The 111,240-nt window shown below is 61.5% G+C and carries 114 protein-coding genes and 1 pseudogene (2 of these 115 running past the window's edge); 57 read left to right on the forward strand and 58 right to left on the reverse strand.

Features of this window, described 5'->3' with window-relative positions; all coding sequences use genetic code 11:
- The 3 genes in view from V5N47_RS11980 to V5N47_RS11990 are tightly spaced (at most 39 nt apart) and all read right to left on the reverse strand, a layout consistent with a single transcriptional unit that may run on beyond the window.
- On the reverse strand, positions 1-294 hold the 5' portion of the coding sequence (locus V5N47_RS11980) for an EamA family transporter (protein WP_338727793.1). Its footprint begins 123 nt before the window's first position; 294 of the gene's 417 nt are visible here — the first part of the coding sequence; the start codon lies at positions 292-294; its stop codon lies beyond the left edge, outside the window.
- Positions 295-333: 39 nt separating this feature from the next.
- Entirely contained in the window at positions 334-756 is a 423-nt protein-coding gene (locus V5N47_RS11985) for a disulfide bond formation protein B (protein ID WP_338727795.1), read from the reverse strand.
- A complete protein-coding gene (locus V5N47_RS11990; RefSeq protein WP_338727796.1) occupies positions 743-1,483 on the reverse strand; it encodes a thioredoxin domain-containing protein in 741 nt (246 codons plus the stop codon). Before V5N47_RS11990 ends, V5N47_RS11985 begins: the two co-directional genes overlap by 14 nt.
- A gap of 85 nt (positions 1,484-1,568) precedes the next feature.
- Here V5N47_RS11990 and V5N47_RS11995 point away from each other — a divergent pair, with 85 nt between their 5' ends.
- Positions 1,569-2,012: a MaoC family dehydratase gene (locus V5N47_RS11995; RefSeq protein WP_338727797.1), complete on the forward strand. Its 444-nt coding sequence runs from the start codon at positions 1,569-1,571 to the stop codon at positions 2,010-2,012.
- Here the strand turns inward: V5N47_RS11995 and V5N47_RS12000 are convergent.
- Positions 2,009-3,922: a beta-CASP ribonuclease aCPSF1 gene (locus V5N47_RS12000; RefSeq protein WP_338727798.1), complete on the reverse strand. Its 1,914-nt coding sequence runs from the start codon at positions 3,920-3,922 to the stop codon at positions 2,009-2,011. The two genes, V5N47_RS11995 and V5N47_RS12000, sit on opposite strands and share 4 nt — an antisense overlap.
- 326 nt (positions 3,923-4,248) lie before the next feature.
- Here V5N47_RS12000 and V5N47_RS12005 point away from each other — a divergent pair, with 326 nt between their 5' ends.
- The 5 genes from V5N47_RS12005 (at position 4,249) to V5N47_RS12025 (ending at position 13,121) form a co-directional block, all read left to right on the forward strand.
- On the forward strand, positions 4,249-4,728 hold the full coding sequence (locus V5N47_RS12005) for a hypothetical protein (RefSeq protein ID WP_338727800.1): 480 nt from the start codon (positions 4,249-4,251) through the stop codon (positions 4,726-4,728).
- Between the two features lie 67 nt (positions 4,729-4,795).
- Positions 4,796-6,253: a proline--tRNA ligase gene (gene proS / locus V5N47_RS12010; protein WP_338727801.1), complete on the forward strand. Its 1,458-nt coding sequence runs from the start codon at positions 4,796-4,798 to the stop codon at positions 6,251-6,253.
- A 166-nt stretch (positions 6,254-6,419) separates the two neighbouring features.
- Positions 6,420-10,949 (forward strand): glutamate synthase large subunit, encoded by a 4,530-nt coding sequence (gene gltB / locus V5N47_RS12015; protein WP_338727802.1) that lies wholly within the window; start codon positions 6,420-6,422, stop codon positions 10,947-10,949.
- Positions 10,950-11,021: 72 nt separating this feature from the next.
- Positions 11,022-12,005 (forward strand): NAD-dependent epimerase/dehydratase family protein, encoded by a 984-nt coding sequence (locus V5N47_RS12020; protein ID WP_338727803.1) that lies wholly within the window; start codon positions 11,022-11,024, stop codon positions 12,003-12,005.
- Between the two features lie 57 nt (positions 12,006-12,062).
- Entirely contained in the window at positions 12,063-13,121 is a 1,059-nt protein-coding gene (locus V5N47_RS12025) for an NAD(P)-dependent glycerol-1-phosphate dehydrogenase (protein ID WP_338727804.1), read from the forward strand.
- Here V5N47_RS12025 and V5N47_RS12030 read toward each other — a convergent pair.
- Both V5N47_RS12030 and V5N47_RS12035 read right to left on the reverse strand, forming a co-directional pair.
- Positions 13,118-13,633: an NUDIX hydrolase gene (locus tag V5N47_RS12030; protein WP_338727805.1), complete on the reverse strand. Its 516-nt coding sequence runs from the start codon at positions 13,631-13,633 to the stop codon at positions 13,118-13,120. The genes V5N47_RS12025 and V5N47_RS12030 overlap by 4 nt on opposite strands.
- 179 nt (positions 13,634-13,812) lie before the next feature.
- A complete protein-coding gene (locus V5N47_RS12035) occupies positions 13,813-15,606 on the reverse strand; it encodes a S9 family peptidase (protein ID WP_338727806.1) in 1,794 nt (597 codons plus the stop codon).
- A 109-nt stretch (positions 15,607-15,715) separates the two neighbouring features.
- On the opposite strand from V5N47_RS12035, the gene V5N47_RS12040 reads away from it, so the two are divergent.
- The gene (locus tag V5N47_RS12040; RefSeq protein WP_338727807.1) at positions 15,716-16,777 is read left to right on the forward strand and encodes a glycosyltransferase family 4 protein; all 1,062 of its coding nucleotides are present in this window, start codon (positions 15,716-15,718) and stop codon (positions 16,775-16,777) included.
- Positions 16,778-16,978: 201 nt separating this feature from the next.
- Here V5N47_RS12040 and V5N47_RS12045 read toward each other — a convergent pair whose 3' ends face one another.
- From V5N47_RS12045 to purH, 3 genes are all read right to left on the reverse strand, one after another.
- Complete coding sequence (locus tag V5N47_RS12045) at positions 16,979-17,650, reverse strand: helix-turn-helix domain-containing protein (RefSeq protein ID WP_338727808.1); 672 nt, start codon at positions 17,648-17,650, stop codon at positions 16,979-16,981.
- Between the two features lie 68 nt (positions 17,651-17,718).
- A complete protein-coding gene (folP, locus tag V5N47_RS12050) occupies positions 17,719-20,151 on the reverse strand; it encodes a dihydropteroate synthase (protein WP_338727809.1) in 2,433 nt (810 codons plus the stop codon).
- A 224-nt stretch (positions 20,152-20,375) separates the two neighbouring features.
- On the reverse strand, positions 20,376-21,953 hold the full coding sequence (purH, locus tag V5N47_RS12055; RefSeq protein ID WP_338727810.1) for a bifunctional phosphoribosylaminoimidazolecarboxamide formyltransferase/IMP cyclohydrolase: 1,578 nt from the start codon (positions 21,951-21,953) through the stop codon (positions 20,376-20,378).
- A gap of 168 nt (positions 21,954-22,121) precedes the next feature.
- Here purH and purB point away from each other — a divergent pair, with 168 nt between their 5' ends.
- Positions 22,122-23,525: an adenylosuccinate lyase gene (purB, locus tag V5N47_RS12060; protein ID WP_338727811.1), complete on the forward strand. Its 1,404-nt coding sequence runs from the start codon at positions 22,122-22,124 to the stop codon at positions 23,523-23,525.
- A gap of 73 nt (positions 23,526-23,598) precedes the next feature.
- Positions 23,599-24,249 carry a VTT domain-containing protein gene (locus tag V5N47_RS12065; RefSeq protein WP_338727812.1) on the forward strand — a complete coding sequence of 217 codons (651 nt, stop codon included), beginning with the start codon at positions 23,599-23,601 and terminating at the stop codon, positions 24,247-24,249.
- Here V5N47_RS12065 and V5N47_RS12070 read toward each other — a convergent pair.
- The 6 genes from V5N47_RS12070 to dapA are packed head-to-tail and all read right to left on the reverse strand — an operon-like array spanning position 24,246 to position 29,918.
- The gene (locus V5N47_RS12070) at positions 24,246-25,319 is read right to left on the reverse strand and encodes a M20 family metallopeptidase (RefSeq protein WP_338727813.1); all 1,074 of its coding nucleotides are present in this window, start codon (positions 25,317-25,319) and stop codon (positions 24,246-24,248) included. The two genes, V5N47_RS12065 and V5N47_RS12070, sit on opposite strands and share 4 nt — an antisense overlap.
- Position 25,320: 1 nt before the next feature.
- Positions 25,321-26,187, reverse strand: a complete 867-nt coding sequence (dapF, locus tag V5N47_RS12075) for a diaminopimelate epimerase (protein ID WP_338727815.1) — start codon at positions 26,185-26,187, stop codon at positions 25,321-25,323.
- The gene (lysA, locus tag V5N47_RS12080) at positions 26,184-27,428 is read right to left on the reverse strand and encodes a diaminopimelate decarboxylase (protein ID WP_338727816.1); all 1,245 of its coding nucleotides are present in this window, start codon (positions 27,426-27,428) and stop codon (positions 26,184-26,186) included. The genes dapF and lysA overlap by 4 nt, the downstream gene beginning before the upstream one ends.
- Positions 27,425-28,255, reverse strand: a complete 831-nt coding sequence (locus tag V5N47_RS12085) for a 2,3,4,5-tetrahydropyridine-2,6-dicarboxylate N-succinyltransferase (protein ID WP_338727817.1) — start codon at positions 28,253-28,255, stop codon at positions 27,425-27,427. The genes lysA and V5N47_RS12085 overlap by 4 nt, the downstream gene beginning before the upstream one ends.
- Positions 28,252-29,016 carry a 4-hydroxy-tetrahydrodipicolinate reductase gene (gene dapB, locus V5N47_RS12090; RefSeq protein WP_338727819.1) on the reverse strand — a complete coding sequence of 255 codons (765 nt, stop codon included), beginning with the start codon at positions 29,014-29,016 and terminating at the stop codon, positions 28,252-28,254. The genes V5N47_RS12085 and dapB overlap by 4 nt, the downstream gene beginning before the upstream one ends.
- A complete protein-coding gene (gene dapA, locus V5N47_RS12095) occupies positions 29,013-29,918 on the reverse strand; it encodes a 4-hydroxy-tetrahydrodipicolinate synthase (RefSeq protein ID WP_338727820.1) in 906 nt (301 codons plus the stop codon). Before dapA ends, dapB begins: the two co-directional genes overlap by 4 nt.
- 347 nt (positions 29,919-30,265) lie before the next feature.
- On the opposite strand from dapA, the gene V5N47_RS12100 reads away from it, so the two are divergent.
- Positions 30,266-30,763: an NYN domain-containing protein gene (locus tag V5N47_RS12100; protein ID WP_338727822.1), complete on the forward strand. Its 498-nt coding sequence runs from the start codon at positions 30,266-30,268 to the stop codon at positions 30,761-30,763.
- On the opposite strand, the gene V5N47_RS12105 is transcribed toward V5N47_RS12100, so the two are convergent.
- Complete coding sequence (locus V5N47_RS12105; protein WP_338727823.1) at positions 30,760-30,942, reverse strand: hypothetical protein; 183 nt, start codon at positions 30,940-30,942, stop codon at positions 30,760-30,762. The genes V5N47_RS12100 and V5N47_RS12105 overlap by 4 nt on opposite strands.
- Positions 30,943-31,094: 152 nt before the next feature.
- On the opposite strand from V5N47_RS12105, the gene V5N47_RS12110 reads away from it, so the two are divergent.
- From V5N47_RS12110 to V5N47_RS12120, 3 genes are read left to right on the forward strand one after another with little or no spacing between them, the layout of a single operon-like run.
- On the forward strand, positions 31,095-31,562 hold the full coding sequence (locus tag V5N47_RS12110; RefSeq protein WP_338727825.1) for a PUA domain-containing protein: 468 nt from the start codon (positions 31,095-31,097) through the stop codon (positions 31,560-31,562).
- Between the two features lie 52 nt (positions 31,563-31,614).
- Positions 31,615-32,013 carry a nascent polypeptide-associated complex protein gene (locus tag V5N47_RS12115; RefSeq protein ID WP_338727827.1) on the forward strand — a complete coding sequence of 133 codons (399 nt, stop codon included), beginning with the start codon at positions 31,615-31,617 and terminating at the stop codon, positions 32,011-32,013.
- On the forward strand, positions 32,010-32,732 hold the full coding sequence (locus V5N47_RS12120; protein ID WP_338727828.1) for a methyltransferase domain-containing protein: 723 nt from the start codon (positions 32,010-32,012) through the stop codon (positions 32,730-32,732). The genes V5N47_RS12115 and V5N47_RS12120 overlap by 4 nt, the downstream gene beginning before the upstream one ends.
- Here the strand turns inward: V5N47_RS12120 and V5N47_RS12125 are convergent, their stop codons facing one another.
- The 3 genes from V5N47_RS12125 to V5N47_RS12135 all read right to left on the reverse strand — a co-directional run bounded on the left by V5N47_RS12125 (position 32,733) and on the right by V5N47_RS12135 (position 35,181).
- Positions 32,733-34,361 (reverse strand): hypothetical protein, encoded by a 1,629-nt coding sequence (locus tag V5N47_RS12125; RefSeq protein WP_338727830.1) that lies wholly within the window; start codon positions 34,359-34,361, stop codon positions 32,733-32,735.
- Positions 34,362-34,531: 170 nt separating this feature from the next.
- On the reverse strand, positions 34,532-34,846 hold the full coding sequence (locus V5N47_RS12130; protein WP_332898408.1) for a transcription factor S: 315 nt from the start codon (positions 34,844-34,846) through the stop codon (positions 34,532-34,534).
- Positions 34,847-34,923: 77 nt separating this feature from the next.
- Entirely contained in the window at positions 34,924-35,181 is a 258-nt protein-coding gene (locus V5N47_RS12135; RefSeq protein WP_338727831.1) for a hypothetical protein, read from the reverse strand.
- A 227-nt stretch (positions 35,182-35,408) separates the two neighbouring features.
- Between V5N47_RS12135 and V5N47_RS12140 the strand changes: the two genes are divergently transcribed.
- Complete coding sequence (locus tag V5N47_RS12140) at positions 35,409-36,668, forward strand: MFS transporter (RefSeq protein WP_338727833.1); 1,260 nt, start codon at positions 35,409-35,411, stop codon at positions 36,666-36,668.
- Here the strand turns inward: V5N47_RS12140 and V5N47_RS12145 are convergent, their stop codons facing one another.
- Positions 36,669-37,442 (reverse strand): enoyl-CoA hydratase-related protein, encoded by a 774-nt coding sequence (locus V5N47_RS12145; protein WP_338727834.1) that lies wholly within the window; start codon positions 37,440-37,442, stop codon positions 36,669-36,671.
- 82 nt (positions 37,443-37,524) lie between these two features.
- On the opposite strand from V5N47_RS12145, the gene V5N47_RS12150 reads away from it, so the two are divergent.
- Complete coding sequence (locus V5N47_RS12150; protein ID WP_338727835.1) at positions 37,525-38,019, forward strand: DUF5797 family protein; 495 nt, start codon at positions 37,525-37,527, stop codon at positions 38,017-38,019.
- Here V5N47_RS12150 and V5N47_RS12155 read toward each other — a convergent pair.
- Positions 38,008-38,973, reverse strand: a complete 966-nt coding sequence (locus tag V5N47_RS12155) for a DUF5787 family protein (protein ID WP_338730299.1) — start codon at positions 38,971-38,973, stop codon at positions 38,008-38,010. The genes V5N47_RS12150 and V5N47_RS12155 overlap by 12 nt on opposite strands.
- A gap of 98 nt (positions 38,974-39,071) precedes the next feature.
- Positions 39,072-39,509, reverse strand: a complete 438-nt coding sequence (locus V5N47_RS12160; RefSeq protein WP_338727836.1) for a bis(5'-nucleosyl)-tetraphosphatase — start codon at positions 39,507-39,509, stop codon at positions 39,072-39,074.
- A 154-nt stretch (positions 39,510-39,663) separates the two neighbouring features.
- Between V5N47_RS12160 and V5N47_RS12165 the strand changes: the two genes are divergently transcribed.
- The 4 genes from V5N47_RS12165 to V5N47_RS12180 are packed head-to-tail and all read left to right on the forward strand — an operon-like array spanning position 39,664 to position 42,357.
- A complete protein-coding gene (locus V5N47_RS12165; protein ID WP_338727837.1) occupies positions 39,664-39,990 on the forward strand; it encodes an uS10/mL48 family ribosomal protein in 327 nt (108 codons plus the stop codon).
- A gap of 42 nt (positions 39,991-40,032) precedes the next feature.
- A complete protein-coding gene (locus tag V5N47_RS12170; protein WP_338727838.1) occupies positions 40,033-41,322 on the forward strand; it encodes an amidohydrolase in 1,290 nt (429 codons plus the stop codon).
- A gap of 51 nt (positions 41,323-41,373) precedes the next feature.
- The gene (locus tag V5N47_RS12175) at positions 41,374-41,967 is read left to right on the forward strand and encodes a plastocyanin/azurin family copper-binding protein (protein WP_338727840.1); all 594 of its coding nucleotides are present in this window, start codon (positions 41,374-41,376) and stop codon (positions 41,965-41,967) included.
- A 9-nt stretch (positions 41,968-41,976) separates the two neighbouring features.
- Positions 41,977-42,357, forward strand: a complete 381-nt coding sequence (locus tag V5N47_RS12180; protein WP_338727841.1) for an MGMT family protein — start codon at positions 41,977-41,979, stop codon at positions 42,355-42,357.
- Here V5N47_RS12180 and V5N47_RS12185 read toward each other — a convergent pair.
- Both V5N47_RS12185 and V5N47_RS12190 read right to left on the reverse strand, forming a co-directional pair.
- Positions 42,354-43,148: a hypothetical protein gene (locus V5N47_RS12185; RefSeq protein ID WP_338727842.1), complete on the reverse strand. Its 795-nt coding sequence runs from the start codon at positions 43,146-43,148 to the stop codon at positions 42,354-42,356. The genes V5N47_RS12180 and V5N47_RS12185 overlap by 4 nt on opposite strands.
- 52 nt (positions 43,149-43,200) lie before the next feature.
- Positions 43,201-44,571, reverse strand: coding sequence for a geranylgeranyl reductase family protein (locus V5N47_RS12190; RefSeq protein ID WP_338727843.1), 1,371 nt, complete (start codon positions 44,569-44,571; stop codon positions 43,201-43,203).
- Between the two features lie 130 nt (positions 44,572-44,701).
- Between V5N47_RS12190 and V5N47_RS12195 the strand changes: the two genes are divergently transcribed.
- From V5N47_RS12195 to V5N47_RS12225, 7 genes are all read left to right on the forward strand, one after another.
- A complete protein-coding gene (locus V5N47_RS12195) occupies positions 44,702-45,037 on the forward strand; it encodes a 2Fe-2S iron-sulfur cluster-binding protein (protein WP_338727845.1) in 336 nt (111 codons plus the stop codon).
- A gap of 140 nt (positions 45,038-45,177) precedes the next feature.
- Entirely contained in the window at positions 45,178-45,825 is a 648-nt protein-coding gene (gene gfcR, locus V5N47_RS12200; protein WP_338727847.1) for a transcriptional regulator GfcR, read from the forward strand.
- Between the two features lie 170 nt (positions 45,826-45,995).
- Entirely contained in the window at positions 45,996-46,337 is a 342-nt protein-coding gene (locus tag V5N47_RS12205) for a glutaredoxin family protein (protein WP_338727848.1), read from the forward strand.
- A 177-nt stretch (positions 46,338-46,514) separates the two neighbouring features.
- Positions 46,515-47,105: a hypothetical protein gene (locus tag V5N47_RS12210; protein ID WP_332898422.1), complete on the forward strand. Its 591-nt coding sequence runs from the start codon at positions 46,515-46,517 to the stop codon at positions 47,103-47,105.
- Between the two features lie 125 nt (positions 47,106-47,230).
- The gene (locus V5N47_RS12215) at positions 47,231-48,190 is read left to right on the forward strand and encodes a phosphoadenosine phosphosulfate reductase family protein (RefSeq protein ID WP_338727849.1); all 960 of its coding nucleotides are present in this window, start codon (positions 47,231-47,233) and stop codon (positions 48,188-48,190) included.
- A gap of 269 nt (positions 48,191-48,459) precedes the next feature.
- Entirely contained in the window at positions 48,460-49,419 is a 960-nt protein-coding gene (locus V5N47_RS12220; protein ID WP_338727851.1) for a phosphoadenosine phosphosulfate reductase family protein, read from the forward strand.
- Positions 49,420-49,459: 40 nt separating this feature from the next.
- Positions 49,460-49,924: a hypothetical protein gene (locus tag V5N47_RS12225; RefSeq protein WP_338727853.1), complete on the forward strand. Its 465-nt coding sequence runs from the start codon at positions 49,460-49,462 to the stop codon at positions 49,922-49,924.
- On the opposite strand, the gene V5N47_RS12230 is transcribed toward V5N47_RS12225, so the two are convergent.
- Genes V5N47_RS12230 through V5N47_RS12240 form a run of 3 tightly spaced genes read right to left on the reverse strand, consistent with a single transcriptional unit; the run spans position 49,921 to position 52,970 of the window.
- A complete protein-coding gene (locus V5N47_RS12230) occupies positions 49,921-50,664 on the reverse strand; it encodes a hypothetical protein (protein ID WP_338727854.1) in 744 nt (247 codons plus the stop codon). The two genes, V5N47_RS12225 and V5N47_RS12230, sit on opposite strands and share 4 nt — an antisense overlap.
- 56 nt (positions 50,665-50,720) lie before the next feature.
- Complete coding sequence (locus V5N47_RS12235) at positions 50,721-51,545, reverse strand: aldo/keto reductase (protein WP_338727855.1); 825 nt, start codon at positions 51,543-51,545, stop codon at positions 50,721-50,723.
- Between the two features lie 51 nt (positions 51,546-51,596).
- On the reverse strand, positions 51,597-52,970 hold the full coding sequence (locus tag V5N47_RS12240) for a geranylgeranyl reductase family protein (RefSeq protein ID WP_338727856.1): 1,374 nt from the start codon (positions 52,968-52,970) through the stop codon (positions 51,597-51,599).
- Positions 52,971-53,142: 172 nt separating this feature from the next.
- Between V5N47_RS12240 and V5N47_RS12245 the strand changes: the two genes are divergently transcribed.
- Positions 53,143-53,313 carry a hypothetical protein gene (locus V5N47_RS12245; protein WP_338727857.1) on the forward strand — a complete coding sequence of 57 codons (171 nt, stop codon included), beginning with the start codon at positions 53,143-53,145 and terminating at the stop codon, positions 53,311-53,313.
- A 21-nt stretch (positions 53,314-53,334) separates the two neighbouring features.
- Here the strand turns inward: V5N47_RS12245 and V5N47_RS12250 are convergent, their stop codons facing one another.
- Positions 53,335-54,198 carry a 2-oxoacid:ferredoxin oxidoreductase subunit beta gene (locus V5N47_RS12250; protein WP_338727858.1) on the reverse strand — a complete coding sequence of 288 codons (864 nt, stop codon included), beginning with the start codon at positions 54,196-54,198 and terminating at the stop codon, positions 53,335-53,337.
- Positions 54,195-55,958, reverse strand: a complete 1,764-nt coding sequence (locus tag V5N47_RS12255) for a 2-oxoacid:acceptor oxidoreductase subunit alpha (protein WP_338727860.1) — start codon at positions 55,956-55,958, stop codon at positions 54,195-54,197. The genes V5N47_RS12250 and V5N47_RS12255 overlap by 4 nt, the downstream gene beginning before the upstream one ends.
- Positions 55,959-56,057: 99 nt before the next feature.
- Here V5N47_RS12255 and V5N47_RS12260 point away from each other — a divergent pair, with 99 nt between their 5' ends.
- On the forward strand, positions 56,058-56,693 hold the full coding sequence (locus V5N47_RS12260; RefSeq protein ID WP_338727862.1) for an FAD-dependent oxidoreductase: 636 nt from the start codon (positions 56,058-56,060) through the stop codon (positions 56,691-56,693).
- Here the strand turns inward: V5N47_RS12260 and V5N47_RS12265 are convergent.
- The 10 genes from V5N47_RS12265 to V5N47_RS12310 all read right to left on the reverse strand — a co-directional run bounded on the left by V5N47_RS12265 (position 56,619) and on the right by V5N47_RS12310 (position 67,596).
- Positions 56,619-57,422 carry a LysE family transporter gene (locus V5N47_RS12265; RefSeq protein ID WP_338727864.1) on the reverse strand — a complete coding sequence of 268 codons (804 nt, stop codon included), beginning with the start codon at positions 57,420-57,422 and terminating at the stop codon, positions 56,619-56,621. The two genes, V5N47_RS12260 and V5N47_RS12265, sit on opposite strands and share 75 nt — an antisense overlap.
- A 2-nt stretch (positions 57,423-57,424) precedes the next feature.
- Positions 57,425-57,844, reverse strand: coding sequence for a VOC family protein (locus V5N47_RS12270; RefSeq protein ID WP_338727865.1), 420 nt, complete (start codon positions 57,842-57,844; stop codon positions 57,425-57,427).
- Positions 57,844-58,227 carry a methylmalonyl-CoA epimerase gene (mce, locus tag V5N47_RS12275; RefSeq protein ID WP_338727866.1) on the reverse strand — a complete coding sequence of 128 codons (384 nt, stop codon included), beginning with the start codon at positions 58,225-58,227 and terminating at the stop codon, positions 57,844-57,846. Before mce ends, V5N47_RS12270 begins: the two co-directional genes overlap by 1 nt.
- A 47-nt stretch (positions 58,228-58,274) precedes the next feature.
- Positions 58,275-59,957: a methylmalonyl-CoA mutase family protein gene (locus tag V5N47_RS12280; protein WP_338727867.1), complete on the reverse strand. Its 1,683-nt coding sequence runs from the start codon at positions 59,955-59,957 to the stop codon at positions 58,275-58,277.
- Between the two features lie 135 nt (positions 59,958-60,092).
- Positions 60,093-61,553: a TIGR00366 family protein gene (locus V5N47_RS12285; protein WP_338727869.1), complete on the reverse strand. Its 1,461-nt coding sequence runs from the start codon at positions 61,551-61,553 to the stop codon at positions 60,093-60,095.
- A gap of 262 nt (positions 61,554-61,815) precedes the next feature.
- The gene (locus tag V5N47_RS12290) at positions 61,816-62,799 is read right to left on the reverse strand and encodes an NADPH:quinone reductase (RefSeq protein WP_338727871.1); all 984 of its coding nucleotides are present in this window, start codon (positions 62,797-62,799) and stop codon (positions 61,816-61,818) included.
- A gap of 33 nt (positions 62,800-62,832) precedes the next feature.
- Entirely contained in the window at positions 62,833-63,825 is a 993-nt protein-coding gene (locus V5N47_RS12295) for an asparaginase (protein ID WP_338727873.1), read from the reverse strand.
- Positions 63,822-65,099, reverse strand: coding sequence for an amidohydrolase (locus V5N47_RS12300; RefSeq protein WP_338727875.1), 1,278 nt, complete (start codon positions 65,097-65,099; stop codon positions 63,822-63,824). Before V5N47_RS12300 ends, V5N47_RS12295 begins: the two co-directional genes overlap by 4 nt.
- Before the next feature lie 55 nt (positions 65,100-65,154).
- Complete coding sequence (locus V5N47_RS12305) at positions 65,155-66,792, reverse strand: AMP-binding protein (protein ID WP_338727876.1); 1,638 nt, start codon at positions 66,790-66,792, stop codon at positions 65,155-65,157.
- Positions 66,793-66,831: 39 nt separating this feature from the next.
- Positions 66,832-67,596 carry an enoyl-CoA hydratase/isomerase family protein gene (locus V5N47_RS12310; RefSeq protein WP_338727878.1) on the reverse strand — a complete coding sequence of 255 codons (765 nt, stop codon included), beginning with the start codon at positions 67,594-67,596 and terminating at the stop codon, positions 66,832-66,834.
- 74 nt (positions 67,597-67,670) lie between these two features.
- Between V5N47_RS12310 and V5N47_RS12315 the strand changes: the two genes are divergently transcribed.
- Both V5N47_RS12315 and V5N47_RS12320 read left to right on the forward strand, forming a co-directional pair.
- Positions 67,671-68,828 carry a thiolase domain-containing protein gene (locus tag V5N47_RS12315; protein ID WP_338727880.1) on the forward strand — a complete coding sequence of 386 codons (1,158 nt, stop codon included), beginning with the start codon at positions 67,671-67,673 and terminating at the stop codon, positions 68,826-68,828.
- Entirely contained in the window at positions 68,828-69,145 is a 318-nt protein-coding gene (locus V5N47_RS12320) for an OB-fold domain-containing protein (RefSeq protein ID WP_338727882.1), read from the forward strand. Before V5N47_RS12315 ends, V5N47_RS12320 begins: the two co-directional genes overlap by 1 nt.
- Before the next feature lie 8 nt (positions 69,146-69,153).
- On the opposite strand, the gene V5N47_RS12325 is transcribed toward V5N47_RS12320, so the two are convergent.
- Entirely contained in the window at positions 69,154-70,659 is a 1,506-nt protein-coding gene (locus V5N47_RS12325; RefSeq protein WP_338727884.1) for an aldehyde dehydrogenase, read from the reverse strand.
- Positions 70,660-70,823: 164 nt separating this feature from the next.
- Here V5N47_RS12325 and V5N47_RS12330 point away from each other — a divergent pair, with 164 nt between their 5' ends.
- Entirely contained in the window at positions 70,824-72,245 is a 1,422-nt protein-coding gene (locus V5N47_RS12330; protein ID WP_338727886.1) for a YjiH family protein, read from the forward strand.
- Here the strand turns inward: V5N47_RS12330 and V5N47_RS12335 are convergent, their stop codons facing one another.
- Entirely contained in the window at positions 72,246-72,890 is a 645-nt protein-coding gene (locus tag V5N47_RS12335) for a helix-turn-helix domain-containing protein (protein WP_338727888.1), read from the reverse strand. It abuts the gene before it with no gap.
- An 88-nt stretch (positions 72,891-72,978) separates the two neighbouring features.
- Here V5N47_RS12335 and hutU point away from each other — a divergent pair, with 88 nt between their 5' ends.
- From hutU to hutI, 3 genes are read left to right on the forward strand one after another with little or no spacing between them, the layout of a single operon-like run.
- Positions 72,979-74,721: a urocanate hydratase gene (hutU, locus tag V5N47_RS12340; RefSeq protein WP_338727890.1), complete on the forward strand. Its 1,743-nt coding sequence runs from the start codon at positions 72,979-72,981 to the stop codon at positions 74,719-74,721.
- Positions 74,718-75,632: a formimidoylglutamase gene (hutG, locus tag V5N47_RS12345; protein ID WP_338727892.1), complete on the forward strand. Its 915-nt coding sequence runs from the start codon at positions 74,718-74,720 to the stop codon at positions 75,630-75,632. The genes hutU and hutG overlap by 4 nt, the downstream gene beginning before the upstream one ends.
- Entirely contained in the window at positions 75,629-76,843 is a 1,215-nt protein-coding gene (hutI, locus tag V5N47_RS12350; RefSeq protein ID WP_338727894.1) for an imidazolonepropionase, read from the forward strand. Before hutG ends, hutI begins: the two co-directional genes overlap by 4 nt.
- 110 nt (positions 76,844-76,953) lie before the next feature.
- On the opposite strand, the gene V5N47_RS12355 is transcribed toward hutI, so the two are convergent.
- A complete protein-coding gene (locus V5N47_RS12355; protein WP_338727896.1) occupies positions 76,954-78,525 on the reverse strand; it encodes an AMP-binding protein in 1,572 nt (523 codons plus the stop codon).
- 106 nt (positions 78,526-78,631) lie between these two features.
- Between V5N47_RS12355 and V5N47_RS12360 the strand changes: the two genes are divergently transcribed.
- On the forward strand, positions 78,632-79,078 hold the full coding sequence (locus V5N47_RS12360) for a MaoC/PaaZ C-terminal domain-containing protein (protein WP_338727898.1): 447 nt from the start codon (positions 78,632-78,634) through the stop codon (positions 79,076-79,078).
- On the opposite strand, the gene V5N47_RS12365 is transcribed toward V5N47_RS12360, so the two are convergent.
- The gene (locus tag V5N47_RS12365) at positions 79,079-80,233 is read right to left on the reverse strand and encodes an iron-containing alcohol dehydrogenase family protein (RefSeq protein WP_338727900.1); all 1,155 of its coding nucleotides are present in this window, start codon (positions 80,231-80,233) and stop codon (positions 79,079-79,081) included. It abuts the gene before it with no gap.
- Positions 80,234-80,340: 107 nt separating this feature from the next.
- On the opposite strand from V5N47_RS12365, the gene V5N47_RS12370 reads away from it, so the two are divergent.
- Positions 80,341-81,555, forward strand: coding sequence for an acyl-CoA dehydrogenase family protein (locus V5N47_RS12370; RefSeq protein WP_338727902.1), 1,215 nt, complete (start codon positions 80,341-80,343; stop codon positions 81,553-81,555).
- Positions 81,556-81,630: 75 nt separating this feature from the next.
- Entirely contained in the window at positions 81,631-83,160 is a 1,530-nt protein-coding gene (locus V5N47_RS12375) for an AMP-binding protein (protein WP_338727904.1), read from the forward strand.
- Between the two features lies 1 nt (position 83,161).
- Here V5N47_RS12375 and V5N47_RS12380 read toward each other — a convergent pair whose 3' ends face one another.
- Complete coding sequence (locus V5N47_RS12380) at positions 83,162-83,740, reverse strand: GNAT family N-acetyltransferase (protein ID WP_338727906.1); 579 nt, start codon at positions 83,738-83,740, stop codon at positions 83,162-83,164.
- A 144-nt stretch (positions 83,741-83,884) separates the two neighbouring features.
- Between V5N47_RS12380 and V5N47_RS12385 the strand changes: the two genes are divergently transcribed.
- A complete protein-coding gene (locus tag V5N47_RS12385) occupies positions 83,885-85,873 on the forward strand; it encodes an AMP-binding protein (protein ID WP_338727908.1) in 1,989 nt (662 codons plus the stop codon).
- Between the two features lie 54 nt (positions 85,874-85,927).
- Positions 85,928-86,644, forward strand: a complete 717-nt coding sequence (locus tag V5N47_RS12390) for a hypothetical protein (protein WP_338727910.1) — start codon at positions 85,928-85,930, stop codon at positions 86,642-86,644.
- Positions 86,645-86,673: 29 nt separating this feature from the next.
- Here the strand turns inward: V5N47_RS12390 and dnaJ are convergent, their stop codons facing one another.
- Positions 86,674-87,819 (reverse strand): molecular chaperone DnaJ, encoded by a 1,146-nt coding sequence (gene dnaJ, locus V5N47_RS12395; RefSeq protein WP_338727911.1) that lies wholly within the window; start codon positions 87,817-87,819, stop codon positions 86,674-86,676.
- A gap of 128 nt (positions 87,820-87,947) precedes the next feature.
- Between dnaJ and V5N47_RS12400 the strand changes: the two genes are divergently transcribed.
- Positions 87,948-89,684 (forward strand): Rieske (2Fe-2S) protein, encoded by a 1,737-nt coding sequence (locus tag V5N47_RS12400; protein WP_338727912.1) that lies wholly within the window; start codon positions 87,948-87,950, stop codon positions 89,682-89,684.
- 5 nt (positions 89,685-89,689) lie between these two features.
- On the opposite strand, the gene V5N47_RS12405 is transcribed toward V5N47_RS12400, so the two are convergent.
- Positions 89,690-89,992 carry a hypothetical protein gene (locus V5N47_RS12405; protein WP_338727913.1) on the reverse strand — a complete coding sequence of 101 codons (303 nt, stop codon included), beginning with the start codon at positions 89,990-89,992 and terminating at the stop codon, positions 89,690-89,692.
- Positions 89,993-90,074: 82 nt separating this feature from the next.
- Between V5N47_RS12405 and V5N47_RS12410 the strand changes: the two genes are divergently transcribed.
- Together V5N47_RS12410 and V5N47_RS12415 are read left to right on the forward strand one after the other, a co-directional pair.
- Positions 90,075-90,287, forward strand: a complete 213-nt coding sequence (locus V5N47_RS12410) for a hypothetical protein (RefSeq protein ID WP_338727915.1) — start codon at positions 90,075-90,077, stop codon at positions 90,285-90,287.
- A 164-nt stretch (positions 90,288-90,451) separates the two neighbouring features.
- Positions 90,452-90,745 (forward strand): GYD domain-containing protein, encoded by a 294-nt coding sequence (locus V5N47_RS12415; protein WP_338727917.1) that lies wholly within the window; start codon positions 90,452-90,454, stop codon positions 90,743-90,745.
- 138 nt (positions 90,746-90,883) lie between these two features.
- Here the strand turns inward: V5N47_RS12415 and dnaK are convergent, their stop codons facing one another.
- Positions 90,884-92,764: a molecular chaperone DnaK gene (gene dnaK / locus V5N47_RS12420; protein ID WP_338727919.1), complete on the reverse strand. Its 1,881-nt coding sequence runs from the start codon at positions 92,762-92,764 to the stop codon at positions 90,884-90,886.
- A gap of 159 nt (positions 92,765-92,923) precedes the next feature.
- A complete protein-coding gene (locus tag V5N47_RS12425) occupies positions 92,924-93,544 on the reverse strand; it encodes a nucleotide exchange factor GrpE (protein ID WP_338727921.1) in 621 nt (206 codons plus the stop codon).
- Positions 93,545-93,706: 162 nt separating this feature from the next.
- On the opposite strand from V5N47_RS12425, the gene V5N47_RS12430 reads away from it, so the two are divergent.
- The gene (locus V5N47_RS12430) at positions 93,707-95,056 is read left to right on the forward strand and encodes a DEAD/DEAH box helicase family protein (RefSeq protein WP_338727923.1); all 1,350 of its coding nucleotides are present in this window, start codon (positions 93,707-93,709) and stop codon (positions 95,054-95,056) included.
- Position 95,057: 1 nt separating this feature from the next.
- Here the strand turns inward: V5N47_RS12430 and V5N47_RS12435 are convergent, their stop codons facing one another.
- On the reverse strand, positions 95,058-95,534 hold the full coding sequence (locus tag V5N47_RS12435) for a hypothetical protein (RefSeq protein WP_338727925.1): 477 nt from the start codon (positions 95,532-95,534) through the stop codon (positions 95,058-95,060).
- Positions 95,535-95,616: 82 nt separating this feature from the next.
- Between V5N47_RS12435 and V5N47_RS12440 the strand changes: the two genes are divergently transcribed.
- From V5N47_RS12440 to V5N47_RS12450, 3 genes are read left to right on the forward strand one after another with little or no spacing between them, the layout of a single operon-like run.
- Positions 95,617-97,122: a DUF790 family protein gene (locus V5N47_RS12440; RefSeq protein ID WP_338727926.1), complete on the forward strand. Its 1,506-nt coding sequence runs from the start codon at positions 95,617-95,619 to the stop codon at positions 97,120-97,122.
- A 38-nt stretch (positions 97,123-97,160) separates the two neighbouring features.
- On the forward strand, positions 97,161-97,373 hold the full coding sequence (locus tag V5N47_RS12445) for a hypothetical protein (protein WP_338727927.1): 213 nt from the start codon (positions 97,161-97,163) through the stop codon (positions 97,371-97,373).
- Between the two features lie 24 nt (positions 97,374-97,397).
- Complete coding sequence (locus tag V5N47_RS12450) at positions 97,398-97,943, forward strand: hypothetical protein (RefSeq protein ID WP_338727929.1); 546 nt, start codon at positions 97,398-97,400, stop codon at positions 97,941-97,943.
- On the opposite strand, the gene V5N47_RS12455 is transcribed toward V5N47_RS12450, so the two are convergent.
- A complete protein-coding gene (locus tag V5N47_RS12455) occupies positions 97,940-98,449 on the reverse strand; it encodes a hypothetical protein (RefSeq protein ID WP_338727931.1) in 510 nt (169 codons plus the stop codon). The two genes, V5N47_RS12450 and V5N47_RS12455, sit on opposite strands and share 4 nt — an antisense overlap.
- Positions 98,446-99,372, reverse strand: coding sequence for an RsmB/NOP family class I SAM-dependent RNA methyltransferase (locus tag V5N47_RS12460; protein WP_338727933.1), 927 nt, complete (start codon positions 99,370-99,372; stop codon positions 98,446-98,448). Before V5N47_RS12460 ends, V5N47_RS12455 begins: the two co-directional genes overlap by 4 nt.
- A 91-nt stretch (positions 99,373-99,463) precedes the next feature.
- Here V5N47_RS12460 and V5N47_RS12465 point away from each other — a divergent pair, with 91 nt between their 5' ends.
- Positions 99,464-100,204, forward strand: coding sequence for a PAC2 family protein (locus V5N47_RS12465; protein WP_338727935.1), 741 nt, complete (start codon positions 99,464-99,466; stop codon positions 100,202-100,204).
- Positions 100,205-100,576: 372 nt separating this feature from the next.
- On the opposite strand, the gene V5N47_RS12470 is transcribed toward V5N47_RS12465, so the two are convergent.
- Complete coding sequence (locus V5N47_RS12470; protein ID WP_338727937.1) at positions 100,577-101,020, reverse strand: hypothetical protein; 444 nt, start codon at positions 101,018-101,020, stop codon at positions 100,577-100,579.
- Between the two features lie 61 nt (positions 101,021-101,081).
- Positions 101,082-101,888: a hypothetical protein gene (locus tag V5N47_RS12475; protein WP_338727939.1), complete on the reverse strand. Its 807-nt coding sequence runs from the start codon at positions 101,886-101,888 to the stop codon at positions 101,082-101,084.
- 227 nt (positions 101,889-102,115) lie between these two features.
- On the opposite strand from V5N47_RS12475, the gene V5N47_RS12480 reads away from it, so the two are divergent.
- The 4 genes from V5N47_RS12480 (at position 102,116) to V5N47_RS12495 (ending at position 105,359) form a co-directional block, all read left to right on the forward strand.
- The gene (locus V5N47_RS12480; protein WP_338727940.1) at positions 102,116-102,265 is read left to right on the forward strand and encodes a hypothetical protein; all 150 of its coding nucleotides are present in this window, start codon (positions 102,116-102,118) and stop codon (positions 102,263-102,265) included.
- A 91-nt stretch (positions 102,266-102,356) separates the two neighbouring features.
- Positions 102,357-103,478, forward strand: coding sequence for a pyridoxal phosphate-dependent aminotransferase (locus V5N47_RS12485; protein WP_338727941.1), 1,122 nt, complete (start codon positions 102,357-102,359; stop codon positions 103,476-103,478).
- Positions 103,479-103,529: 51 nt separating this feature from the next.
- A complete protein-coding gene (locus V5N47_RS12490) occupies positions 103,530-104,381 on the forward strand; it encodes a UbiA family prenyltransferase (protein ID WP_338727943.1) in 852 nt (283 codons plus the stop codon).
- 36 nt (positions 104,382-104,417) lie between these two features.
- Complete coding sequence (locus V5N47_RS12495) at positions 104,418-105,359, forward strand: ornithine cyclodeaminase family protein (RefSeq protein ID WP_338727945.1); 942 nt, start codon at positions 104,418-104,420, stop codon at positions 105,357-105,359.
- On the opposite strand, the gene V5N47_RS12500 is transcribed toward V5N47_RS12495, so the two are convergent.
- From V5N47_RS12500 to V5N47_RS12510, 3 genes and pseudogenes are all read right to left on the reverse strand, one after another.
- The gene (locus tag V5N47_RS12500; RefSeq protein WP_338727947.1) at positions 105,360-105,755 is read right to left on the reverse strand and encodes a hypothetical protein; all 396 of its coding nucleotides are present in this window, start codon (positions 105,753-105,755) and stop codon (positions 105,360-105,362) included. It abuts the gene before it with no gap.
- Entirely contained in the window at positions 105,752-106,933 is a 1,182-nt protein-coding gene (locus V5N47_RS12505) for a redox-regulated ATPase YchF (RefSeq protein ID WP_338727949.1), read from the reverse strand. Before V5N47_RS12505 ends, V5N47_RS12500 begins: the two co-directional genes overlap by 4 nt.
- 66 nt (positions 106,934-106,999) lie before the next feature.
- Positions 107,000-107,830: pseudogene (locus V5N47_RS12510) on the reverse strand (polymer-forming cytoskeletal protein); the annotation flags it as partial.
- Between the two features lie 102 nt (positions 107,831-107,932).
- Between V5N47_RS12510 and V5N47_RS12515 the strand changes: the two are divergent.
- Positions 107,933-108,133: a DUF5800 family protein gene (locus V5N47_RS12515; protein WP_338727950.1), complete on the forward strand. Its 201-nt coding sequence runs from the start codon at positions 107,933-107,935 to the stop codon at positions 108,131-108,133.
- A gap of 40 nt (positions 108,134-108,173) precedes the next feature.
- Positions 108,174-108,308 carry a hypothetical protein gene (locus V5N47_RS12520; protein WP_336361217.1) on the forward strand — a complete coding sequence of 45 codons (135 nt, stop codon included), beginning with the start codon at positions 108,174-108,176 and terminating at the stop codon, positions 108,306-108,308.
- A 6-nt stretch (positions 108,309-108,314) separates the two neighbouring features.
- Here V5N47_RS12520 and V5N47_RS12525 read toward each other — a convergent pair whose 3' ends face one another.
- On the reverse strand, positions 108,315-108,752 hold the full coding sequence (locus V5N47_RS12525) for a hypothetical protein (protein ID WP_338727953.1): 438 nt from the start codon (positions 108,750-108,752) through the stop codon (positions 108,315-108,317).
- 175 nt (positions 108,753-108,927) lie between these two features.
- On the opposite strand from V5N47_RS12525, the gene V5N47_RS12530 reads away from it, so the two are divergent.
- Positions 108,928-109,140, forward strand: coding sequence for a DUF1328 family protein (locus V5N47_RS12530; protein ID WP_338727955.1), 213 nt, complete (start codon positions 108,928-108,930; stop codon positions 109,138-109,140).
- 69 nt (positions 109,141-109,209) lie between these two features.
- Here the strand turns inward: V5N47_RS12530 and V5N47_RS12535 are convergent, their stop codons facing one another.
- On the reverse strand, positions 109,210-110,421 hold the full coding sequence (locus V5N47_RS12535) for a proteasome-activating nucleotidase (RefSeq protein WP_338727957.1): 1,212 nt from the start codon (positions 110,419-110,421) through the stop codon (positions 109,210-109,212).
- A gap of 164 nt (positions 110,422-110,585) precedes the next feature.
- Between V5N47_RS12535 and V5N47_RS12540 the strand changes: the two genes are divergently transcribed.
- The 3 genes in view from V5N47_RS12540 to mre11 are tightly spaced (at most 31 nt apart) and all read left to right on the forward strand, a layout consistent with a single transcriptional unit that may run on beyond the window.
- Positions 110,586-110,849 carry a helix-turn-helix domain-containing protein gene (locus V5N47_RS12540; protein WP_338727958.1) on the forward strand — a complete coding sequence of 88 codons (264 nt, stop codon included), beginning with the start codon at positions 110,586-110,588 and terminating at the stop codon, positions 110,847-110,849.
- Between the two features lie 31 nt (positions 110,850-110,880).
- Positions 110,881-111,231: a hypothetical protein gene (locus tag V5N47_RS12545; RefSeq protein ID WP_338727960.1), complete on the forward strand. Its 351-nt coding sequence runs from the start codon at positions 110,881-110,883 to the stop codon at positions 111,229-111,231.
- A gap of 7 nt (positions 111,232-111,238) precedes the next feature.
- A protein-coding gene (gene mre11, locus V5N47_RS12550) for a DNA double-strand break repair protein Mre11 (RefSeq protein ID WP_338727961.1) crosses the window boundary here: on the forward strand, positions 111,239-111,240 show a 2-nt sliver of it. It continues 1,438 nt past the right edge of the window; only 2 of the gene's 1,440 nt are visible here; the start codon is cut by the window's right edge — 2 of its three bases fall inside, at positions 111,239-111,240; its stop codon lies beyond the right edge, outside the window.

A 111,240-nucleotide genomic window follows, 5' to 3' on the forward strand; every position in this document is an offset into this window, starting at 1 on the left:
CACGGTGGTTACGATTCCTGTCCGGCCGTAGCTCAGGCCCGCGTAGAAGGCAACGGCGGCGATGCCGGAGAACACGCCAGCGAGGATGGCGAACGTGAGTCCAGACCCGCCGACAGAGAGGTCCTTGCCGAGGGCGAGGACGTACCCGAGCGCGATTGCAATGCCGACAAGGTAGGAGACAATCATCGCCACCTCGGGTTCGAGCGACTGGGTGGCCATATCTGCAAAAATAGCCCAGATACCCCACGAGACCATGGCGACGAGGGCGAAAATGACGGCAAGGTTGTTGCTCATGACGGCGAAAACGAGCGAGGGGGCCGTAGGCGCTTCGACTCAGCGGCGGACCGCGGCCACCGCGACGAGGCCCGTGATGAGGATGAACGCGATGAGCGAGAGGTTCGGGACGGTGAAGACGGCGACTTTGAACTGGACGCTGGTACAGCCAGTCGCGCCGGGGCCGAAACTGCACCCAGCGGTGAAATCCGGCACCAACTGGATGTAGGAGTGGTACGCCGCGACGCCGAGTCCAAGCACCGAAAGCGGGAGTACCATCTTGAACGCCTCTACGCGCGATTCGAGCGTCGAAACGCCGAGAATCACGACGAGCGGGTACATCAGGATGCGCTGATACCAGCACAGTTCACACGGGATGAGCCCGAGGCCGAGGCTCAGATACAGGCTGCCGAGCGTGGCTATCGTGGCGACGGCTGTCGCCGCGGCGAGCAGGTGTTTCGGCGCGAACTCAGTTGCCGCCATTGACGAGCGCGTCGAGCGCGTTTCGCGTCTTTTCGGCTTCGAACGGCGAGTAAACCTGCCCGTCGATGACGAGCGACGGCGTGCCGCTCACACCCGCTTGGCCAGCGGCGTCCGTGGTCGCTTTCACCTCGTCTTCGTACTCGCCGTTTTCGAGGGCGGATTTGAGTTCGTCAATAGGGCCAACGCCCGCTTCCTCTGCGAGGATGGCGAGGTTTTCAACGGTCGCCCACTGCTCTTTCTCTTCTGGTTGGTTCGAGAACACGTACTCGTGGTACGGCCAGTAGTGTTCGGGGTCGAGATGCCAAATCGCAAGTCCGGCGCGGCCGGCGCGTGGGGCGTCTTCTCCGAGGAACGGACTGCCGTCGCTGCCGTAGGACAGCGCTCGGAATTCGAGCGAGAGGTCGCCCGGTTCGACGTAGTCAGTCACAATTTGTGAGAGGCCGAGCGCGCGCGGGTCGTCGGTCGAAAAAAACTTACAGGCCGGACATTTCCAATTCCCGAAGTAGGTGATTTTCGGGGCGGACGCAGACCCCATCAGCGCGTAGGTGTGGTCACCCGGGTTTTCGGGGAGCGGGGCATTTGCAGCGGGTTTGTCGAGGGCAGCGTCGCTGCGGCCGTCTTCGAGCTGGTAGCTGTCACCACCGCCGCCGCCGCCGAGACACCCGGCGAGGGCTGCGGTTCCGAATGCGCCACCAGCTACGAGGAGTTGTCGTCGCGTGAGGGACATTTGTTCGTGCTCGCCTCTACGTACCCGAGCACGTAACGGCTTCGGCTAACCAGAGACCTTTGATAACACGCGACAAGCAAGGAGTATGACGCTGCGCTATTTCGAAGACTTGGCCGTCGGTGAAGTCACAGCGGTTGGCCCCGTCTCGCTCACGGAGGCGGATATTATCGCGTTTGCAGAGCAGTACGACCCACAGTCGTTTCACACAGACCCAGACGCCGCCGCAGACGGTCCGTTCTCCGGCCTCGTTGCAAGCGGCTGGCACACCTGCGCGGTGACATTCCGACCCATCGTGGATGAGCTGTTTTCGCAGTTGGCGTTTGCCGGTGGCTGGGGGATAGACGAACTGCGGTGGCGAAAACCCGTACGACCCGGCGACGAGTTACGGGTTTCGGTGGAATTGGTCGCAAAACAGCCGCGAGACGAGGGGCGTGGTGACGTAGACTACGACGTGGTCGTGAGAAATCAGCGCGAAGAAGTAGTGGTCACGTACCGCGACCACGTGATTGTCGAACGGCGTGTTGATTAGAGGAAGCGGAACGTTTCGAGGTTTTTCGGCGCGAAGGTGCGCATGTTGAACTCGTGGTAGAGCGCAGACGAGAGGTCTTGGGTCGAAGATTCGTCACCGTGGACACAGAGCACTTTCTCTGGGCGCGGGTTCATCGTGCGCACGAAGTCCATCAGCCCCTTGCGGTCTGCGTGGCCGGAGAACCCGTCCACGGTTTCGACGCTCATGTTGAGTTTGAGCGTGTTCGAGCGGCCGTTGCCGTCGTTGATTGGGATTTCGTCCCAGCCGTTCTGGATGCGGCGGCCCATCGTCCCCTGTGCCTGATAGCCGACGAAGACGAGCGTCGTGCGGTCGTCGCCGCCGAGATGTTCGAGCCAGGACATGATCGGACCGCCCGTGACCATCCCGGAGGTCGAGAGGATGATGGCGGGACCGCCGTCGGTGACGTCCTGGCGTTCTTCTTCGCCGCCGTCGATGTGGTTGAACTCGGGGGCGAGGAACGGGTTTTCGTCCTCGTGGAAGATGCGGTCACGCAGGTCGTCGCGGAGATACTCTGGGTAGGTCGTGTGAATCGCGGTTGCCTCCCAAATCATCCCGTCTAAGTGGACGGGCATCTTCGGAATCTTGCCCTTGCGCATGGCTTCTTCCAGCACGAGCATGATTTCCTGTGAGCGACCGACCGCGAACGCCGGAATCAGGATTTTGCCGCCCTTCTCGTGGGTCTCGTTGATGATTTCGATGAGACGCGCTTCTGAGTCCGCTTGGTCGGTCTGGTAGTCGTTGCGACCACCGTAGGTGGACTCCATGACGAGCGTTTCGACGCGCGGGAACTCGTTTACTGCGCCGTTGAACAGGCGCGTGTCCTTGTAGTGAATGTCACCGGAGAACGCCACGTTGTAGAGGCCGTCGCCGATGTGGAAGTGGGCGATGGCGCTTCCGAGAATGTGCCCGGAGTTGTGGAGCGTGAGTTTGATGTCCGGCGCGATGTCCGTCACGTCGCCGAATTCGAGCGGGATGGTGTGCTTGATCGTCTCGCGAACCATCTCGGACTCGTACGGCGGCGTGCGACCTTCTTTCGCGGCCACGTCCAAGTAGTCGAGCTGGAGCAGGCCCATCAGGTCACGGGTTGGCTCCGTCGTGTAGACGGGACCGTCGTAGCCGTATTTGAACAGGAGGGGCAGCAGCGCGGAGTGGTCGAGGTGGGCGTGGGTCAGGACGACCGCGTCAATCGAGTTGAGCGGCGTGACTTCGGGGACGTGGAGGTACGGCACTTCGTCTTCTGCGCCCGGTTTGTCACCACAGTCCACGAGAATGCGCGTTTCTGGGGTCGAGAGCAGGAAGCTTGCGCGGCCGACTTCGCGACAGCACCCAAGCGTCGTGATGCGAACCCAGTCTTCTTTGGACATCTCGCGACGGTGAATCTGGCGGCCGATTCGCTCTAAGATGTCGCGGCGCTCTTCGCGTTCCTGTTTCAGGAAATTGCGCACGTTCGAGACCGTCGAGGACTCGATTGGTGGGGTGCGAACGACTTCCGGCGTCCAGCCCACTTTCTGCGTAATCTCACGCAGCGTCGAGCCGTGACGGCCGATGACCATGCCCGGTTTCGCCGCTTCGATGACGACTTCGCCCGTGTCGATGTGGAAGTCTAGGTCGGTGACGCCCGCCTCTTCGGGGATGACGTTCATGACCTGTTCGCGCGCCTTCTCTGGCGGGGTCAGTACGTCGGGGTCGGGGCGCACCGTGATGCGTTTTCTGAGCTTGCTTGCGAGGGTGCGAATGAGGTCGCCGTTCTGGGCGAACTCCTTCGGGTCGCGAGTGTAAATGACGAGTTCCGGCCCTTCGTATTTGACGTCGGAGACGGTGATGTTACTCGGCAGTTCGCTCGTAATCGTTTCTTTCAAATCCTCAAGTTGCCGTTCTACAGTACTCATAGGTTAAAATTGGCTGCAATTTGTGTGGGGGGTTTTCCATCTACCCACTGCACGGGGACACGCCGACGGCGAGTGCCATGGATACCGGTCGCTCACTGTGTCACCTCGCCGCTGACGTGACCCAGAGTGGCATTCTCAGTACGTAAACTGTGTAGCATAACAGGTACTGTGTAGGTCGTATCCGCTACCGAACCGAGCAGTGCTCTCCGAACCTGATATCGGAGATTGCGGGAAGAGTCCGGAAAACCCGCACGTAATTCTCGGTAACACTTCTTAGTTATAAAAGCCTTCGCAAAATTGTAGCTATCTCCCGTCTATCTTCTGCTATGCGACTCACTCCTGGGGCAGTGCGCGACGAACGCGACTGGGTACAACAACGCGCAGCTACCATCGTCCCGCTCATAAACCGCGTCAGAGCAGACTTAGGCGAACAGTTTGCCGTCCACGTCGAACCAATCACCGAACCCGAATACCACGAGGCAGTCACAGCGGTGTTCGCAGACGGCGACCTCGCGGTGAACGTCGCGGCCATCATCGCCATCCTCCGCGACCTTGACTGTGAGGGCGACTACCCGGGTTTCGTCGTGGACGAACTGCTCGGGCGCGAGCTCGCAGGGATGCTTGCGGGCAACCAACCGCTGCACCTCCTCGGGCAGGCCACGTTCCACTACGCGGACGTGCACACGCACACGGCAGGCGTCGCGGGCGCGGACGACTTAGACGCCGCACTCGCCGCGGGCTTCCAGACGCGCCTGCCGGGGTGGCCGTGGACCGACGGCGAAAGCCCGTTTTCCGTGACCGACTGACAGGGCCGTCGTCGGCCATATCGCAACAACACCGGGTTTAATAGCGGCCTCCGTCACTGCTCTATCAATGAGCGGAGAGCAGGAACTCGGTGTCACAGAAAGCAAGGAGCACAACCCCGGCGACTGGTACGCCGAGGTCGTTCAGAAGGCGAACCTCGCGGACTACGCGCCGATGGGCGGATTCATCGTCACGAAGCCCCGCGGCTACGCCCTCTGGGAAGGTATTCAGGACAACTTAGACGCCTGGTTCAAAGAGACCGGCGCACAGAATGCATATTTCCCGCTCTTTATCCCCGAGAGCTACCTCGAACGCGAGAAGGACATCGTCGAAGGCTTCGACCCGGAAGTCGCGTGGGTCACCCACGGCGGCCACAACGAACTCGAAGAACGCCTCGCCGTGCGGCCAACCAGTGAGTCCATCATCGCGCCGTACATGGCAAAGTGGGTCCGCAGCCACCGTGACCTCCCGCTTCGCCTGAACCAGTGGTGTTCGGTCGTCCGCTGGGAAGCGACGGACACGAAGCCGTTCTTCCGCACCAAGGAGTTCCTCTGGCAGGAAGGCCACACCGCCCACGAGAGCGAAGACGAAGCGTGGGACGAGACGATGACGCGCCTCGACCAGTACGAGCGTCTTTACACCGACGTGCTTGCCATTCCCGTCCTCAAGGGCCGGAAACCGGACCACGACAAGTTCCCAGGTGCGCACACCACCACGACGACCGAGGCGCTCATGCCCGACGGCAAGTCGGTGCAGGGTGCGACGAGCCACTACCTCGGCCAGAGCTTCGCCGAAGCATTCGACCTCACCTACACCGACGAAGACGAAGTCGAGCAGGTCGCCCACACCACGTCGTGGGGGCTGTCGTGGCGCGCACTCGGCGCGCTCATCATGACGCACTCAGACGACCAGGGGCTCATCGTCCCGCCGACCATCGCCCAAGAGCAGGTCGTCATCGTCCCCATCTGGAACGAGGACAACCGCGAGGAAGTGCTCGACTATGCACAGGCCATCGCCGACGAACTCGACGCGGGCGACATTCGTGTCGAACTCGACGACCGCGACGAGCGCAATCCCGGCTTCAAGTACAACGAGTGGGAACTGAAGGGCGTGCCACTGCGCATCGAAGTCGGCGGCTACGAGGTCGCAGACGAGGAAGTCACGCTGGTCCACCGTCCCGACGGCGAGAACGTCACCGAGGACAACGACGACGACCTCGTCGAAACCATCGAAGAACACCTCGACATCATCTACGACAAGCTCTACGCCACTGCAGAAGCGAACCTGCACGAAAACATCCGCGAGGCGGAAAACCGCAACGAAATCCTCGGCACGATTGGTCAGCACGGCGGCTACGTGAAGACCGCGTGGTGTGGCAACGAGTCGTGTGAGACGGAAATTAAGGATACCATCTCTGCGGAAATCGTCATGGTTCCTCTCGACCGGGACGAAGAACCAATCGGTGACACCTGCGCTATCTGTGGTGAAGCCGCCCACGAGACGGCATATTTCGCCAAATCGTACTGATTTGCGGCGATTTTCGGGACGTTTTCAGCTTTTTTCGCCTCGCACGCGACGCCTGCCCATGAGGAATTAGAACAATATAGTGGCATATATATCCAATTAAGTGAGTTAAACAGTCCCTTAGTCCTTGAGGGGTAACCTCTTATTGTCGAATGCACACGGATGGCACATGGCTAACCTCTCACCTGACAGCCGTGAGTCCCCACTGGTACGGGGCCTTGCGGACCCGACCGACGCCCGGGCAAACTGTGGCGTCGGCGTCGTTATGGACTTAGACGGCGGCGTAGACCATTCCGTCGTCGCAGATGGGGTCGAACTGCTCGTAAACTTAGAACATCGCGGCACCACCGGCGCAGAGGAGAACACGGGCGATGGCGCTGGCATCATGCTGCAGATTCCACACGACTTTTTTTCCGACGAGGTTGACGCACCTCTCGGCAACCCACGCACCTACGCCGTCGGCTCGCTCTTTTTGCCACAGGATGCTGACGCCCGCGACGCCGTCAAAGCCGTCGTCGAAGAGACCCTCGCAGACCAACGGTTGGACGTGCTCGCGTGGCGCGACGTACCCACCGATAACGCAGCTCTCGGCGCAACCGCGCTCGAAGCCGAGCCACACGTCGCTCACGTGTTCGTCAAACCATCTGCAGACATCTCAGACGACGCCTTCGACCGCCGCCTCTATGTCTCTCACCGCGCGGTCGAAAAAGCCGTTGCTGCCGCCGACATCGAGGGGAGCGACCGCTTCTATCTCTGCTCGCTCGACCGCAAAACGCTCGTCTACAAAGGGTTGTTAAAAGCAGACCAGCTCGCTGGCTACTTCCCCGACTTGGCAGACGACCGCGTCGCCTCTAACTTCGCGCTCGTCCACGCCCGCTTCTCGACGAACACGCTCGGTGCGTGGCACCTCGCCCACCCGTACCGCCGGATGATTCACAACGGCGAAATCAACACCATCCGCGGGAACATCAACTGGATGCGCGCCCGGGAGACCGACCTAGAAAGCGACGTACTCGACGCCGACCTCGACACGATTCGCCCCATCATCGCAGACGAGAATCAGAGCGACACGGCGTCCGTTGACAACGTTCTCGACCTCCTGCTCGCAGAGGGCCGCGAACTCCCCCACGCTCTTCGGATGCTCATCCCCGAGGCGTGGCGCAAGGTGGACATCGACGACGACCGCCGCGACTGGTACGACTTCCACGCTTCGCTCGTCGAACCGTGGGACGGTCCCGCGCTCGTCGCCGCGACCGACGGCGACCGCGTCGGCGCCGTCCTCGACCGCAACGGCCTGCGTCCGTGTCGCTACGACATCACGGGCGACAACCGCCTCATCATGGCTTCCGAGGTCGGCGCGCTCGAAACCGACCCATCGAACATCAAAGAGCGCGGCCGTCTCCAGCCCGGCCAGTTGTTCCTCGCAGACCCCGAGGAGGGCCGCGTCGTCCCGGACGACGAGGTGTTCGCAGACCTCATCGACCCAAAATACGGCCAGTGGGTCGCAGACCAGCAGGTTCGACTCGCAGACCTCAAACTCGGCGCTCCGGACGCAGCCACCACGGACGGACTCCGGAACAAGCAGGCGATGTTCGGCTACACGTACGACGAACTCGACAACCTGCTCGAACCGATGGCGAGCAAGGGGAAAGACCCCGTCGGCTCGATGGGCGACGACACGCCGCTGTCGGTGCTTTCTGACTACAATCGCCCGCTGTTTAGCTACTTCAAGCAACTGTTCGCCCAAGTGACGAACCCGCCGCTCGACTACATCCGCGAAGAACTGGTCACGTCGCTCGAATCGCGCATTGGCCACCAGCGCAACCTGCTCGCTGAGTCGCCAGAACACGCAAAGCAACTCGTCTGTGACTCGCCCATCCTCAAAGACGAGCACCTCGCGGCCATCCGCGACCTCAACACGCTGTCGGTGAAGACGATCGACGCCACTTACGACCCGGACACCGGCCTCGAAGCGGGGCTCGAAGCCGTCCGCGAGGCGGCCACCGACGCGGCCGCAGCACACGACATCGTCGTCCTCTCTGACAAAGCCGCAGACGAAACGCGCGTCCCGATTCCAAGCCTCTTGCTCACCTCGGGCGTCCACCACCACCTCGTGCGCAACGGGCTTCGCAACCACTGTGGCCTCGTCATCGAATCCGGTGACCCCCGCGAGGTACACCACATGGCGACGCTCGTCGGCTACGGCGCCGACGCCATCAACCCGTACCTCGCCTTCGAAACCATCGCAGACGTCGTCGCCGGCCCTGACGGCGCAGACCCTGTCGCAGCCATCGACGCCTACATCGGCGCGCTCGAAGACGGCCTGCTCAAAATCATGGCGAAGATGGGCATCTCGACGGTCGAAAGCTACCAAGGCGCCCAAATCTTCGAAGCCGTTGGCCTCGATTCCGGCTTCGTCGCCGAGTACTTCGAGGGCACCGAAAACCGCACCGAGGGCATCGGCATCGAGGAAATCGAAGCCGACCTGCTCGACCGTCATTCGACGGCGTTCACCGAGGAAGCCGACATGAAGCGCGTCGGCGAGTACGAACACCGCTCGACCGGGATTCACCACGGCTGGAACCCACAGTCCGTCGGCACGCTCCAGCAATCCGTACGCAGCGGCGACTATTCGCGCTACAAGGAGTTCGCGGCGATGATGAACGACCAGAACGAGCAACTCCAGACGCTTCGGGGCCTGCTCGAATTCGACGACAGCCGCGAGTCGATTCCACTCGAGGAGGTCGAATCCATCGAGTCCATCGTCAAACGCTTCTCGACGGCCGCAATGAGTCTCGGGTCGCTCTCGCCGGAAGCCCACGAGAACAACTCGATTGCGATGAACCGCCTCGGCGCGAAGTCGAACACCGGCGAGGGTGGCGAACCGCCAGAGCGCTTCGACACGGAAAAGGAGTGTAACGTCAAACAGGTCGCATCCGGCCGTTTCGGCGTCACGAGCCACTACCTCTCCTCTGCCGACGAACTGCAGATTAAGATGGCACAGGGCTCGAAGCCCGGCGAGGGTGGCCACCTGCCCGGTCAGAAGGTAAACGAGATGATTGCCCATGTCCGGTATGCGACGCCGGGCGTCGGTCTCATCTCCCCACCTCCACTCCACGACATCTACAGCATCGAGGATTTGAAACAGCTCATCCACGACCTGAAGGTCGCAAACGACACGGCCGACATCAACGTCAAACTCGTCTCCGAGGCGGGTATCGGCACGATTGCGGCGGGCGTCGCAAAGGCCAACGCAGACGTCGTACACATCAGTGGGCACTCGGGCGGGACGGGTGCGAGTCCGCGCACGTCCATCAAGAACGCTGGGCTGCCGTGGGAACTCGGGCTTGCAGAAGCCAACCAGATGCTCTGTCAGACCGGCCTCCGCTCGCGCATCCGCGTCACCGCAGACGGCGGGCTGAAGACGGGTCGCGACGTAGCCGTCGCCGCCTTACTCGGCGCAGAGGAGTACGTCTTCGGGACGGCGAGCCTCGTCACCTCCGGCTGTGTGATGGCCCGGCAGTGTCACAAAAACACCTGTCCGGTCGGCGTTGCCACCCAAGACGAGAACCTGCGCCGCCGGTTCCCCGGCGAGCCACAACACGTCATCAACTACATGACGTTCATCGCTGAGGAGCTTCGTGAGATCATGGCCGAGCTCGGCTTCCGGACGATAGAAGAGATGGTCGGTCGCGTCGAGGTGCTCAAACAGCGCACCGACGTGAAACAGCCAAAGGCGAAGAAGGTAGACCTCTCGTCGGTGCTCGCGCCGCTCGCAGGGGAGGTGCGGACGAAGACCGAAGCCCAGAACCACGACATCGACTCGCAACTCGACCACGCACTCATCAAGCAGGCGAAGCCCGCGCTCCAACGGCGCGAACCCGTCGTGCTCGAAAGCGAGATTACGAACGTCGACCGCGCGGTCGGCGCGATGCTCTCGAACCGCATCTCCAACAAGTTTGGGGGCGACGGCCTCGCAGACGATACCATCGCCATCGACTTCGAGGGGACGGCAGGCCAGTCCTTCGGCGCGTTCCTCGCCTCCGGCGTCACGATGCACCTGACCGGCATCGCAAACGACTACGTCGGCAAGGGGCTGTCGGGCGGGAAAATCGCCGTCCAGACGCCACCGACGGCGTCGTACAAGGCAGACGAGAACGTTCTCATCGGCAACGTCGCGTTCTACGGTGCGACCGAGGGCGAGGCGTATATCAACGGGATTGCAGGCGAGCGCTTCTGTGTGCGCAACTCCGGCGTGAAAGCCGTCGTTGAAGGCGTGGGCGACCACGGCTGTGAGTACATGACCGGCGGCGTCGCCGTCGTCCTCGGCGAGACGGGGAAGAACTTCGCCGCGGGCATGTCTGGCGGTGTGGCCTACGTCCTAGATGAGACCGACACGCTGGCAAAGAAGGCGAACACCGGGATGGTCACGCTCGACAACGACCTTGCAGAGCGCGACCGCCGCATGCTTCGTCGCCTCGTCGAGAATCACGCGGCCTACACCGACAGCGAGCGCGCCAAAGCGCTGCTCGCGAACTGGGAGGAGACGCTATCTTCGTTCGTGAAAGTGATGCCCGACGCCTACGCCGAGGTCATCGCAGAACACGATTCAGAGGACGTGCGCACGAAACTGCCGCGCGCCGCCTCGGAGTACGCGGAGGGGAATGCGGGAAACGGTATCGCGCTCTCTGACGACTGAACAGAGAGCGCCCCAGTTTTTCGACTGACCGCGTCCGCCAAAACTTTGCGCACCCGTCACTCAGCAACAGCCATGGACACAGCCCTCGTCATCGGCGGGACGCGGTTTATCGGCAAGTGGACGGTTCGAGAACTCCTTTCTCACGACTACGACGTGACCATCTTCAACCGCGGGAATCATGAGAACCCGTTTGGCGAGGAAGTCGCACACATTCAGGGCGACCGCACGAACGACGCCGAACTCGCCGCAGCGGCGACCGAGGCCGACCCGGACGTCGTCATCGATTGCGTGGCGTACAAGCCCCGCGAGGTGCGCACCGCAACCCGCATTTTCGAGGACGTAGACGCCTACGTCTACATTTCGAGCGGGAGCGCCTACGGTGACGAAGAAATCCCGAAACGCGAGGGCGTCACCCGGCTCTGTGACTGCACGAACGAGCAGGCCGATGAGGACTCAGCCGAATCCTATGGCCCGCGGAAAGCAGAGGGCGACCGCGCCATCTTCGCGGCTGCAGAACGCGGTGTAAACGCCATGAGCGTGCGTCCGTGCATCGTCTACGGCCCGGATGACTACGGCGAGCGCTTTGACTACTGGATTCACCGCGTCAGCACCTACGACCGCGTCATCATCCCGGGTGATGGGACGAACCTCTGGCATCGTGCGTACGTCGAAGACGTGGCGAGCGCGCTGCGCATCGTCGCAGAGGAGGGCGACTCCGGCGAGGCGTACAACGTTGGCGACCAGCGGCTCGTGACCTTAGAAGAGATGCTTCATCTCATGGCAGACGCACTCGATACCGACATCGACGTGGTGCACGCGGGCGCACGTGAACTGTCGATTGCAGGTCTCACGCCCGAAAATTTCATCCTCTGGCGCGACTACCCGCACGTCCTCGCGACGGAGAAACTGGCGTCGCTTGGCTGGGAATCGACGCCCCTGCGCGAGGCGATGGAACGCACGGTCGATGACCACCTCGAAAGCGACCGCGACGGGAGCGAACACGACCCCGGGCGTGAAAATGAAGCGCGCCTCCTCTCGGTTCTCGACACCATCTGAACACACGTCAGCCGACAGAGAGTAAACGGTATCACGGCGGGCGGTTCATGTCATAGTATGTTTACCAAGTCGTCGTGGATTCGCCTGCCACGAAACGTTCTGGTGGGCCACGGGGTCTTAGACCAGACGGTGGAGGCGGTCTCAGAACTCCACCTGCGTGGGACGCCGGTGCTCGTCACGAGTCCGACGCCGCGGAAGATCGCGGCCGACCGAATCATCGACCAGTTCGAGGACGCAGGCTTCTCGCCGGAAATCGTCGTCGTTGAAACCGCGAGCTTCGCGGAGGTACAGCGCGTCATCGACGCCGCCAAAGCAGTGGACGCAGGCTTCCTCGTCGGCGTCGGCGGCGGGAAGGCAATCGACATCGCGAAGATGGCTGCAGACCGCATCGACCGCGGCTTCATCTCTGTGCCAACGGCGGCGAGCCACGACGGCATCGTGAGCGGCCGCGGTTCGGTTCCGGAAGGCGACACCCGCCACAGCGTGGCCGCGGACCCGCCGCTCGCCGTCGTCGCGGACACCGAACTGCTCGCGAACGCCCCGTGGGAACTCACCACCGCGGGATGTGCGGACATCATCTCTAACTATACTGCGGTCAAAGACTGGCAACTCGCCCACCGCCTGAAGAACGTCGAATACTCTGAGTACGCGGGCGCGCTCTCACAGATGACTGCGGAGTTGCTCGTAGAACGCATCGACGCTATCAAACCCGGCCTCGAAGAGTCCTCGTGGGTGGTCGTAAAGGCGCTTGTCTCCTCTGGCGTGGCGATGAGCATTGCCGGGTCCTCGCGGCCCGCGAGCGGCGCAGAACACCTTTTCTCTCATCAGTTAGACCGTCTCACACCCGGGGCGGCGCTCCACGGCCATCAGGTCGGTGTCGGGTCGATTCTCATCGAGTATCTCCACTCGGGCGAACACGGCCAGTGGCAGAACATCCGCGACGCGCTCGACAAACTCGGTGCGCCGACGACGGCAGACGGACTCGGTATCGACCCCGAAACCGTCATCGAAGCGCTGACGACGGCCCACGAAATCCGCGACCGCTACACGATACTCGGCGATGGGGTGAGCGAGGATGCCGCGATAGAAGTCGCAACCGTTACAGGCGTTATCTAAGCTGGAAGTGCGTCAGACACCGTTGCGGGCGGATTTGTCCACCATTCGACGGCGGCAACGCCGTCGCCTTCACGCAGTTCACCGCCAGTTGGAACGCCAGAAAAGAGGAGTTGGAGTTGATACACGGGGGGTCGTTCGACGTTTCGTTCGTCGCCGATACCCACAATCGAGACGCGTGTGACTTCGTCGATGTCACAATCGAGGCCTGTTGTTCGTTTCACGAGTCGTTTTGCGCCCGCTTCGAGGGTTTCGTCTGCGCCGACTCTGCCACCGGGTTCGGCCCACCGGTTCGTCCCATCATCTTCTTTGACCAGTAACACACGTCCGTCAGGGTCTTCGAGACGAACGCCTGCACAGACGACTCTCCCCGCGGCGAACTGCTCGCACGCGCGCTCGTAGGTGGCGGGCGGCAGCGCAGTCGTGGTCTGGTTTACCGGCACCGACCCGTACTGCGTCGAAAGCGTAGAAAGAAGCTCCCCGACCTGCTCTCGGGAGCGTTCTGAGACGGCCATAGCCGCCCCAAAACAACCAGTTGTAATAAGTCTTCTACAACGGGAAATGTGTGGGTAGCTGACCTGTAACGATAACGAACTACGTTTGCGAAAAATCACGCCGTTCCCGTCTGTGGATTCATTCGACTTGCACAGAAAACCTCTCGTAGAGGGCTACATTTGCCCCGCGTGTGCCCACCTCAGACGTATTTGTCGAGAAACGCCGCGACGGTCGTGTAGGCGGTGACTCGATTTTCGAGCTTCGAGAAACCGTGGCCCTCGTCGTCGAAGATGCGCTTTTCGACGGGGACGTGTTTGCTCGCTTCTGCGGCAATCTGTTCTGCCTCGCCGACCGGGACGCGCGGGTCGTTCTTGCCGTGGAGGACGAGCAACGGCGCGCTGATGGCGTCGATGTTGTTGATGGGGCTAATCTCCTCTAGGAACTCTCGGTCCGCGTCGAGCGAGCCGTACTCTGCCTCGCGCAGCTTGCGCCGCCAATCGCCCGTGTTCTGCAGGAACGTGATGAAGTTCGCAATGCCGACGATGTCGATGCCCGCAGCCCAGAGGTCGGGGTACTCGGTGAGCGCCGCGAGCGACATGAACCCGCCGTAGGAGCCGCCCATCACCGCGATGCGCTCTGGGTCAACCGTTGGGTGGGCGTGGAGCCATTCGACCGCGGCTTTGATATCCGCCACCGAGTCCATGCGCTTTTCCACGTCATCGAGGCGCGTGTAGGCCTTCCCGTAGCCCGTCGACCCGCGCACGTTCGGCTCGAGCATGGCGTACCCGCGATTCACGAGGTACTGCTTGACCGGATTGAACGACGGGCGACGCTGGCTCTCTGGGCCGCCGTGGATGTCCACGACAACGGGCGTTGCGCCCAACTTGGCGTCCTGTGGGAGCGTAAAGAAGGCCGGAATCTCGCGCCCGTCGAACGACTCGTAGTGGATGACTTCGGGTTCGCGGAACGTGTCTTTTTGAATCCCGGCAGTCGAGGCGTTCGTCCAGCGCGTTGCCTCGCCTGACTCTACGTCCACGACGTAGACGTTCGCGTTCTCGGAACTCCCTGTGACCGTAATCGAGAACGCGCTCGCGTCTGCGTTGAAGCTGATGCCGCCTTGGACGCCGCGCGGCAGCACTGGTTCTGGGTACTCCTCGATTTCTGTTGGTGAACTCAAGTCGCCCACAGTCAGGTCCGTGTAGCCTTCGACGTTTCTCGCGTAGATGATGCGCCCGGTGTCCTCGTCGATGGCCGCGCCGGCGACGTTCCACTCGGCGTCCTCCACGACGGGTTCGAGTTCCAGCGTGTCGAGCGAGAGACGCGCGAGCAAGAGTAAATCTGCGTCGCGGTCGGTGACGAGATAGAGGCTCTCGCCGTCCGGTCCCCACTGGACGCTCCCGTAGCGAACGTGGCCCTCGTGGGGCGTGACGTGGGTCAACTCGCTGGTTTCGACGTCGAGGACGTACACGTCTTGGTCGAAACTGGAGTGGGCTTCGGAGACGATGAGGCGGGTGTCGTCCGGGCTCCACCCGCCCACCGTCAGCCAGCCGTCGCCTTCGTACACCAACTCGGCGTCGCTTCCCGTCTCGTTGCGGCGCTGGACATAGATGTCGAAGACACTCCCTTCACGGCGATTCGAGGAGAAGGCAAAGCGTTCGCCGTCGTGGCTCCAGCCGCCCCACCAGTGTTTCGCATCCGGCGTGTCGGTGAGCGCCGTGATGCGGCCGTCGCTGTCGAGGCGAAACAGCTGTTCGCGCTCGTTGCCGCCCTCGTCCATGCCGAAGACGAGTTCCGGGTTCTCGGGCGACCACGAGGCGAAGGTGATACGCTCGTCGTAGAAGGTGCGCTGTTCTGGCCAACGACCGGGTTCGTGCAGCGACCAAATCTGGGAGGTTCCCGTCGTGTCCATCAAGAAGGCGAGTTCGCCGTGGGGGCCAAACGACGCCGACCCCGCATTGCGAATATTGAGATACCGCTCGACATCATATACCATACGACTGGTTCTCCGTTCGCCCGCAAAGTCGTTTTTATCGAAATGGTGTCATGTAGAGTTGGCAAGCCGTTCGGGTGGTTTTTTATCAATTGATTTCGTCCCGAGGTGTATGCGCGTCGCGTTCGTCTCGTCTCACACAACCGATAGACGAGACACCCCAGGCAACCGCCGGGTTCGCAGAGTCGCAGAAGGGCTCTCACAGAAGGGCCATGAGGTTGCCGTGTTCTGTACCCAGTGGTGGGAGGGTGAGACCGTAACCGAGTTCGAGCGAGACGGTGTCACCTACCACGCCGTCACCGACACCCCCGCCCCGCTCACGTTCGCGACCAAACTCCCGTTTGCCCTCTCGTCGTTCAACCCTGACATCATCCACGCCACCCCGACGCCACCGGCACAGGTGGTTGGCGCGCGACTGACAACGTTGTTCTCGCGGACGCCAGTGCTGGTCGATTGGTACGGCGACGACGACCCACCAGACTCATGGCGCGGGCGGTATCCGGCTCGTGCGCCAACGGCGGTCATCACGCCCTCACGGATGGTGAGCACGTGGGTCAGAGAAAGCGGGGCGTCTGCAGAGGCTGTCGAAATCATCCCTCAGGGGGTCGATATATCTCTGATAGCGGACACGGACCCGAACGATGGCGTCGATGTCGTCACCGCCAGTCGCATGGATGACCACGCGAACCTCGACAGCCTGTTTCTCGCGCTCGCAGAGCTTCGTGACCGCGACTGGCACGCAGTCGTCATCGGTGATGGGCCGAATCGAGCAGCCTTCGAGCAACAGGCTGGAGACCTCAGAATCGCAGATCGGATCACGTTCACCGGGTCGCTCACGCCCGCAGAGCGGGTGGCCTACTACAAAGGCGCACACGTGTTCACCCACACAGCCACGCGGACGCCGTTTGCCACCGAACTGCTCTGGGGACTCGCGTGTGGGTGTATCGGCATCGTTGAGTACCACACCAATTCTGCGGCCCACGAACTCGTCGAAGGCTTAAAACGGGGTTTTCGCGCAACCTCACCGCCGGAAATCGCAAACGCAATCGAAGAAGCCGGGTCGCTCGACACGCGACCGACAGACGAGCGCTTTTTCAAGTACAGTCACGACGCGATGCTCGAACGCTATCTCACCTGTTATTCTGCGGTACGCGACGATGCTGGGCTCTTTTAACTCGACAATACGAGAGGGCGTGGGACATGGTTCAGCCCCCCTCTAAGCGTGTGACGCCACGTGTGAGCATCCTCTCCAGACACACGCCCTCGCTTCCCGCGGTCTGCGTACACCCCACGAGTCATACGCGTCTGTGCGCGGGCAGGTATCTAGTAACACACCAAATGTTTGTTTATTTCGGTTGTCTGTTTAACGGTTTTATTACCTCCGCTCGCGCACATCACTGCCGTTAAGCGAGCGAACGGAATGGTAAATTGTCTTCTTTATCGCCGGGCGGAGGCGTTTTGAAACTGCCTGTGGCGTGATGCCGAGTTCGTCGCTGAGTTCGTCAAGCGACACGAGTCGAGGGCTTTCGAAGTAGCCCTTTTTCACGGCCAAAATGAGCGCTTCTTGCTGTTCTTCAGTGAGTGTGACGGGCATGTCTGTGCCTTCTATCGCGTCAAGCGTGGCGATGCGCTCGACTTCGACCGGGATGTCGTAGGTGTCACAGGCGGTGTGAAACGCCGTCACTGAATCGTGGTTCTGGAAGCGAACGCGAAAAAACCAGCTGTCGTCTCCATGCGCTTCAAGAACCGTCCCACCCGTCTCGAGAAGGGCGGTCAGCAGACGCTCTGAGGGCTGCGTACAGACAACGCGGTAGAGCAATCGGTCATCAATCTGGTCGAGTAAGGTGAGCGATTCAATCTCGGGCGACGCCGTGACGAGTCGCTCGAACGATGCTGCCGCAGCGCCGGACACCCAGATGTAGGGAACCGGTTGCTCGCCAAGTGGGACGATTCGTTCGAGTTCGATATGGATGCCCGTTGACTGCGTGAGCGCAGACCCAAACATGAACGACTCCGAGGGGAGGACGAACTCGAGGATAGTGCTCATACAATATGTAGAACACCAACCAATAGAACTGTTTGCGTGTTGAGAACTACGAGTCCAGTGTCGTGTGCTCACTCGAATTTGGTTGGGTCGCGCGCCGCCTGTGCCGCCCGAACCGCGGCGACGTTTGCGTTCACGTCGTGGACACGCACGATGTCCGCGCCGCGTTCGACCGCGAGCGTCGTCCCAGCGATGGTCGCAGGCAAGCGGTCGTCGTCTTTCTCTCCGAGAATGTCGAACATCGACTTGTGTGAGTGCCCAATCAGGACGGGACACCCGAGCGCGTGTAACTCGCCCGCCCGCCCGAGCAACTCGAAGTTTTCTGTAGCCGATTTTCCGAAGCCAAGACCGGGGTCGACGATGATTTTCCGCCGGTCGAGCCCAGCTTTCTCTGCGAGCAGCACTTTCTCGTTTAACTCCGCGATGACGTCTTCGACCACGTCGTCGTACTCCACAGTGTGTTCGGGGATGACGGGCGCATCGAGGCTGTGCATGACGACGACGGGTGCGTCGAACTCGGCGGCAACAAAGCGCATCTCTGGGTCTTCAAGACCCGTCACGTCGTTGATGATGTCGCCACCGGCTTCAAGGGCTGCCCGCGCCACCGACGCTTTTCGCGTGTCGATAGAGATGAGACAGTCGAGGGCTGCGAGCTGTTCGACCACAGGGACGACCCGCGCGATCTCGGCTTCGGTGCTCACTTCGTCGGCGCCCGGGCGCGTGCTCTCGCCACCAATGTCGATGATTTCGGCCCCTTCTGCGACGATTTCCTTCCCGCGTGAAACGGCGTCTTCGATGGCTTCGTAGCGGCCGCCATCGTGGAAGCTGTCCGGCGTGACGTTTAAAATTCCCATGACGACGGGGCCGTCTTCCCACGGATAGCCGAGTTTTTCGGGGCGCGTCTGAATCGAGAGCGCCTCGCGGATGTCGTCTGCGAACGGCGAGAGCCCGTAGGGTTGGCCGTCGAGCTTGTCGGCGAGGCGCTTGAACTGCGCAAGCGTTCCCATCAACACGACATCGAACGTCTCGTCGTCTTGGTCGTTGAGGCCCGACAATGCACACTCACCGCCGAGCGACAGCATCTCTTCTTTCAGGTACTGCGCTTGGCGTTTCTGGACGCGGGTTTTGAGCACGCGGTGGACGGCTTTCCCGCGCATCCGCCAGACGCCGGGGTCGGTGACGTGTGCGCCTGAGAGTGTTTTGCGGGCGTCGTCTAAGTCCACGATACGCTTTGGAATCTCGGCTCGCGTCCAGCGTCTGCGGGCTTCGGCGACGACGAACAGCGACCCCGTAATCAGGACGCAGTCGTTCGGTCCGGCGTTCGAGAGCGCCAGTTCGACGGCGCTTTCGACGGCGCTCCGACGAGACACGTCCGCGACACCTGCGTCTTCGAAAATGCTCGCGAGCACCGCCCGGTCTTGTGAGCGGGTTAAGTCGGGTTGGCAGGTGACCACGGAATCGGGCGTCGGGAGTGCTGTCACCATCCCACGGTGGTCTTTGTCGCTCATTGCGCCGAACACGAGGTGGAGGTTGTCGTACTCGAATTCAGAAAGGAGGTCAGCGACGACCTCGCACGCGCCGGGGTTGTGCGCCCCGTCGAGGACGGTGAGCGGCGACTGACTCATCACTTCGAATCGCCCCGGCCAGTGGGCTTTGCGGAGGCCGCGTGCGATGGGGCTCTCGTCAACGGCTGCGACCTGTCGGGCGAGTGCGACTGCGATGCCCGCGTTCGCCGCTTGGTGGTCGCCAAGCGCGGGGAGGAGCGCTTCGACGTGCCAGTCGGGACCATCGAGCCTGACGCACCCTTCGAGACCATCACGCCCGTCGTAGGCTACTGTCACGTCCGCGTCGTCGTCGCCAACGGTGACGATGTCGCCTGCCTGTTTGCGGACCGCATCGAGCGCTGTGCCCGTAGCCGCGGTCACGAGCGGGTTCACGCCGGATGCGACATGCGCTTTGTCCGTGGCGATTTCTTCGACCGTGCCGCCGAGATATTGGGTGTGTTCGAGCGAGACGTTGGTCACGGCGCTTGCAATCGGTGAGACGGCGCTCGTCGCGTCGTACTTCCCGCCGATGCCGACTTCGAGGATGGCCACATCAACGTCCTGTCTCGCAAATTCCCAAATGGCGAGCGCGGTGAGCGTCTCGAAGAAGGTGGGTGACTCGCCGTTCGTAGCCGCTTCGGTGAGATACGGTTTCGTCTGTTCGACAAACGAGATGAGCCCCTGTTTCGAAATCATCCGCCCGTTCACGCGAACGCGCTCGCGGACATCTTCGAGGTGTGGGGAGGTGTAGAGCCCGACCGACAGCCCGGCTTCGCGGAGGGTAGATTCGAGCATCCGAACGGTGCTGCCCTTGCCGTTTGACCCTGCGACTTGCACGAAGTCAATGTCATCGTCGGGACTGCCGAGATGGTCGAGCAGGGCCCGCGTGGCCTCGGTACCCGCCCGTGGGGTGAATCGCCGCAGGTCGAAAAGAAAGTTCGCGGCGTCGTGGAACTCCATACAGATGGAATCTTGAGGTGTCCGCTTTAGCCTGTCGAACGTCGGTGAGGGTGGGGACGGTGTCTGCTCGTCAGCGGCGATTGGCTCAGTCGTGCTTAAACAACCGACGCACTCGTTTCTCCTCGTGCGTCGAACTTCAAACACGCTTTCACTTTGTTCAGTCGTGTTTGAAACACCGTTGCTCGCCCCGCTCGCAACGAGCTTTAAGCACGATTTCGCTGCGCTCAATCGTGCTTAAAAGAACGCTGACCCGTGAACACCATCGTCATGCCGTGTTCTTCTGCGGCCGCAACCACGTCGTCGTCGTTGACCGAACCGCCGGGCTGGATGACGGCGGTGATACCGGCTTCTGCGGCGGCTTCGATGCCGTCGGGGAACGGGAAGAAGGCGTCTGACGCCATGACTGCACCTTTTGCGTCCTTGCCCTCTGCGTGTTCGTCTGCCTTCATCGCGGCGAGGCGGACGGCGTCAACCCGAGAAACCTGTCCCATGCCGACGCCGACGGTTTCCGTGCCTTTCGCGAAGAGAATCCCGTTGGATTTGACGTGCTTCAGGGTTTGCCACGCGAACAGCATCGTCTCCAACTCCTCGTCGGTTGGCTCCTTCTCGGTGGCGATTTCGAGGTCGTCTACGGTGAGCTTCTGCAGGTCACGCTCTTGGATGAGGCGGCCGCCGACGATTGGTTTTTCGACGAGCGTGGAGGTGATTTCGTTGAGCGGGCCAACATCGAGGACGCGCAGATTCTTCTTCTCGGTGAGCACGTCGAGGGCGGCCTCGGTGTAGCCCGGCGCGACGACGACCTCTTTGAACGAGTCGATGATGCGCTCTGCGGTTTTCGCATCGCACTCGCGGTTGAGTGAGACAATGCCCCCAAACGCACTCATCGGGTCGGTCGAGAGGGCGTTCTCGTAGGCTTCTGCGAGCGTGTCGGCGGTCGCACAGCCTGCGGGGTTCGCGTGCTTGATGACCGCGGCGGCGGGTTCGTCGAACTCTTTGATGAGGTTGAGCGCGGCGTCCGCGTCGTTGTAGTTGTTGTACGAAAGTGCCTTTGCGCCCTCGTTGAGCTGGTCGGCGTGGACGACGCTCGCCTCCTCGCAGGTCGCGTCTGCGTAAACCGCAGCCGCTTGGTGGGGGTTCTCCCCGTAGCGCAGGTCGGTGAGGTGGTCTGCGGTTTCGACGCGGCGGGCCGGGAACTCGCCGCCAACGTCGGCGTCGATTTCGACACCGTCTGCGGACACCGTGACAGCGTCTTCTGCGAACCACTTGACGGCGCGCGGGTAAGCTTTGAACTCGCCTTCGTAGAGGACGCGCTCTTTGAGCGTGTCTTCGGTGTCACCGTCATAGATTGGAATCGGCTCTTGAGTGACGATTGGCCCGGCATCGACCTCCTCGTTTACGACGTGGACGGTGCAGCCAGTGACTTTGACGCCCGCAGAGAGCGCGTCGCCCCACGCGTCCATACCCTTGAACATCGGGAGCAGGGAGGGGTGGACGTTGAGCGTCGTCGGTGCATTGTTCAGGAACTCGCCGGTCAGGACGCGCATGTAGCCGTCGAGACAGACGAGGTCGAAATCGTAGTCCGCGAGTCGCGCGAGGATGCGCTGTTCGTGTGATTCACGAGATTCGCCCTCCTCGCGTTCGACGACTTCCGTGGCGATGCCGCGCTCTGCTGCGGTATCGAGAACCGGCGCGCCCTCTCTGTTCGTGAGGACGACTTCCACCTCTGCGCCGCCGGGCGCGAGGTCTGCGATGTGCATGAGATTCCGTCCGCGGTTGCTCGCCAGACCAGCGATTCGTGTCATGTGCGAGAGCGCGTTCGCCGGGAGTAAAGTAATTGCGATTGCCTGAGCGAATGTGTGCGTGTCTGTGCATAGAATCGGTGCAAAATCCGCACTCGTCCCGTGTTTCTATGCACACTCCTGTGTCCTTCGACCGACACGCTTTTGCTATGCGGGGCGGCAGTCGAAGGTATGTCATCATTCGAAGCGGACGGTCCGCTGTTCGCCGTCTCGCCACTCGACGGGCGATATGGGCGCTACACCAAACCGCTCTCACCCTACGCCAGCGAGGCCGCGCTCATGCGTGCCCGCGTCCAAGTCGAAGTGGAGTATCTCATCGCGCTTGCCGACCTCGACGCGACGCCGCTCGAAATCGCCGACGCAGACCGCACCACGCTGCGTGCCCTCTACGAGGAGTTCGATGCTGAGGACGCAGACGTCATCAAACGCCTCGAAACGACGGGCTACAAGGAGTACACCGCGACCAATCACGACGTGAAAGCCGTCGAGTACTTCATCCGCGACGGCCTCCCTGAATCGCTCGCTGACGCCGGCCCGTGGGTGCACTTCGGGCTGACGAGTGAGGACGTGAACAACCTCGCCCATCGCCTGCTGGTGAAACCCGCTGTCAAAGAGATTCTCCTGCCAGAACTCTACGAAACCCGCGACGTGCTCATCGCCATGGCTCGTGAGTTCCGCGACCTGCCGATGCTTGCGCGCACTCATGGCCAGCCCGCCACGCCGACGACGTTCGGCAAGGAGATGGCTGTCTACGCCGCACGCCTCGGGCGCACCATCGCAACCATCGAACGCGCAAGCGACGAAATTTCGGGCAAGCTTGCGGGCGCAAGCGGCACCTACGCCGCCCACCACGTCGCCTACCCGGACGTTGACTGGCGCGCATTTTCCCGCGAGTTCGTCACCTCACTCGGCCTCGAATACACCCCGCTCGCCACGCAGGTCAACCCGTGTGACGACCTCGCGGCGCTCTTTTCGGCCATCCGCACCGCGAACACCGTCCTCATCGACCTTGACCGCGACATGTGGCTCTACGTCTCAGACCGGTATCTCGGTCAGGAGACGGTCGAAGGCGAGACGGGCAGTTCGACGATGCCTCACAAGGTCAACCCAATCGACTTCGAGAACAGCGAAGGCAACCTCTCGAAAGCCAACGCCGACCTCGTGTTCTTGGGCGACTACATCACCACCTCTCGCCTCCAGCGCGACCTGTCGGATTCGACCGTCAAACGCAACATCGGCGCGGCGTTCGCCTACTGCCTCATCGCCTACGGCAAGGTGCAAAAAGGGCTCTCGAAGGTCGTCCCGAACGAGGCGGTCATGCGCGAGGAACTTGAGAACACGCCGGAAATCATCGGGGAGGCCGTCCAGACCATCCTCCGGCGCGAAGGCCATGAGGACGCCTACGAGCGCGTAAAAGCCCTCTCGCGTGGCCAGCGCGTCACCCTCGACGACTTCCGCGCCCTGTTCGACGACTTGGATGTGTCAGCAGACGTGCGCGCAGAGCTCCACGCGCTGACGCCCGCGGGCTACACCGGTATCGCCGCCGACCTCGTGGACGACCTCGACTCAGCGTAGGAGGTTATCCACCTCCCTCACGTACGCTAGGGCCGTGCAGATTTTCGTTTCGGCCGACGGGCGACGCGGGTTCGTGCTTCGCGTAGCCGCCTTTGTGCTCTTTTTCCTCGTCCTCGTCATGCTGAGTCGCCGGATGCTCCCACTGTTCGCAAATCCCGAGTACGCTCGCATGCAGATTGCGGGGTACGGCTCGCTCGCGCCGCTCGTCTTCATCGGCCTACAAGTTGCACAGGTCGTCATCGCTCCCATCCCCGGACAGGCGATGGGGGTGGTGAGCGGCTACCTCTTTGGCGCCGCGTTTGGCACGCTCTACAGCGTGATTGGTGCGGGCATCGGGAGCTTTCTCGCCGCAGGCATCGCCCGACGATTTGGTCGCCCCTACGTCCAGCGCGTCGTCCATCCGGACACGCTCGCTCGGTTCGACGGCGTCACCGACCGACGCGGCGCGGCTGGCCTGTTTCTCGCCTTTCTGGTTCCCGGTCTCCCTGATGACGCCATCTGCTTCGTCGCCGGACTCACTCGGCTGTCGCTATCGCGTATCGTCCTCATCGCCATCCTCGGGCGTGCGCCGTCGCTCCTGCTCACGAACCTCGTGGGCGCAGAGCTCGCTAGCAGAAATCTTGCGACAGCGGCGGTGCTCGGCATGTTGGTGCTGGTGCTCTCGATTGTTGGCTACGCGAATCGTGAGGCACTCACCGCGTGGGTCGCAGGCGACGGGCGTTAGGAGAGAAACGCCGCGACGGTTTCGGTGACAGCCCTCCCGGCGGCTTCGACGTCGGAAAACTGGACGTACTCGCGTGGCGCGTGGGCAACCGCACCCTCGTCGTCCGCGAGCACGCCGGGGCCGAACACGACTGTTGGCGCGTCCGTGGCGAAATACGACGCTTCGGTCGCTGCCGAGAATGGGCGAATCTCGCCGCCTGACGCGGCCGCGAGCGTCTGTGCGAGCTTGCCGTCGTCGTCGGTCTCGAACGCTTCGAGAAACGGCGTCGGGCGCTCGGTGAGCGCGAACGAACACTCGAAGTCGGGGACGTGTTCGCGGAGGTGGGCTTCGAGCGAGTTTGTGAACGACGCTGCCGTTTCTGGCGGGACGCTCCGGCGGTCAATCGTAATTTCACACTCGGCGGGGACCTGATTCGACGCCGTTCCCCCATCTATCATCGTCGGCGTGAGGGTCGCCGCGCCGAGTTCGGAGTGTACCGGCGGCGCGTCGTCGCGGTCGAGGAACGTTTCGAGCGCGCGGAGCACCTGTCCCGCCCCGGAGACGGCGTTTTTCCCCGACTGTGGCTCTGCGGCGTGGGCGTTCTCGCCGTGGACGGTAATCGTCCCCTCGAAACGGCCTTTCGCCGCGTTGCACACGTCGAGGTTTGTGGGTTCGCCAACGATGTAGGCGTCTGCTGAAATGTCGAGGGCGGCCGCGCCGAGCGACAGCACTTCCTCGTCGGGTGTGATGGCGAGAGTGAGTGTTCCGCGCTCAAGTTCGGTAGTGAAAAACGCGACGAGAAGGGCGGTGAGCGGCCCCTTCGCGTCGCACGATCCGCGCCCGCGGATGGTGTCGCCGTCGCGTGAAAACTCGACGTGCGGCGGCACGGTGTCGATGTGTGTATTGAGGACAACGTGCGGCCCGGGTTCGTCGCCTTCGCGTGTGGAAATGGTGTTGCCCGCGTCGTCGACGCGCGCCTCGAAGCCCTCGGCTTCGATGGTCGAAACGAGTAACTCGCGCATCGCGGAGACGTCCTCAGTCGAGGGCGTCTGTACCGCAGTTTCGAGGAAGGATTTGGGGTCAAACCCCACGTCAGGCCTCCGTCGGGTCAAGCCGTCCGGGCTTGCTGACGGCCACCTCACCTCGAAAATCGAGTTCGACTGGCCCCCAAAGGTACGCGGAGCCATCGGTGAGGGTGACTTCGAGGTCACCGCCCGGCGGCGAGACGGGAACCGGCTCTGCGCCGGAGACGAGGCCGAGTTCGCGCGCCGCGGCGGCGATTGCGACCGCGCCCGTGCCACACGACTTGGTTTCGCCTTCAACGCCGCGCTCGAAGGTACGCTGGTCGAAGCCACCGTCTTCGCGCTGGCTGGCGAAGTTGACGTTCGCGCCTTCGGGGAAGCAGTCTGCGTGGCGGATGGCCGGGGCCACCGCTTCGAGGTCGATTTCCGAAACGTCGTCCACGAAGATGACCGCGTGTGGGACACCCGTGTTCACGGCCGTGAGGCGGTAGCCTTCGATTTCCTGGTCGATGACTGGCGCGTCTGCGATGACCGGAACCGCATCGGGGTCGAACGCGGGCGTCCCCATCTCGATGGTCACGCCGTCTGGTTCGATGCGCGCGTGGCGGGTTCCCGCCTGCGTATCAATCATTATCTCATCCGCGTCAGTTCGCGCTGCGGCCCACGCCGCTGCACACCGCGCGCCGTTGCCACACATTGCCGCCGTCGAGCCGTCGGGCTGGACGAGCGTCATGACGACGCGCGGCGGGGAGTAGCGGTCTTCGAGCGCGAGAAAGAGCACGCCGTCTGCGCCCACACGGTCGCTTGCGGGGTCTGAGACGCCGGTTTCTCGATGACACAGCTTCGTGGCGAGCGCCCGGCGGTCGGGGACTGCCTCTGCGGCGTCTACTAGTACGAAGTCGTTTCCGGTTCCGTGGTACTTGTCGAATCGAATCATGGTTCTTCTAAGCTGGTTACGTCGGCGAGGGTTTCACGGCGTACCGCCAGATACGTCTCGCCCTCGTCTACGCAGACGACCGCAGGTCGCGGTCGCGAGTTGTACTGACTGGCCATCTCGTAGCCGTATGCGCCAGCGTTACCGATTGCGAGCAGGTCGCCGCGGGCGGGTGCTGGCAGAACCCGGTCGGTGGCGAAAATATCGCTCGTCTCGCAGATGGGGCCTGCGACGAGCGTTTCTACGGTTTCGCGCTCGCCTGCGTCGGGCGCGAGGTTTCGAATTGCGTGGTACGAGCCGTACATCGCCGGTCGGACGAGCGTCGTCATTCCAGCATCCACGCCCACGACGAGCGTGTCGGGCGTTGGCTTCGTGGTGTTTACGCAGGTGAGCAACACGCCCGCGTCGGCGACGAAGTAGCGACCCGGCTCGATGGCGAGTTGGGCCTCGACCTCACCGAGCGCTTCGCGGGTCGCTTCGGCCGCCGTCGCGATGTCGAGCGGTGGTTCGTCTTCTCGGTATGGGACGCCGAAGCCGCCGCCGACGTTGACGAACTCGAGGGAAACGGGTGACTCGCGGGCGAGCGCACCCATCCGGCTCACGAGTTCGCGGTGGGCAGAGAGGTCATCACCAGAAATGCCACTCCCCGCGTGGGCGTGGATGCCGACCACGTCGAACCCGCGGTCTGCGGCGTCTGCGAGCAGGGCTGGAACCTCATCGTACGGAACGCCGAACTTCGGGTCGGTGCCCGTCGTCACCTTCGCGTGGTGACCCGCGCCGACGCCGGGGTTCACGCGGATGGCGAGCTTTCCGAAGAAGCCGCGTTCTTCGAGGCGGTCGAGCGTGTCTGCCGCCCCGACCGTGATGGTGAGCGGGTGATCTTCTGCGAGCGCGCACACGTGGTCCAAATCCTCACTGGGAGGATTCACGGCGGTGTAGCGCACCGCACTTCCCGTGAAACCGGCGTCGAGCGAGCGCTGAACTTCACCGGCTGAGGCACACTCCGCGCCAACGTCCTCATCACGCAGGGCGCGGAGAACGGGCTTCGAGGTGTTTGCCTTGGTCGCGTAGCTCAGTTCTGCGTCCGGGAACGCCGCGCGGATGCGGCGGGCGTTTTCGCGGACGCGGTCGATGTCATAGACGTACAGCGGCGTGTCGTACGCCTCTGCGAGCTGGTGCAGGCGGTCTGCATCCCACTCGCCGAGTCTGCGTACGTCGGGGTCCACGCCGCGTCCGCCGCTCATTCTCGCAGTGCCTCCTCGCGGGCGGTCGCTTCGAGCGTGGTCGCCTCGATGTCCGTCGCCACGACGGCTGGCTTGTACGCGCCGCCGGAGAACAGGTCGTGGTCGCCAATCGAGGACTCGACGAAGCGCGTGAACGCGCGTCGGTTTGCGGGCAGTTCGCCGTAGATAACTTCCTCTTCGACGAGGTCGTAGACCGGAATGCGTGGCGTGAGCAGCGTGTTCTCGCCCACAATCGAGTTCTCGCCAACGACGAAGCCGGAGGTCACGCGACAGCCCGCGCCGAGCGAGACGCCGTCTTCGACGATGACCGGCGCGCTCTCGACGGGTTCTAAGACGCCGCCGATGAGTGTGTTCGCACCGAGCTTGACGTTGTCGCCGATTTGGGCACAGGAGCCAACGGTGTCACAGGAGTCGACGAGCGTGCCGTCGCCGACGTGCGCGCCGATGTTGACGTAGGCCGGACTCATCAGAATCGCGTTCGAGCCAACGTACGCCCCGCGGCGGATGACCGTTCCGTCCGGCGTGTTTCGCGTGCCTTTTTCCATGAGGTCGCTCGTGTCGCGGAGGGGAAGCACGTCGTGGTAGGTCACGTCGCCGTAGGTGCGCGGTTCGGTGTTGCGCAGGCCGAAGTTCAGCAGGATACCCTGCTTGACCCATTCGTTTGCCTCCCACGACCCGTCGCGCTTTTCGGCGGCGCGAATCTCGCCGGCTTCGAGCGCCTCTAAGAAGGCGTCGAGTTCGGCGAGTTCGTCCGCGCCGACGTCGGCGGCTGTCAGTCCGTCTTGCTTTCGTTGCCACAGGGTTTCGATTGTCGCTTGTAAGCTCATTGAGAGTCTCCGATTACGTCTGCAAAGTCGTACCAACCGGCGTCGCGGGCGGCGACCCACACGGCCGCATCCAGCGCACCGGCGGCGAACACCCCGCGGCTTTCCGCGCGGTGGGTGAGTGTGACTACCTCATCGTTCCCAGCAAGGAGTACCTCGTGTTCCCCGCGAATGTTGCCCGCTCGTCGCACGAGGACGCCGACTTCATCCTCGGAACGCGGGGCCTCTCCTTCCCGGCCATAGACCCGATTGAGGTCGCGCTGTTCGTCGATGCGGTCTAAAATCATGTTTGCGGTTCCGCTCGGCGCGTCTCGCTTTGCGTTGTGGTGGGTTTCGACGAGTTCGATGTCGTAGTCTGGAAGCGCCGAAACCGCCTCGTCTACGACGTTTAAGAGTGCCTGAATCCCGCGGGCGAAGTTCGAGGATTCGAGGACGGGAACCGACTCGCTCGCGATTTCGAGCGTGGCATACTGTTCTTCTGAAAACCCCGTCGTCCCGACGACGACGGCGACGCCCGCCGCTGCGCACGCAGAAACGTATTCGACCGACGACTCGGGGACGGTGAAGTCTACGAGTACGTCCGGGTCGTGTTCTGCAAGCAGCGCGGGCAGCTGTTCGTCTGCGTCGAGCATTACGTCTACCGCGACGTCTTCTGGGTCACGGCTCACGGCGAAGGCGAGTTCCACGTCGTCGCGCTCGTGGGCGAGGGCGATGACCTCCTGTCCCATCCGGCCCGTCGCACCGGTGACCGCAACCCGCGTCATCGGGCGAGCGGTGCCTCCGCGTCTGCTAACTCGGCGAGCACTTCACGGAGTGCATCGAGGTTCTTCTCGCCCATGCGCGAGAGCGGCGGGCGCATCGCACCCGTGCCGTGCCCGCGGATGGCGAGCGCTTCGTTGATTGGAATGGGGTTGGTCTCGATGAACAGTGCGCGAAACAGCGGCCCGAGTTCGTAGTGAAGCTCGCGCGCCATGTCGTAGTCGCCATCGAGTGCTGCGCCGACCATCGCACAGGTGCGCTCTGGTTCGACGTTGCCGGCGACGCTGATGGTGCCGGTCGCGCCCATCGAAATCATCGGGAGCGTGAGGCCGTCGTCGCCAGAGAGCACCGCGAAGTCCTCGCCTTGGGTCTTCTCTAACACTTCGCCGACGCGGTTCAGGTCGCCGCTCGCGGCCTTGTAGCCGAGGATGTTCGGGTGGTCTGCGAGGTTGACGGCGGTTTGGACCGCGATGTTCCTCCCCGTCCGGCTCGGAACGTTGTAGATAATCTGGGGCAGGTCAACCTCGTCTGCGACCGTCCGGAAGTGTTCTTCCATGCCCGCTGGCTCTGGCTTGTTGTAGTACGGCGAGATGAGCAAGAGGGCGTCTGCGCCCGCGTCTGCGGCGCGGTGCGAGAGCGAGACGGCTTCTTGGGTCGAGTTCGAGCCCGAACCGGCGATGACGGGCACGTCTGAAACGGCATCGACAACGCACTCGATGACCTCGATGTGTTCGTCGTGGGTCAGCGTCGCGCTCTCGCCGGTCGTTCCGACGGGCACAAGGCCGTCTACGCCCGCGGCTTCGAGGCGCTGGGCGTCTGCTGCGAGTTGGTCAAAGTCGATACTCAGGTCGTCTGCGAAGGGCGTGACCATCGCGGGAAACACGCCACTGAATGTTTGGTCTGTCATTGTGGTTGGGGTTGGTGATTTTCTACGTGCGCTCAGTAATCAGAGAGTAGCTCACAACGGAGATGCCAGTTCCGCCGCGAACAAGGTGTGTTTACGCACGTTTGCGTTTAGGGCCCCAAAAACGTCGCACGCCACCCTCACCACTGGCTGTTGTCGTGGTGGTCGTTGGTGTGGCGCGTCGCATACGAGTTTCACGGTGTCGCCACTACTTAGGCATTGCGCCAGTTGCGAAGCCTGCCGACGCTCGCTCCGAGTCTCATGGCACAGGTACACACGGTCCGCACCGGCTTCCTCTCGCAAAACCGGCGAGGGCAAACACCTTTCTTTCGGGCGTCTGAATGCTGGTTATGGGTATTCACCATACGGGCCAGCGCGTCGCCCTTCTCGTTGACGCGCAGAATCTCTATCACTCCGCACAGAGCCTCTATTCGCGGAATATCGACTACACAACGCTTCTCAACGAGGCAGTCGATGGCCGTAGACTCACCCGGGCAATTGCGTACGTGATTCGGGCAGATTCACCAGATGAAGAGAGTTTTTTTGATGCACTGAACGACATCGGTTTTGAGACAAAAATCAAGGACATTCAGACGTTCGCAGACGGTTCGAAAAAGGCAGACTGGGACGTTGGCATGAGTTTAGACGCCGTCACCCTCGCCCCGCACCACGACACGCTCGTGCTCTGTACCGGCGACGGTGACTTCAGCCGCCTCTGTTCGCACGTGCGCCATCAGGGCTGTCGCGTCGAAGTGATGGCGTTCAAAGAATCGACTTCGGAGTCACTCATCGATGCCGCAGACTCCTTTACGGACTTCAGCGAAAATCGAGATAACTTCTTGCTTTAGACCGGGCGGCCGGTTTCTGACGTGCCGATGAGAAGCGACCCGGCAGCCATGCCAAGCGCGGCGAGACCGCCGAGGACGACAGGAACCGCGGAACCGAGGAGGCTAAGCGCGAACAGCACGACGGTGCTTGCGAGCAGAACCAGCGTGCCAAAGGTTACTTTCGTTTTCTCGTTGCTCATATCCGGGCTATAGAAGTTCTCCCATATGAGCGTTCTGGAAAAACCGTGACACTGCGGCGCATTACCAATGATAAATCATGATTGGGGAGTGGGTACAAACACCATGGATGCGGGTAAAAGGCGTTTTATCTCCGAGTCGCAAACACCGGCCAATGAGCAACGCAGGCGAGCGTGCGGACCTCCGCACCATCGCAGATTACCAGTTTGGCGCGGGTGCGGGAGCCGCCCTCTTCGCGGGCGACATCGACATCGAGCGCTCCAGCAACGGCCGCCCTCAACAGATTCGCGTCGATGGCGAGCGCATCGTCTCGTTCGGTCTCGACGGCCGGTTCACTCTCGGCGTTCGCGGTGGCCACCGGCTCCGTGACGCACTTCCCGCACCACAGGCCCGTGTCGTCGTCGGCGACGAGAGCGAACCGTTCGTCCGCGACGGCAAGAACGTGTTTGCGAAGTTCGTGAGCGAGGTCGACTCGGAGATTCGCCCCGGCGATGAGGTGCTCGTGGTACACGAAACCGATTCTCTACTTGCGGTTGGACGGGCAGAGTTGTCCGCAACGGCCATGCGCGACTTTGAGACGGGGATGGCGGTCAAAGTCAGACACGGCGCGTCAGAGCAGTAGCTGAGCGCGGTCGGTCGCTAGTCTTTTGCCTCCGGGCTTCAAGTCTGCAGGTATGTTTGGAGGAGGCGGACTCAACCCGCGCAAGATGAAGCAGATGATGAAACAGATGGGCATCGAAGTCGAAGACATCGATGCAGAAGAGGTCATCATCCGAACGAAAGACGAAGACCTCGTGTTCACGAACGCTGACGTCCAGCAAATGGACGCACAGGGGCAGAAAACCTACCAGATCGTCGGCGAGCCAGAGTCGCGCCCACGCGGCGAGGGTGGCAGTACGCCCGCCGTCGAGGGCGAGGTTGTAGCTGAAGAAGACGCGTCCACCGAAGTGGACATCCCTGACTCGGACGTCGAAATCGTCGCCCAGCGGACGGGCGCGAGCGCCACCGAGGCCCGCGAAGCACTCAAAGCGGAAAACGGCGACCTCGCCGCCGCTATTTCCAGACTAGAGTGACCGTCCTACTGGTTCACGGCTCTCGTGAGTACCTGCGCGAGCCGGGCGATGAGTTACAAACAGACCTTGGCGTCTTGCAGATTCCCGAAGACGTGGAACCCGGGCAGACGCTCTACACGCATCTGGACGAGGAGTTCACCGTCCGCCGGATGCGCGGCCCCGACCTGTTCAACCACTTAGAGCGGACGGGCGCGCCGATGCTCCCGCGCGACATTGGCCTCATCATCGGCACCGTTGGCCTCGCCGCGGACGACCGCGTGCTCGACGCAGGCACTGGCACGGGCATTCTCTCCGCGTACATGGGACGGATGGGTGCGGACGTGACGACGTTCGAGCGAAACGAGGAGTTTGCCGACGTGGCGCGCCAGAACATGCAGATGGCTGGTGTCGCAGAGACGGTCGACGTGCGAACCGGCGACATCACCGACAATCTGGACGACCTTGGCGAGTTCGACGTGCTCACCCTCGACACGGGCGACGCCGCAGACGTCGTCACCCACGCCCCCGACCTGCTCGCACCCGGTGGGTTCGTCGCCATCTACTCGCCGTTCGTCGAGCACACGCGCGATGCGGTTGAGGCTGCCCGCGAGGCTGGCCTCTCAGACGTCGAAACTATCGAAACCATCCAGCGCAAGATGGACTTCGACGACCGCGGTTCGCGGCCCTCGACGAAAGGCGTTGGGCACACGGGCTACCTCACGTTCGCAAGAAACAGCTAATCAGGCCGCCACCGACGAGTTCGTAGCGGTGTCGGTGACATTTTCTGTCGTATTGAGAATCGTCGTCGTCACATCGGCAGTCGTGTTGCGGGGGTCGTCGGTGACGTTCCCGCCAATCGGATCTTGGGTTACGTTGTCGCCACCACGGTCTGACTCGTCTGTTTTGTCGCTTTCGCGAGCACCACCGTCGAGGGTGGCTGTGCCGTTTTCGATAGTGAATGTGAACGCGGCACCGAATCGGCCTTTGGCGACTTCGATGTCGAGCGTGTCGGTGGCGTCAGTCGCAAACTGCACCGTCCCATCTGCGTTTGTCCGGCCAACCTCGCGGCCGTCAGCGTAGACGAGCGCGCCGGGAACGGGTTCGTTTTCGTACGAAATCGTCACCGTCGCAACGCCGTTTTCGACGGTTGCGTCTGCATTTAAGTCACGAAAAACTGACTCGCGTTCGTTTTGGGTATTAAAATCGAATTCGAGTTCACCTTCTGCTTCACCACGGACGCCTGTGATGGTCACGTCACCGTCCGGAAGGGTGAGCGTGAGTTGTCCGTCTGCATTCGTCGTCCCCACCCGCTCGCCGTTCACCCTGATAGCGACATCACCGGCCACTTCGCCGTTCGAAAGCGCTTGAATCGTCACTTCTTGGCCGGGTGCGGCCGTCCCCTGCGCGACCACGAGAGCGAGTTCATCGCCGCGGTTGCTATCCGCCCCGCTTCCGCGTTTGAGCGATTCATCGAGCGAGAACACCGTCCCGGTCGAGGCGTCCACGAGTACGGTCGCCGTTCCGACGCCAGTCGCCGTGTCAAGCCTGAATTCGAAGCGGTAGAAGCCGCGTCGTTCGTTCACGCCGGATTTGGTTAGTTGCCAGCCATCTGCCGGGCCGCGAAGCGCCTCGCGTGCCGCCGAGAGAGCCTCGCGCTGGGTGATGGAGACGCTGTTGTCGTCGTCTCGCTGGTGTTTCGTCGTCCGTGACCGGTCGGTGTCGCCGTTGTCGACGCGGATGGTCAGGCCGTCGTCGGTGTCGAGGTGGACGTTGCCGTTCGCTTCACCGACGAACCGCTTGTGGAGCGCAGAGGCCCCCGGCCCAGTGAGTGGTTCGAGGTCGCTTGCGGCTCCGGACAGGGTGCTCTGATTTACTCCCACCGCGGAGAGTTCGAGGCCTGAGAGCCGCTCGAGGCGAGCTTCGGTCTGTTCGATGCTTCGAAGCACGTTCTCCGCCCGTGCGTTGAGCATGGCAAGCCGCTGTGCGTACTGAGCGCGGGTGAGTTCGCCCGATTCGTACTGCGCGGTCACCCGTTCGTACGCTGCCTGGATGTCCGTTGCTCTCGCGTCGAGTCGTTCGATGCGTTGGGCGACGATTCGAGCCTGCGTGCTCGCGTTCGCCGTATCGACCTGGCTCTCGAACACTTCGTCGTCGAACTCGGTCTGGAGGCTATCGCCCGTCGTGGCCATCACTGTCGAGAGTTGCGCACCAACAGTAACAGACACGTTTGAATCGTTTTCCGCCGCTTGCTGGGCGCTCGCGCTTGCAGGTTCACTGCTCACGTCGAACGGAAGGCCCAGCACAGGGGCGGCTCCACCGATGACGAGGAGCGCCACGAGGAGCACAGCGAGGTTCTTCCCCAGTGTCATTGTCAGTATTTCTATCCTATTACAGTATAAAAGGGCAACACCGTTTGTAACGGTTTGAGACCGTTCATGCGCCGAATTCGATAGATATGAACTGTCTGACGAGCGTCTGACGCTCGATTCTGTGGGCGTCTTCGGGGGTTTATACCCTTGCTAAGGGCCGCTGGCCGCGGTCAGTGGTCGTCTTCGCGCCATCGGTGTTCGCAATTGGTACAGACGAAAAAGCGTGTCTCGCTTTCGTCAGCCGAGCGAATCTGCTGCATGTACCAGTAGGCTTCGTCGTTCTCACACTGCGGACAGTGAACCTTCGTCGTTGGGAGGCCGCGGTCTTCGGCGTCGCTCACGTCTACGATCTCCGAGACCTCTTGGCTCTCGGTGAGGACGTAGTTTTTGTTCGCGTCTTTGAGCTTCGTGAAGTCACACTGACTGCACACCCATTCGCCGTCCTCTGCGCGCATCATCGAGCCACATTCGTCGCAGAATTCCATACCACGCTTAGGAAACTGGGGTCACTTATATTGTTGGTTGTCGGCTCAGGTTGGGCCGAAACCCTGAAACGTGGTGTTCAGGCGTCGCCTTCCGATTGGCCGGGCTCGCCAACGGCCGCGATTGGCATGTACATGAACAGGTCGTTTCTGAGCTCTTCGACGGTCTCGTACATGGCGCTTGGCACCTGCTTCATGACGCTCGTGAGCGTTGCCTCGCCGTCCGCGAGTAGTACCGTCACGTCAGCGAGTTCCGCCATCGCGTCCGTCCGCGAGATAGGGTATGAAAGTTCTGAGAGCGTCCCATCGACGCGGCTTAATTTAACGACTCGTGCCATGGCAGGAGAGTCTGTTGCCACCCCTATTAGTATGTTGCTATTAATAATGAACAATTTGGGGTGCGTTTCGTGCAACCACTCCCTACTACTCACCAGGCGAACGCCCCCGAGAAGTAGCGTACAAACCAACACACGCAACGACTGTCATCGATGTGTAATCGTCCGGACACACTGCTTCACCGCATTGGAAACCATTTTCGGGCGCATCACCATATCACGAACAACGAATGGTTCTCGGAACAGACCGGCGCGTCCTCGTCCTCGCACTGGCGAGAATGGCAGACGCCATTGGCAACTCGTTTCTCATCATCGTCCTGCCGTTGTATCTCGCCTCGGACATCATTCCGCTGGAGGGCTTGCTCGGGGCGACCGTTCCGCTTCTCGGTATCACCGTTACCACTGAACTCCTGATTGGCGTGTTGCTCTCGCTGTTTGGCTTTCTGAACTCCTTTGCCCAGCCGTTTACCGGCCGCCTCTCAGACCGCACCGGCAAACGCCGCATCTACATTCTCTTTGGCCTCGTCTTGCTCGGCGCTGCGAGCGCGGCCTACGTCTTCGCGCCGAACTACGAGACGCTCGTTCTGTTGCGTGCGCTGCAGGGACTCGGCGCGGCCTTTACCATCCCTGTCACCATCGCGCTCGTAAACGAACTCGCCACCACCGAATCGCGCGGCGGCAACCTCGGCGTGTTCAACACCTTCCGCCTCATCGGCTTTGGCTTCGGGCCTATCATCGCGGGCCTCGTCGTCGCCGCTGGCCCATATTCGTTCTACGGCATCTCGCTGAGTGGCTTCGACGCCGCCTTCTACGCCGCCGCACTCGGCGCGTTCATCAGTGTTGGGCTCGTTACGGCGTTCGTCGCAGACCCCGAGAAAACGGGCGACCTCGCTGCAGACGACCTCTCCTTTCAGGTGCGCGACCCGACCGGGAGGCAGACGCTTGACCCCGTCTTCGCCCTCGGCGTGGCGACGCTGTTCATGGGCATCTCGATTGCGCTGTTTGCCACCCTCCAAGAGAACGTGAACACCCGTCTCGGCCAAGACGAGTTTCTGTTCTCCATCCAGTTCGCCGCCGTCATCATCGCAAACGTCCTCCTGCAAGTTCCCATTGGCCGCGCAAGCGACCAGTACGGCCGCCGCCCGTTCCTCCTCGGCGGCTTCCTCCTGCTCGCGCCCGCTGTCTTCGTCCAAGGAATCGTCACCACGCCGCTGACCATGATTGTCGCCCGCCTCATCCACGGCGTCGCGGTGGCGATGGTGTTCGCCCCCGGCCTCGCGGTGGCTGGAGACCTCGCAAAAGAGGGCCAGTCGGGCACCACCCTTTCGGTGCTCACCATGGCTTTCGGACTCGGAACCGCAATCGGGCCGCTCGCCTCCGGCTACCTCGTGCGGTTTAGTTTCCTCACGCCGTTTGCGTTCTCCGCGGTGCTCGCGGTGGTTGCACTCGCGCTCGTGTACTCGCAGGTAGAAGAAACGCTGCCCGCCTGATTATTCGAAGTCTGGGTCGCGCTTTTCGACGAACGCGGTCATGCCCTCGCGCTGGTCGTCAGTGCCAAACAGCGAACTCCAGATGCGTCGCTCGTAGGTGAGCCCCGAATCGAGGGTCATCTCGTGGACCTGGTTCAGTGACTCTTTTGCCGCCTGCATGGCGAATTTCGGTTTGGCTTCGAGTTCTTTTGCCATCTCCATCACACGCGAGGAGAGCTGGTCGTGGGCGACGACTTCCCCAACGAGCCCCATCTCGTTTGCGTCCTGTGCGTCCACGCGCTCGCCGAAGAAGACGAGGCGACGGGCGAGTTCGTCGCCAACGAGGCGCGAGAGGCGCTGGGTGCCGCCCCAACCGGGGATGATGCCCAGGTCGATTTCCGTTTGGCCGAGGACGGCGCGCTCGCTCGCCACGCGGAGGTCACACGCGAGGGCGAGTTCACAGCCGCCGCCGAAGGCGTAGCCGTTGATGGCCGCGATGACCGGCGCGGGGAACTCCTCTAAGAGGTCAGTAACCCGGTGACCCTGCTCTGCGTAGGCCTGTCCGTCCGCCACCGAGAGGTCTTTCATGAAGGAGATGTCCGCGCCCGCGACGAACGCCTTGTCGCCCGCACCGGTGAGGATGAGCACGCGCGCACCCTCGTCTTTCGCCTCACCGAGCGCTGCTTCGAGCGCGTCTAGCGTTTCCGTGTTCATCGCGTTCAATCGGTCTGGTCGGTCGACGGTAATCGTCGCAATTTCGCCATCCCACTCGAGGTTCACGGTGTCCCATGACATGGCAACACCGATGGGAAGGACGGGCTTAATCGTTGCCCCGCAGTCAGAAAGGCCAATGTACCACCCGTTCGTACGGCGACATATGACGCTGTCCGAGGAGGCAGAGGAGCGACTCGCTGACATCGTGGCGCTCCAGCCAACGAAGAACAAAGACCTCCAAAAGCGGTGGGGCCTAGAAAGCGGGAGTGAAGTCCACCAGTACTTGGAAAACGAGTTAAAAGAGTACTACTACCGCGACGAAAACAGCCTCATCCGCGCGACGCCGGAGGCCGCTGAACTCGTCGGCGTAGACCCCGGCCTCGTCGATGAAGGCGACGGTCCGCGCGCGATTCGCGTTCCACTGCTTCAGAAACAAATCGTCGAAGTCGCCCCCGACCACGACGCAGAGTCGAAAAGCGTCGTCGCCATCCTTCACGCCATCCGTGACGCATTCGACGCAGACCCGGATGTCGAAGACGTGCGCTCTGGGCTCCGGAGTCTCGAACAGAAGGGCGTCATCGAAATCGAATACCGCACCGTCCCGACGTTCCGCCTCGCCTTAGAGCGCGACTCGCTGTCGGTCGAGCTACTCGACTAAGCCGGGTCGGTTCTCGCGGCGCTTGCGCGCGAGAAACCGCTTGATTGCCTTTCCGGGGCCGCCCTCGATTGGCCAGCCACCCGTCCGCAGTGCCGGTGGTTCGGGCGTGAACTTCGGACACGACCCCGAACACGCGACGCGCGTCGGGAACGTTTCTTTGGCTGCACACCACGGCAGCCACGTCTCCGCTTCGTCTCTGAGTTCGAAGTGTTTGCAGTCGGGTCGCATCGTGTCCGCGTACGACCGCCACCCGCGAGCATAGGCGCGTTCGGCAAGCGCGAGACGCTTTTTTGCCTTCTGCTCTGCGGACATCTCTGTACCTTTTGCGGTCGTACCCGGTTCGGTGACGGGGAGCGTACTCGGATACCACTCGACGCGCGCGTCGGGGAAGTCCATCGTCAGAATTCCGACTTCGACCGGCATCCGTTCGAGCAGGGCGGGTTCGATTGACGCGCCGGTTTGCTCGGTCGCCACCCACACTTCGTCTGCAAGCGCGAGGGTCGTGTCCTTCTCGACTTGCCCGCGCAGGGCACGTGCGGCGCTCGCGTCCAAATCCGGCTTGTTCTCGATGGCGACGATGCGCGAGACCCAGTTTGGATACGGCCCAATCCGTTGAATCTCGATTTTGTTGCCGTTGCGCCGGGTTTTCAGGACACCGCGGGCTGCGGCGTCGTGAATCGTCTCTCGGACGTAGCGCCACGGATAGCCCGGATTCGGGAGGGCGTCTTTGTACCACGCCCACGACTCAGGAGCGTGGCTGAGGACGTGCAACAGGTCAGCATCGAGTTCTTGGGGGCCGAACAGCGCGCGCTGTCGGAGTGCCTCGCGGTCTGCTTCGATGACGATGGTATCCCACCGTCTCCCGCGGGTGCCGAGTTGGCGGGCGACGACGAGCGCGGTGTTCGGGTCGCGCGTACCCGTCGGTGGCCAGTGGCGTTCTGCCCACTGGCACATCACCAGCTCGAAGATGAACTCGGAGTCGCCGAGGTCGCACACGAGATGCAGTTTGCACTCGGGGGCCTAAGGCGTTGGCGCAGTAGAGAGACGCCGACTCAGAGGTCGCCGTTCTCGTTCAACTCATCTAAGAACGCGTGGGCGTCCCTGAGGATGTCGCGTGGCCCATCTTGGGTGATGGTGTTGATCGCCTGTTCATAGTCGCGCCACTGGAGGTCGCGGTGTTCTTTCGAAAGTTCTGCGCTCGCTTCGAACGATTTGGCGATGAACAGGTGGACCGTCTTGTGGATGGTCTTCCCGTTCGCTTCGAACACGTAGTTGTATTCCTCGCGGAAGCCGTCAACGAGCCGGAATTTATTGATGCCCGCTTCCTCTTTGACTTCTCGAATCGCGGTCTGCTGGAGTTCTTCTTCTCCTTCGACACCGCCTTTGGGGAATTCCCAATCCCCGGGACGGCTCTTCAGTAGGAGATATTCACGGCGGCCCCTCGTATCGCGAAAGAGGATAGCCCCCGCGCTTGTCGCTTTTACAGCCATTACACGTTGATACTGCGTGGTGGTTTAATTTCTTATTGCTTCTAGTGGCCGCGTTGGGGCGGGGAAATTGTACTGTGCAGACATGACTGGCGACGAGCGGCTTTGGATGAGTTTTTAGGGGTTGAGCACACAGGATAGTGATACCCAACTCCCTATGAGCTTCACCACTACTCTCACACTCACAAGCGGGGACCGAGCCGTCCTCGACGAGGTTGTAACCGACATCAAACGAGCCGCGAATCGAAAAGGGGCTGCACTCCACGGTCCGCACACGAAACCGACCGAAGTCCACGCTGCGCCCCAGGCAAAACGTCTCCACCCAACCGGCGACTCCTACCCACAGTGGGAGTACACCGTCTACACGCGCGTCATCGAAATCGAAGGGCACGACGATTTCGCTCGCGCAGCAACCCAGCGGGACTTCCCCGCAGGCGTCCATGTCGAAGCAGAAATCAAACAGGTTCGCGCGGCCGGTCGCTGATTCTTCTAACTGTATTAAGAGCCTCCGTTGCGGAGTGAGTTTATGCAACAGAGTGTGCACGACCATCTCGTTTCGCTCCGCCGTGACCTCCACCGCCACCCGGAACCCGCGTGGCGCGAATTTTATACGACGAGTCGCATCGTCGACGAACTCGAACGCATCGGCGTCGACCAGTTGTACGTCGGCAAAGACGCCCTCGGCACGGAACACGGCGACCTCCGCCTCGCCGTCCCCGACGACGACGTCCTCGACCAGTGGCTCGAGCAGGCGCGCACAGACGGCGCACGCGAAGACATCCTCGAACAGACTCGCGGCGGCTACACCGGCGCGGTCGCGGTTCTCGAAAAAGGCGAAGGGCCAACCGTCGCCTTGCGCGTGGACATCGACGCGCTGCCACAGCCAGAGTCCACCGCAGACGGCCATTTCCCCGCCGATGAGGGCTTTCGCCCAGCCCACGACAACGCGATGCACGCCTGCGGTCACGACGCCCACATCACGTTCGGTATTGGTGTCTTAGAGCGCGTGAAAGAGAGCGACTTCTCGGGGACGCTGAAGGTGTTCTTCCAACCCGCAGAGGAGGTCATCGGTGGGGGCAAGCCAATGGCGAAAAGCGGCCACTTAGACGACGTTGATTACCTGCTCGGCGTCCACGTCGGGCTCGACCACCCGACGGGCGAAGTCGTCGCGGGCATCGACGGCTTCCTCGCGGTCAACCACTTCAACGTCGAGTTCACCGGCCTGCCCGCCCACGCGGGCGCTGCGCCAAACGAGGGGAAAAACGCGGTGCAGGCGCTTGCTGCAGCCATCCAGAACTGCTACGCCATCCCGCGGCACAAAGACGGCGACACCCGCGTAAACTGCGGCGTCGTCGGTGGCGGGTCGGCGGCGAACATCATCCCCGAATCGGCGTTCATGCACGTCGAGGTGCGCGGGAAGACCACCGAACTCATGGACTACATGAAGGAAAAGGCAGTTCGCGTCATCGAATCGTCGGCTGATATGTACGACTGCACCGTCGAATTCGAGGAGATCGGCGAAGCCCCGAGCGCGACGAGCGACCAGTCGCTCGTGGACATCGTCAAACGTGTCTCGGAAGGCTCAGCGGTCGTCACTTCGACGGTTGAACGCGACGACTTGGGCGGCAGCGAGGACGCGACGTTCCTCATGCAGGAGGTCCAGCAACACGGCGGCGACGCCGCCTACGTTTGCATCGGCACGAACCACCCAACGGGCCACCACACCGCGACGTTCGACGTCGAAGAAAGGAGCATCGACGTTGCCGTTGACGTGCTCTCGAACTCGATTCTCGAAATCGCGTCAAACCGGCCGTAACGTCCCCGCTGGCCTGAAACAGCTTTGTTTGTGAACAGCCTACAAGAGTGTATGGTGGGGGCCCAGTATTCACGCAGAGCGCTTCTCGAGACCGTCGCAACGGCACCGCTTCTCGCAGCAACCGCCGCGACGGCGAGCGCCCAAGAAACGACGACGCACACGGTCGAGATGACGGACAACCTCGTGTTCGTCCCCGAGGAACTGACGATTGCGCCGGGTGATACCGTTGTCTGGGAGAACGTCGGGGCGGTTGGCCACTCGGTGACGGCCTACCAAAATGAGTTGCCCACAGACGAACCGTACTGGGCGAGCGGCGGCTTTGCGAGCGAATCAGCCGCCCGGTCGGGCTACCCCCAAGGAAATGTCGCGGGCGGCGAGACCTATGAACACACTTTCGAGACTGAGGGCACCTACGGCTACTTCTGTATCCCCCACGAGACAGTTGGGATGGTTGGGCAACTCTCTGTTCAGCCCGGCGGCGCGCCAGCCCCGGAATCAGTGGGCGCACCGGTTCCCGAAGGCGCGGTCATCATCGCCATCGCCACGACAATCTCGCTCGTCTTCGTGCTCGGATTTGCCCTGTTCTTGCTCAAGTACGGCGGCGACTACGAGGGCGACGAAAAGGGATTTGCTCGCCCCCGATAACAGGTGTGTATGGACGTCACGATTTTCGATACTGAAGTCACAATCGACGACTCACTGGTCGAGGAATCACCAGCCGAAATTCGCACACAGGTACGCGAGTACGAGGCCGGTGAGCGCACGCACTTCGACCTCACGATTCACTACCCCGACAGCTACACTGGCCGCGTGATGCAGGCGATGACGGAGATTCCCTACGGCGAGGTGAAAACCTACGGTGAAGTCGCAGCTGGCATCGACTCGGGCGCGCGTGCGGTTGGCAGCGCGTGTGCGCGAAATCCGGTGCCACTCGTCGTTCCATGCCACCGCATCGTCCGCCACGACGGCATTGGAAACTTCGCGTACCCCGGTCTCAAAGAACAGTTGCTGGCCTTAGAAGGCGCAGCGGTTTAGGCGGGTTCGGCTTCAAGCAGTTCGAACTCAGCGAGGCGGACGCCGCAGTCACGACACGAGAACGCGACCACGTCGAACGCGCGACAACACGACTTGACGACTTCTTCACCGATTTCGACGTCACCACCGCAGGTCGGACAGGCTTCGAGGAACATCCGAACCGCGCCGACCATTCTCGCGCGGGTTTCGCGGTCGTACTCCAGATAGTTCGGGAACCTCGAAATGAGCGTCTGGTGGGCCGCCACGTCTGCGATGAGCGCGGCCTGTGACTCCCAGTTGCCCGCTGGCGCGCCGTCTGCGAACACCATCGTTCGCGTGCCGTCTTCTTCGATGAGGAGCGGCTGGTCGGTCTCTAAAAACGCGCTGAGTGAGTCCATGAGCGACTCCTCGCTCACGCGGGCGATGGCGTTGTCCCACGCGGCGTGAAACGATGGGTTGAGCGTGAGGTCCTCGCTATCGTCAACGATGATGCCTTCTGCGGTGAGTTCGGCTTCGATATCGATTGGCCCTTTTGCGGTTGGCTCCGCTGGACCGTGGGTGCCGAACAGCCGGTGGATGCGGGCTGGCAGGTAGCGTTTCGTGAGTTCGGGCGTGCCCGGAACGAGGTAGCCGCGGACGTAGATGATGAGCGCGCTTGCAACGAACGCCGCGAGCCCAACGAACGGCGACCAGAGCGCAAGCAGCGCGCTCCCTGCGGCGGCGATACCGACGTTCACGACAGTACACGGCAGACAGCGGTTCTCGCCAGTGTACTCCGGTTGGGTGAATCGTGTGAGAATAGCGGACGTCATTTGGGACACCAAGTTGTCCCACAAAACGAGAGATTCAGACTTCGTTATGCACTCAGTACTTCGGGGCTGCGCCGGTCGTCGCGTAGATGTCGTCCATGATGTCGTCGCGGGTTGCCTGCCACGATTCGAAGCCCATCGGCGAGGTCGGATACGTCTCGTAGTGGGTCAGCAGGTCGTCTGCGAGGTTCTTCGTCTTGTAGAAGTCGTAGAGCGTCCCCCAGTAGCCGTAGCTTTTGAGCGCCGTCTGGAGCTTGAGGCCAAGCCCGACGTTCGCGCTCCCTGAGTAGAGTGCTTCCGAGAGCTTGTCCATCGGCAGGGCTGCCATCAGGCCTTGGAGCACGTCCGTGTCGTAGGCGGTGGTGAAGATGTTGTAGATGTCGAGGGCCGCGTAGCGGCCACCGAAGTGCTCCATGATGCGGGTGTTGTATCGCCAGAGCATCTCTTCGCCCACATTGCCCTGTTCGAGGGCTTTGATGGCCTGTTCGCCAGCGTACTTCCCGGCGTAGGCCGCGCCCGCGATACCGCCACCGGTCGTTGGGTTGACGTGGCCTGCGGCGTCGCCGACGGCCATGTACCCTTCTGCGACGGCCGAGTCGTACGGGCGACGGGTCGGGAGCGCCGCGCCGAGTTTGTCAGTGACTTTCCCGCCTTTGAACTCAGGCCGATTACGGAGGTCTTGTTTGAGGTCTTCGACGAGCTTCATCGGCTGTTCGGTCATCTGGAAGCCAAGCCCGGCGTTGATTTCCGTGCCCGTCCGTGGGAAGTACCAGAGGTAGCCCGCCGCGCGTTTCGTTGGCTTGAACACGAGTGCGTCGCTCCACTCGACTTCGTTTGGCACTTCGATGATTTCGCGGTAGGCAGAACAGAACTGCGAGTAGCTGACGTTCGTGTCGAACGTCGAGCCGTTGAAGTCAACTTTGTCTTGCAGCAGCGAGAGCGCGCCCGCGGCGTCGATGGTGATGTCAGCTTCGTACTCGACGACGTCGCCCTTGCGCTTGCTGCGAACGCCCCTCACGCGCCCGGTTTTATCCTGCGTTACGTCTTGGACGACGGTGTCGTAGTGGAAGGTTGCCCCGGCCTCTTTTGCGCCCTTGATGATGAGGCGGCCGTACTCCCAGCGGTCGATGACGGCGAGTTCACCCGGAATCGGGATGTCGAGAACCACGTCCTCCTGTGGAATCTCAAAGCGCCCGTGGTCTACGTCCGTGTTGGTGAACGCAGGCATAATCTTCTCTTTCGGGATGGCCTCGGGGAAGGCGTCCGCGCCTTTGAGCGCGTCACCACAGGCGATGTGCCCGGCTTCCTGCTCGGTTTTTCGCTCGATGACGACGACCTCGTAGCCCGCGTTTGCGAGGGTTGCCGCGGCGTAACAGCCTGACGTGCCTGCGCCAACGATGGCGACGTCAGGAGAATATGTGGTCATGCACACGATTGCTCTCCCAACGGAGAAAACTCTTTATCTTGGCCCTGTCGTTCGATTCCATTGCGGGCACCGACACGTGGGTCGAATGCCTACATAAAGAGTAAAGGTGCGCTCTTTCGTAGACGTAGTAATGACTGATTACACCGTCGAGTTTGTCGGCACGGGCGAGGAAATCACCGTCTCCGACAAGCAAACCATCCTGAAGCGATGTCTCGAAGAGGGTATCGCCCAGGAGTACTCGTGCCGTGTTGGGATGTGTCTCGCGTGTTCTGCTGAAATCGTCGAAGGCGAAGTCGCTCAACCGGCCGCCCGCGGCCTCACCGAAGAAGAGCGAGAAGACTACGCACTCACCTGTATGGCCCGCCCGCTCTCCGACCTGAAAATCGACCGCGGGAAGTACCCACCGAGCATCGAAGACGACACAACCTCCGATGCGAGCGCGGAACCAGCCGCCGCAGACGACTAACGCGACTGTTTATGCGGTTTCTCCACTGCCAGCGAGCGGCTGCGCTAGTTGGTGTCGGGACCCTTATTTCCTCACCGCCAGTTCCGGCACTGAATGTAGCCGACGAAACGATGATAAAAACGGCCCCCGAAAGCAGGCACATGAAGAACGTAGACGACCTCATCGAGAGTGCGCGAGAACTCGAAGCCCACGGGCTCTCGAAAGGGGAAATCGCAGACGAACTCAACGTCTCGCGTGAAACCGCGAAGTGGTTGGTCGAACAGAGCGCGAAAACCTCGCGTCGCCCGGCGAGCACGTCGGATTCTACGGACGCAAGCCCAGACGACATTCACGTTGACTGGAGTTCGCTCGGCCGCAACAGTCAGCGCCTCGCCTACACGGCCAAGACGATGGCGAACGTCATCGACGCGGAGGCAGAAGCCATCGAGTTGACCGTTGGCATCGAGAAAGCAGGCGTCCCGCTCGCCACTGCCGTCGCCCGCGCGCTTGACACCGAACTCGCCGCCTACGCCCCGGCGAAACACCGCTGGGAAGAAGGCGACATCGAAGACCAAGACTTTGGCGGGAGTTTCTCGCGGAACTTTGCGCCGGTCAAGGGGCGAAAGTGCGTCATCGTAGACGACACCATCACGAGCGGCACGACAATGACCGAGACCATCGAGGCAGTCGAGGCGGAAGGTGGCGAGGTCGTCGCCTGCGTCGTGCTCGTGGACAAACAGGGTGTCTCCAAACTCGAAGGCGTCCCCGTCCACTCGCTCGTGCAGGTCATGCGCGTAGACCGCTCCTAAGCCACCCGTCCCAAACCCGATTTGCTTAGGCGCACCGCTCTTTCACAGTTCTCTTGTATGCCACACCAACCCACAGAATCGAGGCGATTCGATGTCGGCGCTCGTGGGACGGGCGCCGCCAGTGGGTTCTCGGCGCAAGGATTTTAGACCGCGAGTGGCTACGATGGGGCATGACATTCCAGCCCGGCGAGTCACTCAGCCAAGACGAAGTCACAGAACGCGTCGATGCGGCCATCGAAGACAACGACGTCGTGCTGTTCATGAAAGGGAACCGACTCATGCCCCAGTGTGGTTTCTCGATGCGCGCGGTCGAGCTCATCTCCCAGTACCACGAGGACTTCGAGACGGTGGATGCGCTTGCCTCACTCGATGAGTTCCGCGTCGCACTCAAACAACACAGCGGCTGGGAAACCATCCCGCAGACCTACGTGAACGGCGAGTTCATCGGCGGCAGCGACATTTTAGCCGAATTAGACGAACGCGGCGAACTCGAAGCGGCCCTCGACGCCTGAGCGGACTTCCCGCTCCCCACACCGTGGGTGGTTGTGCGGGATAATCGCCGGACGACCCGGCGGCTTGCGTCTCTCGAAAGGCTGCCGAAACGAAAGGGTAGCCCATATAAGCCCCGAACGCCTATGTACACTCGACCCCATACAGAGCCACTTCGACTCTGTTAACGCCCCACACACATGACCAGCCGCGTATATCGACTCCATTCAACGCTCGAACTGCCTCTCGAAGATGTCCATGAGTTCTTCGACAACCCAGAACTCCCCGAAGAAATCGCGGACATCGACATTACTCGACGCAATAACACGCTCATCATCAGCGCCGTCTCTGCTGATGACAGCATCAGCAAGTACACGCCAACGGCCCAGCTGAAAGCCAGCGTCACGGAAAATCGCGTGTACGAAGTCCCACTCGATGAGTGGAACAAGGCCCAGCGCGGCGGCGCACCCAACTGGGGAGCCGCCCAGCAAGAAGAGCAGGAAAAACCCCCATCCGAACTCGTCGAATACGCTTGCTTCAAGGGCGACCGCGAGACCGTCTTACAGAACACCGCGCTCCAGTACCCGATGTTCGAGGTGCTCTGCTCGCTCGCGAAGATTGCAGAGAAAGGGACGCTCACCGCCATCTCGGCCGTTGACGACGACCTCGTCGCCACGCGCATCGTAGACGGCGAAGTCCGCCCGGCATCCATCGACGTCGTCGAGAACCCGACCGAAGACGCTGCCTCGAAGAAAGGTGTCAACTGGCGCGACAACAAGTTCATCTCGTAATGCGGTTGGTTTTCTCGTTTCTCACTCCCTGTGAGCCAGTGCTCCACACGGCCCATGTGTGTCAGTAACACCCGTTTCCGGGGCCGTAACGCCTTTTACACACCTAATTATATCTAATTACGAAGATGGCAACGAACTTCCCCGAATACGTCACCGTCGATTATTCCGACGGCGAAGGCGAGAACCCCGAAGATTACCCATCTATCGAGCACAAAATCGAGAAGGCAATAGAGGTCACGAAAAAGGGCCTCGAAGAGTACGAGAATCCCGCAATCATGTGGACCGGCGGGAAGGACTCCACGCTCGTGCTCTACTTCGTCAAAGAGGTTGCAGAGCGATTCGACCTCGAAATGCCGCCTGCGGTGTTCATCGACCACTTCCAGCACTTCGACGACCTGCTTGACTTCGTCGAACACTGGGCCGACGAGTGGGACATTGAGGTCATCTACGCCCGCAACGATGACGTTGGGTCGCTTGCAGACGAGCCGGGCGACACCATCACCGTGTCCGACCTGAACGAGCAGAACCAGCACCACGTCCGCAACATCTTAGAGTACGAGGAGGACACGTTCCCGTTCCTGCTCGACACCTACGTTGGCAACCACCTGCTCAAAACCGTCGCGCTCAACAACGCGCTTGAGGAGTACGACATCGACGGCGTCATCTCCGGCATCCGCTGGGACGAACAGGAAGCGCGCGCAGACGAGACGTTCTTCAGCCCGCGCCACGACCCGGACATCTACCCGCCACACGACCGCGTCCAGCCGATTCTCCAGTTCGACGAGGCAGACGTGTGGGAAGCGTTCTGGAACTTCGTCGTCCCGGAGACGGTCGCAGACTTCCCGGACGAAGGCTACGTCCCACAGGACTACGACGACCTGCCAAACGGTCTGACCCACAAGGACGTCCCGGTCAGTCCGAAGTACTTCGAAGGCTTCCGCAGCCTCGGCAGCGAAGTCAGCACCGAGAAGAGCGACACCGAGCCTGCATGGCTGCAGGACTTGGCCAACACGACCGAGCGCGCGGGCCGCGCACAGGACAAAGAAGACCTGATGGCGCGCCTGCGCGACCTCGGTTACATGTGAAGTCGGTCAGCTAGACCGACGTCCAACCCGACAGCGGTCATCCCTGTCGGGCTCCGTTCACGCTTCCACGGTGGTGTTCCGGGGTCTGGGGAGGCTCCGACACACGCATGGTTGGGTTCCACACTCGCCACCGGGAAGTCAGCTTTTTCCGTTTTCACATCTGTGAGCTGTGCGACCCGAGTGCGCCGAGTAGGCAGAGCCAACCAGTTGCCCGTAGCCCAGTAGGTAGCCCATACCAATATGCTGTGCGCGCGCAAAGTGAGACACCAATGCCTGAAGGGTTTCCTTCGTATCTCAGCGTAGACTACGAAGACGGTCACTCGCAGAGCGCCGCAGACTACCCAAGCGTAGACGAGAAGATTGCGAAGGCAATCGAGGTCACCCAAACCGCGCTCTCGCAGTACAAAAATCCAGCCATCATGTGGACCGGCGGGAAGGATTCGACACTCGTCCTCTACTTCGTCAAAGAAGTTGCAGACGAATTCGGCTACGAGATGCCACCAGTCGTGTTCATCGACCACTACGAACACTTCGACGACGTGACGGCGTTCGTCCACCGCTGGGCCGACAAGCTCGGCGTAGACCTCATCATCTCGCGCAACGAGGATTTCGCCCGACTCGGCGCGTCGCCGGGCGACGAGATTCCGGTCTCTGACCTGAGCGAGCAGAACCAACACGAACTGCGCACCCGGCTCGACCACACCGACGATACGTTCGTGCTCTCCGCCGATTCCTACGCGGGCAACCACCTGCTCAAGACCGTCGCGCTCAACAACACCATCACTGAACACGACATTGACGGCGTGTTCTCTGGCGTGCGCTGGGACGAACAGGACGCTCGAAAAAATGAGACGTTCTTTAGCCCGCGCCACGACTCTGAGAAGTACCCGCCACACGACCGCATCCAGCCGATTCTCCAGTTCAACGAACGGTCACTCTGGGACGCCTTCTGGTACTACCTCGTGCCCGACCTCGTCTCGGACTATCCACAGGACGGCTACGTCCCACAAGGCTACGACGACCTGCCAAACGGCCTGATGCCGGAAGACCTGCCAGTGGGGCCAAAGTACTTCGAAGGCTTCCGTAGCCTCGGCACGGCGAAGGGCTCTGCGAAGAGCGACGACCGACCGGCGTGGCTCCAAGACTTAGAACACACGACCGAGCGCGCCGGTCGCGCACAGGACAAAGAGGGCCTGATGGCGCGCCTGCGCGACCTCGGCTACATGTGAGCAGGAAACCGTTTTTTCCGAACAGAGACTAACAACAACTGTGACTGAGACAATCTATTTCCGCGAGACCCAACGCTTCAGACAGCCGTGGCTCTGGGCGATTCTCGTTTTCGTGGCGCTCATCTTGTTTTGGGCGGCGCTCACCGAGGCCGAATCGTTGTTCCAGCGCGCCCTCTTTGGGGCGCTTGGTTTCGTCTTTCTCGCCTTCTTCGCCGTCCTCGGCCTCAAAACCGAGGTGCGCAAAGACGGTGTGCACCTCAAATTCTTCCCGCTTCACCTCTCAGAACGCCACATCCCGGCCGCAGAACTCACGGGCTTTGACGCCCGCGAATACCGCCCGCTCGCCGAGTACGGTGGGTGGGGCATCCGCCGCGGGAGAAACGGCTGGGCGTACAACGTGCGTGGAACTGCGGGTGTGGAACTCAGATACCGCGGGAAAACGCTGCTCGTTGGGACACAGCGACCGAAAGAATTTGTCGAAGCGTTGAGTCGCCTGCGCCGTTAGTCGCGTGCCGGGCGGAGCACATCAGCGATGGTGACGAGAACACCGAGCAGCCAGCCAAGCGGCACCGCAATCCCGAACCACATGCCGACGTACGCAACGCCCTCTAAGTCGTATCTCGTGCGGATGTAGGTGTTCAGATTCCCAATCGAAAGCAGGTTATCGAGAATCCAGCGCGCGAGGGTCGTGCTCTGGGGGAAGATGGCGTCTGCGAGCGTCGGCGAATAGAGCGCCGCCACGACCGGCGGGAGAAACAGCGCCGTCATCCCGAACGGGTAGGCGAGCAGAACGGTCGTTCCCCGACCACCGACGCGGTTGAACATGACGGCGAGCACCGCGGCGAGGGTTGCGACGACGCTCGCCGCGGCGACGGCGATGAAGCCGTCTGCAGAAAAGCGTATCCGGGCGAGCGCGGTGAGCCCACCCCAGACGACGAGCGAGAGCAAGAGAACGCCCGCGACGCCGAGGCGCGTGGCTGTCCCGTCTAGTTTGCGTGTGTAAAACCGCGTCATATAGCCAAAGAGGGCAAGCGGGTAGAGAATCGCGACGAGCGGCACGCCGAGTGCGCCCCAGAGACGATAGGCCGCCATCCCGAGCGTGTTGTTCGGCTTCCATTTCCCGAGGACGGTGTGCGCTGTGTCCAGTTGGCGCGGAAACACCAGTTCCATCCACGTCTCGTGTAACCGCGTCACGTCGACGCGAATGCCCGACACCAGCCCGCTGTTTCGTTCACCGACCGACATTGTACCTGAGTTTCGGGCGCGGGCCCTTAACTCTCAACCTTCTGTAACCCAGACTGTCACCACGGCGCGAACGGCGGGTCGACCTTCCGGTCGGTTTGGTCGAGGTCGTCAATCGCTGCGATTTCGTCTGCGGAGAGGTCGAGGTTGAGCGACTGCCAGTTATCGCTGATGTGGGCTTCGCTCGTCGCCTTCGGAATCGCTGTAATCCCTTTCTCGCGCAGCCACGCAAGACTGACCTGTGCGGCAGATGCGTCGTGATTCTCTGCAATCGCGGTGAGTTCCGGGACGGAGAAGACGTCACCGCGGGCGAGCGGCGAGTAGGCGACGAGTTCGATATCGTGTTCGTCACAGTACTCGCGCAGGTCGTGTTGGGGGAGCAGTGGATGGAGTTCGACCTGATTGGCGAACACCGCATCGCCGAGAATGTCTCGGGCTGTGTCGAGCTGTTCTGGCTCGAAGTTACTCACGCCGATCCGTCGGATTTTGCCGTCGGCTTTCAGGTCTTTGAATGCTTCTAACGTCGCTTCTGGCTCGTATTCGCGGGCGGGCCAGTGGATGTAGAGGAGGTCAACGTAGTCCACACCGAGTTTGTCGAGGCTCTCTTCGGTGGAGGCGCGCACGTCTTCGGGTGCGAGTTCGTCAATCCACACCTTTGTAGCGAGGAAGATGTCCTCGCGGGGAACGTCCGCCTGCTCGATACCGCGGCCAACGCCTTCTTCGTTGCCGTAAATCTGGGCGGTGTCGATGTGGCGATACCCCATCTCTAAGGCGGTTTTGACGCTCGCTGCACACTGCGCTTGGTCTTTGTTTTCCCACGTGCCGAGGCCGAGAAGCGGCATGCCATCGGTACGCGGACAGTCGTCACTGGTTGGCAGGGACATAGTCACCCGGCCCTACGTGAGCCAGCAGAAAAGGGGTTGGGAAAGCGGAACTCAGTACTTCGGCGTCGCGCCCGTGATTCGGTACACGTCATCCATCACGGCGTCGCGCGACTCACGCCACGACTCGAAGCCGCTTGGGTCGTCCGGATACTGGTCGTACACGTCGCGCAGTTCGTTCGCTTTCTTTTGTACCTTGTAGAGTTCGTAGAGAACGTCCCAGTGGCCGAACGTCTTGAGCGCGGTTTTGACTTTGAGACCGAAGCTCATCGAGGCGTTCCCTTCCTTGCCAAGTGTGTCGAGGAGCTGTTGGCCGGGGAGTGCGCTGATGACTTTCACGAGTTCGTTCACGTCGTGTGCGCCACCGAAGATGTTGTAGATGTCCATCGCCGCAAACCGCTTGCCGAAGTCCTGCATGACGCGCTGGTTGTAGTTCCAGAGGTTGGACTCAGTCACGTCGCCTTCGCTGATTGCCTTGATGGCTTCGAGGGCGGCCCAGTGTCCGGCTTTCGCCGCACCTGGAATGCCGCCACCCGTCGTCGGGTTGACGTGGCCCGCAGCGTCGCCCACCGCGATGTAGCCGTTTGCCGTGGCAGAATCGTACGGCCGACGGGTTGGGAGCGCCGCGCCGAGTTTGTTCTTGATTTTCGCGCCATCGAACTCGGGACGCGAGCGGATGTCGTTTTTCAACACCTCGACGAGCTTCATCGGCGGCTTGTTCATCTGGAAGCCAAGCCCGACGTTGATTTCCGTCGGCGAGCGTGGGAAGTACCAGAGGTAGCCAAGCTCTTCGGTTGGCTTGAACACGATGGCGTCGTGGTAGTCAACCGGCTCTTTCGTGATGAGCACCTCGCGGTAGGCAGAACAGAACTGCGAGTAGCTCACCTTGGTGTCGAAGGTGGTGTTCGAGAAGTCAACTTTGTCCTGCAGTAGCGAAAGGGAACCGGCGGCGTCGATGACGACTTCCGCCTCGTAGTTTTTGACGTTCCCTTTTCGCGTCGTCGTGACGCCCGTGACCCGGCCGCTATCGTTCTGGATAACGTCTCTGACGACGGTGTCCCAGTGAATCTCGGCACCGGCGCGCTCTGCTTCTTCGAGCAACACTTCGCCGTAGCGCTTTCGGTCGACGACAGCGCCCGGTGCCCGGAACGGGATGTCTAAGTGCGAATCCGTAAGCGGGTTTTCGAAGCGCGCTTTCAGGATGTTCTCGTTCGTGAACGATTCGGCCCGGAGATACTCGCGGTCGATGACGTCGGGGAACGTACTTTTCCCCTTGATTGCATCACCGCAGGCAATCATGCCACCGTCCTCTCTTGACTTCCGCTCAAGAATAACGACGGAGAGACCCTCGTTTGCAGCCGTTGCGGCCGCAAAGGTCCCGGAGGTGCCACCCCCAACAATGATAATATCGTAGCGTTCGGCTGCCATTACACCCACTATACCGCCGGGTCTTAAAAAAACGATGTATGTGCCCCCGGTCTTGGGGCGTTTTCGCTCCGGCACGTCGCCACCCATTCACGCCCCAGAGAAGTCAGATGGCCAATACTTACTTGTTAATAGGATAACATCACTGTACACAGGGCGTCATACAGTCGCCCAAATGCTTCCCATGGGACACATCGAACTCAACAGCAGTCTTTTGAACCGAACCATCCCCGTCGACGGTCTCAAAGGCGTCATCACCGTCGACCTCTCAGGGGACGAACCATGCGTTATTCTGCCACCACACGTCAGCGTTGAGCGAAAAGACGCGTCGCTCATCGACGAATAAACAAAAAATCGCGGATTCTGTTCAGTAGAATTCGCGGACGAGGTCCATCGTGCCTTCTGGCGGCTTGTCCTCGATTTGGGACATGTTCTCCGAGATGCCCCAACGTTCCTCGAACGGAACCGAGTTTTCGTCTTTGTAGATGACGCCCATGTACTCCTTTTCGGAGTCGAAGATGACGTCCTTCGCGGCGTCTTTGTCCGTTGGGTCGTGGTCTTCTTCTTTGAGGTCCACGAGCGAGTCACGGAAGTAGTCGTACGTGTCCACGTCGTTGAACGTGACACACGGACTGTAACAGTTGACGAACGCGAAGCCGGGGTGTTCGATTGCCTGTTTGATGATCTCGACGTGACGCAGCGCGTCAGAGGAGAACGACTGGGCAATGAACGTGCCACCCGCAGCGAGCGCGAGCGCGTGTGGGTTGACCGGCGCCTGCATTGGGCCGTCCGGCGTCGTCGAGGTTTCGAAGTCCTCGCGGCTGGTCGGCGAGGCCTGTCCCTTCGTGAGCCCGTAGATGCGGTTGTCCATCACGACGTACGTCATGTTGACGTTGCGGCGGACGGCGTGGACGAAGTGGCCCGCGCCGATGGAGAAGCCGTCACCGTCGCCACCCGCAACCATCACTTCGAGGTTGGGGTTTGCGAGTTTGGCGCCGATGCCAACGGGCAGGGCGCGACCGTGGACGCCGTGCAGCGCGTAACTGTGCATGTACGTCCCGATTTTGCCCGAACAGCCAATCCCGGCGACCAAGAACGTGTTGTCCGGGTCGTTGCCGGTTTCGGCGAGGCCTTTCATCATGCCGTTCATCGTCCCGAAGTCACCGCATCCGGGACACCAGGTCGGCTGCTTGTCGGATTTGAAATCAGTGAATCGAACGTCGGAGCTCATGCGGTTGCCTCCACAGACTCTTCGAGAGCCTGTTTAATTTTTGCTGCCAGCTCGTCTGCCTTGAAGCGGACACCGTTGTACTTGTTCAGGCGCTTTACGCGGCGGAGCGCGTCGTGTTCGATGAGGTCTGCGAACTGTCCGGTCGCGTTACACTCGACCACGATAACGTCGTCTGCGGCGGCGATTTCCTCGGTGAGGTCTGGCCGTGGGAAGATGTACGGTACGGAGAGGAAGCGCACGGACACGTTTTCGTCGTCTAAGAATTCGAGCGCTTCGCGGATTGCACCTTCGTTCGACCCCCACGAAATGACGAGGTTGCCGGAGTCTGCGTCGCCGAACTCGCGTGGCGACCAGTCTTCGTTTTCGATTGCCGTCTGGACTTTGCGGTTGCGCTTGTCGACCTGTTCGACGCGCATATCCGTGTCCTCGGTACGGCGACCGAGTTCGTCGTGTTCGAGACCAGTGGACATGTGGGCACCACCTTTCGTGCCGGGGAACGCGCGCGGCGAGACGCCGTCTTCGGTGAGCGCGTGTGGCTTGAACTGCTGTTTGTCGTTGACCCACTCGCCGAGGGACTCTTCGTCAACAACCTTGCCGCGGTCGATTTCGACCTTGTCCATGTCGAACTCTTCTGGCGGGAAGGTCTGTTCGCTCACCGCAAGCGCGAGGTCTGCGGCGAGGTAGACCGGCGTCTGGTACTTTTCTGCTAAGTTGAACGCTTCGACGGTCTTGTGGAAACACTCGGAGATACTCGTTGGCGTGAGGACGAAGCGTGGAATCTCTCCGTGGCCGCCGTAGAGCATCTGGTTCAGGTCGCCCTGTTCTTGCTTGGTTGGCATCCCGGTGGATGGCCCAGAGCGCATGACGTTCGTGATGACGAGCGGCGTCTCGCTCGTTGCGATGAGCCCGAACGTCTCGGTCATGAGGTCGATGCCCGGCCCAGAGGTTGCGGTCATCGAACGGGCACCGGCGCGCGCGGCACCGAGGGCCATGTTGATGGCGGACAGTTCGTCCTCTGCCTGGACGACTGCGCCACCGAACTGCTCTACGCGACCGGTCATGTATTCCATGACGTTGGTCGCGGGCGTGATTGGGTAGCCAGCGTAGAATCGACAGCCAGCAGCGATTGCGCCCATGCCGATAGCCTCGTCACCGTTCAGCAGGACGTAGTCTGCGTCGGTGGTTTCGAGTTCGTAATCGAGGTCTAAGTCGTAGTTCTCGCGGACGTACGCTTGACCTGCGCGGGCGGCTTTCGAGTTGTTCTCGACGATGGAGCCACCCTTCGAGCCGAAGCGCTTTTCGAGCGATTCATCGAGGTTCTCGATGGGGAAGTCAGAGACTTCACACGCCGCGCCGAGGGCGACGATGTTCTGCATGATGGCCCCACCGGCCTCTTCTGCGAGGCGGCGGAGCGGGACGTTCAGCCCGATCATGCCGTCTGGGGCTTCGAAGTCCTTCATCGTGGTTCGTTCACCGTCGTAGATGATGACCGAGCCCTCGTGGAGCTCTTCCATGTTCTCTTCGACCGTGCGTTGGGTCAGTGCAATCAGAATGTCGAGTCGGTCTACGACACTCTCGACGCGATCAACCGAGGTTCGAATCTTGTATGCGGTGTAGCCACCACGAATACGAGATGCGAAGTCTTTGGATGTAAAGACGTGTCGGCCTGCGCGAGAGAGTGCCTGGGCGAAAATCTTCCCAGTGGAATCGATTCCATCGCCGGCTTCACCGCCGATGGCCCAGTTCAGGTCCTCTGGCATTGTCGGTGATGGGTTTGCTGTACCGGTGCAAAAGGCTTCTGAATCAGTCAGTAAACGAGGAACGAAAGTGCATTTGCCCATAACCCATATGTGTGGGGTATGGAACCACGCGAAGTAACCGTCGCCGCGAATCGCCGCGTCGGCCCAGAGACGGTCGCACTGGACCTCGAAACGCCGGATGGCTTCAGCGCAGAACCCGGCCAGTTCGTCAAACTCAGCCTCGAAATCGAGGGCGAAACCGTCTCGCGCTTCTACACGCTCTCCTCGCCGAGCGTGACCGACACGTTCGAACTCACCGTCGGCATCGACCCCGACGGAGATGTCGCCCCGCACATCGAAACGCTCGAAGCCGGTGATACCGTCACCATTGCCGGGCCGTTCGGCAACGACTACTACGAAGGCGAGGCGCGCGCGGTCATCCTCGCAGGTGGCCCGGGCGTCGGGCCAGCAGTCGGTATCGCAGAGCGCGCGCTCGAGGACGGTGGCGAAGCGGGCATTGTCTACGTAGACGACGCGCCGGTTCACGAAGCCCGGCTCGCCGCGCTCGAAGAACAGGGTGCAGACGTGTTCATCCTCGACGCAGACGGGTCGATGACCGACGCCGTCGCGTCGGTGCTCACCGGCGACGAACAGGTGTTCATCTACGGCTTTGCTGATTTCTTAGACGCCGCAACCGACGCCCTGCAGGCGGCTGGCGCAGACCCAGAGACCGCGAAAGTCGAGAACTTCGGCTAAGCCAGTAGCGTTTTCCCGCGCGAACCTAACGGTGGGTTCGTGTCCCGCACTCCGTACGCCGAGCGAGAAGCCACGCGTCTCTACGAGCGCCTGTGCGGGGACTATGGCGACCTGCCCGACGTGTACGAAGAGACACTGGCAATCTCGGGCACGCGCTTTGACGGCTTCTGGGACTACGCAGACGACGGCTTCGTCTCGGCCGCTGGCGCGCGCGTCGTAGACGAAGCAGGTCGTCTGCTCATGCTGCGCGACCGAGCCGAGAAAGACGCCCACGACGAGTGCTCCGGCTTCGACCGCAGAGCCGACGGCCACGCTGTAGCCCGTGACGATGGCGACAAAGGCGAGAATCGTCACCGGGTTCGCAAGCGTGAGCGCGAGCGTCGTGGTGTAGTCAGAAACGAGCCCGCGCCCGTTCGATTCCTCGGCCGATTCCGTCGCAGGGGCCTGCCGGAGCGTTTGAACACCAAGTACGAGGAGCAACAGCCCACCGACCAGCCGCAACGGCGACGCATACGTAAGCAAGAGTGACGAAATCGCCGTCACGCCAAAGGCGACAATCGCGCCGTACACGGCGTCCGCGGTCGCCGCGCCGAGTCCCGAGACGACGCCCGACCGCCAGCCATTCGAGAGCGTTCGCTGGATGCAGAGAATGCCAATTGGCCCAACCGGCGCGGCGATGGAGACGCCGAACAGCGCGCCGAGCACGAACGTCTCGAACGCCGCGGGCATTATTAGGACTCGTCCGTCGGAATCGTCTCGTCGTAGGCGACGAACTCCACGGAGTGGCCATCCGGGTCCTCGAAGTAGAGCGAGCGCCACTGGACCCAGCCGTGAGTCGTCGTCCGTACGTCGAGGCCCGCGGCTTCCAGTCGTTCCTTCTCCGCGTCGAAGTCCGCGAGGTCGATGGCGAAGGCAACGTGGTCCATCGTTGTGCGCCGTTTGTCGAGACCGTCGTAGTCGTCTCCGCCGATGCGGTCGAACAGGACGAACACCTGCGTGTGCCCGCCGTAGGACTCACCGAGGTCGAAAAAGGCGTACGTGTCGCCGCGCCGGAGCAGAGTTAAGCCAACCACGTCTTCGTAGAATTCGACCATCCCATCGAGCGATTCGGTGCGGAACGCGATTTCGCCGAGGGCTTTGACGGTGGGCATTAGTGTTGGACGAATTCGATGAGGATGCCGCCGGTCGATTTGGGGTGGAGAAAGGCCACGTCGTGGCCCCACGCGCCGGGGCGCGGTTCGTCGTCGATGAGCGTTACGCCGTGGTCACGGGCGTTGTCAAGGGCGGCGTCGATGTCGTCGGTTGCGAGCGCGAGGTGGTGGATGCCCGGCCCGTTCTTTTCGAGATACCGCGACACCGTTCCCTCCTCGATTGGCTCTAACAACTCGAAGTAGCCGTCGCCGCAGTCTAAGAAGACGACGCGCAGGTCGCCAAACTCCTCTTCGTGGACGGCGGGCATCGAGAACAAGTCGCCGTACAGGTCGATGAGCGCGTCTGCGTCGTCAGTGGCAATCCCAGCGTGGTCGAAGTGCATGGCTGAAGTAGGGTGTGAACGGGTGATAAAATCGAGGGAGTGCGAACTTACAGCGCCGCGCCGGGCCGGTACTCACCAAACACGTCGCGCAGGGTGTTCGAGACTTCGCCCGTCGTCGCGTACACCTTCACCGCGTCGATGATGTACGGCATGAGATTCTCGTTCCCTTCTGCGGCCTCAGTGAGTGCGGAGAGCGCGGCTTCGACCGCTTCCTCGTCTCGGTCTGCTTTGACGTCCGTTAACCGAGAAATCTGCCGGCGTTCGTCTTCTTCCGTGACCTCTTGGACGTCCGGCTGTGGGTCTTCGTCGACGCGATACTTGTTCACGCCGACGATGATGCGCTCCTCGTTTTCGATTTCCTTCTGGCGGTCGAAGGCAACGTCCTGAATTTGGCGCTGGACCCACTGGTCTTCGATTGCTTCGCGCATGCCGCCGCGCTCGTCTACGTCTTCGATGAGCGCCATCGCCTCTTCCTCTAAGGTGTCGGTCAGACTTTCGACGTAGTAGGAGCCGGCGAGCGGGTCGATGGTGTCGGCTGCGCCCGACTCGTGGGCGAGAATTTGCTGGGTGCGGAGCGCGGTCTGCACCGACTGCTCGGTCGGCAGCGAGATGGCTTCGTCCTTCCCGTTGGTGTGGAGACTCTGCGTGCCCCCAAGGACGGCCGCGAGCGCCTGATACGCCACGCGCACGACGTTGTTTTCCACTTGCTGGGCGGTCAAGGTGGAGCCACCGGTCTGGGTGTGGAACTTGAGTTGTTTTGACTTCGGATTCTGCGCGTCGAAGCGCTCTTCCATGATGCGCGCCCAGAGGCGGCGGGCGGCCCGGAACTTTGCGACTTCCTCGAAGATGTTGTTGTGGGCGTTGAAGAAGAACGAAAGCTGTGGCGCGAAGTCGTCCACGTCGAGGCCTGCCTCGAGGGCGGCTTTCACGTATTCGATACCGTCGCCGAGCGTGAAGGCGAGTTCTTGGGCAGCCGTCGAACCCGCCTCGCGGATGTGGTAGCCCGAGATGGAGATGGTGTTGAACTTCGGCACTTCCTCTGCACAAAATTCGAAGATGTCCGTGATGATGCGCATCGACGGCTCTGGCGGGAAGATGTAGGTGTTGCGCGCGACGTACTCTTTGAGGATGTCGTTTTGAATCGTCCCGCGCAACTGCTCGCGGTCGACGCCCTGATTGTCGCCAACGGCGATGTACATGGCGAGCAGGATGGAGGCGGGCGCGTTGATGGTCATACTCGTCGAGACTTCGTCGAGCGGAATCCCGTCGAACACCGTCTCCATGTCCGCGAGCGAGTCGATGGCGACGCCGGATTTCCCGACTTCGCCCTGCGCCATCGTCGCGTCCGAGTCGTAGCCCATCTGCGTCGGCAAGTCGAAGGCCATCGAGAGCCCGGACGACCCGCTGTCGAGGAGGTAGTTGAACCGTTCGTTGGTCGCTTCTGCGGTGGAGAACCCGGCGTACTGGCGCATCGTCCAGAGCCGCCCGCGGTACATGGTCGAGTAGACGCCACGCGTGTAGGGCTCCTGTGCTGGGAAGCCAATATCTTCCTCGAAGTCGAGGTCTGCGACGTCGGCAGGCGTGTAAAGACGCTCGACGGTCTGTCCGCCCGTGTCGGTGGTGAACTCGTCTTCGCGTTCGCCGAATCGTTCGACGGTCGGAGAGACTTGCTCTTCCTCCCACGTCTCTTTTTCCTCCCGAATCTGCGCAAGCTCGTCGGGGTCAAACATTACTCGAAGCGAGGTGACCCGCCGCCTTAAGGTTTGACAGACTATCCCAACCTTGCCGAGAGCCTGCGGCTCGCGTTCGTGAGTGTGGTTAAAAAGTACCCGAAAATTCGGGTAGTCAGCAGTCGAAAGTCGAGATTATGCCGCTGGGAGGCCGAGCATCACGGTCATCGTGATGGCCATGATGATGAAGCCGCCAACCATTGCGACCGTGGAGTAACCGATGATGTCACGGGCACGCAGGTTTGCGAGTGCCAGCAGTGGGAGCGCCCAGAACGGCTGCACCATGTTGGTGAGCTGGTCGCCCATCATCTCGATGAGGATTGCCGTTTCGAGTGGCATTCCAAGTTGTGCGGTGGTGTCGAGCAGGATCGGACCCTGTGCGACCCATTGACCACCGCCGGATGGCACGAAGATGTTAACAATACCGGCGCTGATGAGGCCGATAACTGGCCACGTCGTTGGCGTCGCGATGGACGCGAAGAAGTTCGCGATGGTCGCGGTCAGCGCGGTGCCGGTGAGCAGCCCAGAGATACCCGCGTAGAACGGGAACTGGAAGATGATGCCACCGACGTTCTCGACGGATTCGTCCATCTGCTGGACGATGCGCTTTGGAGTGACCCAGAGAATCATCGCCAGGAAGATGAACATCGCGTTGATGCTGTTCAGCGTCAGGCTGGAAATGCCCTGTCCGTTGATGATCCACGCATTGATGACGTAGTAGAGTGGGAACAGCGCGATGACGAGTCCGATTATCTTCGAATTGTTCAGCTTGTCTGCGAACGTCGTCCCAGCCAGGCCGGGCGCGACGCCGGTCTTCGATTCTTCTGCCACGCCGCCGTCGGTGGAGGCCTTGTCACCGGCCATCTGCCGGTAGACCTTGTCAGGCAGGGTTTTGATTTCGTCATCGTCCTTGGGGTGGAGTGCACCCATCAGTGGTGGGATGACGACGAGCATGAGGCCAACCGTCACGAGGTTCACTGGGTGGCCGATGGTCTTCCCAAGCGAGAAGCCATTCTCCATGACGTTCTCGTTCGGGAACTGCGCGAGTGCCGCCTCGAACGTTGGCGGGATGAGCGCTGGGTCGGCCATGATGAGACCACTCGACGTGGTCAGCCCGGAGTGCCAAATCATGAGCGCGGTGTACCCTGCTGCGGCGAGCAGCGGGTAGTGAAGGTTCATGCCTTTTTCTCTGCCCTGATATGCGACTTGCTTCGCCATCACGGCACCGACGATGAGGCCAAGACCCCACGAGATGAGGCCGGCGATCATGCCGACGAACGAAACGAATGCCACAGCCGTGAACGGGCTGGATGGCAGTTTCGCAATGCGTGCGAGGAAGCGAGTTACTGCAGGTGACTTTGCGATTGCGTCTCCCATCATCAGTGTGACGGCGAACGCTGCCATGAAACCAAGGAGCGTCCAGACGCCACCAGTCCACGCGGTCATTGCCTCTGTTGGGGACGACCCAACGGCAATTGCACCACCGAATGCGATGACTGTCAATAGGATTACAAGAACGTACGGGTTTGGAACGTATCTTAGCGATAGCTCAGCGAAAATGCCACCAAGACGACGTATTGGATCTGTGATTGCCATTACCTTACTGCACCGTGTTCATCCATTGAAGAAGTGCTATATAATGGTTTGGCACACGTTGTCACCAATCATGTTGTTAATTAATTAGAATTTATTGTCGTAAGAAAGATAATTTTGCGACAACTGTCTGGATTTATCATGCACCATTCCCCGTCACGTCAACCCATCATTTCACGGAATAGAATGGTCAGTTCAGTGTTTTTGCCACATCCCGTGTCGTGTGACTGTTCCCGACTATCACGAATTTCTTATATGTAATAAATCAGTTAGTTGTATTTATCACAATTTTTCCTAACACTCCCGGTGACGCGGCGTGTTTCATCGCAGCCGACGCTTCAGAAAGTGGGTAGGTTGCTTCGATAGTTGGGCTAATTTCTCCAGTTCCGAGCAACGGCGAAACGGCGTCAAGTACCTGTCGTTGGTCGTCCATTGACGCCATAATTGACATGAAACGGACGTCGGCGTCGTCAAACATTGCTGCAAGTGACACGGACGGTGAGAGTGTCACGGGGGCACCCTGTCCGATGACGACGATGCGACCGCCGCGACCAATCGCGGCGAGGTCGGTTTCGAGGTGTTTGTCGGCGTGGGCGTCGAGTACCACGTCTGCGGGCCGTCCGCCGAGTGCCTCGTGGACGGCGTCGGCTAGCTCGTCCTCGCGATAGTCGAGCACTGCGTCCGCACCCAGCCCGGAGACGAACTCGGTTGCTTCCTCACCCCGGGCTGTTCCAACCACCTGCGCGCCCGCACAAGCAGCAATCTGGACGGCGACGTGACCGACGCCACCGCTCGCCCCGTGAACTAAGCACGTCTCCCCGACGCGGAGGTCACCGCGCGTCACGAGCGCGCGCCACGCCGTCGTACAGACGAGCGCGGCGGCCGCACCCGTCTCGAACGACACGTCGTCAGGGAGCACGGCAAGTCGGTCTGCCGGAACCGCCGCGTACTCCGCGTACGTCCCGTCGTCCTGCCACCCGAAGCCAGTTCCATACACGCGGTCGCCCGGTTCGAGGCGGGTGACGCCCGCACCGACTTCGTCTACAACTCCAGCGAGGTCAACGCCGCAAACATGGGGGAGGCCCGCCGTTGGCTTGAGCAGCCCCTCACGGAGTTTGGCGTCGATGGGATTGACGCTCGCCGCCTCGATTGCGACGCGAACCTCTCCCGCCGCGGGCTCAGGCAGGGGAACCTCGTCGAGCGAGAGCACTGACTCGTCACCGTAGTCGTGGTATCGAATAGCACGCATACTGGATGCTATGGAGAGCACCCGGAAAACGCTTCAGATGCCGGACATCGACGCGGCTTCGACGTACTCGCGCACCGCTGCTCGGTCGTCGGTCGCAGAGAGCGCAAGCGCGAGCGTGAGTCGAGCTTTGTGTGTCGGGAGGTCGCCCCCAAGTATCGCGCCGTGTTCTTCGAGCGTGCGCGCGCCGCCGCCTTTGCCGTAGATGCCGTTGACCGCGCCGCCGTGGCATCGTGAGGTGACGACCACGGGTACACCATCTGCAATCGCGTCTGCGACTGCCGATTCGAGCGCGGGGGTGGTGTTCCCGAGCCCGGTTCCTTCGAGTACGAGACCGTCTACGCCAGCTTCGAGTGCGCGTGCTATCTGTCGCCCGTCAACGCCCGCGCCGCTTTTCACCATCTCGACGCTTGCGGTAACCTCACTCACTGGAATCGACACCGTCTCGCTTCCCGGCTGGCGGAAAAAGCGCACATCTCCGCGGAGGAAGCTTGCGACCGGCCCTGCATCCGGGGCGTAAAACGTGCCGAGATTGCTCGTATGCCCTTTCGTCACGGTGCGCGCTGAGTAGAGGCTGTCCGCAAATGCGATGTACGCGCCGCCTGCCTCTCGAACGCGCTCGTTGCTCGCCGCGCGAACCGCGGTGAGTAGGTTCGCCGGCCCGTCTGCGCCCGGTTCGTCCGGCCGACGCTGTGCGCCCGTGAACACGACCGGAATCGTATCGCCAGCGACCACGTCGACGAAGTACGCAGACTCCTCCATCGTGTCCGTGCCGTGGGTGACGACGACGCCGTCGGTGCCGTCTGCGGCGAGTTCGCGAACGCGCGCCGCGATGGCGGTCAGTGTCTCGAAGTTCATGGCGAAGCTCGAAATCTGGGCCACCTCATCGACGCTGATGTCGGCGTAGTCAGTGAGTTCGGGGACGGCATCGACCAGTTCGCCGCCTTCTTTTGTGGGCGTCGCGCCCGCGGACGTGCCGGTGCTCGCAATCGTGCCGCCCGTCGAAAGGACGGTGATGTGTGGTGTCATATTCGCGTTTCCAGTTCGAGCAGTGCGCCCGAGAGCACGTCGATGCCGACAAAGATGTCCTCTTCGTTCACGTCGAACGTCGCGGTGTGGTGGCCGCCGGGGTGGTCAGTACCGATGATGGGGAACGCAGCGATGCCGCCGTTTTCCTTGACCGCTTGCATCAGGTAGGTGGCGTCCTCGCTCGCGCCGAAGTCCGCCCGGCGGACGACGGACGTGACGCCTTCAACACCTTCTGCGGCGGTAGCGACGGCGTCCACGGCGGCTTCGTCGCTGTCCTCGCGTGGCGCGATGCTCAGGAGTTCTGTTTCGACTTCTACGTCGTGCATGTCGGCGGCCGCTCGGAGCGTGCGCTCAACCTTCTCGTTCATGTAGTCGAGCAACTCGTTCGTCTCGGCGCGGATTTCGATGCCGAGTTCGCCGTCGTCCGCGATGACGTTCGTCGCCTCACCCACGTCCGCCCAGCCGACGTTCACGCGCGTCAGGCCGTCTCGATGGCGGGGGATGGCGTAGAGATTCTGGATGGCCGTCCCGATCGCCTGCATGACGTTTCGCCCCTCGTTCGGCGCGAGGCCCGCGTGGGCTGATTCGCCCGTGAACGTTACGCGCGACTGGCGGACTGCGAGCGGTTTGTCGCTCCCCGCCACCACCTCACCGGAGGGATGGTCGAGGCCGATGTGGACGGCGAGAAGTGCTTCGACGTCGTCTACGAGCGGCGATTCAGACATCGGCTTGCCTCCGCCAAGAACCTCCTCTGCGGGCTGGAAAAACACCTTTAGCGTGCCCGAAAAGTCGCTCTGTTGGATGGCTTCGATGGTGCCGAGCCCCATCGTCATGTGCGAGTCGTGGCCGCAGGCGTGCATCGCGCCGTCGTTCTCGGAGCGGAAGCCTTCTTGATTGGGGTAGTGGCTCTCGTCGGTCGATTCGGGGCGCGGGAGCGCGTCGATGTCCACGCGCAGGCCGAGGACGGGGCCGTCACCCTTGTTTACGACGGCGACGACGCCCGTGTGTCCGCCTTTCGTCTTTTCGAGCACGTCTTCGCGTGCGCCGTTTGCGCGCGCTTTCTCGAACCAGTCTTCGAGGACGGCGTCGTCGGGGACGCTCATCCGCGACTCGGAGACGAGCACGTCAGACCCGACGTGCAGTTCGTCTACGCCGAGAGCTTCGAGTTCATCTACCAACCGACTGGTCGTGAGAAATTCGCGCCACGACGGCTCTGGATACCGATGGAACGTCCGTCGAATCTCGACTGCCCGGTCTCTGATTCCTTGGCTCATGGGTTCACCACCCACGATGGGAGAGAAGAATATAGTGTTCAGGGTGGCGGCGAGGTCACACAGTCCGCGCGCGGTTTCTGAGTTCGACGCGCCGAATCTTCCCGCTCGACGTTTTCGGCAGTTCGTCGACGATGTGCACTTGCCGGGGATAGGCGTGACGTGCGAGTTTCCCCTTCACGAACGAGACGATATCCTCGCGCAGGGCAGGGCTCGCCTCGTAGCCACCGCGGAGGACGACGAACGCCGTCACGACCTCGCCGCGCTGGTCGTCCGGCACGCCGATGACTGCGGCCTCTGCGACCGATTCGTGTTCGATGAGCGTGCTCTCGACCTCGAACGGACCGATGCGATAGCCAGAAGAGATGATAACGTCGTCTGCACGCCCGACGAACCAGTAGACACCGTCCTCTTTGGTCACCGCGTCGCCGGTCAGGAAGTATTCGTCCCCGTCGAGCGTCGTCCACGCCTTCTCGGTCGCCTGCGGCCGGTTCAGGTAGCCGGAAAAGTACGTGCCCTCCGTGCGCTTGACTGCAAGTTCGCCCGTCTCACCCTCGGGAACGCGCTCGCCGTCCCCGAGCACCGCGACCTCGAAGCCGGGGAGTGGCGTTCCCATGCTCCCTTGGACGAACTGCTCGGGTGCTGCGTGCTGGTTGCAGACGACCATGCCCGCCTCGGTGACGCCGTATTGGTCGTAGACGGCCACTGAGAGTTCGTCTTCGAACCAGCGGACGACCTCGGGGTTGAGTGGTTCGCCCGCGCTGTTGCCGCGTTCGAGGGCGAGGTCGTACTGTTCGTGCAACTCGTCTTCGGCCATCAGCCCGCGATAGGCCGTTGGGCTACTCGCAAGGGTGGTGACGCCTGCACGCTCCATCACGTCGTACCATGAAGTCGGGTCGAACTCGCCCGCGTACATCACGTTCTGGACGCCCATGCTCACGGGCGCGACGCCCGCAGAGAGCAGGCCGTACATCCAACCGGGGTCTGCTGCGCCCCAGAACACCTCGTCGCCGGTGAGTCCCATGCCGTACCAGAGGTAGGGATAAAGCGCGCCGAGCACGCGGTGGGTCAGGAGACACCCCTTCGGTGGCCCCGTCGTCCCCGAGGTGTATTCGAGCGTGCACACGTCGTCCGCGCTCGTTTTCACAATCTCGTGGCTGGTGGACTGGTCTGCAAGCAGACTCGCGTGGGAGATGTCGCCGCCATCAATGCCGACGCCGTCGCGGTCGAGCACGACGATGTGCTCGAAGTCGATTTCGTCTTCGACGGCGGCCACGCGGTCACGGTACTCGGGGGTTGTGAAAATCACGTCCACGTCGGCGTCGCCCGCTCGCGCCGCAATCGCGTCCGGCCCGAACGCCGTGAACAGCGGGACGTACACCGCGCCAGCCCGCCAAATCCCGAGAAACAGTGGATAGAGTTCGGGAACGCGTGGGACGAGTGTGGCAACGGGGTCGCCGCGTTCGACGCCGAGGTCTGCGAGTGCGTTCGCCACCTTCGAACTCTCGGCTTCGAGGTCTTTGTAGGTCTGCTCGACCGCTTCACCGTCTGCGCCGTACCACGAGAGCGCCGTGCCGCGTCCGACGTTTCGTGTCACGACTTCGTGTGTGATGTTGAGTTCGTCCGGCGCGTCCCAATCGAACTGTGCCCAGACCGCGTCCCACGAGAAATCGCTTGGATTCGGAATGCCCGTCATGGCCTGAGTTTTTCAGCCCCATGAATATGTGTGTTGTTCTCACTCGACATAGTCGGGGTCGCGCTTTTCGAGAAACGAGAGCGCACCTTCGTGTGCCTCAGGCCCCGCAAACAGGTAGCCAAGCCCGGTTCGCATCGCGTCGTCTTCTCCCGCGAACTTGAGGCTCGCGTTCAGCCACGCTTTGGTCGTTTCGACGGCGGGTGGCGACCCGCGTTTGAGCTTTGCCACGAGGGATTCGACAGCTTCATCCACGTCGTCGCTTGCGACGGCTCTGGCGAACAGTCCCCACTCGGCAGCCTCCTCGCCAGAGAGCTTCCGTCCGGCAAGTGCAATGTCGGCGGCCCGCTGACGACCAATCATCCGTGCGAGTCGCTTTGCGCCGTAGAACGGATACGCCCCAATCTGGACCTCCGGCAGGGCAAACTCGGCGGCTTCTGGAACGACGGTCAGGTCACACGCGAGGAGCAACTCGAACCCGCCACCGTAGGCCGACCCGTTGGCTTTCCCAACCACCGGCAGCGGGGCGTCCTCAATCGCGCCGAAGCAGTCGAGCGCAATTTTGGTGAGTTCGCGCACCGCTCGCGTGTCGTCGATGTCGCGGAGCGTGGCGATGTCGTCGCCCGCACAGAAGGTGCGCCCCTCGCCAGTGAGAACCGCCACACGCGCGCCGTCTCGGTCGGCGCGTGTGAGCAGGTCGTCTACGGTCTCCCACATTTCGAGGGTCAGCGCGTTCAGTTTCTCCGGCCGAGAGAGGGTAATCGTCGCAACACCGTCTTCGAGGTCGTAGGTGACGTGGGTGGTCATAATCCATCCTCCACGGCCACGGTGATAAACGGTCACACAGGTAGGCTTATTCGCCTTCACCGGAAGCTAGCACCATGCGAAATGTGAGCATTGTTGGCATGGGCACAACCGAATTTGGGGTGCTCGATGCTGGCGTCAAAGACCTCGGGGTGCGGGCCGTCTCTCGGGCATTGCGCTCGTGCGACGTGAATAGAGCGGACGTCGATGCGTTGTATCTCGGCAACTTCGTCGCGGGAATTCTCGAAGGCCAAGAGAACATCGCGCCGCTCGTCGCGGACAGCGTGGGACTCACGGGCATCCCCACGATGAAGACCGAAGGCGCGTGTGCGAGTTCGGGGATCGCCCTGAGACAGGCGTATCAGGCCGTCGCCACTGGTGTCCACGACGTGGTCGTCGTCGCGGGCGTCGAGAGCATGACGAACGCCGAAACCACGGAGTTCACCCGCGCGCTCAACAGCGCCGCGGACACCCAAACGGAGGGCAAAACCGGCCTCACCTTCCCCGGCTTCTACGGCCTCTGGCTCGACCGCTACATGCACGAACACGGGGCGACCCGCGAGGAAGTCGCCGCGATTCCGGTGAAAAATCGCGCCAACGGCGCGACCAATCCGAGAGCACGGTTCCGCGACCCAATCGCCATCGACGACGTGGTGGAATCCAGACTGGTCGCAGACCCGCTTCGACTCTACGACTGTTGCCCGGCCGCGGACGGCGGCGCGGCGCTCGTCATCACCGCGAGCGACCGGGCGCGCGAGTTCACCGACACGCCGCTCTCGGTTCTCGGGAGCGGCCACGCGAGCGGGCGAAGCGGGGCGTATCGCTACGAGGATTTGACCACGCTCGACGCGACCGTCACCGCCGCGAATGACGCCTACGCGCAGGCGGGCATTTCACCGACCGACTTGGACGTGGTCGAACTCCACGACTGTTTCAGCGCCGCAGAAATCGGTGACTCAGAAGACCTCGGCCTGTTCGAGAAAGGCGAAGGGGCGCGCGCCGCCGCAGAGGGTGTGACCGCGGTCGATGGCGACGTGCCAATCAACCCGAGCGGTGGGTTGCTCTCGAAAGGGCATCCGGTCGGCGCGACCGGCATCGGACAGGTGTACGAAGCCTGTCTGCAACTGCTCGGCGAACACGAAAATCAAGTCGATGGCGCGGAACTCGCGCTCACGCACAATCTGGGTGGGAGCGGCGCAGTATGTACAGTCACCGTCCTCGGGAGGGATGCGTGATGCCCGCATTCCCCGCGACCGAGTGCGCAGACTGCGGCGAACTCTATGGGTTCCCGGTCGTCGCCTGTCGTGACTGCGGGTGCGAGTCGTTCGAAACAAGAGAACTGGACGGGTCGGGAATCGTCTACGCTCGGACGACCATCCGCGTGCCCGGCGCAGACCACCAAGGCCAAGAACCGTTCGAGGTGTGCGTCGTTGACCTCGCGGACGACATCCGCATCACCGCCCGAGTTCTCGACAATCCCGAACTGGGGCCGGACGACTCGGTGCAGTTTGTCGAAGCGCGCGACGGCGTCTTCTTCTTCGAAGCGGCCTGAGTTCCTCCTTATTCGAGGACGAACGGGTCGCCCACTTCGCCCGCGTGGTTGTACCAGACGCTTTTGGTCTGGTAGTACTCTTCTAAGCCTTCGCGGCCGTTTTCGCGGCCGAGGCCGCTTGCCTTGTAGCCGCCAAACGGCGAGTTCGGCGCGACGAGACGGTACTCGTTTACCCACACCGTGCCCGCTTCGACAGTTTCGACGAACTCGTTTGCACGGTCCATATCCTGCGTCCAGATGGCTGCCGCGAGGCCGAAGTCGGTGTCGTTTGCGATAGAGAGCGCTTCGTCTAGACTTTCAAAGGAGATGACGCTCGCAACCGGGCCGAAAATCTCCTCGCGGGCGACGGTCATGTCGTTTTCTACGTCAACGAACACCGTTGGCTGGATGAAACACTCACCGGGCTGGTCCGCGGGCATCTCGCCGCCGATTTCGAGTGTTGCACCCTCTTCGAGCCCTGACTGGACGTACTTGTGGACGGTCTCCCACTGGCCGCGGAAGGCCACCGGCCCCATCTGCGTGTCCATGTTCCGCGGATCGCCCATCTTGATGTCGCCTGCCCGCGCGGTCAGCTTCGAGACGAACTCCTCGTGGACGTCCTCGTGGACGAGCACGCGCGACCCCGCCATGCAGGTCTGGCCCGTCGCCGCGAAAATCCCCTTCATCACGCCGTTTACCGCATCATCGAGATTCGCGTCGGGGAGGATGACGTTCGGACTCTTTCCACCGAGCTCGAGCGAGACTTTGGTGAGGTTCTCACCCGCAGCTTTCGCCACTTTCCGCCCGACAGCGGTGCTCCCGGTGAACGCGAGTTTGTCCACGTCCGAGTGCGCGGTGAGCGCCGCACCGGTGTGTCCCTGCCCGGGCACGACGTTATACACGCCGTCGGGCAAGTCGGTGTGTTCGTAGATGAGTTCCACGAATCGAAGCGCACTCACGGGCGTCTCCTCGCTCGGTTTGTGGACGAACGTATTGCCCGCCGCGAGCGCCGGGGCGAGTTTCCACGCCGTCAGAAGTAATGGCGAGTTCCACGCCGTAATCGCGCCGACGACGCCGAACGGCTCGTGGCGGATGTAGTTGAACATCTGCCCGTCTTTCTTATCGACGGGGATGGTGCGCCCAGATTCGACTTCTTCTGCGATGCGGCCGTAGTACCGATACCACTCGCCAAGGCCGCTCAACTGCTCTTTCATCTCGCGCAGGAGCTTGCCGTTCTGAAGCGTTTCGAGCTCCGCGAGTTCGTCTCCGTGCGCGTCGATGGTGTCCGCGATTTGGTTCAGAATCTCGCGTCGGTCGCTCGGCTTGGTGTCGCGCCACTCGTCGCGTTCGAAGGCTGCGCGCGCGGCCGCGACGGCATCGTCTACGTCTTCTTCGGTGGCGTCGGGCACGGTCGCCCACACCGTTCCGTCGTACGGGAACGACACCTCGACGCGCTCGTCGCCGTGGGATGCCCGGAACGCACCGTCGATGAACAACTCGTAGTCTGTGACCTCCTCAATGTCTGATGTTGACATGGCTCATTTGTGTGGTTCAGGTACTCGTTATTAAGCCCACGGACAACTGCAAGACAGACACTGAATTTCTGATAAATAATTGCGGTTTCTGCGGTATGTACTGTTAAACTCCCCTCCATACGGAAATCGAACGTCTATGCAATACGTTCACATTGGACGGGAGTATGGCTACTGAAGGCGGACGAACGTGGACGGTCGACGGCGACCAACGGGCGCGGAGTATCGAGGAAATTGACTTACACGACTTGGCGATGCAACCGGTGGTGAAATTCCTGCTCGCCTTCCTCATCGGCGGCGTGTTCTTCCTGTTACCGGTGCGCTACGGCGGTGAAATCACGGTTCCCTTCGACATCGCGGTGAGCTACATCACCGAGACGTTCCCCGGTGCGGTCGGCGTCTACGCGCTGGCGATTATCGTCGCAGGCGGCGTGCTCACGACGCTTGCAATGGTCACCGACGAACCGGTTGCAGGCATCGACCTCTCGTACTTCGAGACCTCCGTCGTGTTCTGGATACTCAGACTCGCCGGACTCGTGCTTGCCCCGGTCATGTTCTTCAAACTCGGTCCGGCGTGGCTCCACACCCCCGGAACGGGCGGGCTGATGTGGGGGACGCTCGTCTACAGCGTCGGCATCATCATCCCTATTGGCGCGGTGTTCATCACCATCTTCGTCGAACTCGGCGGCCTCGAATTCGTGGGCACGCTCTCGCGGCCGGTGATGAAGCCGCTGTTCAAGGTTCCGGGCCGCGCCGCCCTCGACAGTCTCGCGTCGTGGGTTGGCTCCTACAGCGTCGGCCTCTACGTCACGCGAAACGTGTTCGAAAAGGGCGGCTACCACAAGCGCGACGTGTTCACCATCGCAACCTGCTTTTCGACGGTGAGCATCGGCTTTGTGGGCGTGGTCGCCGCAACCCTCGACATGCTCGCGCTGTTCCCCGTCATCTTTGGGGCGTACTTCGTCTGCGTCGTCCTCACGAGCATCATCCTCGTCCGGATTCCTCCCATCTCGACGACGCCAAAAGAGTACATCGCAGAGCCGGAGCCGGAAGTCGGCTTCACCGGGTCACTCGCCGATTACGCCCGCTTCGCGCTTTCTGAAGCCGTCAAAAAGGCCGACGAAGGCGAATCGTTCCTCGAAGCCGCAACCCGCGGATTTGTCGATGGTATCAAACTCACGAGCCTCATCTTGGGCACCATCCTCGCCGTTGGCCTCGCTGCCACGCTCCTGTCGGCGAACACGCCCGTCTTCGACATCATCGGGCGGCCTTTAGTCCCCATCATCGCCGCCCTCGGCATCCCGAACGCCGCCGCCGTCGCGCCCGCGACCATCGTCGGCATCACGGAGATGTACGTCCCCGTCTTGCTCGTGACCGAGACCGCGCCGATGGCGAAATTCTTCATCGCCGTCCTCGCCGTCTCACAGCTCATCTTCTTCTCCTCGGTCGGACCGATGATTATGGACATGTTCAGCGACGTGCCGATTCGCTTCCGCGACCTCGTTGGGCTGTTCATCATCCGGACGGTCATCCTCGTCCCGGTCGTCGCCGGGATGACCCACCTCGTCGCGGCGATGGGGCTGCTCTAATCAGAGATATTCGACCAGCATATCCGCAAATTTCTGTTCTGCTCTCCGGAGATGGTGCTCGACGGTTCGCCGCCCCACGCCGATTTCTTCTGCGATTTCGGTTGTCGTCGTTCTCCGCGGAATTTCGTAGTACCCGCGCTCGTGTGCCAACAGAAACACCTCGCGCTGGCGGGCAGACAGCGTCGGAAGCGCCGACTCAATCGACATGAGCGGCGTGTCAGAGGCAACGCTCTCGAGTTCCTGTTTTGATTCGACCGTCACCTGCTGGTCTGCGGTAATCGCCCGATAGAAGTTGGTGAGGTTCGCCGAGTCCAGGGCGAGCACGCGCACGATTTTCGCGCCCTTTTCGTACCGAAGTGGCGGCAACAACAAGCAGTCGTGTTCGGCGAGATATGCTTCGATGTAGTCCGTCCCGTGCTCTTTCAGGCAGGCGTTCGTGATGATGACTTGGTCTGCGCCGTTGTCGATGCGCTCGCGGACGCCGACCTCCGCTTCGACGCGCGCGAGCACGTCGTCTGTGTGTTCGCCGGTCAAGTGCAGGAGGTCACAGTGGTCGTTACACCAGAGTTCGATTTCGGTGTCGTTTCGCGCCGTTGCCCGGGCGTACGGGCCGCTCCCAGTGATACGGAACACGGCTTTGTACATGGCGGGACTTGGGGAGAGGCGTATAAAAATACCATTCCACATGGAGACTCCACCCTCTCGGCGCTGGCCGCACTTGGTATGCGTATACATGGGACACCAGCAACCGACCGACCGGAAAAGTCGATTTGGCGAGCCTTCAGAGCAGTGGAAGGAGTATCAAGGTGCGCCGACCGGCACTGAAATCGAGTGCAAGGGCTGGCGGCAGGAGGCGGCCCTCCGCATGCTCAACAACAACTTAGACCCCGACGTGGGCGAGAACCCCGAAGAACTCGTCGTCTACGGCGGCACCGGCCGCGCCGCCCGTAGTTGGGACGCCTACGACGCAATTCTCGCAGAACTCCGCGACTTAGACGACGACGAGACGCTCCTCGTCCAATCCGGCAAACCGGTGGGCCGATTCACGACCCACGAACGCGCGCCTCGCGTCCTGATTGCGAACTCGAATTTAGTCGGAAAATGGGACAACTGGGAGCACTTCCACGAACTCGAAGCAGAGGGTCTCATCATGTACGGCCAGATGACCGCCGGGTCGTGGGCCTACATCGGCACGCAGGGCATCATTCAGGGAACCTACGAAACCCTCGCGGAAGCCGGTCGCCAGCACTTCCCCGACGCCAAGGGCCTCACGGGAACCATCACGGTCACCGGCGGCCTCGGCGGGATGGGCGGCGCACAACCGCTTGCCGTGACGATGAACCACGGTGTGTGCATCGCCGCGGAAGTGGACGACCACCGCATCGACCGCCGCATCGAGACGCGCTACTGTATGGAGAAGACCGACGACTTGGACGAAGCCATCTCGATGGCACAGGAAGCTGCTGCGAAGGGCGACCCCCTCTCGATTGGCCTGCACATGAACGCCGCCGACATGTTCGAGGGGATGCTCGAACGAGACTTCGTCCCCGACATCGTCACCGACCAGACGAGCGCCCACGACGAACTGGAAGGCTACTATCCCTCGGGCTACACCGTCGAAGAAGCCGACCAACTCCGCGCAGAAAACCCTGAGAAATACGTCGAGGAGAGTCTCGACACGATGGTTCGCCACGTCGAAGGCATCCTCGCCATGCAGGAGCAGGGCGCAATCGCCTTCGAATACGGGAACAACATTCGTGGACAGGTCAAAGAACACCGCGGGATGGCAAATGCGTTCGACTTCGAGGGCTTCGTCCCGGCCTACATCCGACCGCTGTTCTGCCGTGGCAAGGGGCCGTTCCGTTGGGCCGCACTCTCTGGCGACCCGGCAGACATCCACCGCACCGACGACGCCGTGAGGGAACTGTTCCCCGAGAAGGAACACCTCCACCGCTGGATCGACCTCGCACAGGAGCAGGTCGCGTTTCAGGGCCTCCCGTCGCGGGTTTGCTGGCTCGGGTATTCGACCGACGAGGACGGCATCACCGAACGCGCGAAGTTCGCGCTCAAAATCAACGACCTCGTGCGCGAGGGTGAAATCTCGGCCCCGGTTGTCGTTACGCGCGACCACCTCGACGCGGGCAGCGTCGCAAGTCCGAACCGCGAGACAGAGGCCATGCGCGACGGCTCAGACGCCGTTGCTGACTGGCCACTCTTGAACGCCCTGCTCAACTGCGCGGCGGGCGCGGACATCGTGAGCGTCCACGACGGCGGCGGTGTTGGCATCGGCAACGCGCTCCACACGAACAATCACGTCGTCCTCGATGGAACCGACCTCGCCGCAGAGAAGGCCCGTCGCGTGTTCACCACTGACCCCGGCATGGGCGTCATCCGCCACGCCGACGCAGGCTACGAGGAAGCGCTTGACGAGGCGACCGTCTCGAACGTCCCGATTCCGATGCGAGACCGGAAATGAGCTTCGCAGAACCCGAACACTGGCAAGGAACGTCTTCGGACCCGAGCGACGAGCAGTTCGGCCACGTCGTTGAAGCCACCTCGTTGGACAAGGCAAGCGAGTACGACGCCGTCCTCGTCGGTGAACCCTACGACGGCGCAGTCATCTCGCGCAAGGGAGCCGCAGACGGTCCAGCGGCCATCCGCGCGGCGCTCGCAGGCATCAAGAGCCATCACTTCGACGCCGGGCCAGTCTCAAGTATCGGCGACCTCGGCGACGTGGTGATTCCCGATGGCTCGGTTGCTGAAGTTCAAGACGCCGTCCGAGCGACTACCGCCGAAATCCACGCACAGGACACGATGCCGGTGTTCCTCGGTGGCGACAACTCACTGACGTTCCCGAACGTTGCTCCATTGCTCGAATCTGGCTCAGTCGGCGTCATCAACTTCGACGCGCACCTCGACGTTCGGGAAGTCCCTGAGTCGGGGCCGACGAGCGGAACGCCCTACCGCCAACTCCACGACGCGGGACTCGCGGGCTACGCCTGCGTCGGCGCACGCCACTTCGAAACGAGCACCGCGTACCACGATTTCGTCCTCGACAACGAGGGCGAAGTCGTGACTGCAGAAGAGGTTTCTGACGACGCGGTGGCCGCAATCGACAGCGCGCTCTCGGCCCTCGAACACGTTGACACGCTCTATCTGAGCGTGGACATCGACGTGCTGGATGCAGTCTACTGCGGAGCAAGCGCACCCACTCCCGGCGGTCTCTCGCCAGGCGACCTGTTTCGCGCGGTCAGACTCGCCGCGAGTGACGATCGCGTCGCTGGCTTTGAAGTCGTGGAGTGCGCACCACCACTCGATGAACACAACCGAACCGTCGATGCTGCGGCGCGCACCGTCGCCCAATTCCTCGCGGGGTGGTCGGCGTGAGTGACCTCGTCATCCACGACGCCGCAGAACTCGTCGTCGGAAAGGCCGAGGATGCACCGCTCGAACGCTACGAGAACGCCGCGATTGCAGTAGCGGATGGGACGGTCGTCGCGGTCGGTTCGACTGCCGACGTGACCCGTGAGTACCCGGCGGAGAACGCAACCGAGGCAATCGACGCCACCGGCAAAACGGTGCTCCCGGGCTTCGTTGACCCGCACACCCACGCCCTGTTCGCGGGAGACCGCTCCGACGAATTCGAGGCAAAGCTGCGCGGAAAGACGTATCAGGAGATTCTGGCGGCGGGCGGTGGGATTCTCAAATCCGTTCGCTCGGTTCGAGAAGTGGACGACGAAACGCTCGTCTCGAACTTGCTCGGCCATCTCGACCGAATGCTCGCCCACGGGACGACGACTGTCGAGGTCAAGTCAGGCTACGGCCTCGATACGGAAACCGAACTCCGGATGCTCGACGCCATCCGCAAAGCCGACGGACAGCACCCAGTGGACGTAATTCCGACGTTCATGGGCGCACACGCCGTCCCGCAGGGGATGGACGCGGACGAGTACACCCAAGAGGTCATAGAGGAGCAACTGCCCGCCGTCGCGGAGCAGGGCATCGCGGAGTTCAACGACGTGTTCTGCGAAAAAGACGTGTTCTCCGTCGAGCAATCGCGGCGGATCCTTGAAGCCGGTGAAGAACACGGATTGACGCCGAAAGTGCACGCAGAAGAACTCGCACACATTGGCGGGACGAAACTCGCCGCCGAACTCGGCGCGACGAGTGCAGACCACCTGCTCCACTCGACCGAAGAGGACATTCTGGCGCTCGTGGAGGCGGGTGTCGTTCCGGTTCTCTTGCCGGGCACCGCTTTCGGCCTCGGCGCGGAATTTGCGGACGCACAGATGATGCTCGAACAGGGCGCACCCGTCGCCATCGCGACCGACTTCAACCCGAACTGCCACAGCCACTCGATGGGCTTCGCGCAGTCGCTCGCGTGCGTCGAGATGCACATGACGCCCGCGCAGGCGCTCGTCGCCGCAACCGAACATGCCGCGCTCGCGCTCGACAGACCGAATCTCGGCCGACTCGACGCGGGTGCGCCAGCAGACCTCGTCGTCGTGGACGCCCCGAACCATGTCCACGTGCCGTATCAGTACGGAACGAATCTGGTGGAAACGGTGGTCAAAAACGGCGAGCGTGTCTTCGGGTAGTCAGAGGGAGTATCGTACTTACTCGGGGGTCTTTCGGTCACACCTCGACAGAGGCACGTGGTTTGACGACCGTATTGTGAGGGCTCGTTGAACAGGTACGAGACCCCCTCTCAGTTCACGTTTCGTTCCGAATCGCCCCAGTACTGGTCGCGCAGGTCGGTTTTCCGGACTTTTCCATAGGAGCTGCGCGGCAACTCGGTTACGATGTCGATTTCTTTCGGTTTTTTGTATGCCGCGAGGTCGGTCTCGCAGGTGGCTTCGAGTTCGTCTCTGAGCGTTGCGTTCTCGATTTCTGCGTCCGGGCGCGGTTCGATAATGGCAATCACTTTCTCACCCCAGTAGTCATCAGGAACGCCGATGACGGCGGCGTTCGAGACGGCCGTGTGGGTGGCGAGCACCTCTTCGATTTCGCGGGGGTAGACGTTCATCCCGCCGGTGATTATCATGTCCTTTTTCCGGTCTAAGATATAGAGGAAGCCGTCTTCGTCAAAGCGCCCCACGTCGCCGGTGTGGAGCCAGCCGTCCACGATGGTCTCTGCGGTTTTCTCGGGCAGTTCCCAGTAGCCCGGCGTCGCGAGCGGCGACCGGACCGTTATCTCCCCGAGTTCGCCTTGCTCGACGGGTTCGTTTTTGTCGTCCACGAGTCTGACTTCCGCGGTGTCCACTTCGCGGCCCGCAGATTGGAGTAGTTGTTCGTTTTCTTCCGCCGCCCGGCGATGGGTTTCGTGGTCGAGGACGGAGATGGTCATGGGACACTCCATCTGGCCGTAGGACTGGATGAACACATCGCCGAAGGTGTCGAGGCCTTCGCGCAGGCGGGCGGCGCTCATCGGCGCACCAGCGTAGTAGAGGTTGCGAAGCGAGGAGAGGTCACGGTCGTCGTCATCTGCGTCGTAAGTATCGAGCAGTTTGTAAATCATCGTCGGGACGACGAAGATGGAGTTCACGCCGTGGGTGTCCACCGCCTCAAGGAAGTCGTCGGGGTCGAAGCCATCGACGAGGATGTTCGTCCCGCCAACGAGCATGGTTGATTCGACGAGAAAGCCTGTGCCGTGGGTGAGCGGCGCGGCGTGGAGCGTCACGTCACCGTCTTGCTGTCCGAGTTCAGTTTTGAGCGAGAGCGCGGTCGAGAGCCACGTGTGGTGGGTGTGGGTCACGCCCTTTGGCAAGCCCGTCGTGCCCGATGTGTACATCAGCGCACAGGGGTCGTCGCGACTCCCGACGGACTGAGGGGTTGTGTCTGAGTCGAAGAGTGACTCGTAGGCGTGCGTCTCGCCGGGGAAGGCTGCATCTTCGGCGCCGACCACGACGTAGTGGGTCGCCCGCGCGTCCATCTCGGTGCAGTGGTCTGCGAACTGCGCTTCTGCGACGAGCACGTCGATGTCGGCATCAGAGACAAGGTGGTCGTGGTCGCCCGGCGTGAGCATCGTGTTGAGCGGGACTTTGAGCGCGCCAAGTCGGTAGGCAGCGACCGACGTTTCGATGAATGCGGCGTGATTTTTCACCAGCAAGCCGACGCGGTCGCCGGGTGAGACGCCGAGCTGTGCAAGGCCAGAAACGAGCCGATCTACGCGCCCGTCGAGCGTTTCGTAGGTTACCCCGTCTTCAGCTCCACGACCGAGGAGCGCCGTGCGGTCTGGATGGCGTCTCGCGGCTCGTCTGAGAATATGCCCAAGATTCATGCGTGACAATTTCTGACGCGGGATAAAATAATTCCGCACGCGGCAGGGTGTCGGCAAGAACGGAGGCGACCCGACGATACAAGCCGTCTCGTACCTGTGTGTAGTCATGCCACAGACGGCGTACTTCTACGAGGACTTGGCGGTGGACGACACGTTCGAAACGCGCGGCCGGACGATTACCGAGAGCCATCTCGTCACCCACGCGGGCAACACGGGGGACATGAACGAACTCCAGATGAACGAGGCGTTCGCAAAAGAGACGCGCTTTGGCGAGCGCGCGGTGCACGCCCCGCTCACCTACTCGATGATGGAGGGGCTCATCACGAGCGACTTCCGCCACGAAGATTCCAATATCTGTTACTACGGGCTTGATAAGATGCGGATTCCACACCCGACGTTCATCGGCGACACCATCAGCGTCTCGCGGACAATCACAAAGACCGAAGCCCGCGAAGACGGCGGTATCGTCACGTTCCGCGACGAGGTGACGACCGAGGAGGGAAAGGTCGTCCTCGTCTGTGAGACGCTCGAATACATCCGCTCGCGGGAGTGATTACCACGCGGCTTCGAGAAACGCGACGAGGTCCGCTTCGGTGATGTCTCGCGGATGACTCGCGAGCGATGGCTCTGCTGCGGCGATTCCTGCGACGGCTTCGAAGTCGTCCTTCTCGACGCCCACGTCGCGCAGGCGGGTTGGCGTCCCGATAGTTTCCTGGAGCGTGGTGACTGCGGAGAGGACGTTTTCGAGCGTTTCTTCTGCAGACCCAGTTACGTCAACGCCCATTGCCTGCCCGATTCGGCGGATGGCGTCGGGGGCTGCTGGCGCGGTGAAGCGAATGCCGTGAGGGAGGAGGATGCTGTTTCCGTCGCCGTGAGAGAGCGGGTGGCGCGCACAGAGGATGTGATTCACGCCGTGATTGATGCTGACACCACCGACGACGCCGAGTCCCGAGAGCGCTGCGCCAAGTTGTGCTTGCACGCGCGCTTCGGGGTCGCCTGCGACCGCACCGGGCAGATGTTCTACGAGCAAGCGAATCGCCTTCTCGGCGGTGGCCTGATAGAACGGATTGTCGCTTCTGCCCGCTGAATACAGAATTTCGACGGCGTGGTCGAGCGCGTTCATGCCCGTGCTCCCGATGACCGACGCAGGTGTCGTTTCCGCGATAGCCGGGTCGTAGATGCTCGCCTGCGGTCGCACCTTTTCGTCTAAGAGGACGACTTTTTCTTCGGGGGTGGACACGCCACAGATGTTCGTCACCTCGGCCGCAGAGAGCGTCGTGACCACACAATAGAGCGGCAGTTTTTCTGCGGGCAACTCAGGCACTTCGACCTGTCCGTCTACATTCCGGGTTTTGAGTTGGGAGAGGGCATCGGTTCGCTCTGCGGCGAAGATGGCGATGGCTTTCGCCGTATCGCTCGCACTCCCGCCGCCGACGCTCACGAGGGTGTCTGCGTCGCAGTCGCGGAGGCGCTCGACGCCTTCGACGACAGTTTCGTGCGGGACGTTCGGTCGTGCGCCGGTGTACGTCTCCACGAGCGTCTCGCCAAGTGCCTCAGTGACCGGTTCCATGACGGCGGCTGTCGCACCGACGTTCTCGCCACAGACCACCATGACGCTCGCGTCCGCGTCGATGAGGTCGGTGAGTTGGGAGACACTATCTGGTCCCCACACGAACCGTGCCCGTTCGTATTCGTGGTCAAAAATCATACACGTTCTAGAATATGCAGAAAGTTAGCAGTTAGCATTCAGGAGATTTCCCGCGCTGGTTGCGTTTATCCCAAACGTCTTAGGGAATGATGGCCCTTGACAAGGTAATGCAGTACAACGACTCTGCCCTCGCACAGGAAGTCTCCGGACGGGTGCGAGAGTTCATGGACGACGTGGTGATTCCAGCAGAACGCGACCTCGAACCGGGCGCCGTGGTCTCCGATTCTGTTCTCGCAGACCTGCGCGAGCAGGCCCGTGAGTACGACGTGTACGCGCCGCAAATTTCAGAGGAGTACGGTGGGATGGGCCTCGAATTCCGCGACGTGCTCCCAGCGTTCGAGCAGGCGGGACGCAGTATCCTCGGCGCGCCCGCGATGCGCGTAGACGCTCCCGACGAAGGCAACATGCACACCTTCGAAATGCTCGGCACGAAAGAGCAGAAAGACGAGTGGCTTCGGCCGCTCGTCGCCGGTGACATTCACTCCGGGTTCGCCATGACTGAGCCGATTCAGGGCGGTGGCTCAGACCCGAAGATGCTCAAGACGAAAGCCGAGAAAGACGGCGACGAGTGGGTCGTAAACGGGCACAAGTGGTGGACGACGAACGGTAGCGACGCGAGCATCCTCATCGTGATGGCGCGCACCGACTTCGACGCCCACCCGTATCAGGGCGCGTCGCTGATTCTCGTCCCAATCGACACGCCCGGCGTGGAAGTCGTCCGCGACATTCCGCACACCGGCGGCGGCGTCATCGGAACCGTGCACTCCGAAATCAAGTTCAACGACGTGCGCGTCCCAGAAGAGAACTTGCTCGGCACCGAAAACATGGGCTTCACCCACGCCCAACAGCGTCTCGGCCCGGCCCGCCTGACCCACTGTATGCGCTTTTCGGGCATGGCTCAGCGCTCGCTCGACGTGGCGAAAGCCTACATCTCAGAGCGCGAGGCCTTTGGCGGCCCGGTCGCAGAGAAGCAAGGCCCGCGCTTTGCGATCGCCGAACACGAGACGAAACTCCACGCCGTGAAGACGATGGTGCGCCACGCCGCGTGGCAAATCGCCGAGGGCGACGAAGCCCGGATTCCCGTCTCCATGTGTAAGGTGTTCGCCGCGAACGTCGCACAGGAGGCCATCGACACGTCGTTGCAGTTCTGTGGCGCAAACGGGATGGGCAAAGACCTGCCAATCTCCGACTTCTACGAGGAGGTTCGCCAGTTCCGCATCGTAGACGGCGCAGACGAGGTTCACAAGCGCGTCATCGCGCGCAACGCGTTCGACGAAATCGACCCCGAAGAGATTTCCACGGTCACGCGGTTCGACGGGTAAACTGCAACACTCAGCGATGGCAACGCACGGCGCGTTGCCAACACCCTTATACTGGTATTTCATACCACAGCACACATGCGAATCGACGACTTGCTTGAGGCGCGCGTCGAGAAGACGCCGGAAAAGACGTTTCTGAATTTTGGTGACCAGCAGTACAGCTACGCAGCCGCTGTCGCGGCCTCCAAACGCTACGCAAACGCGCTCGCAGACTGGGGCGTCGAACAGGGGGACAGAGTGGCGCTCTTTCTCCCGAACCGCCCGGAGTTCCTGTTCACGATGTTCGCAAACGCGTACCTCGACAGCATCACCGCGCCGTCGAATCCAGAGTATAAAGCAAGCGCGCTCCGCCACTCGCTCGAACTCTCACAGCCCGTCGTGTTGGTGACCTCAGAAGCCCTGCTTAACACGGCTGTCGAAGCTGCCCGCGGAACCAGCGTCGAAGAAATCCTCGTCTGCGACGACGTGGAGGGCTACGACTCGCTTCCCGACCTTGCTGAAGGCCAGTCCACCGAGGTCACGCCGCCATCCGACGACGACCGGGCAATCGGTCTGCACATGTACACCTCGGGGACGACCGGGCCGCCAAAAGCCGTCGAGTGCGAACACCGAAACTGGACCATCTCGGCCATCGACTTCCAGAAACGGATGGGCTTTACCCACGACGACGTGCTGTTCACGGCGCTCCCGCTGTTCCACGCCAACGCCCAGATTTACTCGACGCTTGGGGCGGCGGCCGCCGGGGCCGAGGTCGTCATCTACGAGAAGTTTTCCTCGTCTAACTGGTGGGACTGGTGTCGCGAACACGGCGTCACCGAGTTCAACGCGATGGGGAGTATGCTGAAGATGCTCGACAACATGCCACCCGCAGCCGACGACGCCGACAATCCGGTCGAGTACGTCTTCTCTGCGGGGACGCCGAAAGACCTGTTCGAGCCGTTCGAGGAACGATTCGACATCCAAATCGTCGAAGGGTACTCACTCACCGAAGACCCACTGCTCATGCTCAATCCGACCGACAAGGACAAGCGTCGCGTCGGGAGCATCGGCCTGCCGCCCGCAGAAAAGCGTGTCAAGGTTGTTGACGACGACGGCAACGAGGTGCCTCGCGGCGAGAAGGGCGAACTCATCCAGAACTGTCCGGCGATGCTCGCGAGTTACTACGACCAGCCCGAGAAAACCGCAGAGGCGGTCGTCGATGGCTGGTTCTACACGGGTGACTACGCGAAAATCGACGAAGACGGCTTCGTCTACTTCTTAGACCGCAAGAAGGACATCGTCCGCCGTGGCGGTGAGAACATCTCGACGTACGAAATCGAGGGCGTCATCAAAGCCTTGGACGGTGTCGAGGAAGTCGCCATCATTCCGAGCCCAGACGAGTTCTACGACGAGGTGGTAAAGGCGCTGGTCATCAAAAAGGAGGGCTTCGACATCACGCCAGAGGAAATCATCGAGACGTGTGAGGCCGAACTCTCGTCGTTCAAAGTGCCCCAGTACGTGGAGTTTGTAGACGAGTTCCCGTACACGCCAACCGGAAAGATTCAGAAACAAAAACTCCGCACCCGCGAGAAAGAAGAGCGCCCAAGCCACTGGTCGCGCACAGAGTGAGTCAGCGTCCGGTGTCGTACTTGTAGGTCGCGTCGGTCGGGTCGATACCGAAGTCTTCTGGGGTGTCTTCTGGTTCCGGTTCTTGCCTTTTCGCCGCCTGTTTGAACCGCTCGCGGAGGGGTTCTGGCATGACGAACTCCGAAGGAGCGATAGCGACGGAAATCACATCCGGCGACTGACGCTCTCGCTTCTCTGTGAGCCGGTCGCTGAGTTTCTCGGGGAGCGCACTCGTCGCCACTGGGTCGAAGCCGAACTGTGTGAGATATTCTGGCGTGTCGGTGAGCGCGTACACCGTCTCAAAGTCGTGGTCTGTTGCCTGCGTGAGGAGGCGTTCGATGACGTGGGCAGAGACGCCCTGTCTGCGCCAGTCTGTGAGCGTGCCGATGCTCGTGAGTTCGCACAGCTCGCCGTCGTCGGTGACGTGGATTCGGATGCGCCCGAATCCGGCCCGCTCGTTGGTGTTCTCATCGACCGCAATGACGTAATCGCGAGAGCGAAAAGCCGTGCCGTCGAGTCCCATCGCCTCAATGTGGTCGAGCAACCAGACCTCATCTCGGTTCTTCGCTTCTCGGACGTACATGGCAATCTCTTGTCTCGCGGTGAGCAAAAGGATTTGGCGCGTCCCGACCGTCCTCGAGAAAAATCATACGTAGGTTGACACTACAGTGGGACGTCGTGGCACAACTACTTTGTATTCGCTTGAATATCTCCATATAGGCTAATCATGGAATCTCTTGAGGACTTTGACGACATCGTGTACGAACCCTCCCAGGAGTTCGTCGAATCGACGAACGTCTGGCGATTCATGCAGGAACACGACATCGCCGATTACGACGCGCTCATCGAGCGGACGACCGTCGATTCGGGCGATGGCGAATCGGGTGTAGAGTGGTTTTGGGACGAGATCGTAGACTGGATGGGCGTCGACTTCTACGAAGACTACGATTCGGTGCGCGACAACACCGACGGACCGCAGTTCTCGAAGTGGTATCCGGGCGGTAAACTCAACATCGCGCACAACACGGTCGACCGCCACGCGACGGTTGACTCACCGAACCGGAACAAGGTCGCTTGTCTCTGGGAGGGCGAACCGGGCGAGGTTCGGGAACTCACGTATCACGAACTGTATCGCCAATCGAACCAAGTCGCAAACGCGCTCCGCGAACGCGGCATCGAGAAGGGCGACACGGTGGGCCTCTACATGCCGATGGTTCCGGAAGTCATCTCGATTCTCTACGGCTGTTTCAAAGTCGGTGCGATTGCGGTTCCTATCTTCTCCGGGTTCGGCGTTGACGCCACTGCAACCCGCATCGAGGACGCCGAATGTCGCGTCCTGTTCACGGGCGACGGGTTCTACCGCCGGGGCAGCAAGGTGCGCTTGAAAGGGCAGGCAGACGAAGCTATCGACGAAGCCGGGCACGTCGAACACACCATCGTCTACAACCGCTTCGACGACGGCGAAGCACCGTGGGACGACGCCCAAGACGAGTGGTGGGACGACGCCGTCGCGACCCAAGACGACGAGTTCGACACCGTTGCACTGGACTCGGCAGACGAGTCGATGTTGCTCTACTCCTCGGGGACGACGGGGATGCCAAAGGGCATCGTCCACACCCACGCGGGGGCACAGCTGATGACTGCAAAGGAGATTCACTTCGGCTTCGACCAGAAGCCGTCTGACCGCTTCTTCTGGGTGTCCGACATCGGCTGGATGATGGGGCCGTGGACGCTCATCGGGAACCACACCTTTGGCGGCACCATCGTCATGTACGAAGGCGCGCCGGACTACCCGAATCCAGACCGCTTCTGGTCGATGATCGACCGCCACAAAGTTTCCACCTTCGGTATCTCGCCAACAGCCATTCGCGCGATTCGCAAGAAAGGCGACCACTGGGTCGAAGGTCACGACCTCTCGTCGCTTCGACTCCTTGGCTCGACTGGCGAACCATGGGACCCCGAATCGTGGATGTGGTTTTTCAACGAAGTCGGCGGCGGCGACACGCCGATTATCAACATCTCGGGTGGCACCGAAATCTGTGGCTGTTTCCTCATGCCGATGCCGATTCAGCCGCTCAAGCCGTGTACCCTCGGCGGCCCCGGACTTGGCATGGCCATCGACATCGTGAACGAGCAGGGCGAATCCATCGCCGCAAACCACGAACGCGGTTACCTCGTCGCCACAGACTCCTGTCCGTCGGTGACCAAGAGCCTCTGGGACGGCGACGAACACTACCTCGAAGAGTACTGGTCGAAGTTCGGCGACATGTGGAATCATGGCGACTGGGCGCAGATTGACGACGACGGCCTCTGGTTCCTCCACGGCCGCTCTGACGACGTGTTGAACGTCGCGGGCCGCAAGGTCGGTCCTGCCGAAGTCGAAGGCGCGCTCATCGAACACAACGCGGTCAACCAGGCCGCCGCCGTCGGCGTCGATGACGACACCACGGGAACGGCCGTCGTCGCCTACGTCATCGTAGAAGAAGGCGTCGAGGAATCGGACAACCTCCGCGCAGAACTCACGAACCAAGTGGGCGAGGAGCTCGGCAAGCCGTTCCGCCCGCGCGAGATTCTGTTCGTAAACGAGTTCCCGAAGACGCTGAGTGGGAAAATCATCCGCCGTGCCATCGCTTCGGCGTACGATGGCGACGACATGGGTGACCTCTCAAGCATCGAGAACCCTGACGCCGTAGACGCCATCAAGAACGCGCGGTAAGCCTCGCGGCCCCGACTCGCACCACTTTTGCTCGCGGACTCGCAACGACCAGCCATGGATACGTTCGCCGACCTGTTGGCCAGAGCGCGCCGGAGTGGCGCTCCCGCGCTGCGCGCACACGGGAGTCGCATCCGGCGGTACAACTACACCCAGCTATGTACCCTCTCGTGGCAGTCGGGGAGCGTCCTTCGCCACGTCGGCGTCGCCAAAGGTCGCCGGGTCGCACTCGCGGCCTCGCCGTCGCCAGAACCGGTGCTCACCTTCCTTGGGGCAGGCCTCCTCGGTGCAATCGTGGAGTTCGAACCCGACACAGAGGTAGACGCCCGCGCGCTCGTCGCACCCTCGTCTTCGATTGCAGACTACGAACTCCCGCCGGGCGGCCAGCGAATCGCCTACGGTGAGCGCCCCGACGACCCTTCGACCATGTTCTTCGAGAAGGAGGTCTGGAGCGAGAATCCGGTGATTCCACCTATCGATATTTCGCCCGACGACGAGGTATTGGCGGCTGGTGTCGAGGTCTACACGCAGGGCCAACTGCTCCGGGCGGCCGAAAACGTGATTGAAGAATACGCCCTCACCGACGAAGACGAAGTCGCCATCCGCACGCCGCTCACCGAACCCGGAACCGTCGTCGCGGGGCTTCTCGCGCCGCTCGTGGTCGGCGGGACAATTGTGTTCCCCGGTGAGGACAGCGAGGGGACGATTGCGGTTTCAGCGGGCGAGGCTCCTGAGGAGCGCGTGATTGAGTTGCGTGACGTGCGAATCGAATAGCAAGGACGAAGTCGAAAGCGAATCGTGGCTTAGAAACTGTTCTTCAACTTCTCGAAGAAGCCTTCGCTCACGTCGACTTCCTCGCCGCCTGCTTCGGCGAACTGCTTGAGCGCTTCTTTCTGTTCTGTGTTGAGTTCTTCGGGCGTGACGACCTGCACCTGTACGAACATGCTCCCCTTGCTCCGGCGGCGGAGTCGCGGCATCCCCTTGCCCTTCAGGCGGAAGGTCTCACCAGATTGCGTTCCCTTCGGGATGTCCATCGTGACGCTGCCGTCGAGCGTTTCGATTTCTACCTTGTCGCCGAAGACAGCCTGCGGGAAGGAAATTGGGTGGCGATAGTAGAGGTCGTCGCCGTCGCGCTCGAACTCCGGATGCGGTTCGACCTGAATGTCGATGAGAAGGTCGCCGTTGGGGCCGCCTTTCTCGCCGGGTCCTCCCTCGCCGTCCATCCGGAGGGTTTGTCCGTCGCGGATGCCCGCGGGAACATCGACCGAGAGGGTCGCCTCGCGGCGCACGCGCCCGTCGCCGTGACAGGTGTCACAGGTCTCTGAGTAGAGCGTGCCTTCCCCGCCACAGTGGTTACACGTCTGGGTCTGCTGGATGCGCCCGAGGGGCGTCTGCTGGACGTGGGTGGTTTGGCCGCGACCGTCACACTGCGGACAGGTGTCGGCGTCTGCGCTCTCAGGGTGGCCTTTGCCGCCACAGTCGTCACACGCTTCCGGTCGCGTGAGCGTGAACTGGCGCTGGAGGCCGTCGTGGGCGTCCTGCAGGGTGATGGTCATCGACGTACGGAGGTTCTGTCCCTGCCGCGGGCCGTTGCGCTGGCTCCGGCCGCCGCCGAAGAACTGCTCGAAGATGTCGTTCATCCCGCCCATGCCACCACCGCCGCCGAAGCCGCCGCCAAAGCCACCGGCCCCGCCCGCACCGCCGTCGAAGCCGCCGCGCTTTTCGGCCTGCTCGAAGCGTTCGTGGCCCATCTGGTCGTAGGCGCTTCGTTTTTCTTCGTCAGAGAGAACCTCCTTCGCTTTCTTGACCCGCTTGAACTTCTCTTCTGCATCGGGCTCGTCACTGACGTCTGGGTGATACTTCGCGGCCTTCTTGCGGAAGGCGCTCTTGATGTCGTCTTCGTCAGCGTCACGAGAGACGCCGAGCACTTCGTAGAAGTCCTCGCTCATTCGTTACCCGTGGTAAACCCCGGAAATACTTGAAAAGAACGGGTCGCGCCGACGCACAGTCAGGTCACTAATTTTACAAAAATCGGGTTCAGCGAACGGTTATGTTCGTATGATAACAACTGACGAATATGGCTACAGAAGCCGACTTTATCCCCGTCGCCTCGCTTGCAGCCCTCAAGCAAGACGGGACGACCATTGTCTCACATCACGGCCGTTCAGTCGCGCTGTTCTACCACGAAGACCAGGTGTTCGCGGTGGACAATCGCTGTCCGCACATGGGCTTCCCCCTCTCGAAAGGCACGGTAGACGAGGGCGTCCTCACCTGCCACTGGCATCACGCCCGGTTCGAACTCTCCTGCGGTGACACCTTCGACCCGTGGGCTGACGACGTGCAAACGTTTCCCGTCCGCGTGGAGGGCGACGAGATTCTCATCGACCCGAACCCCGAACCGACCGTCCCACCGGCAACACACTGGCGAAATCGATTAGCAGACGGCCTCCAAGAAAACCTCCGTCTGGTCATCGCCAAAGCCGTCATCGGCCTTGAAGCCGAAAGCGAAGACCCGTCGGTCCCCATCAAAACCGGCGTCGATTTCGGGACGAAATACCGCGACGCGGGCTGGGGAAGCGGCCTGACCGTCCACGCCGCGATGGCGAACATCCTGCCCGCGCTCTCCGAGATGGACCAGAAACGCGCCCTCTACACCGGCCTCAGATATGTCGCAAACGACGCCGCGGGCGAGCCACCGCGCTTCGAGCAACCCGGCTTTACGACGACGGACGTGTCGAAAGACCGCCTCAAGTCGTGGTTCCGCGAGACCATCGAGGTCCGGGACAACGATCCCTCAGAGCGCACCCTCCGAACCGCAATCGGCACGCTCTCGCCCGAGGAAGTCGCAGAAATCATGTACACCGCCGCGACCGACCACCGCTATCTCAACGCCGGCCACTCCTTTGACTTCGTGAACAAGGCGTTCGAAGTCCTCGACCACATCGGCTGGGAGAATGCCCCGAACGTCCTCCCGACGCTCGTCGATGAACTCACGGGCGCGACTCGGAGCGAAGAACTCTCCTCGTGGCGACAGCCAATCGATGTTGCGGCCCTACTCGCTGACGCCTACGCCCCTCTCGATGAAATGGTCGAAACCGGCGCAGGAAAGACGTGGGAGAAACCAGCCGATTTCACCGAAACCCTGCTCGCAGACGACCCGCACGCGATTGTCGATGCGCTCATCGAAGCCGTCAAATCGGGCGCGACCACCACGGAACTCGCCCACGCCGTCTCCATCGCGGCGATGCGCCGGGTCGCCCACTTCGGGACGGCAAACGAGTTCTCGGATTGGAACACCGTCCACCACACCTTCACCTACGCGAACGCAGTGGAGCAAGCCACCCGCCGTACGGCAACCACAGAACTTTACAGGGGAATCTTCGACGGCGCGATTTCGGTGTATCTCGACCGTTTTCTCAACATGCCGCCCGCCCCGCTTCCCGAACCCGGCGAGTCCGACGCCGACCCCGCCGATCTCCGCGCCCAGCTCATGGATGTGTTCGACGAGGAAGGTGAGGTGAATATGGCCGCAGAACTCGTGAGCGAACACTTCGACTGTGGCGGCGACCCCGCCGACCTGATGCAGACGCTCGGCGAAGCCTTGCTCCGCGAGGACGCGAACTTCCACACGCTCCAGAATCTCGAAGCCTGCTTCAAGCAGTTCGAGGTGGCAAAATCTGAGTCCGAGAAACGACTCGCGCTGATGACCGTCGCCCGCTACATGGCCGCCCATTTCCCGACGCGCCGGGAGGCAGAACAGACGTTCACGATTGCGTCGCGGCTGCACCGCGGTGAGAAGATTTACGAAGCGTAATCGGTTCAAGAGGCGAATTTCTCCCGACTTCGCGTCACCGACCATACGAGGTAGGCGAGGGCAGTGATGAGTAGAGCACCCACCTGGTAATCGAGGCGAGCAGTCAGAAACGCTCCTGCGAGCAGGCTAATGAGAACGACTAAAACGAGGGTGTGTTCCGTATCTCCACTTTTCCACGTTTCGTAGGTCGTGTACAGCCCAATCCCAGCGACCAGCGCGAACAGGATTTGCCGGAGGATGACGATTCCGTAGCCGAGAATGGAGACAATCAGCAAGAAAACGCCGATGTCGAGCAGACGTCGGTGCATATACACAGTCGTCTGCAACAGAAAATAATTGTTTCCCAACTAACAAAACAGCACTTTTCCCCAGTCGGTTTGATGGTGAACTATGGTCATCTCACCAGAATCACTCGCCGACGAGTTTGCGACTATCTTCGAAGACAACTACGACGACGTAGTCATCTACGGCGACGAGGAGAAATCAACGATTCTCCACGAAGGCCCCGCTCGCATCCGCGCAAACGGCTGGGTCGAAGTGCCAAGTGGTCGGCTCTTGTCACCAAATGCGGTTCACCACATCGACGTGCAGGGAACTCGGTAGTGGTTACAGAGCTCTGAATCTGGCTTGAAACCCTGATAAACGGCTTCTTTGACGTATGTGTCAAAAGTTAACATATACTCGCCCCATCTAGTATGCGGCGTTCTTTCTGCAAGGAGGTGGGGTCCGCCGAGCTGCCACAAGGACGCTAGTGGAGACGTAAAGCAATGGCAACCTACATCACGCTGTGGAATTACACGCAGCAAGGAATTGAAAACATCGACGACAGTCCTAACCGACTTGATGCCGCTACCGACCTTATCTCGTCGCTCGGCGGCGAACTAAAGGAGTTTTACCTCACGATGGGGGCGTACGACCTCGTCACCGTCGCTGAGTTCCCAGACGATGATACTGCCGCAAAGGCACTGCTTCGCATCGCGCAAACTGGCAACGTTAGCTCACAGACGATGAAGGCGTGGCCGGAAGCAGAGTACCGCGACCTTATCGCAAGTCTACCCTGAATCATTATCGATTCAGATAGCGCTCCTTCTTTGCCGCTGGTTCAACAAACCGAAAACTCGGCTGACTACTGCGACGGTCTAGTCGTCCTTCTCGCCTACGTCCTCAGAGTTCAAAGAACTCTGATGGGCTGAAGACGACTACTTGTCGTCGTCTTCAACGTCTTCGAAGTCGGCGTCGACGTACTCGTCGCCACCGTTGGTTTCAGCATCGGCGTCGCCGCCCATGCCACCCATGCCGCCCATGCCAGCGCCGCCTGCAGCCTGTTGCTGGGCCTCTTGTTGCTGGTACATGCGCTTGCCAATCTCTTGGAGATTCTCTGCGAGGTCCTCGGTCGCGGCTTCGAGTTCGTCCGCGTCTGCGTCCTCGTCTTCGAGGGTTGCCTCGACTTCCTCGATTGCGGCTTCGATTTCCTCGCGGAGTTCGTCGTCGACGTTCTCCTCGTTCTCGTCTAAGAGGGTCTTTGCACGCTGGACGGAGCCTTCTGCCTCGTTGCGAGCTTCGATGAGGCGACGGCGCTCTTTGTCCTCTTCTGCGTGCTGTTCTGCCTCTTGGGTCATGCGGTCGATTTCATCATCGGAGAGGCCTGCGCCGCCTTCGATGGTGATGGACTCTGCGTTCCCGGAGCCTTTGTCCTCGGCTTCGACGTTCACGATACCGTTTTCGTCAATGTTGAACGTGACTTCGATTTGCGGGGTTCCGGCGGGTGCGGGTGGGATGCCCGACAGCTGGAACTCGCCAAGGAGTTCGTTCTTGTTCGCAATCTCGCGTTCACCCTGGAATACGCGCACCTGCACCGAAGTCTGGTTCGGTGCGGCCGTCGTGAACACCTTCGACTCCTCGGTCGGAATGGTCGTGTTCTTCTCGATGAGGCGCTCGAACAGGCCGCCTTTGACCTCGATACCGAGGCTGAGCGGCGTCACGTCGAGCAGGACAATGTCGTCTACGTCACCGGAGAGCACGCCGCCCTGAATCGCCGCGCCGAGGGCGACGGCTTCGTCTGGGTTGACGTTCTTCTTTGGCTCTTGGCCAACGACGTCTGCCACCTTTTCGGTGACCTGCGGCATGCGCGTCGAACCACCGACGAGGATGACTTCGTCGATGTCGGAGGCTGCGTAGCCTGCGTCTTCGAGGGCCTGTTTCGTTGGACCGACGGTGCGCTCGATGAGGTCAGACGTCAGGCTCTCGAACTTCGCACGGGAGAGGTCTTTTTCGAGGTGAACCGGGCCGTCGTCAGTTGCCGTGATGAACGGAAGGTTGATTTCCGTCTGCTTGCGGCTGGAGAGTTCGATTTTGGCCTCTTCTGCGGCGTCTTTGAGCCGCTGGAGGGCCTGCCGGTCGTCGCGGAGGTCGATGCCGTGTTCGGCTTCGAATTCCTCTGCGAGCCAGTCGATGATGGCCTGGTCCCAGTCGTCGCCACCGAGGTCGTTGTCCCCGTTCGTGGCGACCACTTCGTAGACGCCGCCGCCGAGGTCAAGGATGGACACGTCGAACGTCCCGCCACCGAGGTCGAAGACGAGGACGGTCTGGTCTGAGTCGTCGTCAAGCCCGTACGCCATCGACGCAGCGGTTGGCTCGTTGACGATGCGCTCGACTTCGAAGCCAGCGATTTCGCCTGCGTCCTTCGTCGCCTGACGCTGGCGGTCGTTGAAGTACGCCGGAACGGTGATGACTGCCTTCTCCAGTTCGTCGCCGAGATAATCCTCAGCGTCTCGCTTGATTTTCTGGAGAATCATCGCCGAAATCTGCTCGGGCGTGTAGTCCTCGCCGTCGATGTCGACAGCGTACTCGTCGCCCATGTGGCGCTTGATCGATTGAATGGTCTTTTCTGGGTTCTGGATGGCCTGGTTTTTGGCCGGTTTCCCGACTAACCGTTCGCCATCGTCGGTGAACGCGACCACCGAGGGCGTGGTTCGGTCCCCTTCACTGTTGACGATAATCTCGGGGTCTCCACCCTCCATGACCGCGAACGCGCTGTTCGTGGTACCAAGGTCGATACCGAGAATCTTGTTGCTCGCCATCTTGGTGAGCACTATCGCCTTCGTCCGGTTAAAAGTTGCTAGATACGTTGCCTCACACCCACGCTACACAGCGCCTCAGTCGGGCGATTTCAAAATATGTGCCTGTCTCACATCCTGTGCTTATATGATGACCGCAATTCGACCGCCGCAGATGTCTGATTATTCAGCGTTGCTGACCGTCACCTGCGCCGGACGCAGGACGCGGTCTGCCATCTCGTAGCCCGACTGGTACACTTCCGCGATGGTGTCTACGGGCTGGTCGCTTTCGACGCGCAGCATGACCTCGTGGCGCTGTGGGTCGACGTCGCTGCCTGGTTCCGGTCGAATCTCGGTTACGTTCTCGTCTTCTAAGATGCGGTCGAACTGCCGAAGCGTCGATTCGATGCCGCTCACGATGTCCGAGTCTGTAGCCTCGTCTGCCTCGTCGAGCGCTCGCGCGAGGTTGTCGCGCACGTCGATGAGCCGCTCGACCAAGTCCTCGGTCGCGCGCTGTTTTTCCTGCTCGCGGCGCTTTTTCATCCGCTTTTTGTAGTTTTGGAACTCGGCTTGTTTTCGCTTCAGGCGACTTGCTAAGCCCTCGCGTTCTGCTTCGAGTTCCTCTGTGGCTGCCGCCTGTTCGCGGAGCGATTCGATTTCGCGGGCCAGTTGCTCTGGCTCCGTCTCTTCGACGCGGGTGACGAGTTCAGCAAACGCATCCTCCTCGGTGTTTGCCTCGGCTTCGGGGGCGTCCTCGGGGCCTGCGTCAGGCACAGGCTCCTCTGCGCCTTGGTTTTCACTCATGCCTAACACAGACGCGCCAGCGGCCATAAAAATTCAGAAATGTGATTCGGCTTGTGAGAGGGTATTCTCCACTTCGAGCGCGGTTCAACACTCGAAATAATCCCCTGCGTTGGTGGTTATCGGGTGGCGAACGTTAAGTGTCCACACCACCGATTTTTGCCCGTGTCTGCGGTCACCCTCACCTTTGAAGACGGGACGATTCGCGTGTCCGGGCTCACAGCGCAGACGGCCCGCGACCTCCCGCACGTCGAGTACGACCCCCGTTCGAAAACGGCGCGAGCACCGGCGATGCACTATCTGGAACTCCGGGACGCGCTCGCCGCATCCTCCGACGTAGACGACCGCGTCCTCTCGTTTGCTTCCGTCCCCTCCCTTTCTTCCACTTACGACCTCCGACCCTACCAGCAAGCGGCCCTCGACGCATGGAAAGAGGCGGGCAACCGAGGCGTTCTCGAACTCCCCACCGGAAGCGGGAAAACCGTCATCGGGCTCGGGGCAATCGAAGCACTCGGGACGCCAACGCTCGTCGTCGTTCCGACCATCGACCTGCTCACCCAGTGGCGCGACGAACTCGAAACCGAATTCGACTGCCCGATTGGGCAACTCGGCGGGGGCGAACAAACGCTCGAAGCCATCACCGTTTCGACCTACCACTCGGCGTATCTCAAAGCCGGTTCCATTGGCGACCGCTTCGGTCTCGTCATCTTCGACGAGGTTCACCACCTCGGCGGCGAGGGGTTTCGACAGATTGCCCGCTTGCTCGCCGCGCCCGCCCGCCTCGGACTCACGGCGACGTTCGAGCGCGAAGACGACGCCCACGAGGTGATAGAAGACCTCGTCGGCCCGCTTTGCTACACCATCGAGATAGACGACCTCGCGGGCGAACACCTCGCAAACTACGACATCAAGCGCCTCACCGTCGAACTCACTCCGGACGAGCGCCGGGAGTACGAGCGCCACCAGTCGGTGTTCACCGACTACCTCGCCTCTTCGAATATCCAGCTCAGGAGCGGGAGCGACTATCAGAAACTCGTGATGCGCTCGGGCACCGACCCGCGCGCCCGTGAGGCACTGCTCGCAAAGCAGCGCGCCCGCGAGGTGATGATGAATTCACAGGCGAAACTCGACGAACTCGCCACCATCCTCGACCGGCATCGCGGCGACCGCATCATCGTCTTCACCGCGCACAACGCGCTCGTCTACCGCATCTCAGAGCGATTTCTCATCCCGGCGATTACCCACCGGACAGGGACGAAAGAGCGCCGCGAGGTTCTCAGAAAATTCCGCACCGGCGAGTTCTCGCGGGTCGTCACCGCGAACGTGCTCGACGAGGGCGTGGACGTGCCCGATGCGAACGTCGCCGTCGTGCTCTCGGGGAGCGGAAGCGAACGCGAGTTCACCCAACGCCTCGGGCGAATTCTCCGGCCGAAAGCCGACGGTGGCCGGGCGGTGTTGTACGAACTTGTGAGCAAGGAAACAGCAGAAGAGCGGGTCGCCAATAGACGGCGGTAGCTTATTTCGGGAATTTAATCACGAGACTTCCTTTCGCGTCGAACGCGTCCATAGTGACGGGGAACGGAACCTCGAACGACGCGGTTTCGCCGGGACCGAGGTCGAACGCTTTACCGGCTTGATAGCTGTCTTTGCCAACGTCAACGTGGATGACGACGGCCTGTTTCGCCTGCTTCTCGGTGACGTTTTTGGCGGTGCCCGTAATCACGAGATTGCCAGCATCGTCTGCTTTGAAATCGAACGCCTCGACTTCGATAGGCGTGGGGCCCTCGCGTTCCTCACCGTCGTCGATGTCTGAGACGTCTCCCGTCCAGTCGTCCGGGTACTCGACGGTCGTTGTTGCGTCTTCAGAGCCTCCACCAGACGAACTGGTTTCAGTATCGTCTGCACCGTTTGAAGAAGAACACCCTGCAGCAAAACTCAGAGTCGCGACTGTCGTTGTCGCGCCAACAGTACGAAGGAAAGTCCGACGTTCCATATCTATCACGTATCCATTCTCTTGTAAGAACGTTGGGGCCGTTGTCAGACGATTTTTGTGTAACCCGCACCCAATCTTACGTGTGCTCACGAAAGACCTCCTCCGAGTGTCGCGGGCGGGCGGTGGCTACGCGCCACAGTTCGCTGGCCGCGAAGAACGCCCGCTCGCCGCGCGCGTCATCGGAACCTATCAGGGACACGTCGGCGAGACCCGCGCCCGCTTAGAGGAGGCCCTCACTCGCCTCGAAGCAGACGCCGACTTCAAACTCGTCCGCGGGCTTGCCAAACTAGTCGAGCGCGAAGCCACCTTCGAGACGAACGCGCCGCTCCCACCCGAGCGCACTCGTGCAAGCGTATTCGCCGCCGCAGAGTCTGTGGGCGTCGTCACCGACGCAGAACGCGACGCCGCGCTCGAACGGGCCGCCCAGTCGCTCGCAACGACGACCGACGCCGTCGCAGCATCGCTCTACGCAGACCTCGAAGAACACCAGGTGCTCACCTCACTCTCGGTTCGCTGGAGCCCGGACGAACTGCTCGCTCAGTACAACCTCTCGCTCGCCCAGACGGCGCTGTTCGACGCGACGGAACTTCGGATACGGAGCAGCGACCCGAAAGCCCTGATTTCCGCGGTCAAGCGCCTGCGACTGATGTACGAGATTCGAAAAACTGACGCGGGCCGCGAGGTGGTCGTCACCGGCCCGACCGGCCTGTTCCAGACGAGCCGGCGCTACGGAACGCGCTTTGCCCGCCTCCTTCGGTCGGTCGCAAAAGCCCCCGAGTGGCGCATCGAAGCGACCATCGACGACCGCGGAACCGAGCGCTTGCTGACCCTCACGCAGGACGACGTGTCCGTGCCCGGCACGGAGCCAGTCACCGACGTGACGTTCGACAGCGGCGTCGAAGCCGAGTTCGCCGCCCGATTCACCGCGCTCGGTCTCGACTGGAATCTCGTGCGCGAACCGGAACCGCTCGAAGCGGGCGCGAGCGTGATGATTCCGGATTTCGCCTTCGACTGGAAGCACTCGCCGTTTCGCGTCTATTTCGAAATCATGGGCTTCTGGACGCCCGAGTACGTCGCAAAGAAGCTCGGCCAGATGGACGTGGTCGAAGATGTCGAACTCCTCGTCGCCGTCGATAGCACCCTCGGCGTGGGCGAAGAAATCGCCGCCCGCGACCACCGCGCGATTCCCTACACCGGCTCCGTCCGCGTCAAAGACGTGGTGGACGTGCTCCGCGAGTACGAACAGGAGTTGATCGAAGAAAGCGCCGAAGCCCTCGCTGAGGAACTCTCACCCGACGGAGATGTAATCACACTCAGCGCGCTCGCAAGCGACCTCGGTGTGAGCGAATCGGTGCTTGATGATAAGGTGTTTCCTGACCACGAGCGCGTGGGTCGGACTCTCGTCCGCCCGACCGTGCTGTCGGCACTTCGTGACGAAATTCACGCGGGCATGTCGCTGAGCGAAGCCGAATCTGTCTTGTCGAGCCACGGCATCGAAGACGCAAGCGCGGTGCTTTCGAAACTGGGCTTTCGCGTTGAATGGGAAGGCTTGAGCGGCGGGACGGTGCGCGAGAAAGAGACTGAGTAGCGAGCAACGATTATTCTCCACTCAGCCGTAGCAAGTGCATGGCCCGCTCGGAACCCGAGGTGTACCCAATGGCGCTGTTTTGCCAACTTACCGTCTCCGACATCGAAAACTCGCTTGCGTGGTACGACGCCCTCGACTTCACCAGAATCTACGAGATGCCGGTGATGAGCCACGATCGGTATCGCAAGTATGCGGACATCATGCTCGTGACCGACGAGTGGGACGAAGCCTCGTCGGCCGAAAGCGAATAGCCGTGCTCCGGCGTCTACGCTCGTATGGCTGACAGACAACACTCGCTGTCCCTCCAGGCCCAGAATGATGCGGCGGGAACCTCCTCGGACGCGTACGCCTGTTTTGTCGATTACTGTGGTTCAGACGGGACGCTCCTCGCGCGGACGGCCGCCGACGCAGAACACAACCACTGGGGTGTCTACACGCGAAAATACCCGCTCGACAATCCCTCTGGAAAGCGCGTCAAACGGCTCTCGATGAGCGGCGGGATGGCCGACACCATCGCCCGGTTCATGAGTCCTGAAAACGTGCGCATCTGGGTCGATGCCGAAGAACAGCCGATTCTCGATTTGCGGAGCCGACAGGCCGACGAGCGCGTGGTCATCTACGTCGATAGCGACCGCAACTCGCTGCGCATCAACGACCTCGGTCGGAAGAAAGAACTGCTCGAAATCAGCCTCGGCGACAATCCGAAAATCGACTTCAAGGGTCTGCCGGTAGAAGGGCTGAATCTTGACGGCTACGTCTCGAAAGAGCGATACGACGCACTCGAGCAGCGCGTCGAAAAACTCGAAAAACAGCTTCGTTAGTCGAACTGGCGGCCCTTCGGAACGACCGAGCGCAACTCGCCGTGGAGGTAAAGACCGACGCCGATTGGTTCGGTGACGCCCGCGAGTTCGTGGGCAGCGATGAGGTAGCCCCAGTCGCCGTCCCAGTCGGGGTAGTCGATGTCCGTACCGTGGGCGAACTGCTCGGCTTGCTCTGTGTCGAGGACGATGACGTTCTTGGTCGCGTGGCGTCCGAATCGCTGAGCGCCGTTCGTCGTTGGCTTCCAGTGTTCTTGGCGGGTGCGCATGAGCTTCATGCCGAGGCCCTCGATGCTGATTGGCGCGGCCACGTCGCCGCCGAAAATCCATATTTTCCCCGCGCCCTTCTCCCAGAGCGTGAAGTCGTCGAAGACGGACTTCGGGACGCCGTAGCGGTCGTACCAGAAGTTGACAACTTGTTCGCGCGAGGCGCGCCCCTCGATTTCTTGGTCTGCTGGCGTCTCGGGGAGGCGGTCGAACTGTTGGCCCACGTTTCCGTCACCGCTCATCTTCCCACCTCCAACTTCGCACAGAAGAACCCACCAGTATCGTTGTGCTGTGGGTAGACGCGCTTTGCGTTCGTCACTTGCTCGTCGTACTCTTCACCCTGCCACTCAGTCACGCCAGGGACGTGTTCGAGGCCGAGGTCGTAGTCCACGACGCGACAGTCTTCGTTGTCGAGAACGTGGTCGAGGACCGCCTCGTTTTCCTCGGGGGCGAACGTACACGTCGAGTAGACGACCGTTCCGCCGGGGCGCGTGATTTGGAGCGCCCGTCGGAGGATGCCCTTCTGGATGCCCGCGATGGATTCGACGTGGTCGAGCGTCCACTCGTCAACCACGTCGGGGTTCTTTCGAACTGTGCCCTCACACGAACACGGTGCGTCCACGAGCACGCGGTCGAACTGGTCGAACCCACCGTCTTCGGGCGAGCCGAACGGTTTCATCGAGAAGTTGCGCGCGTCTTGATTCGTGACCGCGACGCAGGTCGCGCCCAGACGCTCCGCGTTGAAACGCAGGGCGGAGAGCCGACCGAGGTTGTTGTCGTTGGCGATGAGCACGCCCTTGTCGTCCATCTGGGCCGCAATCTGCGTGGTCTTGCTTCCCGGCGCGGCGCAGGTGTCGAACACCCGGTCGCCCGGCTGTGGATCGAGGGCGAGCGGTGGGAGTGCCGACACTTCTTCTTGCCCATGAATCCAGCCGTGGAAGTACGGCCACGTGGTGCCCGGACTGCGCGTTTCGAGCTTGAGCAGGTCGGGGTTCCACTCCAGTTGCTCGTAGCCGACACCCTCCTCGTCGAGGGCGGCACAGACCTGTTCTCGCGTTGCTTTCAGCGTGTTCACCCGGACGACGGAGGGCAGCGGGCGCTCACAGGCAGCCCGATAGGCCTCCACGTCGTCCATCAGCGGTTCGTACCGCTCAAGAGCCTCCATTCTTGCACAGTCTATTCGTGGCGACCGCTTGTGGGTTTCGAACGCGCACACTGCCCGGGCGCTTATGGAATCGCGGTGAGTATGCGCAGTCATGGCACACGTCCAAATTCACGACGAGTCGCTCGACCTCTCAGCGCCAACGCTGGTCGAAGGGCTTCCCGGCGTCGGTCTCGTCGGCAAAATCGCGGCCGACCACCTCGTCGAACAGTTCGAGATGACCCACTACGGGTCGCTCTACTGCGAGGGCATTCCGCGCGTCGCGGTGTACGGCAAAGGTGAATCAGCCGTCAAAGCCCCCGTCCGGCTCTACGCCGACGAATCGCGCAACCTCGTCGTCCTCCAAAGCGACATCCCCATCTCTCCCTCCCAAGCCGTCGAGTTTTCGAGCTGTCTCTCCGGCTGGGTCGAAGCACACGACGCGACCCCAATCTTCCTCTCAGGCCTCCCAACCCAGAAGGACGCGAACGAACCCGCCCTCTACGGCGTCTCGACCGGCGAGGGCGCGTCGCTCCTCGAAGCCGCAGACATCTCACACCCGACCGAAGGGGGGCTCATCTCTGGCCCGACTGGCGCGCTCATCAATCGCGCCGCCGAACTCGACATCACCGGCGTCGGCCTCATCGTCGAGAGCGACAAGCAATTCCCCGACCCTGAAGCCGCCCGCATCCTCCTCATGCGCGGCATCGAACCGCTTGCGGACATCGACGTGGACACCGACGCCCTCGTTTCCCACGCAGAAGAGATTCGGACGGCGAAAGAACAGTTCGCAAAGCGCATGCAGGACGCAGACGAGGAAAGCACGCAGGCGAAGCCGCTCCGTATGTTCCAATGAACCTTTTTCCTGCGGGGGTCGCACAGCGACCCCGCTGGCAAAAACGTTCATGAAAAAGGCCGAACGCGCCAGACGGCGCGTTCGGGTGCTGTGGTGGAGGTTGTCGCACCGCCACCGCTACCGCACAGCATAGCACCGTAATTTCTTTGGCTTGGTTGCGTATTACCGATGACGAACTCTCGACACTATATCCAGGACTCCAATTCACCAATAATCCGGCTGACCGTCGACCGAGGGATTCCAGTCTCGGTCTGCAGTTCCGACTGCGTACAGAACGCGTTGGTAGTGAAGGTGGTGAAGATGGTTGCACGACTGTCTGACCTCACCAAGAACTGGAGGATGTCGAGGGGAGGTTGTCTCATATCGGCTTCACTACGTGGGCGTCGACGAGGTAGAAGATAGCTCGGCCGCAGCCCGTTTCCGCCACGCAACACCCGACGTGACGATCAACGCCAATCCGAGTGCAGTGTACACGACCGGTCCGGCCTGAATCCCGTTACTGCTCGGAGTTTCGCCGATAGCTCCCGTACCGACGAGGACGACAGTACCGACGACGAGGATACCGGTGACAATCGAAACTGCATACCCTGCCGCATCGGTTCGTCGGAGGAGGACGAAGCCCATCACAGCGGCGGTGGTGTTGAATACGAACAGTGGTATCGCCCCTGCCGGTGGTGGTGCCAGCCCCGACGGTCGGATCACTGCGGCCTGAAAGACCATTGCACCCATAACTGCAATCCCCACGAGCAGGGCGAGTGATGTGTCGTACCACGGAGTATCGGTCGATTTTAATTCGGGTGGTCGCTCTGTTGCCATGACTGAACCCCAGGTAGAAGAATCGATTCACATCGAATTAACCGCACCGAGCGGGAAGTTCTCACGTCGTGAGAAGCTCTGCAGCGGCCTCGGGATCGAGCGGTTCAGCCTCGCGCTTCAACGACTCGAACATCGCCTCGGCCCACACCAGGATTGCGTCGTCGCCGGTTTCCACCAGCCCCTGGATCGCCCCTTCCTCGTCGGTCACGAGAAACATGGTCCAGCCGTCGGCGATGATCAGCTGGGGTTCAATGCCCTCATCGTAGAGATAAATCTCCACATTTCCAGTATTGAACAGCTCCTGGGCCGATTCGGCCAGTTCAGGATCGTCCTTGACTACCTCCAGGACGCCAGCGGCGATGACTCCTTCCAGACTCTGTCCTCTCTGAACGACGCCACGCAGCGCCGCCAAGATGGGCGCGTGAACGACGCTGTAGCAGAACGTCCGCACGTGTTCCGCATCCTTCACGACCGCTGCCGCCCGTTTCACCGGGGCCATTGGATCGATAGGCGTTGGCAGCGTCACATCAGCAGTGGCGAGGCTGTCAAAGTCGACCGCGAGTTCATCGAGCGGAAGCCACCCCGCGAGCGTCTGAAGCGCCCGCGTCGATTTGACCGACTCAAGTAGTGACTCCAACTCCGCGGAGATGAGATCGCCTAGGGGGGTAGTCCGATATCGATGGCCGTCTCTCGAGACCAGTTCACGGTCTTGGAAGTCGGCGAGGATACGACTGAGTGTCGCCCGGGGAATATCGGTCTCATCCTGGAGTTTCGGGCGCGTCCGCGGCTCCGATGTGAGTGCCAGGAGGACATCAACGCGGTTCTCGGCCCGCGTGACGAATGCCACCAGGTGGATCGGAGATTCCATGTGGAACACTTGTTAACACATAACTAAAACTTTGCGTGCAGACTGGTGATTTAGACGATCTCCAACCCGATGGATGCACCCTCTAAGTCCAGCACGCCACTCCTATTAACCACCGAGCATTTCAACAGAACCACGCTCTCTTTTTCGATTCTGTCACTGCGAATCAAATCACTGTCCACCAATCGCATTCTGCCAGTTTGAAATACGGTCAGGTACAACCTCTCTGTATGAGCGATTTAGAAGACGCCGTCTCAGAGTTCCTGCGGAAATCGAAGAGCGTCTATAACGAATACGAACGTGGCTACACTGACGCCGACGCCGCCCTGTCGGTGCTCGAAATGCGCATTGACGAACTGCGCGACGAGTTCGAAAACTAACCTGTCGACGGGGTTTTTCTCTGGGGCGCATCACGCACCCTGTCCACACACCACACATCAGAGTTATTCTCTCCCCCACCCGATTTTGCCCATGACAGAATTTGCTCGTCGAGTCGAGCGCGTCTCGATCAGTGGCATTCGCAAGGTGTTCGAGGCGGCAGGCCCCGACGCCATCAACCTCGGCATCGGACAACCGGATTTTCCAACGCCCACGCACGTCCGTGAGGCGGCCCAGCAGGCCATCGCGGACGGCGCGGTTGACGCCTACACACCGAACAAAGGCATCCTCCCGCTACGGGAAGCCATCGCGGCCAAACACGAGCGCGACAACGGCGTCGCGGTTGACCCCGAGAACGTCATCGCCACCTCGGGCGGGAGCGAAGCGCTCCACCTCGCCTTCCAAGCCCACGTCGACCAAGGCGACGAGGTCATCTTCCCCGACCCCGGCTTCGTCTCCTACGACGCGCTTACCCACATCGCGGGTGGCGTCCCGCGCCCGCTCGGCCTGCGCGACGACCTGACGATGGACCCGGCGGCCGTCGAAGACGCGATTACCGAAGACACGGCCGCCTTCGTCGTCAACAGCCCCGCGAACCCGACGGGTGCAGTCCAGTCGAAAGCAGACATCAAAGAGTTCGCCCGGATCGCCGACGAACACGACGTGCTCTGCATTTCCGACGAGGTGTACGAACACATCGTGTTCGACGGTGAGCACTACTCGCCGCTCGAATTCGCCGAGACGGACAACGTCGTCGTCGTCAACGCCTGCTCGAAGGCCTACTCGATGACGGGCTGGCGGCTCGGCTGGGTCACCGGCAGTCACCGCCGCGTCGAACGCATGCTCCGCGTCCACCAGTACGCACAGGCCTGCGCCGCCGCGCCCTCGCAGTACGCCGCAGAAGCCGCGCTCTCGGGGCCACAAGACTGCATCACAGAGATGGTGTCGGCGTTCGAACAGCGCCGCGACGTCGTCCTTGACGGCCTCGCGGACATCGGCCTCGAAACGCCGAAGCCACGCGGCGCGTTCTACGCCATGCCGAAAGTTCCCGACGGCTTCGTGGACGAAGTCATCGAACGCGGCGTCATCCTCGTGCCCGGTGAAGCGTTTGGTGAGAACGGCGCGGGCTACGCGCGCATCTCCTACGCCACCGGTATTGAAGACCTGAAAGCCGCCCTCGAACTGATGGGCGACGCCGTCGCCGCCGTGCAGTAACCCTTTTCTCCCCCATACACGTTTATCAGCTAACACGTCCTTGCTACTTCTATGCCCGTCGCCCGCCACGGAGCTGGCTTCGCCGCGGCGATTCGCGCCCTCGCCTCACAGATTCACCCAGTGTTCATGCTTCCGCCCATCGCCGCGTCGTGGTTCGGTGCGGTGCTCGCCCGCGACCTCTCGCCGTCGCTCGCGGCGCTCCACATGACGGCGGCGTTTTTCGCGCTCTACACCGCCCACGTCAAAGACGGCTACGTGGACTTCTACGTGCGCGGCGAGGACGACGACCACCCCCTTTCAGCCAGTGGCGCGAAACTCGCGCTCACCCTCTCATCTGCCGGATTTTTCACCTGCCTGCTCGCCATTGGCTACGTCGTGGACGTGTGGGCCGCCCTGCTCACGCTTCCGGGCTGGCTCATCGGCTACCTTCACGCACCCCAACTCGACATGCACCCACTCACGACGACGATGGGCTACCCGCTCGGCATCTCGATTTCGCTTCTTGGTGGATATTACGTCCAGACCCAAACGCTCACGCTCCCGGTGCTCGCCTTCGCCGCCGTCTTTCTCGCCATCTTGTCGGGGGTGAAAATCATCGACGACGCTCAGGACTACGACTACGACCGCTCCATCTCGAAACACACGGCCGTCGTCGTCCTCGGCAAAGCCCGCTCGCGGCGGGTTGCCTACCTGCTCATGACCCTCGGCCTCGGAGCCATCCTCGTGCTCGCTGCGCTCTCCGTGTTCCCGAAAAGCGCCTCCCTCGCCGTGCTCGGCTTCGGCGTCGTCGCCCTGTTCGCCCGGCGAGCAGGCCCAGAACTCGCCACGATGCTCCTGATTCGCGGCTCCTACGTCTTCCTCGCGCTGTTGCTCGTCGCCGTCTGGTTTCGCCCGCTCGGGTGAACAGTTTTCAGCATTCCAACCGTTTTCTAGCGTATCATGCAGGATTTCCCCGTTCTCGGAGACGACGACGTGCTCGCTGCCATCGACACCGCAGACGTCGTGGCGACGATGGAACTCGCCATCCGCGAACACGCCTTTGGCAATCTCGTCTCCCCGCCGCGATTCAGCGTCGATGTCGAAGACGGGTCGCTCGTGTTCACCGCCGGGGCTGCGACTGGCGAGGTGCAAGCGCTCGGCTTCCGCGTGTACGAAACCTTCCGCGACAACTCGCCAGAACACACCCAACTCGTCGCCGTCTTCGACAGTCAGACGGGAGCGTTCAAAGGCCTCGCCCTCGGCGACCAAATTGGGTTGCTTCGAACCGGGGGCATCGGCGGCGTCGCCGTCGAACACCTCGCCCGCGAGGACGCGACGACGCTCGCACTTATTGGGTCTGGCAAGCAGGCGCGAATGCAAGCGCGTGCCGCCGCGAGCGTCCGGAATCTCGATGAGATACGAGTGTTCTCACGAACGCGCGACAACCGCGCTGATGCGGCGATGGAGCTCAACGACGAACTCGATGGGCACGTCGTCGCCGTCGAGAGCGCGAAAGCCGCCGTCGAAGAGGCGGACATCGTCATCTGCGCGACGACGAGTCGCAATCCGGTGTTCGAGCACAAGTGGCTCTCGCCGGGAACCCACGTGACGACGCTCGGCCCGAAGTTCGTCGGCGCACACGAACTCCCGATGGAGACGGTCAAACGCGCCCACACGGTCGCCACCGATTCGCTGGCCCAAGTCAAGGGCTACGCAGATTACAAACAACCCTTCTTCGTGGAGGGCGAGCGTCGCGCCGAGATGGTCGAACTCTCGGCGATAGTCGGCGGCGACCACGCCGGGCGAAAACGCGAGGGAGACCTGACGGTGTTCTGCTCGGTGGGCCTTGCGGGAACGGAAGTCGTGTTAACTGACGAAATTCTCAGACGGGTCGGCGAGTAATCAGTCGAGTTGCGTCGCCAATCGGTGACACCGGTCTATCCACTCCACGTCGTAGGCCTCTGGCGAGAGCACACGACCGGAGAGGTCGGGAACCGTCTCAACGCCTTCCTCCGCACACCAGTTGATACATTCTACGTACACTGGAAAGTCGTCACTCGTGCGAATCTCCGGGTCGTAGGTGACGGGGAGTTTCATACACCCGGCGAGGTGCGCGACGAACGCGCGGGTGTGCCCGTCAGCGAGGTAGGTGTCGCCTTCGTACTCGAATACCGGCAGCGGCCCAAACGTCGGCTCGTCGAAGTCGAACCAGCCCATGACGGCGCTGAGCTTTTCGCTCGACAGGTAGAGTTGGCTCGGCTTCACCTCGGCCATCGGGAGCCATGCGGTGTGGCTCATTTGGCCGACGAGACGATTTTGATGACGTCGCCTTCGTCGAGTTCGTGGCTCTCTGCGATGCGTCGATTCGACTTTGCATCGACAGCGTGGAGGTAGGCGTCACCGATGTCTGAGTGCACCGCGTAGGCGAGGTCGTGGGGCGTCGAACCCCGGGGCAGGAGGAAGGCGTCGGGGAGGACGTTCTCTTGGCCATCTGTCCACTTACCCTCGTTCTGGACGGGGTAGGCGGTGAAGTGGTCGAGCAGGTCGTAGACGGCGGTGTTCAGCGCCTGTTGGACGCCCGTGCCACCGAACTCCGCCATCACGTCGCGGATTTTTTCTAAGCCTTTCTCCTGTGGCGCAGAGAGGTCACCAAGAATTTCGAAGTCCTCGTCGCCGGGGTCGTAGGCGATGAGTCCGGCTTTCGCACCCTGTCTGAGTGCGAGTTCGCCGTCCGCCGTGGCGGGAATGACCAACTCTGCGGCTTCGCGGAGGCGTTCGACGTTCTCTGGGGGCGCAATGTCTGCCTTGTTTGCGACGATGACGATTGGTTTCGTCTGCGCACGGATATCGCGGGCGAGGCGCTCGCGGTCTGCGTCGGTCCACTCCTGTGGGTTATCCGGATAGTCGAGGTTCCGGAGAATCGTGGTCACGTCGTGTTCGGTCGCACCGACGCCCGTGAGCAGTTCGGTGAGTGCCTCGTCGATGTCGAAGCCGGGCGAGCGCGACTGGCGCGTGACCGACTCCCAATTCTTGTTCAGGATGCCCGCGAGCCAAAGGTCCATCTCCTCTTGAATGAACGTGACATCTTCGACCGGGTCATGGTCGCCGATTTCGACGGGTTCGCCCTCGGCGTTCGTCCCACCGGAGGCGTCCACAACGTTCAGGATGACGTCGGCGTTGGTGAGCGCGTCTAAGAACTGATTGCCGAGGCCGCGCCCCTCGTGTGCGCCCGGGACGAGCCCGGCCACGTCGAGCAGTTCGATGGCAACGTAGCGCTTGCCGTCGTGGCAGTGTTCGTTGTTACAGCGCTCCTCGCGGGTGAGACACGGACAGTCGGTTCGCACGTAGCTCACCCCGCGATTTGGGTCGATGGTCGTAAACGGATAGTTACCCACGTCCACCTCGGCGAGGGTGGCCGCTTTGTAGAAAGTTGACTTGCCAGCGTTTGGCTTCCCGGCAAGCGCGATAGAGAGCATGTGCTCACATACCGTGGTTACCCAAAATTGCCTTTCGGTCTATTCGGTGTCGGCTGCCTGCTCGCCGCGAACCTGCGTAATCTCGCCGCGCGCCCGAATCGACCCGTCTATGACCGCACCTTCGTGGAGCAAGAGGTCTTCGCAGGCCACGTCGCCAAGGATGCGCGTCCCTTCCGTCACCGAGACGGTTCCCCTGCGCGTGGTCACGTCGCCGTGAATCTGCGTTCCCTCACCGATTGCGATGTCGCCGCGGGCGCGGAGACTGCCGAAGATGTTGTTGTCGTCGCCAACCTCGATGGACTCTGCGCGGATGTTCCCATGAAGACGACACTCGTTGCCGATGGTCGCGGGCGTCGAAACCCGCCACGCATCGTCGCTCACGTGGGCATTTCGCGGGATGAGGACCGGCTCGTCCTCCGGTTCGCCGCCGTCTGCGAGTTCGGTGAGCACCTCCTCTGCAGCTTCCTCTTCACCGAGGCGCAGGAGCTGTGAGAGATAGATGAACAGGAACACGATGGTCGGAACCGGATTACGAATCACAATCCAGCCGTTCGCCTCGAAGCCGTTTTCGATGTTCACGTCGTCGCCGATGTCGAGGTCACCAGAAACGATGAGCTGGCCTTCGATGTGGACGCGCTCGCCGAGGTAGGCGTCTTGGCCGACGAGGACGTTCCCGGCGATGTCAGACCACATGTCGATACGGCAGTCGCCTTCCGCTTCGATGTCGCCGCCGAAGGTGACGCCCTCACCGGCGATGACGTTGCGTCCGCGAACCCCGAACTCGACCGTGCTGCGCGCACCGACGATGACGTCGCCGTCGGTCACGAGGTCGTGTTCTTCAACCGTCGTCCCGTTTGGGATGGCTAGTTTGTCGAGAGGGTCCGAACGCAGTGGCACGGAATGAACTCCTCTCTCTGTTCGTATTAATCCTCCGCGAATGTCTGACGGATGGCTGACGAGGTCGGTTGGTTTTTACTGTGCAAGGTAGTACCCTTCCCTATGACGGTTCTTTCCTTTGATAAGCAGGGTGTTGATGTTGTCTACGAGGGGTCTGAGTTCCGCTTAGAGCGTGAGTTCGTTGAAGAAGCCATCGGAAAATCGTATCCCGACATCACCGACCACGAAGTACTCAAAATCATCGAGAAAAAGCCCTCGCTCAGCGGCCCGGCTCGCCGCATCGAAGACATCCTTCGCACGTAACGTCAAAAGACTCAAGAGACGACCGAGCAACGGTTTGCGTATGAACCTTCCCGCGCAGTTCGACCACGACTCGTTTACGGCCGCGATTGGCGCGTTTCTCGGCTACGGCGTCATCCTCGCAGCGATGACGTTGTTGCTGTTTGCCATCCCGTATCTCGCGTTCCTCGCACTCTAACAGTAACTACGCGGTCTCGTTTTTCTGCCTTCTGACCACACACCGAGCGTACCACAGCACAGAGAAATCCTGTGGGCTCGGAATCGCACACGCCATCCACCCGATGAGCGCGACCTGCAAGGTGAGATTCCCGGTCGCAAACGGGTCTGGCAACACGCCGAGTGGGATGCCCGCGAGTGGGAGTAACAACGTGAGTGGCATCATCGACGCAATTTTCAGGCGGAGCGGCGCACGGGTAGCAGGAAACGCCTGTGGCGTCACCGATGCGAGTTTGCCAAAGAAAACCATCGAGAGGAGTCCGTCGTCGCGCGCTGGAGCCCAGTCGATGCGGTAGGACACACCAAGCGTGGAGAGCGCGAGCGCGTGGGATAGCTCGTGGGCGATAATGCCAGCGACACCGCTTGCAAGGAGCGCGAACGCGGCACCAAACAGTTCGTGAGTCATCGCAAGCGGTGAATACCGAATCTGGACTGTGCCACCAGCATAACTGCTCCGAACATATCTAATACTTGCCCGAACACGGACAGCTTTCGAACCCATCAAAGTAACGTACTCTTATTTTTACATGACTCTGCTGGCCCACTGCATAACGAACCTCTCACCGGTTGTTCGCATATCTATGGCATTCCTAGAGTCAACCACAGCTATCGCACAACTCATCCCAATCCAATCGTTCTCCGGACAGTTCCTCCAATGGGCGATTGTGTTCTTCATCATCGCTATCATCGCGGCGCTCGTCGGCGCTCGCGGTGTCGCAGGGGTCACAATGGACGTCGCAAAATGGTTCGTGATTATCTTCGTCGTGCTCGCGCTCATCACGCTCATTCTCTAACGGCTGGGCTGTGGAGAGACGACGCTCACTGCGTTGCTGCCTTTTTAAACTAAAAAATCGAACCTTCGTTCAGGCGAACGTCTTCGAGACGTCGTCGTCTTCTTCTTCGGCCTGAATCTTCGCCCACGCATCTTGGAAGTCTTTCATCGCAACGTTTGTGCGTCCGTCGCGGATGGCGAACATCCCGGCTTCCGTACAAATCGCGCGGATGTCAGCACCGGAGGCGTGGGTCGTCACTTCGGCGAGGTTCGAGAAGTCCACGTCGTCGTCGACGTTCATGTTGCGCGTGTGAATCTCGAAAATCTTCTCGCGGCCTTCGGGCCCGGGCTTTGGCACTTCGATGAGGCGGTCGAAGCGCCCGGGGCGGAGAATGGCTCGGTCGAGCATGTCAAAGCGGTTGGTCGCCGCGATGATACGAATTTCACCGCGCTCTTCGAAGCCGTCCATCTCAGAGAGCAGCTGCATCATGGTCCGCTGGACTTCGGCGTCGCCCGAGGTTTTCGAGTCCGTCCGCTTGCTCGCGATGGCGTCGATTTCGTCGATGAAGATGACTGCAGGTTCGTGGTCGCGGGCGACTTGGAACAGGTCGCGCACCAGCTTTGCGCCCTCACCGATGAACTTGTGGACGAGTTCGGAGCCAGCCATCTTGATGAAGGTGGCGTTTGTCTGGTTCGCGACGGCTTTCGCGAGCAGGGTTTTCCCGGTGCCCGGTGGGCCGTAGAGGAGCACGCCGGACGGTGGCTGAATCCCGACCTGCTCGAACATCTCAGGGCTTTCGAGCGGCATCTCGACGGTTTCGCGAACTTCGTTGAGCTGCTCATCGAGGCCACCGATGTCCTCGTAGGTCACGTCCGGTTTGTGTTCGACCTGCATCACGCGGGCGCGGACGTCCGTCTCGTCGTCAAGCGTTTTGACGATGGAAAGAGAGTTGTTGACGGCGACGCGCGTGCCCGGTTCGATCTGTTCGAGCATCTCGTCTGTGACCTCGGTGAGCGCCTCCTGATTGTTGCCGTGCTGTTTGATGACGACACCTTTCTCGGTGATTTCCTGAATCGTCGCAATAAACAGCGGAGACTGCTTTAATTTCTTGTTCTCGTGGGTCAACCGCTCAAGTTTCTGTTGGTACTTGTTGTTCTCTGCGTTGGCGTCGAGGAGTTTGTCGCGCATCTCCTCGTTTTGTGATTCGACCACCTGCAAGCGCTGGCGCAAAGCCTCAATTTTCTCCTGCTGTGACGCGTCCTCATCGTAGGGAAGGTCCACGTCGTCAACAGTATCAGTCATTACTGCGGCTTAGGTCGCTAGTTCATAAGAGGCTTCGGGTAAACCCCGCCAGCGAATGACAGATATGACGGCTGGATTGACTCTTCAGAAACGCTGGGAATATGCCCTAAGGTAATAATCACTATCCGGAATTATTAATACCGAGTATCTGCACACCTCTGATAATGAGTACACAAGAGCCAGTCGTGGCGGACGAGCAGGAAGACCGGTGGGAACTCGTACGAGAACTCCCACCTAGTGCGAAACTCGTGGCGAAAATTCTGGATTACAACGACACGCTCACCCAGAGCGAACTCGTCGAAGAGACGCTGTTGCCACCGCGGACGGTGCGCTATGCGCTCAACCGCCTCGAAGAGGCGGGCGCAGTCTCCTCTCGCTTCTCGTTTACCGACGCGCGAAAACGCCTCTACTCGCTCGATCTCGAATAGGTTCACATAGGAAGCCGAACCAGCGCGGGCTGTGCCCGACCCAGACCCATCGACTGCCACCGTGAAACGTGCGCTCAGACGACTCGCGTTTGCTGTCTCAGCCACTGAACCCGACTGCCGTGCGGCGACGGACTGCGCCGATGCAACTCACATCGTTACCCGCGGTATCGCGGCGATAGACGACATCGAACTGGCGGCGGATTTTCTCACAGACGTTGGCTTCGACCGGTTCGAGCAGGCGCTTACAGCGTGCGAGCGCGAAGAACCGGACTCGCTCGTTCAATCGGGACGCGAGGCGGCAGAGGCGTACCGGGCATTTCGGCGTGCGGCCAATCACTTCCGCTCTGGTCGCGGAACCCCTTTACGTCGAGACGCGAAATAGCTTCGACAT

Source organism: Haladaptatus sp. DJG-WS-42, from assembly GCF_037198285.1.
GTDB lineage: Archaea > Halobacteriota > Halobacteria > Halobacteriales > Halococcaceae > QDMS2.

Bases quoted from the DNA above. Each gene is read 5' to 3' on its own strand.
- V5N47_RS12400 (WP_338727912.1), top strand. From the start codon at position 87,948: ATGGCTACAGAAGCCGACTTTATCCCCGTCGCCTCGCTTGCAGCCCTC.
- V5N47_RS12415 (WP_338727917.1), top strand. From the start codon at position 90,452: ATGGCAACCTACATCACGCTGTGGAATTACACGCAGCAAGGAATTGAA.
- V5N47_RS12020 (WP_338727803.1), top strand. From the start codon at position 11,022: ATGGACACAGCCCTCGTCATCGGCGGGACGCGGTTTATCGGCAAGTGG.
- V5N47_RS12040 (WP_338727807.1), top strand. From the start codon at position 15,716: ATGCGCGTCGCGTTCGTCTCGTCTCACACAACCGATAGACGAGACACC.
- V5N47_RS12000 (WP_338727798.1), bottom strand. From the start codon at position 3,922: ATGAGTACTGTAGAACGGCAACTTGAGGATTTGAAAGAAACGATTACG.
- V5N47_RS12355 (WP_338727896.1), bottom strand. From the start codon at position 78,525: ATGAATCTTGGGCATATTCTCAGACGAGCCGCGAGACGCCATCCAGAC.
- V5N47_RS12515 (WP_338727950.1), top strand. From the start codon at position 107,933: ATGACGGTTCTTTCCTTTGATAAGCAGGGTGTTGATGTTGTCTACGAG.
- V5N47_RS12525 (WP_338727953.1), bottom strand. From the start codon at position 108,752: ATGACTCACGAACTGTTTGGTGCCGCGTTCGCGCTCCTTGCAAGCGGT.
- V5N47_RS12380 (WP_338727906.1), bottom strand. From the start codon at position 83,740: ATGTACGTCCGAGAAGCGAAGAACCGAGATGAGGTCTGGTTGCTCGAC.
- V5N47_RS12155 (WP_338730299.1), bottom strand. From the start codon at position 38,973: ATGTGCCAGTGGGCAGAACGCCACTGGCCACCGACGGGTACGCGCGAC.
- V5N47_RS12235 (WP_338727855.1), bottom strand. From the start codon at position 51,545: ATGTCCCTGCCAACCAGTGACGACTGTCCGCGTACCGATGGCATGCCG.
- V5N47_RS12485 (WP_338727941.1), top strand. From the start codon at position 102,357: ATGACAGAATTTGCTCGTCGAGTCGAGCGCGTCTCGATCAGTGGCATT.
- dnaJ (WP_338727911.1), bottom strand. From the start codon at position 87,819: ATGAGCGAGGACTTCTACGAAGTGCTCGGCGTCTCTCGTGACGCTGAC.
- V5N47_RS12475 (WP_338727939.1), bottom strand. From the start codon at position 101,888: ATGGAATCTCCGATCCACCTGGTGGCATTCGTCACGCGGGCCGAGAAC.
- V5N47_RS12385 (WP_338727908.1), top strand. From the start codon at position 83,885: ATGGAATCTCTTGAGGACTTTGACGACATCGTGTACGAACCCTCCCAG.
- V5N47_RS12220 (WP_338727851.1), top strand. From the start codon at position 48,460: ATGCCTGAAGGGTTTCCTTCGTATCTCAGCGTAGACTACGAAGACGGT.
- V5N47_RS12540 (WP_338727958.1), top strand. From the start codon at position 110,586: ATGAGTACACAAGAGCCAGTCGTGGCGGACGAGCAGGAAGACCGGTGG.
- V5N47_RS12215 (WP_338727849.1), top strand. From the start codon at position 47,231: ATGGCAACGAACTTCCCCGAATACGTCACCGTCGATTATTCCGACGGC.
- V5N47_RS12160 (WP_338727836.1), bottom strand. From the start codon at position 39,509: ATGGCTGTAAAAGCGACAAGCGCGGGGGCTATCCTCTTTCGCGATACG.
- V5N47_RS12460 (WP_338727933.1), bottom strand. From the start codon at position 99,372: ATGGAGGCTCTTGAGCGGTACGAACCGCTGATGGACGACGTGGAGGCC.
- V5N47_RS12335 (WP_338727888.1), bottom strand. From the start codon at position 72,890: ATGTACAAAGCCGTGTTCCGTATCACTGGGAGCGGCCCGTACGCCCGG.
- V5N47_RS12450 (WP_338727929.1), top strand. From the start codon at position 97,398: ATGGCTGACAGACAACACTCGCTGTCCCTCCAGGCCCAGAATGATGCG.
- V5N47_RS12030 (WP_338727805.1), bottom strand. From the start codon at position 13,633: ATGGCCGTCTCAGAACGCTCCCGAGAGCAGGTCGGGGAGCTTCTTTCT.
- V5N47_RS12480 (WP_338727940.1), top strand. From the start codon at position 102,116: ATGAGCGATTTAGAAGACGCCGTCTCAGAGTTCCTGCGGAAATCGAAG.
- V5N47_RS12410 (WP_338727915.1), top strand. From the start codon at position 90,075: ATGGTCATCTCACCAGAATCACTCGCCGACGAGTTTGCGACTATCTTC.
- V5N47_RS12035 (WP_338727806.1), bottom strand. From the start codon at position 15,606: ATGGTATATGATGTCGAGCGGTATCTCAATATTCGCAATGCGGGGTCG.
- dapB (WP_338727819.1), bottom strand. From the start codon at position 29,016: ATGACGCGGGTTGCGGTCACCGGTGCGACGGGCCGGATGGGACAGGAG.
- V5N47_RS12305 (WP_338727876.1), bottom strand. From the start codon at position 66,792: ATGACGGGCATTCCGAATCCAAGCGATTTCTCGTGGGACGCGGTCTGG.
- V5N47_RS12500 (WP_338727947.1), bottom strand. From the start codon at position 105,755: ATGAGCCACACCGCATGGCTCCCGATGGCCGAGGTGAAGCCGAGCCAA.
- V5N47_RS12190 (WP_338727843.1), bottom strand. From the start codon at position 44,571: ATGACCACATATTCTCCTGACGTCGCCATCGTTGGCGCAGGCACGTCA.
- V5N47_RS12375 (WP_338727904.1), top strand. From the start codon at position 81,631: ATGCGAATCGACGACTTGCTTGAGGCGCGCGTCGAGAAGACGCCGGAA.
- V5N47_RS12270 (WP_338727865.1), bottom strand. From the start codon at position 57,844: ATGCCCACCGTCAAAGCCCTCGGCGAAATCGCGTTCCGCACCGAATCG.
- V5N47_RS12145 (WP_338727834.1), bottom strand. From the start codon at position 37,442: ATGTCATGGGACACCGTGAACCTCGAGTGGGATGGCGAAATTGCGACG.
- V5N47_RS12505 (WP_338727949.1), bottom strand. From the start codon at position 106,933: ATGCTCTCTATCGCGCTTGCCGGGAAGCCAAACGCTGGCAAGTCAACT.
- V5N47_RS12135 (WP_338727831.1), bottom strand. From the start codon at position 35,181: ATGGCACGAGTCGTTAAATTAAGCCGCGTCGATGGGACGCTCTCAGAA.
- V5N47_RS12180 (WP_338727841.1), top strand. From the start codon at position 41,977: ATGGACGTCACGATTTTCGATACTGAAGTCACAATCGACGACTCACTG.
- V5N47_RS12490 (WP_338727943.1), top strand. From the start codon at position 103,530: ATGCCCGTCGCCCGCCACGGAGCTGGCTTCGCCGCGGCGATTCGCGCC.
- mce (WP_338727866.1), bottom strand. From the start codon at position 58,227: ATGCACTTCGACCACGCTGGGATTGCCACTGACGACGCAGACGCGCTC.
- V5N47_RS12495 (WP_338727945.1), top strand. From the start codon at position 104,418: ATGCAGGATTTCCCCGTTCTCGGAGACGACGACGTGCTCGCTGCCATC.
- V5N47_RS11995 (WP_338727797.1), top strand. From the start codon at position 1,569: ATGACGCTGCGCTATTTCGAAGACTTGGCCGTCGGTGAAGTCACAGCG.
- V5N47_RS12390 (WP_338727910.1), top strand. From the start codon at position 85,928: ATGGATACGTTCGCCGACCTGTTGGCCAGAGCGCGCCGGAGTGGCGCT.
- lysA (WP_338727816.1), bottom strand. From the start codon at position 27,428: ATGAGCGGCGGACGCGGCGTGGACCCCGACGTACGCAGACTCGGCGAG.
- V5N47_RS12520 (WP_336361217.1), top strand. From the start codon at position 108,174: ATGAACCTTCCCGCGCAGTTCGACCACGACTCGTTTACGGCCGCGATT.
- V5N47_RS12255 (WP_338727860.1), bottom strand. From the start codon at position 55,958: ATGCCAGAGGACCTGAACTGGGCCATCGGCGGTGAAGCCGGCGATGGA.
- V5N47_RS11990 (WP_338727796.1), bottom strand. From the start codon at position 1,483: ATGTCCCTCACGCGACGACAACTCCTCGTAGCTGGTGGCGCATTCGGA.
- V5N47_RS12360 (WP_338727898.1), top strand. From the start codon at position 78,632: ATGCCACAGACGGCGTACTTCTACGAGGACTTGGCGGTGGACGACACG.
- V5N47_RS12405 (WP_338727913.1), bottom strand. From the start codon at position 89,992: ATGCACCGACGTCTGCTCGACATCGGCGTTTTCTTGCTGATTGTCTCC.
- V5N47_RS12130 (WP_332898408.1), bottom strand. From the start codon at position 34,846: ATGGAATTCTGCGACGAATGTGGCTCGATGATGCGCGCAGAGGACGGC.
- dnaK (WP_338727919.1), bottom strand. From the start codon at position 92,764: ATGGCGAGCAACAAGATTCTCGGTATCGACCTTGGTACCACGAACAGC.
- V5N47_RS12310 (WP_338727878.1), bottom strand. From the start codon at position 67,596: ATGACCACCCACGTCACCTACGACCTCGAAGACGGTGTTGCGACGATT.
- V5N47_RS12045 (WP_338727808.1), bottom strand. From the start codon at position 17,650: ATGAGCACTATCCTCGAGTTCGTCCTCCCCTCGGAGTCGTTCATGTTT.
- V5N47_RS12085 (WP_338727817.1), bottom strand. From the start codon at position 28,255: ATGAGCTTACAAGCGACAATCGAAACCCTGTGGCAACGAAAGCAAGAC.
- V5N47_RS12370 (WP_338727902.1), top strand. From the start codon at position 80,341: ATGCAGTACAACGACTCTGCCCTCGCACAGGAAGTCTCCGGACGGGTG.
- dapF (WP_338727815.1), bottom strand. From the start codon at position 26,187: ATGATTCGATTCGACAAGTACCACGGAACCGGAAACGACTTCGTACTA.
- V5N47_RS12465 (WP_338727935.1), top strand. From the start codon at position 99,464: ATGGCACACGTCCAAATTCACGACGAGTCGCTCGACCTCTCAGCGCCA.
- V5N47_RS12530 (WP_338727955.1), top strand. From the start codon at position 108,928: ATGGCATTCCTAGAGTCAACCACAGCTATCGCACAACTCATCCCAATC.
- hutG (WP_338727892.1), top strand. From the start codon at position 74,718: ATGAGCTTCGCAGAACCCGAACACTGGCAAGGAACGTCTTCGGACCCG.
- V5N47_RS12175 (WP_338727840.1), top strand. From the start codon at position 41,374: ATGGTGGGGGCCCAGTATTCACGCAGAGCGCTTCTCGAGACCGTCGCA.
- V5N47_RS12280 (WP_338727867.1), bottom strand. From the start codon at position 59,957: ATGTTTGACCCCGACGAGCTTGCGCAGATTCGGGAGGAAAAAGAGACG.
- proS (WP_338727801.1), top strand. From the start codon at position 4,796: ATGAGCGGAGAGCAGGAACTCGGTGTCACAGAAAGCAAGGAGCACAAC.
- V5N47_RS12210 (WP_332898422.1), top strand. From the start codon at position 46,515: ATGACCAGCCGCGTATATCGACTCCATTCAACGCTCGAACTGCCTCTC.
- V5N47_RS12365 (WP_338727900.1), bottom strand. From the start codon at position 80,233: ATGATTTTTGACCACGAATACGAACGGGCACGGTTCGTGTGGGGACCA.
- folP (WP_338727809.1), bottom strand. From the start codon at position 20,151: ATGGAGTTCCACGACGCCGCGAACTTTCTTTTCGACCTGCGGCGATTC.
- V5N47_RS12325 (WP_338727884.1), bottom strand. From the start codon at position 70,659: ATGTCAACATCAGACATTGAGGAGGTCACAGACTACGAGTTGTTCATC.
- V5N47_RS12435 (WP_338727925.1), bottom strand. From the start codon at position 95,534: ATGGAACGTCGGACTTTCCTTCGTACTGTTGGCGCGACAACGACAGTC.
- V5N47_RS12105 (WP_338727823.1), bottom strand. From the start codon at position 30,942: ATGAGCAACGAGAAAACGAAAGTAACCTTTGGCACGCTGGTTCTGCTC.
- V5N47_RS12110 (WP_338727825.1), top strand. From the start codon at position 31,095: ATGAGCAACGCAGGCGAGCGTGCGGACCTCCGCACCATCGCAGATTAC.
- V5N47_RS12250 (WP_338727858.1), bottom strand. From the start codon at position 54,198: ATGAGCTCCGACGTTCGATTCACTGATTTCAAATCCGACAAGCAGCCG.
- V5N47_RS12445 (WP_338727927.1), top strand. From the start codon at position 97,161: ATGGCCCGCTCGGAACCCGAGGTGTACCCAATGGCGCTGTTTTGCCAA.
- V5N47_RS12240 (WP_338727856.1), bottom strand. From the start codon at position 52,970: ATGGCAGCCGAACGCTACGATATTATCATTGTTGGGGGTGGCACCTCC.
- V5N47_RS12125 (WP_338727830.1), bottom strand. From the start codon at position 34,361: ATGACACTGGGGAAGAACCTCGCTGTGCTCCTCGTGGCGCTCCTCGTC.
- V5N47_RS12100 (WP_338727822.1), top strand. From the start codon at position 30,266: ATGGGTATTCACCATACGGGCCAGCGCGTCGCCCTTCTCGTTGACGCG.
- V5N47_RS12290 (WP_338727871.1), bottom strand. From the start codon at position 62,799: ATGCGTGCTATTCGATACCACGACTACGGTGACGAGTCAGTGCTCTCG.
- dapA (WP_338727820.1), bottom strand. From the start codon at position 29,918: ATGACAGACCAAACATTCAGTGGCGTGTTTCCCGCGATGGTCACGCCC.
- V5N47_RS12295 (WP_338727873.1), bottom strand. From the start codon at position 63,825: ATGACACCACACATCACCGTCCTTTCGACGGGCGGCACGATTGCGAGC.
- V5N47_RS12425 (WP_338727921.1), bottom strand. From the start codon at position 93,544: ATGAGTGAAAACCAAGGCGCAGAGGAGCCTGTGCCTGACGCAGGCCCC.
- V5N47_RS12165 (WP_338727837.1), top strand. From the start codon at position 39,664: ATGAGCTTCACCACTACTCTCACACTCACAAGCGGGGACCGAGCCGTC.
- V5N47_RS12115 (WP_338727827.1), top strand. From the start codon at position 31,615: ATGTTTGGAGGAGGCGGACTCAACCCGCGCAAGATGAAGCAGATGATG.
- V5N47_RS12330 (WP_338727886.1), top strand. From the start codon at position 70,824: ATGGCTACTGAAGGCGGACGAACGTGGACGGTCGACGGCGACCAACGG.
- V5N47_RS12285 (WP_338727869.1), bottom strand. From the start codon at position 61,553: ATGGCAATCACAGATCCAATACGTCGTCTTGGTGGCATTTTCGCTGAG.
- V5N47_RS12005 (WP_338727800.1), top strand. From the start codon at position 4,249: ATGCGACTCACTCCTGGGGCAGTGCGCGACGAACGCGACTGGGTACAA.
- purB (WP_338727811.1), top strand. From the start codon at position 22,122: ATGTCATCATTCGAAGCGGACGGTCCGCTGTTCGCCGTCTCGCCACTC.
- V5N47_RS12230 (WP_338727854.1), bottom strand. From the start codon at position 50,664: ATGTCGGTCGGTGAACGAAACAGCGGGCTGGTGTCGGGCATTCGCGTC.
- V5N47_RS12245 (WP_338727857.1), top strand. From the start codon at position 53,143: ATGCTTCCCATGGGACACATCGAACTCAACAGCAGTCTTTTGAACCGA.
- V5N47_RS12205 (WP_338727848.1), top strand. From the start codon at position 45,996: ATGACATTCCAGCCCGGCGAGTCACTCAGCCAAGACGAAGTCACAGAA.
- V5N47_RS12170 (WP_338727838.1), top strand. From the start codon at position 40,033: ATGCAACAGAGTGTGCACGACCATCTCGTTTCGCTCCGCCGTGACCTC.
- V5N47_RS11985 (WP_338727795.1), bottom strand. From the start codon at position 756: ATGGCGGCAACTGAGTTCGCGCCGAAACACCTGCTCGCCGCGGCGACA.
- V5N47_RS12300 (WP_338727875.1), bottom strand. From the start codon at position 65,099: ATGAGCCAAGGAATCAGAGACCGGGCAGTCGAGATTCGACGGACGTTC.
- V5N47_RS12470 (WP_338727937.1), bottom strand. From the start codon at position 101,020: ATGGCAACAGAGCGACCACCCGAATTAAAATCGACCGATACTCCGTGG.
- V5N47_RS12320 (WP_338727882.1), top strand. From the start codon at position 68,828: ATGCCCGCATTCCCCGCGACCGAGTGCGCAGACTGCGGCGAACTCTAT.
- V5N47_RS12260 (WP_338727862.1), top strand. From the start codon at position 56,058: ATGGAACCACGCGAAGTAACCGTCGCCGCGAATCGCCGCGTCGGCCCA.
- V5N47_RS12185 (WP_338727842.1), bottom strand. From the start codon at position 43,148: ATGACGTCCGCTATTCTCACACGATTCACCCAACCGGAGTACACTGGC.
- V5N47_RS12315 (WP_338727880.1), top strand. From the start codon at position 67,671: ATGCGAAATGTGAGCATTGTTGGCATGGGCACAACCGAATTTGGGGTG.
- V5N47_RS12535 (WP_338727957.1), bottom strand. From the start codon at position 110,421: ATGACTGATACTGTTGACGACGTGGACCTTCCCTACGATGAGGACGCG.
- purH (WP_338727810.1), bottom strand. From the start codon at position 21,953: ATGACACGAATCGCTGGTCTGGCGAGCAACCGCGGACGGAATCTCATG.
- V5N47_RS12025 (WP_338727804.1), top strand. From the start codon at position 12,063: ATGTTTACCAAGTCGTCGTGGATTCGCCTGCCACGAAACGTTCTGGTG.
- gfcR (WP_338727847.1), top strand. From the start codon at position 45,178: ATGAAGAACGTAGACGACCTCATCGAGAGTGCGCGAGAACTCGAAGCC.
- V5N47_RS12265 (WP_338727864.1), bottom strand. From the start codon at position 57,422: ATGCCCGCGGCGTTCGAGACGTTCGTGCTCGGCGCGCTGTTCGGCGTC.
- hutU (WP_338727890.1), top strand. From the start codon at position 72,979: ATGGGACACCAGCAACCGACCGACCGGAAAAGTCGATTTGGCGAGCCT.
- V5N47_RS12140 (WP_338727833.1), top strand. From the start codon at position 35,409: ATGGTTCTCGGAACAGACCGGCGCGTCCTCGTCCTCGCACTGGCGAGA.
- V5N47_RS12150 (WP_338727835.1), top strand. From the start codon at position 37,525: ATGACGCTGTCCGAGGAGGCAGAGGAGCGACTCGCTGACATCGTGGCG.
- V5N47_RS12195 (WP_338727845.1), top strand. From the start codon at position 44,702: ATGACTGATTACACCGTCGAGTTTGTCGGCACGGGCGAGGAAATCACC.
- gltB (WP_338727802.1), top strand. From the start codon at position 6,420: ATGGCTAACCTCTCACCTGACAGCCGTGAGTCCCCACTGGTACGGGGC.
- V5N47_RS12455 (WP_338727931.1), bottom strand. From the start codon at position 98,449: ATGAGCGGTGACGGAAACGTGGGCCAACAGTTCGACCGCCTCCCCGAG.